The organism is Casimicrobium huifangae, assembly GCF_009746125.1.
Taxonomy (GTDB): domain Bacteria; phylum Pseudomonadota; class Gammaproteobacteria; order Burkholderiales; family Casimicrobiaceae; genus Casimicrobium; species Casimicrobium huifangae.
The window spans coordinates 2297817-2413159 of the sequence record NZ_CP041352.1 but is presented as its reverse complement, the minus strand read 5'-3'; the positions used below and the strand labels follow the sequence as shown (position 1 = coordinate 2413159).

Here is a 115343-nt window from a genome sequence, read left to right as displayed (position 1 = left end):
GTCGCAACCGACCCGGTGATCATCAAGGGTGAGATGTTGGCCGAGTATCACAGTCATTTCGGCTCGGCCGCGCTGATGCTGGTGAATGAGATGCACGACAAGCTGGCAAAGAAGAAATTCTGAGTCGGGTCGGTAGCGTGTGTTAGTTGCCATGCCATCAAGTAACGCACACGTAACGTCCCCAGCCTTGCGAACGGGCGTGGTCTGGCCTAGCCTCCAAGTGTCGGCGCTGAGATGGCGGCGGCGGTCATCGGGAGGTTGAATCATGCTCACACGTCGCACGTTGCGTATCGCCGTCGGAGTCTTCGCGTTCGCGATGGCATCGGTCGTCGCGACCAACGCTGCTCTGGGCCAGACCACGTACTTTCGCGAGGAAATCGCGGCGAAGCAGGGCAAGGGTCCGGCCGTTCTGATCATGTCCGGCCAATCCGGGCCGGATTCTCGTCGGTCTTACGCTCGGGACGTGGCAGCGCTGGGCTACAACGTACTTCTGGTTGATGGCAACGACATGCTGTCGCGAACCAAACCGGCCGCGCAAAACTTCAAGGACGCAGTGAGCAGCCTGCTGGCCTCGCCCAACACCACGTCAAAGAAGGTCGCGGTCATCGGCTTCTCGCTAGGTGGCGGTGCTGCACTTGCGCATGCCATTGGCCAGACGGAGATCATTTCTGGCGTGCTTGCCGTCTACCCATTCACCGCGTGGATACAGAACGTTGATGGTCTGGTGGGCCGCATGCAGGTGCCGCTGACGGTGCTGGCCGCCGGTGCCGACACCTACAACAACTGCTGCATGATCGACAAGGCCCGCGAGATCGAGAAAGCGGCCAAAGCAAAAGGCGCAGCATTCGAGATGACCGTGTACGACAACGCGGAACACGGCTTCGACCTCACTGGTCGCAACTACCGCCACGATTACACGCGGGACACCTGGAAGCGCACCGAAGCATGGCTGGCGCGAGCACACGCGGATACCGGCAAATAGGGCTTGCCGTGCGCCAGCGGTCAATCCAGTTGCGCTGCGCTACAGCCTGAACGGTTTCTTTGCTGCTCCCGGCGCAGATTGCGCTTGCCCGGCTTTGGTTTCGGGGGGAGGTGGCACCGGCATCGGGAAACCGAGGAACACCATGATGATGAAGATGGGCAGGATCAGCCAGAACAGCGGCCGCTTCCACGTGAGTTTTCTCTTCATCATCATCGGCATTTCGTGCTGATGATGATGGTTTCAAGGCGCCGTAAGCGCCAGCGACCGGGCTACGGTGTCGGCCGCATGACGCCATTGGCGTCTCGCTTGAGGGGATGCGCTTGCTGCGGCAACGGGGCGCCTGGGGCTTCCTTGATGGTGACGCCGTGTTTCCAGGTCTTCGGCGCGATGGCAATGTAGCGCGCGAATCCGCCAGTTCCACCGAGCGGTTTGGCGAAGCCGATGGCGATCAGCGCGCCTTTCTCTGGTACCTTGTCGAGATTGGCCACACCCTCGGCCTGCGTGTAGTCATTCTTCAGGATCCACGTCTCGCTGGCGAAATCGGGCGTGGTGTCGGTATCCAGTGGCTCGTGGCCGTGGAAGAGAATCTTACGCTGCAGATGCAGGAACTTGATCGCCTCCAGTTGAACGCCTGGGTGCGGGCGGCTCTGGAAGCGCTGCGGGTCGTCCCACTTCTTGTACCAGTCCGAGCGCACCATCACCACCGAGCCTTCCGGGATGCGCCCGTGGTGCTTCTCCCATTGCGCGATGTCCGCCACCGTCATGTGATAGTTAACATCCTTCGCCACCTTGTCGGCGATGTTGATCACCACCAGCGGCCGCACGGCGTAGGTCGGCGGCAAATCACTGATCGTCGCGCCCAGCGGACTGAAGTGCGCCGGCGGATCAAGCTGGGTACCGTATTGATCGGTGGTCAGCTCATAGGCGGTAGCCACAAACCCGTGTGTACCGTAGCTGAATTCATCGCCTTCTTTCGCGAACCCTTCAAAGGTGCGCCCGGCGATCGACGGCTTGAATTTCGCGTTGCCAAACCCCGGCCACACTGCCTGCGCGGGGTGGAAGGCGTGGGTGAGGTCGACGTACTTCGCGTCTTTCAAAGTGTTGTTGTAAACACTCCACAGATTTTGCGCAGTGGCAGGGGCGAGGGCGCTTAGCGCGAGGGAGAGGGCGAAAGTTGAAGCGGTTGCCTTCATGGACGTGCTCCAGGGGTGATTAGCGCATTATGTAGGCCGCAACGTTCCCAGCACCCCCGGTTGCACCGTTCTTGGGGAGCGTGACCAACAGATGTCATGTGACAGCGCCGCGACGAGCGAGCACGACCAGTCCATGCACTGGCTCGTCGTCGTTGTGGCGAAGAACTGCGGCATCCATCGCTTGAATGATGAAGCCGGTGTTTGCCAGCTGTTGTTCGACATACGCCGTTGTGTGACTGTATCTTGCGTTGGCATTCAGCTGATAGCCGGGCGCGGCAGTGTCTGCCTTCTCGAGCGTGAAAGCGAAGCATCCGGTCGGACGCAGTGCATGCGCTGCGTTGCGGAATACGGTGCTCAACTCGCCAAAGTAGTTGAGCGTGTCCATCGCGACGATCAGATCAAACTGCGCGGTGTGACGGCCCAGATAGTCGGTCAGTTCGGCGACCACCAGCGCGTCATAACCGCCGCGCTGGCGTGCCTTCTCTACCATCGCTGGCGACAGATCGACACCGGTCAAGTGCGCCGCAAAAGGCTGCAGGGCGGATGCGCTGAGTCCTGTGCCGCAGCCTGCGTCGAGAATGTCCAGCTGCTTGTCAGGCGTGAACGCTGCCGCTTGCAGCAACTTTGTGGCCAACGCTGGCCCTTGATAGCCAAGGCCCTGGAGGGATTCATCGAACGTATCTGCATAGCGGTCGAAGAGGTAGGTCACGTAGCCGTCGGCGGCTCGCTCGGGCGGCGCTTCTCCGCGCATGGCGGCCAGTCGATGCGCTGGCACAGGGTCATCCGGCAGCAGACGAGCCCAGTGCTCGAGCAGGTCCGTGGCGGCCGTCGCGGCACCAACACGAAACAACGCGTCACCGAGCAGCGCGCGCGCCTCGTCGCAACGCGCACAACGTTGCAACGCGCTCGCCAGCAGCTTGATCATCGGTACATGCGTGTGGCTTCCTCGCAGTGCAGTCTTGAGCACCGCAATCGCTTCGTCGTCGCGGCCCAACCCGATGAGCGCGCGTGCCAGATACTGATTTGTCTCCGCATCAGTCGCGCCAAGTGAAGCAGCGCGACGCAGCAACAGGACGGCCTCGCCGAAGTGTTCGCTCTGCACCAGCAGTCGGCCCAGCAGGCACAACGCATCGAACTGATCCGGCTGCCGCGCCAGCACCAGGCGACACAGCGCCTGCGCGGACGCCACGTTACCCTCGCGCTGCAGCACGCAGGCGCGTGTCAAATCGTTGGTGGCGGCGGTGGACTTAAGCATTTAGTTTGGCACTTTAACGCTTTCGAGCGCGGACGAGTGAGCTCTGTCAACTACGGCCAACGTTGAGACTGTATAAATAAACAATGTTTCAGATTGAGTCTATAACCAGCAGAATCATCACGTTGCGTGGTCAACGCGTGATGCTGGACTCTGATTTGGCTGCGCTTTACGGCGTTGAAACGCGTCGCCTCAATGAGCAGGTACGACGCAATCCTGATCGCTTCCCCGCTGATTTCATGTTTCAGGTACGTGAGGATGAGTTCAAGGCTTTGATGTCGCAATTTGCGACATCAAACGAAGGGGCAACGACGTTGGGTCATGGCGGTCGTCGCAAATTACCGTTGGTGTTTACCGAGCACGGTGCGCTGCAGGCCGCGTCCGTGCTCAACAGTTCCCGTGCGGTAGAGGTTTCGCTATACGTCGTTCGGGCATTCGTTCAATTGCGCGGCCTGCTTGCGGCGAACGAGCAACTGGCTCAGCAGCTGGCCGAGCTGGATAAGCGCCTATCTCAAAAGCTCTCGACGCACGATCAGGCGATTACCGGAATTCTCAATACGCTTCGTGCATTGATGCAACCACCAGAGAGTACGGCGAAGAAACGACCAATCGGATTTGTTGTGCCGGAGGATGGGGCGTAGGGTGCTTACGCGGAGCGTCATGCACTGGTCGCGAGATTCTGCATAGCAGGAAATTCACGGTTAGCGAGTGGGCCAACGATGGCGAATGTCGTTTCGCGTTTCCGCTCTACCTAGCTGGTCCCCTTCATCTTCTTCTACAGTGTCTTCTTTGTGAGTGTCATTAGACCCTTCAGATAAAGTTCTTCGATTGTCTTCGCGAACTCGGATGAAAACACTGGCGCATCGAGCTCCGTCCGGTAAACGGTAATGTCATTGGCTGCAACTAAGAGTTCTTCGCCGACAATTTTTATGTGCCACGACAGAACGAAACGATGTTCATGGGTAGCAAAGTGCGTGAATCCAAGGTCGTTCCGTAGTCCCTCCGAAAAATTGACGTAGCCAGTTTGATATGTAACGAAGGTTGGACTGACCGCTTTGCCAATTTTTGAATGAGCTATTTGTATCTGATTCATCGCTAGATCGTAGAGCGTCTTGTTACGCTGTAGCTCTCGATTCACCTGCGTGTCCAGCAAAGCTGCAATCTGTTCGATGGTAATTTTTTCCTCAGTTGCATTTGGTTTTGCATGCAGTGCAGCAAGCCGACCTAGCGATAGTTGCATTTGCCCTATATCAGCAAACCGCCCAGTTAACTTCTGCGCGAAGCATTGATCAAAAAATGCGAGTAATGGTTGAGGACTTCCTGCGAAGCAGTCAGAGAGCCGTTCCACCGAGTCCTTTCGCTGATGTGGCATGCGCCCGTTTTCATCGACAAGTACCGACGGGACAATTTCCGTTAGCACGTAGAACAGGATGCCGCCTAGAAACGAAATATCTGTTCGCGGATCTTGTTTCGACGCACTGCCAGCACTCATTTCCGGCAATCGCAAGAAACGGTTGCCGAGCTCCTGAGAATTTTCGGTCTCAAAATTGTTGACTATGCCCTCTTTATAGCCAACTCCGAAATCCAAGAGCATTGGAGCACCAAAGTCTGATGACTTTAGGATTATGTTGTCAGGCTTGATGTCGCGATGAACCCATCCGTTCGCGTGACAACATGAAACAGCGTCACTTAGTCCGCTAAGAAGTGATACAGCGTCAGCAAATCGAATGGCGCCGTTCTCACCTATGTACTTGCTCAGTGTCGGCCCATCGACGAAATCAGTAACTATGTAGAGTTTGAAGTCGCGATCATCATGTCGATGGGCGTTGCTTTGAACCAGATTCGGAATTCGCTTGTGATTAGTTGTCGCGTATGCGGTAGCTTCCCTAAAGAACCGCGCACGCCTTTCGGTGTCGTCTTGACGATTAAGTACCTTTAGAAAAGCCGTCTCTCCCGTTGACTTGCTTTTCACCAGTTTGGTGGACGCTTGCCCACCTCCGTCAAGAGCATGTTGGGCATTCCACGAATCTGACCAAACCTTCGCTTCTGACCAATTGTTCATTTTTCAAATAGAAATGAAGTTCGAAATGTCATGATCAGTCGCAGCAGCGAGAGGCGTTTGTTTTCATGAGCTACGACAAGTGCCAAAGGAGCTCGTTACTCCCCCGCCACCTGCAAAACCAACTTCCCAAAATTCTCCCCATTGAAGAGCTTGAGCAAAGTCTCCGGGAAGGTATCCAGCCCGACGACGACGTCCTCTTTCGATTTCATCTTGCCGTCACGCAGGTAGCCGGCCATTTCTGCGATAGCGAGGTGGTAGCGATCGGCGTAGTCGAAGACGACCATGCCTTCCATGCGGGCGCGGTTGACGAGTAGCGAGAGGTAGTTCTTCGGGCCCTGGATGGGCGTGGTGTTGTTGTATTGGCTGATGGCGCCGCAGATGATGATGCGGGCTTTGCGGTTGATGCGGGCGAGCACCTGGTCGAGGATGTCGCCGCCGACGTTGTCGAAGTAGATGTCGACGCCGTTCGCGCAGTGTGCTTTCAGGCCGTCGCGCACGGCGTTGGGGCCGGCTTTGTAGTCGATGCAGGCGTCGAAGCCCAGCTCGTTCACCACCCAGTCGCATTTGGCGGCGCCACCGGCGATGCCGACGACGCGGCAGCCCTTGATCTTGGCGAGCTGGCCGACGGTCTGGCCCACGGCACCGGCAGCGCCGGAGACGACGACGGTTTCGCCTTCTTTTGGCTGGCCGATGTCCATCAGGCCGAAGTAGCCGGTCATGCCGGGCATGCCGAGCACGTTGAGCCATTGCCCGATGCTGCCGGCGCGCAGGTCGATTTTGGCGACGCCGGCCCGCTTGATCTCCGGCTCGGCAAAGCTTGCGTATTCCTGCACGCCGAGGCCGGCGGTGACCACGTCGCCGACGGCGAATTTGGCGTTGTCGGACGCGATGACTTTGCCGATGCCGCCGGCACGCATCACTTCACCAATGCCCACCGGCGGGATGTAGCTCTTGCCTTCGTTCATCCAGCCGCGCATCGCCGGGTCGAGCGAGAGCGAGAGCGTTTTGACGACGATGCCGCCGGGCGAGGGTGTGGCAACAGCCTCGGTGGTGAACGACCAGTTGTCGCGCGTGGGCAGGCCGACCGGGCGGGCGGCGAGGCGGATCTGGTGGTTGATGAGGGTGGCGAGATCGGTCATTGCTAGGCCTTCCAGACGGTAGAAGCAAAACGGCGATGTTATGCCGGGTGGCGGGGCGACGTGGAGAGTGGGCGCTCCAGAGTTGTCCACTCCGGCGCTGTGCGGTCCTCGATTCCGCTCCGCTGCATCGAGGCTACGGGAGTTCGCAGCCGCCAGGCTACAAAGCGTTACCTGTCTAACTGCCCGGTGTAACGCCTTGTTACTTTGCTGCCGAATCGGCGCTGCACAGAATGCTGCGGCGGTCGTTCGGATCGCAGGCGCCAGAGTGGGGCGCACAACGATGAGGGGAAGCGCAATGGCACATGAGGTGGAACGGCTGTTCAACGAGATCAAGTGGGCGATTCAGGACCGCGTGGCCGGCGTGCGCGGCGCGGTCGGACAGGCTCAGGACATGGCCGGTGAACAGTGGGCCAACCTGATGGTGAAGAGCTACGCGGCGCAGCACCAGATGACGGAGGGGCAGGCACGCACTGCGTTGATCCTGATCGGTGTGGCGGTCACCACCAAGGCGCCGGCCAAGCCGCCGCCCGGCAAGCTGGCCGAGGTGTTCCGCTTTGTCTCGCGGGCGGTGCGGGTGATCATGTAGCGCTACGGGCCGTTGCGGTGTGGACAGAGCTGCCGCCGGAGTCGTTCGACTTTTTCCTGAAACGCTTGAATGTACGGGGCTCAGGCATCAATTTACTCACGAGTCGACTTTCCGCCAAACGCAGCGCGGATCCCTTATTTAATCGTCATTCTGGACAAATTCTGATGCTCATTCGGCCTTCGAAGATTGCCTGGATTTGCGGCTGGCGCGCTGCGTTCGCTCGTTGACGCGTTCCTGTGCGCGGGCGGCCTTTGCAGCTGCGTAGCGCTCCAGGCTCGCCTTTGGCCAGGCCTTGCTGGCGTCGTAGTAGGCCGGGTATTGCTTGCTGCCCTCGGGCAGCGCCAGCCACGGCTGCTTCGACCGGGTGAAGATGTGGGCGAGCGGTGGGCATGCCTCGGGCGCGTCAAGCGTGCCCACGCGCACGTAGCGCGTGATTGCCTTGCGGGTGCCGTGCTCGTTCCACATCGCTGTCTTGCAATCCGGACAGCGCGCGACCCAGTGCTTGTTGCCGCTGTCGGTGGGCACCGGCACGTACTCTGGCTCACCGCACAGCAGCGAAAACGCGGTGAATTCGATCATCGCTTGGTGGGCGAACGGGCTGCCCGTCTCGCGCTGGCAGCGCGTGCAGTGGCAGCAGTGCACGTACATCGGACGCGCGTGCATGCGGTAGCGCACGGCCCCGCAGGCGCAGCCGCCGTCGAAGGGCGGCTCCGGCGCGGCCTTGTTCACACGCGCGTCCACTGCATCAGCCACAAGTCGCTCCAGGTCTTGCCGCCATCGCGCGAGACGGCCTGGCTCCAGCGGCAGGTGGTTTTGCTGATGCCGTCCCACAGGCCACGATATTGCACTGGTTTGCCGTCTTCGCTGTCGTCCGAGATGAAGATGCCGGCGCCGTTCTCAAAGCTGCCGCGCACGCCCTCGCTGCCGAGCTGGCCGACCTTGGCGTTCAGCCAGTAGTCACTCCAGACGCGCTTTTCGAGGTCAAGCACGCGCAGGCCCATGCCGGTGAAGTTGCGCGCCGGGATGCGCAGCTCCTCGATGCTGACAACGCCGCCGAGAATGCTCCAGACCATTGCTTCGCCTGGGAATTCGTCCCATTCTTTCGTCGCGCCCGCCTTCAGCTTGCGGTTCCAGATTTTCCAGTTGCCGGTGAGAAAGTCGAAGTCACCGGGCTTGCCGGGTGTGGTCTTCGGCGGTACCGGTGTGGCAGGCGGCGCTGCTGGCGCCGAAGGGGGCTGCGCGTGGGCACCGGCGCACGTGAGTTGCGCGATGGCGCCAGCAGCTGCGGCCTGCAGCAGGTGGCGACGGGTGGTGTTGCCGGTGTCGGCGGTTGGGTCAGACATGGTGGTTCTTCATCGGTTGCGAATGAATGTTGCCAGTGTCTGCCAATAATCCTGCCAAGGTGTGTCAGGTATTTCCGGTAAAGTGCTGCCATGCGCGCGAGCCGGCTGCTTTCCATCCTGATGCTGTTGCAACTGCGCGGCCGGCAGACGGCCGAGGCGCTGGCGGCCGAGTTCGAGGTGTCAGTGCGCACCATTTACCGCGATGTCGATGAGCTGGCGGCTGCGGGCGTGCCGGTGATCAGCGATCGCGGGCCGGGCGGCGGATTTGCGCTCACCGGTGGCTATCGCACACAACTGACCGGGCTCGCCGCCGACGAAGCCGAGGCGATGCTGATGATGGGCTTGCCGGAAGCGGCGAGGGCGCTGGGCATCGGGCAAGCAGCAGCGCTGGCGCAACGCAAGCTGCTGACGGCGTTACCGGAGGACGGGCGCGCTGGCGCCGTGCGCATTGGCGAGCGCTTTCACCTTGATCCGGTGGACTGGTATCGCGACAACGAGCCATTGCCGCAATTGCCGCCGGTTGCCCGTGCGGTGCTCGACGGCCGGATGCTCACGATGCGCTACGAGAGCTGGTCCGGCGAGCGTGACTGGCGCGTGGGGCCGCTTGGCCTGGTGCTGAAGGCGGGTGTCTGGTATCTCGTTGCCAACAGCACTTCGGATGCGAGTGGCAGCCAGATCCGCTCGTTCAAGGTGGCCAACATACTGGACTTCAAAGTGCTCGACGAGGCAGTGACGCGGCCACCAGCATTTGATCTCGCCACTTACTGGCAGCAATCGGTGATGCGTTTTGAGGCCAGCCTGCGGCCGGAGACCGCGACCTTGCGGGCCAGCAGGGAAGGGCGCCGACGTCTGGCGGAGCTCGGTGCCTTCGCCGCCAAAGCCGTAGCGACAGCAGATGCACCCGACGCGCAGGGCTGGGCGACGTTGACGCTCCCCATTGAGAGTGCGAACCACGCCGCGCGGCTGCTGCTCGGACTCGCGCCCGAGGTGGTGGCGGTGGCGCCGGAGGCGCTGTGTGCGGAGATTCGCGCGCTGGCAGCGCAGATGATTGCGCTGCATCCATCGCCGCCTGCGAACGGCGCGGCGGGCGTCACGCGTGAGGCCGCCCGGCGCGTTACGCGCGGGCGTGCCCGGTGATGGTCAGCAGCTTGGGGTAAAGCGTGGGCCCGGCCGCAAGGATGGCATTGCCTTCGGTCATGCCGTCATTGGCCAGGAAGTCGTTGCAGCGGCCGCCTGCCGCGTTGATGATGGCGACAGCCGCAATGCAGTCCCACGAGTTGATGTGCGGCTCGTAGTAGCCGATCAGACGGCCCGCCGCGACGTAGCAGAGCATCAGCGCGCCAGAGCCATTGCGATAGAACATGCCGCCCTGGCTGAGCAGGCGGTGCAGGAACGGCGTGAACTCGTCGGGCTGTGAGCGGTGCGAGAAGCCTGCGCCCAGCACGCCGCCCTTGAAGTCGGTGACGTCTTTTACTTTGGCCGGTTTGTCGTTGACCCAGGCGCCTGCGGAGACGTTGGCGTGCGCGCCGGCGACGCCGTGGAAAAGCTCTTTCGCGTTCGGGTCGTACACCGCGCCAATGGTGGGCACGCCGTCAACCACGACGGCGATCGATACGCACCACGTGTACATGGCGTTGACAAAGCAGGCGGTGCCGTCAATCGGGTCGATGACCCAGATGACAGACTTGCCCGCGCGGTCGTCACCACCTTCCTCGCCGAGGATGCCGTCGCCGGGGAAGGCCTCGCCGATGCGCTGCCGAATGAAGGCCTCGGTATCGCGGTCGGCGACGCTCACCTCATCCTGCGTGCCCTTGGATTCGACCGTGATTTCGTCCAGGCGGCCGAAATAGGTGTGGGCAAATTCGCCGGCCTCGCGGGCTAGTTGCCGGGCAAACGTGTAGCGGGCAGCGATGTCGGAGGATTGCATTGAAATCTGCTGGTGGCGATTGCCAAGTTGGATGTCTCCCCTGCACCGCAGGGGAGATGTCGCCAAGGGCGACAGAGGGGTTGGCGGCAGGGCGCGGCAGTCGTCGCAACGCACACCCCTCCGCCGCTGCGCGGCACCTCCCCTACTTCGCAGGGGAGGTTTGGCGGGTTTTACTTCGGCGCGCTCGTCACTTCGCTGCCCCAGCGTGCAAGCAGGCGCTTGCGGGTCTCGCTGGAGCCATACTTGGCCTGGTCGTAGTCGATCAGTTTGACATCGCTTGGTTTGATCGCTTCTGCGGGAACCTTGGCTTCGGTGTGCGACGGGATCTGGTAGCTCTTGGCTTGTGGCGCCAGTGACTGGATGTCCGGGCGCAGCGCGAACTCGTAGAACTTCTTCGCCTCAACCATGTTGCGGGCGCCCTTGATGATGCTCATCGAGCCGATTTCATAGCCGGTGCCTTCGCACGGCGTGACCAGCGTGACCGGGAAGCCGCCGACCTTGGCGATCATCAGGTCATGCATGAACGAGATGCCGACGGCGGTCTCGCCACGCCCCACCGCCTGCGACGGCGCGATGCCACTCTTGGTGTACTGGTTCACGTTCTTGTGCAGGTTCTTGAAGTAGGCAAAAGCCTTCTCCTCGCCCATCACCTGCACCAGCGTGGCCAGCATGGTGTAGGCAGTGCCGGACGAATTCGGGTCCGGCATCTGCACTTCGTCCTTGAACTTCGGGTCGGCGAGGTCGGCCCAGCACTTGGGTGCAGCAAGTTTCTTGCTGGCCAGCGTCTGGTTGTTGTAGGCAAAACCCAGCGCACCGAGGTAGATACCGACGGTGCGGAACCCCGAGGCTTCCGCGACCTTGTTGGCCCACGGCTGCAGCTTCGGCAGCGTCGGTGATTTGTAGACCTCGGTCAGCCCTTCGGCTGCCGCCTGCAGATGCGGGTCACCGGTGCCGGCCCACCAGACGTCAATCTTTGGGTTGGCCGATTCGGCGCGGACCTGCGCGTAGGACTCGCCGGAGCTGCGGCGTGTCATGTTGGTCTTGATGCCAGTCTCTGCCTCGAACTTGTTCTTCATCAGCTCGCACCAGTCGATGGCGGCGTTGCAAAGCAGGTTGAGCTGCTGCGCCTGCGCATTCGGCGCGCCGAACATGGCGACGGTGGTGGCGATTGCGGCGGCGACGCGGGAAAGTTTTCTGTACATCATGGTTTTCCTCCTGTTTGTGAAGTATCGCGCATGTATGGGTCGTGTAGGGCCCGGTAGTTCACCCGGCAGCGTGCAGGCCACGGGCGTTGTTGCGGCAGGTCAACGCCGCAAACGCTGCGGCTGGTAGGATGCTTTGGTGATCGCCGACGAAGCCACACCCACCAGCCGCGACGACGTGATTTTTCGCGCCGAGGGACTGACCAAGACCTATCGCATGGGCGACGTCGAAGTGCAGGCATTGCGCGGCGTTGATCTGCAGCTCTACCGCGGCGAATTTGTCGTGCTGCTGGGGCCGTCGGGCAGCGGCAAATCGACTCTGCTCAATATTCTTGGCGGGCTCGACGTGCCGACCAGCGGCAGCGTGTGGTATCACGGTGAAGACATCACCCGCGCCAACGACACGCAGTTGACGCAGTTCCGCCGCGAGCATGTGGGCTTCGTGTTCCAGTTCTACAACCTCATCCCGAGCCTGACTGCCCGCGAGAATGTGGCCATCGTCACCGAAATTGCGGAAAAGCCGCTGGCCCCGGAGGCGGCGCTCACACTGGTGGGGCTGGGCGCGCGCTTCGATCACTTCCCGTCGCAGCTGTCGGGCGGCGAGCAGCAGCGCGTTGCCATCGCGCGCGCCATCGCCAAGCGCCCGGTGGTGATGCTCTGCGACGAGCCTACCGGTGCGCTCGACTCGGCGACCGGCGTGCAGGTGTTGCAGGCGCTGGAGCAAGCCAATCGCGATCTGCAGACGACAACGGTCGTCATCACCCACAACGCCGACATCGCCCGGATGGCGGACCGGGTGCTGACGATGGCCAACGGGCGCATTGTCGAGGAGCGGCGCAACACCGCGCGCATCAGCGCTGCGGAGCTGCGCTGGTGAAAGCGATACACCGCAAGGCATTGCGTGATCTCTGGCACATGCGCGGGCAGGCGCTGGCGATTGCGCTGGTGATTGCCTCGGGCATTGCCATGCTGGTGATGTCGCAGGCAACGCTCGAATCGCTGCGCGAGACCCGCGCCAGGTTGTACAGCGATTACCGTCTGTCGCATGTCTGGGCCAACGTGAAGCGAGCGCCGAACAGCAGTGCTGCCCGTATCGCTGAACTGGGTGGCGTCAACGCGGTCGAGGCCCGATTGCGTACCGCTGGCAAGCTGCGCCTGCCCGATTTCGGCGATTCGATCGAGGCGGCCGTACTGTCGGCGTCGGAAGCCGGAGAGAGCGGGCAGAACCGGCTTTACTTGCGCTCCGGGCGCTTGCTCGACGCCCAGGCTGACGACGAAATACTGGTGAGCGATGCGTTTGCGCAGGCGCATCGGCTGCGCCCCGGCGCGCGCATCACACTGACAGTGGCCGGACACAGCGAAGTGTTCACCGTGGTGGGGGTGGTGGCATCGCCGGAGTTTCTCTACCAGATCAAGCCCGGCGCGATGTTCCCGGACTACGAGCGCTATGCCATTGTTTGGCTTAACCGCCGTGCGCTGGAGGCCGCGCTCGACATGCATGGCGCATTCAACGAGCTGGTGCTCAGGCTGGCGCCCGGTGCCAGCGAGAGTGACGTGATCGCCGCCGTTGACCGGCAACTCGAACGCTTCGGTGGTCGCGGTGCCTATGGTCGTGGCATCCAGTTGTCGGCACGCTTTCTCGATGAGGAGTTCCGGCAACTGGCCACGATGACCAAACTGTTTCCGACCATCTTTCTGGCCGTCGCGGCCTTTCTGCTCAATGTCGTGTTCACTCGCCTGATCGGTATTCAGCGTGATCAGGTTGCCGTCCTGAAAGCCTTCGGCTATCACACGCGCGATGTGGTGTTGCACTACGCGCTGCTTGTGGTGCTGATCTGCCTGCTCGGTGCAGCGATTGGTCTGGCCGGCGGTATCTGGCTCGGCAAGGCGCTGGCGGCGCTGTATCAGCTCAACTTCCGCTTTCCTTTCCTCGACTTTTCATTGAGCCCCGGTGTGGCATTGTTGGGTATTGGGCTGACGATGATCGCCGCGCTGGCCGGCGCCGGGTACGCCGTTTTTCGCGCAGCAGGCGAGCCGGTGGCCGAGGCCATGCGACCGCCGGCCCCGGAGCGCTACGTGAAGACACGGCTGGAACGGTTGTGGTTTGCGCGACATGCGGCGCAGACCACGCGCATGGTGCTGCGGCAACTTGAGCGACGACCTTTCAAGGCGCTGCTGACCATCGTCGGGCTGGCACTTGCAGGCGCGATCATGATGATGGCTCAGCTGCAGTTGAACGCGATCAATTACATGACTGACATGCAGTACCGGCTCGCTCAGCAGCAGGACATGACCGCGACTTTCACCGAACTGGCGTCGCGCGACGCACTCGGTGAACTGCGCGGTTTGCCGGGCGTGCGTCGGGTGGAAGGGTTCCGCGCGGTGCCGGTTCGGCTACGACGCGAAAACCACAGCGTGCAGACGATGATCGAAGGGCTGCCTGGCGATGGTGTGCTGCGACGTCCGGTGGACGTTGACTTGCGGCCGGTCCCGATGCCGGCTTCGGGCCTGCTGATCAATGACTTTCTGGCCCAGCGACTTGGTGTGGTGGTGGGTGACCGGCTGTGGGTCGAAGTACTGGACGGCGAGCTGCAGCGGTTCGAGATTCCGGTCGCACAGTTGACCCGCGAATACATGGGCGTGCAGGCCTACATGGAGCTTGATGCGCTGAATGATCGACTGGGCGACGGCGACGTGCTGAGCGGCGCGTCGTTAACCGTCGACGAGGATTCCCGTGCCGCAGTGGCGCGGGCGCTCGACAAGCGACCGCGCGTTGCCGGGTCGGAGCTGCGGCTGGCAGCCATCGACGCCGTGTACAAGACGATCAGCCAGATGACCGACACTTTCACTTGGGTTGCGGTGATCATGGGCGGCGTCATCAACTTTGGTGTGATCTATAACTCGGCTCGGATCGCGCTGGCTGAGCGCGGACGCGAGCTGGCCAGTCTGCGGGTACTCGGATTCACGCAGGGCGAGGTGAGCTACGTGCTGCTGGGTGAGCAGGCGGTGCTGGTGCTGCTGTCAATCCCGCTCAGCTTTGTCGCCGGTTATGGTTTGTCGTGGTTTCTGGCGACCAACATGCAATCTGATTTGTATCGCGTGCCCGTGCACGTGCCGCCTGGCGCCTATGCGTTCGCCGCGCTGGTCACCATCGTGTCGGCGCTGCTTTCCGCACTCGCTGTGCGGCGTCGCATCGCCGGGCTCGACATGATCGCGGTGCTCAAAACCCGGGAGTAGGCGTGGTCGATCATGACAATGAAATCAATCTTGAGCAGGTGACCGATGAATCCGTTGTTACAACGCAAATGGCTTTACTGGCTGCTGGCCGCCCTGGCGGTTGCCTGGGTCGCGTGGTTTGCGCTGCGGGCGCCGGCGCAAATTGCGAGTATTGGTGCCGTGACAAAAGGCGCGCTGGAGCAAGTGATTGCTGAGGACGGCAAGACGCGGCTGAAGACCCGCTACGTGCTCGCCGCACCGGTAGCCGGCCTGGTGCATCGCATCGAACTGAAGCCGGGTGACGCGGTGAAGGCAGGGCAGGTGGTCGCCGAAATCGAGCCGGCCAGCAGCGGATTGCTCGACCCTCGCTCGCGGGCACAGGCGCAGGCGGAGGTGAGCGCAGCGGACGCCGCAGTGCGCGCGGCACGAGCGCGGGTGTCGGCTGCATCGACAGCGGCTGCGCTGGCGCAAAGTGAATTGCGTCGCGCCGAAGAATTGCGTCGCTCCGGATTTGTCACTGACGCCAACGTCGAAGCGACGCGGGCGCGTGCCGCGGCTGCCAGCTCCGAACAGCAGTCAGCCCGGGCGGATGAGGGCAGCGCTGCCCAGCGCCTGCAGATGGCGCGCGCCACCTTGAGTCAGGAAGGTCAGGAAGGGCGCGTCGGGCGCGGGCGTGTGGTGGCGGTGCGCGCGCCCGTGGACGCCGTGGTGCTGAAACGGCCGTTCGAAAGCGCTACGCCGGTGGCGGTTGGGCAGACACTGCTGGAAGTGGGCGACCCGGCGGCGCTCGAAATCGAAGCTGAAGTATTGTCGGCCGACGCGGTGCGATTGCGACCCGGGCTCCCGGCTCGGCTATCACGCTGGGGGGGCGATGGGGTGCTGGACGCGAAAGTCACGCGCGTCGAACCCGGTGCGTTCACCAAAGTGTCGGCGCTTGGCGTGGAGGAGCAGCGCACCCGGGTGATTCTCGATCTGGTGACGCCGCGCGAGCGCTGGGCCGCGCTGGGCGATGGCTTCCGCGTCGAGATCGAGTTCCTGCTGCAACGCGACGAGAATGTGTTGCAGGTACCGGCGACCGCGCTGTTCCGCGCTGGCGACGGCTGGGCGGCCTACCGTCTCGACGGCGGGCGGGCGCAGCGGGTGGTGGTAAAAACCGGCATCCGGACGGCGTTGGCGGCGCAAGTGCTGGAGGGCCTGAGTGATGGCGATGCTGTGGTGTTGCAGCCTGACGACCGGATTGTCGACGGTACCCGCATCAACCCGGCGGTGCGTCGCTGAAGGTTGGCTTGCGCAACTGGTGCTGGTTACGGCCGGTTGCAATTGAATTGCCGCGTCAGGGAACGCGGCGTCACTGCGTTCAATCGCACCGAGATAACGGGATCAGGAGGAAGCATTTGGACGCAGTGTTGCTGAAGAAGGTCTACGTGGTGGTTGCGCTCCTCGCGGTCGGCAGCGCGATGATCGAAGGGCTGGTGCTGACATTGACGGCAGGCAGGCAATACGACTGGCGCGGCGCGATGGCGTCGCTCGCGGTCGCTGCCGGGCGCCGTCTTGCCGACTTTATTCCGGCGTTCCTGGCGCTGCCGGGTGCGGCATGGCTTTACGAACATCGGGTGCTCAACTGGGACATGAAAGATCCGCTGAGTTGGGCGGTGCTGTTTCTTGCACTCGAATTTGCCTACTACTGGTTTCACCGCGCGAGTCACCGCGTGCGCTGGTTCTGGGCCAATCATGCCGTGCACCATTCGCCCAATCAGTTCAACCTCTCGGCCGCCTATCGCCTCGGCTGGTTCAGCAAGATCACGCTGTCGCTGGTGTTCTTTTCGCCGCTGGCGTTGCTGGGCTTTGCGCCACAGGTCATTCTGGTGGCGTTTGCGATCAATCTGCTCTATCAGTTCTGGATTCACGCCGAGTGGATCCCGAAGCTTGGCTTTCTTGAAGGCATCATCAACACGCCGTCGGCGCACCGGGTGCATCACGCGTCCAACCTCGAATATCTCGATGCCAACTATGGCGGCGTGCTGTTAATTTTTGATCGCCTGTTTGGCACCTACGTCCCCGAGCGCGACGACCTCAAGCCGCGTTACGGCTGGGTCAAACCGTTGACGTCCAACAACCCGCTGCGCATCGTGTTTCAGCCGTGGATCGACATCATTGCTGACCTGCGCAAGGCTCGCTCGGCGCGTGACGTGGCGGGCTACCTGTTTGGTCCGCCGGGCTGGCAGCCCGATGGCAATGGTCCCACCACCGAAAACATGCGGCGGCAGGCCGCTCACGGCGCCGACGGCAGCGGCTAGCGCGCACGACGCAGATGCCGCGCAAAGCCGCGCCGCATCAGTTCGAACCAGAGCGCTGCGACTACCGCCAGCGCAGGCAACATCAGGCCCGCAGACCACGGCAACGCGGCGAAGCGGAACAGTCCGGCCAGCGCGGGCACGGCAACTACCAGCAACAGCAACCCGGCCGTCGCTGAGGTGACGATCCACAGCGTGCGGTTGGGTCGCCGCAAGCTGGCCAGCAGCGAGACGTGATGCGAGCGGTTGGACAGTATCAGCGCCAGATTTGCCACCACTAGGGCGCAGAAGCCAAAGGCGCGCGCCTGTTCTTCGGTCAACTGCTGCAAGCCCCAGCCGTAGGCCACCATTACCACCACTAGCGCACCGGCGCCTTGCAGCAGTGCGAAGGCCAGTGTGGCGCCGCCGAACAGGCTGGCGCCGGTGTCACGCGGCGGTCGCTGCATCACATCGCGTTCAGCGGGCTCGTTCTCAAACGCCAGCGAGCAGGCCGGATCAATCACCAGCTCGAGAAAGGCGATGTGCAGCGGCAACAGCATCACCGGCCAGCCAAGCAGCACCGGCAGTAGCGCCATGCCGGCGATCGGCACGTGCACGGCCAGCAGGTAGGACATCGATTTCTGCAGGTTGTCGAAGATGCGGCGACCGAGCCGCACGGCCCGCACGATGGAGCTGAAGTTGTCGTCGAGCAACACGATGGATGCTGCCTCGCGCGCGACATCGGTGCCGCGGCCGCCCATCGCCACGCCGACGTGCGCAGCCTTCAGCGCTGGCGCATCGTTGACGCCGTCACCGGTCATGGCGACGACGTCGCCCTGCGCCTTCAGCGCCTGCACGATACGCAGCTTCTGCTCCGGCGCGATGCGGGCGCAGACATTGACGCTGCGCAGTCGCAGCTGCAGTTGCGTGTCACTCAGTTGCGCCAGCTCGTCGCCTGACAGCACGGCGGAGTCACCGGTGTTGCCGACCAGCAGACCCGCACTCTGGGCGATGCTCCGCGCCGTTGCCGGGTAGTCACCGGTGATCATGATGACGCGAATGCCCGCCGAACGGCACTGCGCGACGGCGTGAGGTATCTCCGGCCGGATCGGGTCGGCCAGTCCGATCAGGCCGAGATATTCAAAGTCGAAATCGTGTTCACCGGCTGGCCACGGCGAATCCGTCGTGCCGCGATAGCGGGCGCGGGCGGCGGCCAGCACGCGCAGGCCATCGCTCGCCATGCTGTCCACCTGACTTGCGATACTGGCTCGCGCAGCCGGGCTGAGGTGGCAAAGATCGACGATGGCCTCTGGCGCGCCCTTGGCGGCCACCACAAAATCGTCGCCGTCGCGCGCCTTCCACACCTGTGCCATCGCCCGCAGCTCGGGCGTGAGCCCGTAGCCGTGCGCGAGCGTCCAGTCGCGATGCAAGTGCTCGGTGTTGGCGAGAAAGTGCTCGCCGAGGCGGTGAAACGCCTTTTCCATCGGATCGAACGGGTCTGGCGCGCTGGCGAGAATGGTGTACTCGACCAGCGCATGAAAGGCTTCCGGCAGTTCGCCGCGTTCGCCGTAGTCGATGTCGAGCGTGGCGCTGCTGGCCTCGCTGCCGACGCGCAGCCGGGCGACGGTCATGCGGTTCTCGGTCAGTGTGCCGGTCTTGTCGGCGCACAGCACCGAGGTGGCCCCCAGCGTCTCGATGGCCGTGATGCGCCGGGTCAGCACCTTTTCCTTCGACAGCCGCCAGGCGCCGAGCGCCGGAAACACCGTCATCACCACCGGATATTCCTCGGGCAACAGCGCCATCGCCAGTGCGATACCGGCCAGCAGCGCCTGCAGCCAGTCGCCACGCAGCAGGCCGTAGATGCCAACCAGTACCAGACTCAGGCAGACCGCCAGTACGGCGAGATTGCGTACCAGCGCGGTGGTCTGCATTTGCAGCGGCGAGCGTTCGACCGCAAGCGTCGCCAGCGAGGTGCCGATGCGGCCAATGGCACTGCGTGGACCCGTTGCTGTGACGCGTGCCATACCTTGCCCCTGCACGATGAGGGTGCCGGAGTAGACGTGCGGCTGGTCATCGCCGCCGGGGGTGGGCGTGCCCGTAGCGGTGGCCGGGGCATCTGGGGCGGTGATCTTGCGCACCGGCACCGGCTCGCCGGTCAGCAGCGATTCGTCGGCCATCAGGTCGTGGCCTTCGATCAGGATGGCGTCCGCCGGCACCCGGTCGCCCTCGGCGAGCAGCAGCACGTCGCCAGCAACCACATCGCGACCGGCGATCCGTTGCGCCTGACCGTCGCGGATAACCCGGGCACGCGGACTGGTCAGGTCGCGCAGGGCCTCCAGTGCCCGCTCGGTCTTGCCCTCCTGGTAGAGCGTGAGGCCCAGCATGATCAGCACCGCAGCGAACAGGGTGATGCCCTCGACGGCCTCGCCGAACAGCAGATACAAGGTGCCGGCGGCGAGCAGCAGCAGGAACATCGGCTCGCGGGCGGTGTCGGCAATGATCGCCAGAATGCCCCGACGGCCATCGGTCGCCAGTGCATTGGGGCCGTCGCGGTGCAGGCGCTGCGCGGCGTCGTGACTGCTTAGCCCGCTGCTGATTGAGGTGGCAGCAGCGGTCGTTGATGCGGTGTCTTGCATGGCGGTCAGCATAACGCCGCGAGGGGGCGACCGGGGCACTTGCAGGAACTAATCAACTTTCTGGCGAAACCCTGGATGATCAAGGGCTCAGCGCTAAATTGACATTTAGTCGACTTTCCACCGTTTTCTGCTTGGAGCCCTGATTGGATAAGGTTTTCATGAAAAAGATGAAAGCCAACGCAAGCCCGCCGCCGTGCCCCTGACGGCAACGAAGGGAGCCTGGCGCTCCGGTAGAATTTCTCTTTCCCGTCAGGTTAGCCATGACCAAATACGTGTTCGTGACCGGCGGGGTGGTGTCTTCCCTCGGAAAAGGCATCGCCGCCGCCTCTCTCGCCGCGATTCTTGAATCGCGCGGCCTCAAAGTCTCCCTCGTCAAACTCGATCCCTACATCAACGTCGATCCGGGCACCATGAGCCCGTATCAGCACGGTGAGGTATATGTGACCGAGGATGGTGCCGAAACTGATCTCGACCTCGGCCATTACGAGCGCTTCGTGTCGCGAAAGATGACGACGCGCAACAGCTTTACGTCCGGCAAGGTCTACCAGAACGTGATCAACAAGGAGCGCCGCGGCGACTACCTTGGCGGCACGGTGCAGGTGATTCCGCACATCACCGACGAGATCAAGTCCCAGATCAAGAACGCCGGCGAAGGTCTCGACGTGCTGATGGTCGAGATTGGCGGCACCGTGGGCGATATCGAGTCGCTGCCCTTCATGGAGGCCATCCGCCAGATGGGCGTCGAAGTAGGGCGCCGCAACCGCTGCTACATCCACCTGACGCTGGTGCCTTACATCGCCAGCGCTGGTGAGCTGAAAACCAAGCCGACGCAGCACAGTGTGCAGAAGCTGCGCGAGATCGGCATCTTCCCGGATGTGCTGCTGTGCCGCTCCGACCGGCCGGTGCCGGAGGACGAAAAGAAGAAGATCGCACTGTTCACCAACGTCGAGCAGCGTGCCGTGATTTCGGTGCCCGATGTGGACACCATCTTCAAGGTGCCGCAGCTGCTGCACGACCAGATGCTCGATGAAATCGTCTGCCACACGCTCGATTTGCTGGCCAAACCGGCCAATCTGGCGCCGTGGACGCACATCGTTGAACGCACGCTGCGCCCGAAGCATGAGGTCGACATTGCCTTTGTGGGCAAATATGTCGAGCTGATCGATGCCTACAAATCGATCAACGAGGCGCTCAAGGCCGGCGGTATTCACAACGACTGCAAGGTCAACATCCACTACCTCGAATCGGAAAAGATCGAGGCCGAGGGCGTGGCCATGTTCAAAGGCATGGACGCGATTCTGGTGGGCCCGGGCTTCGGTGAGCGTGGCATCGAGGGCAAGATTCTGGCTGCGAAGTACGCTCGCGAGAACCGGGTGCCTTACCTTGGCATCTGCCTGGGCATGCAGATTGCGATCATCGAGTTCGCCCGCGACGTTTGCGGCCTCAAAGACGCGCATTCCACCGAATTCAACTTCGACACGCCGGACCCGGTGGTCGGGCTGATCACCGAGTGGCAGGACGCCACCGGCGAGGTGCAGAAGCGCACGCGCAGCTCCGACAAGGGCGGCACCATGCGCCTGGGCGCGCAGAAGGCTTCGCTGAAGGCGGGCTCGCTGGCAGCGCGCGTCTACGGTAGCACCGAGATCAACGAACGGCACCGCCATCGCTACGAGGTCAACAGCAATTACGTCGAGAAGTTCGAGGCGAAAGGGCTGGTCGTCTCCGGTCGATCGGCGGTGCAGGATCTGGTCGAGGTCATGGAGTATCCGCAAAGCGTGCATCCGTGGTTCCTTGGCGTGCAGTACCACCCCGAGTTCAACTCCACGCCGCGCGGCGGGCATCCGCTGTTCAAGGCCTTCGTGGGCGCTGCAATGGCGCAGCGCGAGGCGATGCAGCAGAAAGCGGCGAGCGCCGAAAAGGCGGTGGCATGAAGCTGTGCGGTTTTGAGGTCGGCCTCGACCAACCGTTCTTCCTGATCGCCGGGCCTTGCGTGGTCGAGAGCGAGCAGCTGCAACTGGACGCCGCCGGGCAGCTCAAGGAGATCACGTCCGCGCTGGGCATTCCGTTCATCTTCAAGTCGAGCTTTGACAAGGCCAATCGTTCCAGCAGTTCGGGCTTTCGCGGGCTCGGGCGCAGCGAGGGCCTGCGTATCCTGAGCGAGGTTCGCCGGCAGATCGGCGTACCGGTGCTGACCGACGTGCACAATGAGGACGAAGTCGCCGAGGTCGCCGCAGTCGTCGACGTGTTGCAGACACCTGCCTTGCTGGCGCGACAGACTGACTTCATCCAGAAGGTTGCCGCCGCCGGCAAGCCGGTGAATGTGAAGAAGGGGCAGTTCATGGCTCCCGGCGACATGAAGAACGTCGTAGCCAAGGCAAAGGAGGCCAACGGCGGTGCTGACACCATCATGGTCTGTGAGCGCGGCGTGAGTTTTGGCTACAACAATCTGGTGAGCGACATGCGCTCGCTGGCGATCATGCGTGACACCGGTTGCCCGGTGGTTTTCGACGCCACACATTCGGTGCAGTTGCCCGGCGGGCTTGGCACCTCCAGCGGCGGCGAGCGTCAGTATGTGCCGATCCTGGCCCGCGCAGCCATTGCCGCCGGCGTGTCGGGTGTGTTCATGGAGACGCATCCCACGCCCGACACCGCATTGTGCGATGGCCCCAACGCCTGGCCGTTACCGCGCATGAAGGCTTTGCTGGAGCAGATGGTGGCCATTGACCGGGTGGTCAAGGCGCAGCCGTTCGCCGAAAACTCGCTGGCCGGGCCGCACAAGCTCTAGCCCCGGTGTGTGGGTGTCGCGAACGGCGGCAGACCATCGGGCCAGCGACCGCATTTTTGAATCGTTACAGACAGGAAACTTATGAGCGCCATTGTTGACGTCATCGCCCGTGAAATTCTTGATTCGCGCGGCAACCCCACCGTTGAAGCCGATGTGGTGCTGGAAAGCGGCGCTACGGGTCGCGCTGCTGTGCCGAGTGGCGCTTCGACCGGCTCGCGCGAGGCCATTGAGCTGCGCGATGGCGACAAGGGTCGCTATCTCGGCAAGGGTGTGCTGAAGGCGGTCGAATATGTCAACACCGAGATCTGCGAGGCGCTGCTGGGCCTTGACGGCGAGGAGCAGACCCGCGTTGACCGTGTGCTGATCGACCTTGACGGCACCGAAAACAAGTCGCGCATCGGTGCCAACGCCATGCTCGCGGTGTCCTGCGCGGTCGCGAAGGCCTCGGCCGAAGATGCCGGCCTGCCGCTGTATCGCTATTTCGGTGGTGCCGGGCCGATGAGCCTCCCGGTGCCGATGATGAACGTGATCAACGGCGGTGCCCACGCCAACAACTCGGTCGATCTGCAGGAATTCATGATCCTGCCGGTCGGTGCACCAAGCTTCCGCGAGGCGCTGCGCTGGGGCGCCGAGGTGTTCCATACGCTCAAGAAACTGATCGACAGCAAGGGCTGGCCGACGCAGGTGGGCGACGAGGGCGGTTTCGCGCCTGACCTGAAATCGAACGAAGAAGCGCTGACGCTGCTGATGCAGGCGATCGAGAAGGCCGGCTACAAGCCAGGCGAGCAGATCGCGCTGGGCCTCGACTGCGCGGCCAGCGAGTTCTACAAGGACGGCAAGTACCACCTCGAAGGCGAGGGCCGCTCGCTGACCAGCGCCGAGCTGACGGACCTTTGGGCCGACTGGGCCGCGCGCTACCCGATCGTCAGCATTGAAGACGGCATGGCCGAAGGCGACTGGGACGGCTGGAAGATGCTGACCGACAAGCTGGGCAAGAAAGTGCAGCTGGTCGGCGATGACCTGTTCGTCACCAACACCAAAATCCTGAAAGAAGGCATCCAGAAGGGCGTGGCCAACTCGATCCTGATCAAGATCAACCAGATCGGCACGTTGTCGGAAACCTTCGCGGCCATCGAGATGGCCAAGCGCGCGGCTTACACCAACGTGATCTCGCACCGCTCCGGCGAAACCGAGGACTCGCTGATCGCCGATCTCGCGGTTGGCACCAACGCGGGCCAGATCAAGACCGGCTCGCTGTCGCGCTCGGACCGCACTGCCAAGTACAACCAGCTGATCCGCATCGAGGAAGACTTGGGTGACGTTGCCAGCTACGCAGGCGCCGACGTGTTTGCGCGGTTCAAGCGCTAACAGGTGATTGTGGCGAGTCAGTCGTTCCATGAAGCTCGGGACATCGGCATGATCGGACGCGTCATCTTCGCCGCGCTGGTGCTGATGTTCCTCGGGCTTCAGTACAAGCTCTGGTTTGACAAGGGCTCGGTGCCGCGCGCGCATGCGCTCGAGCAGGAGCTGTCGGAACTGAAGGCGAAGAACGAAGACGCCAGGCAAAAGAATGCCGTGCTCGATGCCGACGTGCGCGATCTGGAAAAGGCGGGCGAGGCGATCGAAGAGCGCGCCCGCAGTGAGCTGGGCATGGTCAAGAAGGGCGAAACGCTGATTCAGGTGAAGGAGTTGCCGGCGCCGGCAGCGGCTCCGGCGGCCAGTGGCAACTCGCCCGTACCGGCAAAAAAGCAATAGCTTTGCGATGAAAGCCTTGTTAGCTATGGGCTCCGAGCGCGATTCGGCATTTTGTCGACTTTCCGCCTCTTTTGGCGCTGAGCCCAGACCCGATGCGGGTTTCGTAGCAATGTTGTTACGATTTGCCGGTCACGGTCGCCGTGCGATCGATGCGCGGGCTGCTTTGATGCTGTGCAGTTGAAGACGATCACCTCCCGCGACAACGCGCTGTTCAAGCGCTTCGCGGCGTTGTCACGCTCGGCGCCGGCCCGCAAGCGCGATGGCATGTGCCTGCTTGAGGGCGAGCACCTCGCGCAAAGCTACGTCGAGCGGGTGGGTGCGCTGGAAATCGTCGCCATTCGTTCGGCCGGTGAGGGCAACGTGTTGACCGCAGCGCAGCGATCGCTGGTCGATCGCGCGCATGAGGCCGTGCTGGTGGCGCCGCAGCTCTTTGATTCCTTGTCCACGCTGGTCAGCCCGACCGGCGTACTGGCGATCGCAGCGACGCCACCGGTACCTGCGCTGGCAACCAGCGGTTTCGTGCTTGCGCTGGATGAAGTGCAGGATCCCGGCAACGTCGGCACACTGATCCGCACCGCGGCTGCGGCCGGGGTCGAACAGGTCTGGCTGTCGCCCGGTTGCGCATTTGCGTGGAGCGTGAAGACGCTGCGCGCGGCCCAGGGCGCTCACTTCCATACGCAGGTGGTCGAGGCCGTCGCGCTGCCGGAGGCGCTGGCAGCATTCACCGGTCAGCGCTGGGCAACTTTGCCGAGAGACTTGGGTTCGGTGAAAACAGTCTCCCTGTTCGATGCCTGTTTCGGCGCCAGCAACGTGCTGGTGCTGTCCAACGAGGGGCATGGACTGAGCGAGGCAATCGTTCCGGCGTTGAGCGGCGGGCTGTGCATCCCGATGGAGGCCGGTATCGAGTCGCTGAACGTTGCCACCGCCGGCGCGATCGCACTCTACACGATGCTCGGGCAGCGAATGTCGGCGCGCCAGTAGCGCCGGGCAGCGCTTTGCAGCGCTACTTGATCAGTCCCGCATCCCGCATCGCTGATTCGATCCGGGTGTGCTCGCTGTCGACAAACTGATCGAAATCGGGGCCGGTCAACAACGCGGGCGTCCAGCCGTTGGTCACCAGCGCCTCGATCCAGGATTTCTGGCGCACCGCCAGAGTTACCGCCCGCGTCAGCGTCCGGCGCTGCTCGGCGCTGAGGCCCGGCGCGCCATAGACGCCACGCCAGTTGCTGATTTCGACGTCAACCCCTTGTTCGCGCAGCGTCGGCGTGGGGTTTCCGGCCACCCGCTCGGGCGCCGTAATCGCGATGGCGCGCAGCTTGCCCGCACGGATCAGCGGTGCCAGCTCATTCCAGCCCGACGTTCCGATGGTGACATGATCGCCAACGATCGCGGCGGACACTTCGCCGCCGCCCTGAAACGGCAGATAGTTGATGCGCATCGGATTCACCCCGGCGATGCGCGCGATCTGGGCAATCGAAATCTGGTCAACCGAGCCCCGGGAGCCACCGCCCCACTTGACCGAGGCGGGATCGCGCTTGAGCATGTCAATCACATCCCGCATGGTGCGAATGGGCGAGCTCGGTGGCACTGCAAACACGTTGTACTCGTAGAACAGCCTGGCGATGGGTGTTGCCTGCGCCAGCGATGCCGGCGGCCGGTTTTGCACGATGGCGCCGACCATGACCGCGCCGGTGACCAGAAAGGTGTTGCGCTCGCTACGGTGGTTGCCAACAAAATGAGCCAGTGCGATGGTGCCGCCGGCACCGCCCTTGTAGTCAAAGCTTGCAGATTGCGCGACACCCGCATCAATCATGGCCTGTGCAAGACTGCGCGCAGTCTGGTCGTAGCCGCCTCCGGGGTTGGTGCCAATCAGGAATTGCACACGGTCCAGCGCCTGTACCGATAGCGGCAGCAACAGGACAGCTGCAAGCATGAGCAGCGCCGACAACGCATGAGCGACCGCGCGGCACGGTAACATCGCGTCCGGGGAGGATTGCCGGTCAGGCATGGCTTTGCGATTGACGGACGGCGTATTCATTGACGTGGCGTTATGGGCGTTTGCGGTCGCAAGACCGGAGTCGGGGACTTGTGCGCCCCAATCGATCTGTCGTCCAGAAGAATATGCATTTGATGCTAGGTACTCGCACTGTCGCGAGGCTGTCCGTCGCAATGGGTTGCATGCAGCGATCAACGCGATAACGGCAAAAACGAAAAGCGCATGGCAAGCATGACATCCGGCGGTGACAAACCGCGTTTGCTGGTGGTGGAGGACGATCCGGCGCTGGCGCAAGCGCTCGCGCTCGGGCTTTCGCGCCGCGGCTTCAATGTGGCACAGGCCACCAATGGGCAGACTGCGCTCGATCGAGCCTGCAGCGAGCCATTTGCGGCCATCGTGCTTGATCTGACACTGCCGGAGCTGGATGGTCTGGAGGTGCTGCGCGGCATGCGCGGCAAGGGCATTGGTACACCGGTGATTGTGCTCACCGCCCGCGGTACGGTGGGCGACCGGGTGCAGGGCCTGCGCCTTGGCGCCGATGACTACTTGCCCAAGCCCTTTGATCTCGACGAACTGGAGGCGCGTCTGCTCGCCCTGTTGCGGCGCGGTCGCGGTGGTGTGCAGGCCAGCGGCTCGGCGCGGCTTGATTTTGGCGCGCTGGCGATCGATGAGGCGGCCGGCGTCTGTTACGCCAACGGCGAGGCCATTGAGCTGTCAGCCCGTGAATTTGCCATGCTGTCGGCGCTGATGGAGCGACCGGCGCATGCGGTGACGCGCGACCGCCTGTGGGAGCGCGTGTTTGCCGATGGCAGCGATGCCCAGCCCGACGCCATTGAGGTGGTGGCCTACCGGCTGCGCAAGAAGATCGCCGGGCTCGGCGTGGAGCTGGTGGCGCTGCGCGGCGTTGGCTACCTGATTCGCGAGAAACGCGCCGAGTAGCGGGCAAACCAATGGCACTGCTTGCCGGGCGTGAACTCTCGATCCGGCGTCGGCTTGCCGTCCTGATCCTCGGTGCGCTGGTGACCTTTCTGATCATCGACACCACGGTGATCTACCAGAACACGCTGGAATCGATCAACATCGCCTACGACCGCACGCTGCTGGCGTCGGCGCGTGCGATTGGCGATACCGTCAAGTTTGAGGAGGGCAAGCTCAGCGCATCGCTGCCCTATGCCACGCTGGAAGTGTTCGAGGCGGTGACGCGCGGTCGCATCGTCTACCGGGTGAGCGATTTTGACGGCGGCTTCCTGTCCGGTTATCAAGAGCTCCCCAAGCACAACGGAGTGTTCCCGAAGCGAACGCCCTACGCGGCACTGGCCTCGTTTTACGAGGACAAGTTCGAGGGTGATCCGGTGCGTGTCGTGGCCCTGTTGCAGCCGGTGTACGACGGCCAGAGTTACCGCATGGTGACGGTGCAGGTGGCCGAGACGCTGGAACTGCGCAAGTCGCTGGCGCAGCAGGGGCTGATCTCGACGCTGGACCGGCAGGTGATCTTCCTGATGATTCTGTCGGTGCTGATGTGGTGGCTGATCGGCCGCGGCTTGCGACCGATCTCGGTGCTGCGTCGCGAGCTGCTCGAGCGTGATCCGGACTCACTGTCGCCGCTGGTCACGCCGGCACCACGCGAGCTGCGGCCCATTGTTGAGGCCTTGAACGAAGTGATGGCGCGCTTGAAGGGCGTGCTCGACAACCGCCAGCGCTTCGTCCGTGATGCCTCGCATCAGTTGCGCACGCCGCTCGCCGTGCTCAAGGCGCAGGTGCAGAACGCGCAACGGGGTGACTTGGCGCCCGACGTGGCCTTTGCCGAGCTGTCGCAGTCGGTGGACCGGGCGACCCGCGTTGCCAACCAGATGCTCGCGTTGGCCAAAGTAGCGCAACTGGAGAGCGAAGCGCCGGAGGCCTCCGAGCAGACCGAGCTGGTGTCGCTGGCGCGTGATCTGGCGGTTGAATGCTCGCCGCTGCTGGCGGACAAGGCGCTGGATTTTGCGCTGGAGGCGCCGGAGCACCGGCCGGTGGTGGTGGCGGCGCATGAATGGATGATTCGTGAGCTGCTGCGTAATCTGGTGAGCAATGCCATCCGGCACACGCCGCCGGGATCGGCAATCGGTATCGACATCGTTCTGGCCGGGCGTACCGTGCTGATGTCGGTGTGGGACAGCGGCCCGGGACTGGACGCAGAGCGGGAGGCGAAGCTGTTTGAGCCGTTCTCGTCGGGCGATCCCAACAGCGGCAGCGGTCTTGGGCTGGTGATCTGTCGTGACATCTGCCGCGCGGTGGGGGCCCGGCTTACGCTGCGCAACCGCAGTCGCGCCGAGCCTGGTGTATCAGGCCTGCGCGTGACGGTTGAAGTGTCCTATGAAGATGCACCTGTCAGGGACATTGCCACTGCCTAGAAGATATGGCGGTCGAGTTTGTGTTCGAGCAGGATCGTGGTGGCCAGCTCTTCGATTGACTTGGTCGAGGTGTTGAGCACCTGAATCCGCGCGTCGCGCATCATGCGTTCGGCGGCGGCGACCTCGTAGCGGCATTGCTCGGCGCTGGCGTACTTCGAATGCGGCTTGCGTTCCTGGCGGATGGCCTGAAGGCGGTCTGGGGCGATGGTTAGCCCGAACAGCTTGTCACGATGACGCACGATGGAGTCGGGCAGCGCACCGCGTTCGAAATCGTCCGGGGTCAGCGGGAAATTGGCGCAACGAATGCCGCATTGCAGGCCGAGATACAGCGACGTCGGTGTCTTGCCGCAACGCGATACGCCGACCAGAATGACCTGGGCGCGATCAAGCTCCTTGATGCTCTGACCGTCGTCGTGCGCCAGCACGTAGTTGATCGCTTCGATACGGGTGAAATATTCGCCCTGATTGCGCAGCCCGTGCGAACGTCCTGCCGCGTGCGAGCTCTTGACGCCCAGTTCCTGTTCCAGCGGTGAGATGAAGATCTGGAAGAAATCCAGCACGAAGGCGTCGGAATCGCGCATGCGTTCGCTGAGCTGCTCGTTGACGATGGACGAGATGACGATCGGGCGCTTGCCGTCGGCCTCGCGGCAGGCGTTGATCTGCGAGATGGCGCGATCGACCGCTTCGGACGAGTCCACGAATGGAATGGTGGTCTTGCGGAAATCGACCCCATCAAATTGCGTCAACAAGGAGTTGCCCAGTGCCTCGGCGGTGATGCCGGTGCGGTCTGAGACAAAGAAAACACTACGCCGGTTGGGCATGCAGTACCTCGGATTCTGGCCAGTCGTGCCAGACGGGCTTCAGGGTGGGCGACAGGCGCGGGAGATCGCCAAAGCGAACGCGGCTTTCGCTTGGGCTGTGGAAATCGCTGCCGATTGAAGCGAGCAGGTTGAATTTTCTGGACAGTGCGGCGTACTGTGCCCATTCGGGCGGATGATGCGCCGCGCAGACGACCTCGACGGCTTCGCCGCCAGCGTCGGCAAAGGCTTTCAGCAGCCCATTGGCGCCGCCGTGCTGGTCGACTTCATAACGCCCCGGATGCGCCAGCACGGCCCGCCCGCCAGCGGCGCGGATAACAGCGATGGCTTCCGTCATCGGCAGCCATTGCTGCTTGACATATCCTGGCTTGCCTGGCTTCATGAAGCGGGCGAAGACTTCCCCCATCGAACCGCACACCCCGCGATCGATCAGGTGGCGCGCAAAGTGGGTGCGCGAGATGAGGTCGGGGTTCGGGGCATACGCCGCAGCACCAGCCAGGACGTCGACGATCCCGATTGCCGCAAATGCAGCATCCATGCGACGGGCACGTTCACCGCGTTGCTCGCGAATCTGCGACAGGCTCTGCTGCAGTGCGGGATGCTTTTCGTCAATGCGCAACCCCACGATGTGGACAGAAACGCCTTGCCACTCGCTTGAAATTTCGACCCCGGAGACGAACTGCATGCCGAAACCCTGCGCGTACCCGCGGGCTTCGCCGACACCGCCCAGCTCATCATGGTCAGTCAGGGCGATCAGGCGAACCCCGCGACTATGCGCCAGCGACATCAGATCTGCGACAGCGAGGGTCCCGTCCGAGTAGCGTGAATGGCAGTGAAGATCTGCAACACCCGTCATATTATTCATTATAGAAACGGTGCATGGATGGGCGTTTGATAGCTTGACACCATATACTTGGTATATGCGTTTGGCATAAGTCCGGAGCGATACGCATGACAGCAAAGGCGGCGCAACAGCCTGGTCATGATGGATGTGTCCGCGACGTAGTTGTTCTTGGAGGCACGGCGAGGCGATGGGTCTATTTCAAAAAATCAACAATCCACGAGAGATTCGTCAGAAACTCGGGCTCAATCAGGAAGAGTTCTGGCAGAAGATCGGCGTGACACAAAGCGGCGGCTCCCGCTATGAAGCTGGCCGCGATATGCCGAAGCCGGTGACCGAGTTGCTCCGGCTCGTCCACCTTGAAGGCGTGGATCTGAGTTCGGTGCGCAAGGAAGACATTCAGATCATCGAGTTTCTGCGCGGCAAACACCCGGATCTTTATGCCAAGCTGCGCGACGCTGTGGCCGACGAAACAGGCGTCGGGTCGTCGTCGATTTTCTGACGGTTGTCCGCGTTGACGCTTGTCAACCGGATTTGTGCGTCGCAACATATTGCTGTGACGCTTCGCTAGAATGCCTGTCGTTATCTACACGGAGGCACCATGTCGCGACGCGCTACGCACCTCAACTCCCGGCTCCTGAGCTGGCTTGACGACCTCCGGATGACTGATGTCCCGGATTACGGGGGCAAAAATGCGTCGCTTGGGGAACTGCTCGGTAATCTTGCAGAAAAAGGCGTTCAGGTGCCGGGTGGCGTTGCCACCAGTGCTCAGGCCTTCCGAGACTTCCTTTCTCTCAATAAACTGACCGAGCGGGTTGCCACACGACTCGCCGGTCTCGATGTTGACGACGTGCAGGCGTTGACCAGCGCCGGTGCCGAGATTCGAGGCTGGATCGAAGCGGCTCCGTTGCCGAAAGAGTTGGAAGAGGGTATCGCGACCGCAATCGCGGCGCTCGAAGCCGAGGCTGGTGGAACAGTGAGCTGGGCGGTGCGTTCGTCCGCTACCGCTGAAGACATGCACGACGCCAGTTTTGCCGGTCAGCAGGAAACCTATCTCAATATCGTTGGCGTGCCGGCCATTCTTGACGCCGTCCGCCGGGTTTTTGCCAGCCTCTATAACGATCGTGCCATTGCCTACCGCGTGCATACCGGCTACGGCGACATTCCGGTGGCGCTGTCGGCCGGTATTCAGCAAATGGTTCGCTCCGACAGCGGTGCAGCCGGCGTGATGTTCACCCTCGACACGGAGTCCGGATTCCGGGACGCGGTGTTCGTCACATCAAGCTACGGTCTCGGCGAGATGGTGGTGCAGGGCGCCGTCAATCCCGACGAGTTCTACGTCTTCAAGCCGGCTCTGCGTGCAAAGCGCCCGGCCATTCTGCGCCGCACGCTGGGTAGCAAGATGCAGAAGATGGTGTTTGGCAGCGAAGCCAAAGCTGGCAAATCCACGCACATCGAGGACGTTGCAGCCGCCGATCAGGCCCGCTTCTCACTCACTGATGCCGAAGTGGAAATGCTGGCTGGCTACGCGCTGACCATTGAGGAGCACTACGGACGCCCGATGGACATCGAGTGGGGCAAAGACGGCGGCACCGGGAAGATTTACATCCTGCAGGCCCGACCGGAGACGGTGAAAGCACGCGAGGACGGCGCCAAAACGCTGGTCCGCTATCGCATGCAGGAGCACGGCAAGGTGGTGGCAAGCGGCCGCGCTATTGGCCAGAAGATCGGGCAGGGGCAGGTCCGCATCGTGCGCCGCGCCGCCGAGATGGACATTGTCAAGGAAGGCGACGTGCTGGTAGCCGACATGACCGATCCCGACTGGGAGCCGGTGATGAAGCGCGCCAGCGCGATTGTTACCAATCGGGGCGGGCGGACTTGTCACGCGGCAATCATTGCGCGCGAGCTGGGCATTCCGGCGGTGGTTGGCTGTGGCGATGCAACAGACACCCTGAGCAACGGCGATCAGGTCACCGTGAGCTGTGCCGAGGGCGATACTGGCAAGATTTACGAGGGCAAGCTGGCCTTTGAGCGTACCGAAGTCGCGCTCGACAAGATGCCGGATGCGCCGACCAAGATCATGCTCAACGTCGCCAACCCGGATCTCGCCTTCGAGTTCTCGCAGGTCCCCAATCATGGCGTTGGGCTGGCGCGTCTGGAATTCATCATCAATCGCCAGATCGGTATTCATCCGCGTGCGCTGCTGGAGTTCGATACGCTGCCGGCCGATCTGAAGGCCAGAGTCGCGGAGCGTATTCACGGCTACGACTCGCCGCGCCACTACTTCGTACAGCGCCTGTCTGAAGGCGTCGCTACCATCGCCGCCGCTTTTGCACCGCGGCCGGTCATTGTGCGCATGAGCGACTTCAAGTCGAACGAATACGCCAATCTGCTGGGCGGTGACCGTTATGAGCCGCACGAGGAAAACCCGATGATCGGCTTCCGTGGCGCGTCGCGCTACGTGGCGCCGGAGTTCCGTGACTGTTTCGCGCTTGAGTGCGAAGCGTTGCGCTACGTTCGCGACACCATGGGGCTAACCAACGTCGAAGTGATGATTCCATTCGTGCGCACCACTACCGAGGCGGCCGAAGTGGTGAAGGCGTTGGCTGCGCACGGCCTGGAACGCGGCAAGAACGGCCTGCGTCTGATCATGATGTGTGAGGTGCCATCGAACGCGCTGCTGGCCGAGGACTTCCTCGAGTACTTCGACGGCTTCTCGATTGGCTCCAACGATCTGACGCAATTGACGCTGGCGGTCGATCGTGACGCCGGTGGCCAGATCGCTTCCATCTTCGACGAGCGCAACCCGGCCGTGAAGAAAATGCTCGGCTTCGCAATCGATGCCTGTCGTGCCAAGGGCAAGTACGTCGGTATCTGCGGTCAGGGCCCTTCGGATCATCCGGACCTGGCGGCCTGGCTTGTTGATCGCGGCATCGAGTCGCTGTCACTGAACCCCGACGCGGCGATCGATACCTGGTTGCTGCTGGCAAAACGCAAGGCCTGACCCGTTGTTTGTTTGCCGTCTGCCAAAGCGATGAAGCTTCGTCACCGTGCACGCGCGGCGGTGGTCGGCGTGTCGCTGGCCGGCGGTGGCATGTGCGGATGGGCAGGCGCCCCGTTCTGGCTGGTGGCTGCAATGTTGGCCGCCGGCATCTTCGTCGCGCTAAGACCGTTCGGGAAAGTGGCTACCGACGACGAGGTCGAAGCGCTGCAAGACAGACTGGGCGACGCACGCCGCGGTGTTGAGGCCTCGCTGGCTGGTCCTGACGTCGTGCAGTCGGTGGTGACACCGGTCTGCGTGACTTTTCCTCGTAGCGTGGTTACTCGCCTGGGCCGCTTGCCACTGGAGCAACGTTCCATGTTGCTGCGCGACGAGATTACCGCTTCGCGATGGCACGCGTTGACGACGCTGCTGCGTATGCAGCCCGCAGGAGTCGAAACACGTGGAAATTTTTTGGCAAGATTTATTGATTTCGCACTTGCCAAACCGAAGCAGTTGTGACTATAATTTCAGTCTTGCTTGGGGGTATAGCTCAGCTGGGAGAGCGCTACAATGGCATTGTAGAGGTCAGCGGTTCGATCCCGCTTACCTCCACCAAAGCAAATACTGTTAGTTCCTTGGTCCCCATCGTCTAGAGGCCTAGGACACGACCCTTTCACGGTTGTAACAGGGGTTCGAATCCCCTTGGGGACGCCAGCATGTCTGGCTTCCAGGAACTTCAGTCAAGCAATAGCCCCGCTCGCCGGGGCTTTTTTTTGCCCGCGCGTCAACTCAAAGCGGCAACGTGACTGCCTCGCTGGCTGTTTTAATGCCGCCCTTATGACGATGACGTCTCTGATAACGGCTTTTGGCGAGAAGTCTTATTCAAATTGGGCCTAAGCGCCATTTTCAATAAAGTCGACTCTGCGTCATTCATTGCTCTTAGCCCTTAATCAATGGGCATTACAGCAGTAAGCTGAAACAGGCATTTGCACGATCTTGCAGCGGTTTTCGTCTTTGCGGGCATGAGCGATCGGCCCAATTCTGCGGGGACATTGCCGCTGCGGCAGACCAGCATTTCGTCCAGACGCGGCGCGTTTCGGCTCCGGGCATGCATCGGCGATAATCGTTCGATACAAGTGTCGACGTGGGGTAACCGATGAGTGAGTGCGCCGTCAAAGCGCGCCGTACGGGAGTTGCGGCTGCTCCAGCGATTGCGGTGCTTGCCGCATTTGCTGTGGCCCCTGCGCCTGTGCTTGCGCAAGGCGCCGTGTCTGCCCGTGATTTGCAGACGCGCTGCATTGTCAACTCCATCCCCAACGCGGAAGCCCTGACGGTCTCGTGGACGGGTGAGTGCAATGCCGGCCGCGCCAATGGCGTGGGCGACGTGATCGCCTTCAGCGCCGGCAAGCTCCGCTACATCCTCCGTGGGCAATTTCGCGATGGCGACCTGCTGCGCCAGGAAAACGTCCGCGATTGTGCCGGGAACGTATGTGCCGATGACGTGCCACGCAGTCTGCTGCGCCTGCACGAGCAGGCGGCAGTGGCCAGTGCGGCGTCGCCGCCGGCGTCGTCGGCTGGAGCAGTGGTCGCTGCGCCGCCCGTGGCAGCGCCGACGCAGTCGGAGGTGCGTGCTGTCGATGGCGTCTATCGCGGACAGATTACGGTTGATCCCCGTACCGGTGCGCTGAGCGGAGAGGTTCGTGCCCAGTACAACGACGGTCGCAGCTTCGAGGGCACGTTGCGCAACAGTCGCAAAGAGGGCTTCGGCACCTATGCCTGGCCCGATGGCCAGCGCTACCGGGGGCAATGGCGTGACGATCTGCAGGATGGCAAAGGTACGCTGACGTTTGCCAACGGCGACGTTTACGAGGGTGACTTCGTCCGCAATGAACGCACCGGCACCGGCACCCTGAGCTACAAAAATGGTGGCAGTTACACCGGGCAATGGTTGCGCGGAGCCCGCGATGGCCGCGGCGTCGAGGAATGGCCCAATGGGCAGCGTTACGACGGAAGCTGGAAGAACAATCGCAAGGACGGCAGCGGCAATATGCGGTTCCCCGACGGCGACAGTTATGACGGTGACTGGCGCGATGATCGCGCCACCGGGAAAGGCGACATCCTGTTTGCCAGCGGCGACTCATACACAGGCGAGGTGCGCGATGGCGTGGCGCATGGTCAGGGCATCATGCGCTGGGGCTCTGGTGACCGCTTTGAGGGCGAGTTCGACGCCGGAAAGCCGAGCGCACGGGGCACCATGACTTTCCTTGCCGAAGTCGCGGCAGCAAGTCTACCGGCGGCCGAGCCGGAACCCGTGGTGCCCGCGCCACCTGCAGCTGCGCCAACCGCAACCCCGGCGGCGCCGTCGCGGACCAGTCTGTGCGCAGCAGCGTTCAACGCCGCACGAGACAGCGCTGCGCTCAAGCGCTTTGTTGACTCGTTTCCCGATGACGAGTGCGGTCGTCATGCCTTGGCCCGGCAAAAGATTGCCACCTGGGAGGAGCAGGCGCGGGTGGCGGCACGTGCCGCCAGCAAGGCGCTGGAAGAGCGGCAGGCCAATGCGCGGGCTTTTGTTGGCAGCACTGTCGCTTTCAGGCAGGAGTTTCCGTTTTGTGTTTCAGGAACCGGAGCAAGCTGCCAGCGCGTGGTTTACGTGTTCGATGTCAAGGCCAAAGTGCGTGACGTCGATGTGCAAAAAGGCAGGGCGCAAGTACAAATCAGCGAAGTCACGTCACTGGGTAATGAAAAAGGCGCACCATCGCAACTGTTTGCCGAAGGGCGAAGCGCGGCCACCGCAGATTTCCGCACGCGCACGGTGGGCACGGTCGCGTCCAAAACTTTTGCAGAAGTCGGTCTCGCAGGTCTGTGATCGTGTAACGGCAAAGCAGTGGTGTTTGCTGGTCATGCCAGGCGATTGCTGGTATGGTTCTCGCTGTCATAAAAGTTGAGGCCCTGCGTGTCGAGTCCGTCCAGTCAGCTGCTAGCAACCCACGCCAATTGCCTGCCGGTCGGTACGCGCGTCGCTGACTTCGAGATCATCGGCCTGATCGGTGAGGGGGGCTTCGGCATCGTCTACCTCGCCAAGGACACCTCGCTTGATCGCGTCGTGGCCCTGAAAGAATTCATGCCCGCGGCCTTTGCTGGCCGCATCGACGGCATCCGCGTTGCCGTCCGCGCCGCCAACCACAAGGCAACCTTTGACGCCGGCCTCAAGAGCTTCATCAATGAAGCGAAGATGCTGGCCAAGTTTGCCCACCCTGCGCTGGTCGAGGTGTTCCGCTTCTGGGAGGGCAATGGCACCGCCTACATGGCCATGCGCCTCTACAAAGGCGAGACACTGCGCCAGGTCCTGGCGAAGGGAACGGAAGACTTCACGGAGGAAAGAATCGCCCAGGTGATGGGGCCGATCTTTGATGCGCTGGAGATGCTGCATCGTGAGCAGGTGTTCCATCGCGATATCGCGCCGGACAACATCATGCTCGCCGATGGCCGTTCGGTACTGCTTGACTTTGGATCGGCGCGCAAGATTATCGGTGACGCCACACAGGCGCTCACTACGGTGCTGAAGCCAGGTTATGCCCCGGTCGAGCAGTACAGTGACGACGGCACCATGAAGCAGGGGGCCTGGACTGATGTTTATGCGCTCGGCGGGGTGCTCTATCACCTGGCCACTGGCAAACCGCCGTTGCAGGCGGTGTCGCGCATGTTGTCCGATCCGATGCAGACCATTAACCAGGTCACGGGCGACAAGTTTTCGATTGGTTTTTCGCAAGCGGTATCAAAAGCGATGGCGGTTCACATCGACAATCGCTTTCAGACCGTGACCGCTTTTCGCGAGGCGCTGGGTTGGAACGTCGGTCTGCAGCCGCGCGTAGTGACCTTGCCCAATCCGCAGGTATGGCTGGAGCCGGATACCGCTCCGCGCACCGGTCCGAGGCCGCCTGTTCCTGCCAGCAGCAGCGGAGAGCCACTGGTACGTGGCGAGCGTGCTGCCGCCGCGCGGGCTGGAGAGGCGCCTTCGCGGGCCCCCCTGATCGCCGGAGCAGTAGCGCTGGCGCTGGCCGTGGGGGGCGGCGCCTACTGGCTCACTCGCAAACCGGCGCCAGAACCGGTGGCGACACCGGCGCCAGCGCCCGCTCCGGCGCCGGCTGCACCGACTCCTGCCCCAGTGGCGGCGGTGCCGAGCACTCCGGCCCCTACGGCTGCTGGCGCAGGGCAAGATATGCCAACTACCGCGCCGATCGGTACCGGGACGGTCAAGTTTGAAGTCAAGCCGCGGGGGCGCATCGACGTTGACGGCTTCGCCAAAGGATTGTCGCCGCCGATGACGGAACTCAAACTCCCGGCCGGCAAACACACCGTCGAAATCATCAACCCCACTGACCCGTCGAACCGAGTGACCAGAACCGTTGACGTGACAGCCGACACATCGGTAACCGTTTCTCATACCTTCCGGTGAAACGGATGACCGTGTTCATACATTTCTGCGAGAAGAGATCATGACTGCTTCTTCTGCTACAGCCTCCAGCGCGATGCCACCAGGCACGCGGTTGGGTGAATTCGAGATTACCGGCGTGATTGGCGAGGGCGGTTTCGGCATCGTCTATAGCGCCCGTGATTCCAGCCTCGACCGCATTGTTGCCATCAAGGAATACCTGCCGTCAGCCTTTGCCAGCCGCACGACGGCGGGAACTGTTCAAGTTCGCTCGGAGGAACACACCAAGACATTCAACGCCGGGCTGTCGAGCTTCATCAACGAAGCACGCATGCTGGCCAAGTTCTCCCATCCCGGCCTGGTGGAGGTGTTCCGCTTCTGGGAAGGCAATGGCACTGCCTACATGGCGATGCGCTATTACCGCGGCGTAACGCTGCGCGAAATGCTGCGCACCAATCCGCAGGTCGTCACCGAGCAGTGGTTGTGCGAAACGCTGGACCCGATCCTGCTCGCGCTGCAGGAGCTGCACAACGAAAAGTGCTATCACCGCGATATCGCCCCTGACAATATTCTGGTGCTGCCCAATGGACGCTCGGTCCTGATGGACTTTGGTGCTGCGCGCCGCATCATCGGTGGCATGACGCGCGCGTTGACCACCGTGCTCAAGCCCGGCTACGCGCCGATCGAGCAATACTCGGATGACGGCTCGATGCAACAGGGGGCATGGACCGATATCTACGCCGTTGGCGGTGTGCTCTATCACGCGATGACCGGCAAAGTGCCGGTGCAAGCGATTTCGCGGATGATGAACGATCCGCTCAAGCCAGTTGCGGCCGCAGCCAGAGGCACCTATTCCGACAATCTCTGTGCGGTAGTGATGAAGTGTCTGGCGGTGATGCCGGAGAATCGCTATCAATCGGTCGACGAGCTGCGTGCGGCGTTGGGCTGGGTGACGACGCCGGTGAGTTCCACTGTAATTCTGCAACGCACAACCTACGCCAACGCTGCCGACTCCGCTGCCGCCAATCTCGCCCGCAGTGCTGCGGTTGCACCCGCTACACCGGCGCCTTCTGCGCCGCTCCCCGCAGCGGCGAGTGCTGCGGGCAGTGTTGATCCGCTGGCCGCGCTAATTGGCAGCCCGCCTAGCGCCCCGAAGCCCGCGCCCTCCCAGTTCGCTACGCCGGTTGCACTGCGTGGGTCCGCGCCAGCAACCGCCCCGGCGATTCCCGAATCGAAGCCTGCGGCAAGTGCGCCGCCCGCGAAGAAAAGCAATGTACTGCCGATTGCTGTTTTGGCCTTTGCTGCGCTAGCTGTTGTCGGTTCGGCCGCCTACCTGATGATGAGTCGCGGCGACAATCCCGGTGAGCCGCCGATCGCGGTAGCCCCGCCGTCGGCCGAACCGAAAGCTGCCAAGGCACCAGATGTTGCGCCACCTGGCGCGACACCTGCTGTCGAGCCGGCAACCAGCCCACCGGCGAACACAACGCCGTTGCCTGCTGTGGATGCTCCAAAAGCGCCGTCAAGTGTTCCGGATCAGGTGGCGACGAAGACGGCCGAGGCGCCCGGGACGGCATCTCCCCTTGCTACGCCTGACAAGCCCGCAGTTGGTGAACTCGGCAAAGTTGACCTGCGCATCAAGCCTTGGGGCAGCATTTCTGTGGACGGCGTTGCCAAGGGCGCGTCACCACCGACCATGCAACTTAGTCTGCCGCCAGGCACCCACACCATCGTCATTCAAAATCCTGCTGGCCCACCGGTGACCAGAACGGTCGACGTCGTAGCAGGGAAGTCAGTGACGGTTCGTCACACGTTCTAGCCCTGGGGCAGGACACAAATTCGCGCGCACAGGAGAATAATGATGAAGACGTTAATGCGTTCCCTCCACCTCGCCACCGTTGCTGCCTTGCTTTCCGCCTGCGCGACGCCACCTCCGGCAACGGTGAACCACCCGGCGCCGCCACCGCCGCCGCCGCCAGTGGCGACCGTGCCCCCTGCGCCCGTCGCACCGCCGCCTGCGGCACCCGCTGTTGACACTGGTGCCAGCGAGCGAGCTCTGGTTGCGGCAATAGGTGCCTATGACCGCGGCGAATTTGCGGCTGCCATCAGGCAGTTGAATCCGATGATTTCGGACGGCTCGCTTGATCCGGCGCAGTTGCTTCGTGCGTTGAAGGTGCTGGCGTTTTCGCAATGCTCATCGGGCGCCACGACGGCGTGTCGGCAGTCGTTTGAAAAGGCGTTCCGCGCTGATCCCAACTTTGAGTTGTTGCCGGCGGAACGCGGGCATCCGGTGTGGGGGCCACAATTCGACCGCGCCCGTCGGACTGTGCTTGGCCGCTGAGGACGAGGCGCAACCCAGCTGCGTGTGATACCTAGCCAACTATGACCGGTCTGACTCTCAAGGTTGTGTCTGTCGATGCCGTGGCGCCGCCGCAAGCATTTGCGCGGGCGTTCGATTCGAACGGTGGGACGATCGGACGTGACGACAGCAATTCGATGGCGCTGCCGGACAAGCATCGGCGTGTATCGAGATTGCATGCGACGATCAGTTTTCCCGGCGGCGTAGCCACAGTCACGAACTCCAGCACGTCGCTGCCGATCTCGGTGGCCGACCAGCAACTGGATAGCGGTGAATCGGCACCCATCGCCAATGGCACACTGATCGAGATCGGCCCATACATCCTTCAGGCAAGCTTTGCTGGCGCCGCGCACATTGCGTCTGATGTTGCTGTGCCGCCGGCGAATACTCTGCGGCCTGAGCACGCCGTAGCTTCGGCAATCAGTTGGCCGTCTGCGCCTGTCGCCGTCCCGCCGCCACAGCTGGCAGCCAGTGACGTTGACGTTGGCGCCCTCTTTGCTCCGCCTTCACCGGCAGCACACCAAGCGCAACCAGCACCCATGGCAACAAACGATCCGTTGCAGGCGCTAATCGGTGGGGCACCAGGCCCGGCTGCTCGAGGAAGCATGTCCGGCAGCGGGGTTGCTCCAAGCACGCTACCTTCCCCAGCATCCCCAGCCGCGTTCGTTTTCCCGCCCACGCCGGCGCCAATGCCGGTGTTCCCGGCGCCGTCTGTGCCCCAGCAGGTCGCTCCGCCGACATCGTACTCATCGCCGGCGGCAGCCCCTTTTGCAAGTTTGATTCCTGCGGCCCCCGAGCCCGGACCCAGCGCGGGTGGTGATCCCTTTGCCAACCTGCTGGTCGGTATCGGTTCGCCATCTGCCTCTTCGCAGGCCATGCCGGCCATCGGTCACGTGCCAGCCGGCCTTGTGGCGGATCCGCTTGCAGCACTCGGTGGTAGCTTGTCGACCACCGGGTATTCGTCGCCACCGGTCGCATCGTCGGGCGCAAATATCTCGGGCGCACTCATTCCCGACGACTTCAACCCATTTGCGATGCCGTCCGAGACGTCGCGCAACGCCGCCGATCCGCTCTCTGGTCTGCTCGGGACGGCGCCGGGCCAACCAGATGGCGCCGCGGCTGCTTCCGGTCCGGCGGTTGCACCGCCAATTGACTCGCTGTTTCAGAATGGCTCGGGCTTCGACAGAGTTGGCGATTCCCTGCATGCCCCGTTGTCACAGGCGCGTGACGGAAACTCGGACCTTTCAGCGTTGCTGGGGCCAGCCGATGGCAATAGCGATCCGCTGGCTCTTTTCGACAGCCCGGCTGCCGCGCCCACGCATCGACCCATGCGGGACGATTCGCTTGAACTTGGCGCGGCCTTCGCGCCGCCTTTGCCTCTTCATGCGGACCCGCTAGCCGCTTTCCAGCAGGCGGCACCAACGCCGGTAGTCGTTGATCCGTTCGCCGGTTTGATGGCGTCTCCAGTAGCACAACCGGCGGCGGTTTCGGTCGTGCCGGGATCAAATACCGTCGCTGCAAGCCCATTGCCGGCGATGGCCCCGGTACCCGCTGCACCGTCTGCACGCCCTGTGGCTGCCTTCGAACCTGTAGCCGCGCCGCAGCGGCCAACCGCATCACCCGATGCGCTGACCGAAGCGTTCCTGCGCGGCGCTGGTTTGCCACCTTCAGCGCTGCCGCAGGGATTGACGCCAGAGGTGATGATGATGGTTGGCAGCGTTCTGCGCAGTGCAACAGCCGGCGCGGTTGACATGCTGGCGGCGCGTGCGGCGACCAAGCGGGAAGTGCAGGCGAGCGTCACCATCATTTCGGTGCAGGCCAACAATCCGCTCAAGTTTCTGCCCAACGCAGACGCCGCGATGCTGCAACTGCTGGGCAAAAAGATGCCCGGCTTCATGCGTGCGGACGTGGCCATGCGCGACGCCTTTGACGATTTGCGCGCGCACGAAGTGGGTGTGATTGCCGGGACCCGGGCAGCGTTGACCGAGGTGCTGGGCAAGTTTGATCCGGCCGTGCTCGGCGAGAAGCTGGCGAAGGGCTCAGTGCTTGAGTCGGTGATGCCGTCTGCCCGCAAAGCGAAATTGTGGGACATGTATCTGGAGCGGTATCTGCAAATTCGCCGCGAAGCGGAGGACGATTTCCAGAGCATCTTCGGCCGCGCATTTGTTCAGGCCTATGAGCGGGAGACCGCACGCATCAAGGGCGAAGTGCCCGCGTCTGGGGGGGATCGGTGATGATGAATGCTGGCGAATTGCGGCTCGAATCGGCAAGTTTCTCTCACGACGGCGGACGTGACTACAACGAAGACGCCGTCGGCGACAGCGATGCATTTGGCGCGGTGCGCCTTTTCATGCTGGCAGATGGGGCCGGCGGGCAGGGCGGCGGCGATGTCGCGGCGCAAACCGCGATTGCCGCTGCGCGGGCCGAGTTCATGCGCATGCCAGCCTTCAGTCCAGACACCTTGCGTCGGTGCATATCCAGTGCCGACCTGGCCGTCAGGCAGAAGCAGGTCAAGGAGACGCGGCTGTCGCGTATGGCATCCACTTTTGTTGCCATTCTCGTCGACTACAGGCAGCGCCAGGCGCTGATTGGAAATCTGGGCGATTCACGTTGTTATGTGTTTCGCAGCGCCCAGGTAATCGGGCAATCCTACGATCACAGCCTCGTGCAGCGCTTCATCGACGCAGGCTTGTATCCTGCAGAGAGGTTGCGCGAGCATCCCAAGCGCAATGTCCTTTATGCCTCGCTGGGAGCAAACGAAGAGTCGGTAGAGCCCTTCGTCAGCGAAACCCCGATCGCACTGCTTCCCGGCGACGGTATCCTGCTCTGCAGTGACGGCGTCTGGGAATTGATTGACGACGCGACGCTGGGCAAGTTGCACGCAATGAGTCCCAACGTAGCCGTCTGGCGCGACCATCTGGTCGCTGCGGTCCGCGGTCGCATGGCACCAGGTCACGACAATTTCAGTGCCTTGCTGGTGCGTTGCACACTGTCTGCCCTGGATGCCGACGAAGATGACCAGCGCACGATGCCGCCGATGTCGCTACAGGTCGCCTGACACTTTTTCCATTCGGTTTGCGTCTATCAGGAGACGCAAGGAGTGACGGTGTAACTTGTTGTAACGCGCACTCACTTTGCGCGGCTTGTAATGAGACGACGACAGTTGTAGTCTTCTACAGTCGGAGGGGATAGTTGTTTGCGCGCCCGTACAAGTTTCCGCAGGACGGGGGCATAGCGTGGTGTGTTCCCCGACAGGCATGGAAGAACCGGACCAGCATCAGGAGCGGGGCAGCAGTGATTGACTTTGATCGTTTCGTCGAGCCGATTGCAGGTGACAATGCCTGCGGCCCCGATTGCGAATATGACAACGATTTTCTGGCCTTGTCTCAGGCAACTGCCGGAAAGCCCGAGCAGCAATTTGGCGACACCGTCATTCCGGCGGTCGACCCTGACTGGCGGGAAGTGGATTCGCTGGCAAGTGCCATGCTGGAGCGTACCCGTGACTTGCGCGTCGTCGCCTGGCTCAGTCTCGCCAATACGCATTTGCACGGCGCAAGCGCCTTTGCTGCCGGGCTCCGCCTGATGCATGCGCTCTGCGAGCGCTATTGGGACGATGTTCATCCGCGTGTGGTCATTGATGGCGATTCCGATCCGTACTTGCGGATGAACGCCATCGCCGCTTTTTCCGGCACCGAGTATTCAGGCGAAGATCGGTTGCTCATGGCACTGCGTGCGTCAGTGCTTGTCAAGCAGCCGCTCACTCTGACGTATCGTGACGTTGAGTTGGCCTTCACCAATTCGCCCGAAGCGCCTTATGCGATCGGTCAGGTTGAATCCATGTTGCGGGATTCGCTGGCATCGGGCAATGCAGATATCGATTCGATCGGTCAAGCCTACGACAGCTATCTCGGGTTCAGGCAACTGCTCGAAGACAAGGTTTCGGCAGCCGATATGCCCGACTTTGACTGCCTGGTCAACGTGCTCAAGCCGGTCGCCATGGGCATCCGCAATCTCACGTCGGGACAAGCCAGCGGAGCCGATGCTGAAGGCATCGCGGACCAGGGGGCCAGTACCGGTACGGGTGCTACCGTCGCGGGAGGGTCGGGGCTGGTTCAAAGTCGCGAGGACGCACGTCGCGCTCTCGAACGCGTCTGTGAGTATCTTGAACGGCATGAACCAAGCAACCCGGCCGCGCTGTTCGCCCGCCGTGCGCAGAGAATGCTCAGCATGTCTTTCCTGGACATCATGCGTGAGCTTTCGCCTGACTCCATGTCTCACCTGGAAATGCTCACCGGGGCCAATGCCCAGCAGCAGGACTCGTCATCGAGTTACTGAATTTCAGATCATCGTTTTCACCAAGGAGTAAGCAGTCATGTCAGCTAAAAAGAGTGGTCAAAAGTGGATTGCGAAGAACCGGGCGCCGCGCGTACAAATTGAGTACGACGTCGAGGTGTATGGCTCCGAGAAGAAGGTGCAGATTCCGTTCGTGATGGGCGTGATGGCAGACCTCTCCGGCAAGTCGGAAGAGCCGCTTCCCGATATCGCCGATCGCAAGTTCACGGAAATCGACTTCGACAATTTCGATGCGCGGATGAAGGCAATCAAGCCCCGCGTCGCGTTTACCGTACCGAACACTTTGACCGGTGAGGGCTATATGTCGGTCGATGTTACCTTCGAAAACATGGATGACTTTTCGCCTGCTGCGGTCGCCAAGAAGGTCGGCGCGCTGAACCAGTTGCTGGAAGCGCGTACCCAATTGCACAATCTTCTCAGCTATATGGACGGCAAATCCGGTGCTGAGGAGCTGTTGTCGAAGGTTCTGCAGGACCCGGCACTGATGGCTTCGCTCTCCTCGGCGCCCAAGCCCGACGAGACACCGAGCGCCTAGTCGTAACCAGAATAAGGAAGATTGATCATGGCAACCGAATCGCAATCCGCAACCAGTCTGGGCAACGTCGAATTTCAGGGCAATGAGTTCGCGTCGCTGCTGAACAAGGAGTTCAAGCCGAAAACTGACGAGGCGCGTGGCGCAATTGAAAATGCGGTGCAAACCCTGGCTCAACAGGCGCTGGCGCACTCCAACACAATTTCCACTGACGCTTACCGTACCATTGAAGGCCTCATCGCGGCGCTCGACAAAAAGCTGTCCGACCAGATGAATCTCATCCTCCACCACGAGGAGTTTCAGAAGCTGGAGGGCACCTGGCGCGGCCTCAAGTATCTGGTCGATAACTCCGACCCGGACGAAATGCTCAAGATTCGCGTCATGAACATTTCGAAAAACGACCTTCGCAAGACGATGCGCCGCTACAAGGGCACTGGTTGGGACCAAAGCCCCATCTTCAAGAAGCTCTACGAAGAAGAATACGGCCAGTTTGGTGGCGAGCCCTACGGCTGCCTGGTCGGTGACTATCACTTTGACCACAGCGCACCGGACGTCGAGTTGCTTGGTGAAATGGCCCGCGTCGCTGCAGCTGCGCATGCCCCGTTCATCGCGGGAGCTTCGCCGGCGATCATGCAGATGAATTCCTGGCAGGAACTCGCCAATCCGCGCGACCTGACGAAGATTTTCAGTAATACCGAGTACGCCGCCTGGCGGGGGTTGCGCGATTCCGACGACTCCAAGTATGTTGGCCTCGCCATGCCGCGCTACCTGTCGCGCATGCCCTACGGCGCCAAAACGAACCCGGTTGAAGAGTTTGCGTTCGAAGAAGACACTGAAGGCGGTTCGCACTCGAAGTACACCTGGTCAAATTCGGCTTTTGCGATGGCGGCCAACATCAACCGTTCCTTCAAGGAGTACGGATGGTGCACGTCAATTCGCGGTGTTGAATCCGGCGGCATCGTTACCGATCTGCCTGCGCACACTTTTCCCAGTGATGACGGCGGCGTCGATCTCAAGTGCCCCACGGAAATCGCAATCAGCGATCGCCGGGAGGCGGAGCTGGCAAAGAATGGCTTCATGCCGCTTGTCCATCGCAAGAACACCGACCTGGCAGCGTTCATCGGTGCGCAATCTCTGAACAAGCCAGCTGAATACTACGACCCGGACGCCACCGCCAATGCGAATCTGGCCGCGCGTTTGCCGTACATGTTCGCGTGCTGCCGCTTTGCGCACTACTTGAAGTGCATCGTTCGCGACAAGATCGGGTCGTTCCAGGAGCGCAAGGACATGGAGCGCTGGCTGAACGACTGGATCACCAACTACGTCGATGGCAACCCGGAATCTTCCAGTCAGGAAACCAAGGCGCGCCGCCCGCTGGCTGCGGCAGAAGTGGTGGTGGAAGAGGTTGAGGGCAATCCGGGCTACTACACGTCAAAGTTTTTCCTGCGCCCGCACTATCAGCTCGAAGGTTTGACGGTTTCGCTGCGCCTCGTGTCGAAGTTGCCGTCGGCGAAGTCGAAGTCCTGATCGGTACATCCAACATTTCATTGCAAGGATGACATTTTCAACTCGGTGGTTGCGTCTATGTAGACAGGAGCGTCAAGTTAGTGGCGCTTGACAGAGTAGCAAAGCCTACCAACCATCTTTTCTCACGATCTTAAGGAGATCATCATGGCATTTGACGCATATCTGAAGATTACCGGCGTAAATGGTGAAGCCAAGGACGACAAGCATCCGGGCTGGATTCACCTCGAGTCGTACTCGTTCGGCGGTTCCAACGTCGGCAGTGCCCGCCTCGGTGGCGGTATGGGGACCGGCAAGGCTGACCTGCAGGACTTTCACTTCACGACCAGCATGGACAAATCCGTGCCTGACCTTCTGGTGAAGTGCTGCACGGGCGAGCATATCCCCGAGGCAAAACTCGAACAGGTCAAGTCGGGCGGCACCAAACTGGTCTTCCTCAAAGTGACGATGAGCGACGTGCTGATCTCGAGCGTTCAGCTCGGTGGTTCGGCCGACATTCCGAACGCATCGGTTTCGTTCAACTTCACCAAGATCAAGATCGAGTACCAGGCTCAAAACGAGCAGGGCGGGGCGGACGGTGGCGTGACCACCGGTGGCTTCGACATCAAGCAGAACAAGAAGATCTAGTCACTCTTCCTGATCCTGCGCGGCGTATAGGGCTTTGCGGCCCTGTACGCCGGTTTGCTTTTTCGGCGTCGACGTACCGGCCTGCATCGAGCGACGTACAGACTTGACAGACAGCACCACGGTTCCAGTGCAAACGGTCGGGCTGCGACAAGAACACACAGAACACTTCGAAGATCGGAAGCGCAACATGTCTAACGTAAGCCACGCACCGTTGCAGGATCAACTCGCAGAGTTGCAGAGTCGCATCAAGGCTGATGCGGCAAACGTCAAGCTCCGAATTCATCTGTTTCAGTTGTTGTGCGTGATGGGCAACTGGACGCGCGCCCTGGCGCAATTGCAGGTTTGCGGGCAGATGGACGCCAAGTCCTTGCCGATGGCGCAGACTTACCGAGAGGCCATTCGCTACGAGTTGTTTCGTGCGGAAGTCTTCGCTGGCAAACGTGCACCGCAGGTCATGGGCAAACCTCCGGCATGGATCGGCCCGCTGATTGAAGCCTTGCGTCACGACGGTAGCGGCGACTACGCTGCTGCTGCTGCGCTGCGCGAACGTGCGATGGATGAGGCGGAGCCGAGCGCCTGCACGGTTGACGGCGTTGCCTGCGAGTGGTTTGCCGACGGTGATTCACGACTGGGGCCTGTGTGCGAAATCATTGCCAATGGTCAGTATTTCTGGCTGCCTCTTGAATCATGCCAGGGCGTTAGTCTTGAGCCACCCGCAGACTTGCGTGATCTTGTCTGGGCGTCGGGCGAGGTGCTGCTACCGAACGAAGGCCGGGTGCCGGTGCTCGTACCGGCCCGCTATCCCGGCACGGCCGAAGCCACGGGCGACAATGCAGATCTGTTGAAGCAATCGCGTGTTACTGAATGGCACGAAGCGCATCCCGGCATGTGGTTTGGCATGGGGCAACGTCTATGGAGCAGCGACGTGGGCGAACATCCAATTCTGGATACTCGTCTGGTGTCTTTCCCGCTCGCCAGCGCAGAGTCTGCCTAGCGATGGAGGCGCAGCGCCAAAACATGGGGCGATGTCGGGCTGTCGTATTGACTGGCAGCTGCCATGGATGAGCGCACGATATTACGGTCCGAAGGTGATCGGCTGCAACCGGCATTGCTCGACCGACTGACTGATGATGAGCCAGGTAACCGTCAGGAGCTGCTGCAAAATTCAGTGGTATCCAAAGGGCGGCTCAAGCGCACGGTGTTGCGCGATCTGGTGTGGTTGCTCAACACCACGTCGCATCACACGCGGGACCAGTTGAACGACTATCCGGAAGTGCGCCGTTCGGTCATCAACTACGGGATCCCGGTACTGTCCGGGCAACACTTCTCCGGCGTTGACTGGCGCGAGCTGGAGCGCGGCATCCACGAGGCGATTCTGACTTTTGAGCCGCGCATCCTGCCCGACACGCTAAAGGTGACTGCGATCGCCCCGGCGGATAGTCTGGGGCACCACAACCTGCTGCAGTTCGAGTTGCGCGGCGAGCTGTGGTCGATGCCGTTTCCAATTGAACTGCTCATTCGATCCGAGCTCGATCTCGAAACCGGACAAGTTACCATCGCCGATCAGTTGTCGACGGGAGTCGCGTAAATGGATCCGCGGATGCTCGACTACTACAACCGCGAGCTGGCCTACGTCCGCGAGCAGGGTTCCGAGTTCGCTGAGCAGTTTCCGAAGGTGGCTGCTCGTCTGGGCATGCGCGGTCTTGAGGTTGCCGACCCGTACGTCGAACGCTTGCTGGAAGGCTTTGCCTTCATGTCGGCGCGAATTCAGCTCAAGATGGATGCCGAGTTCCCCCGGTTCTCGCAGCGCCTGCTTGATCTGATTTATCCCGGATACTTGGCGCCGACTCCAGCCATGGGGATAGCCCAGCTCACTCCATCACGGTCCGAAGGCGGCTCGCCGGACGGACACCTGTTGCCCCGGAACTCACGGCTTCGCGCGCGCCTGCCCGCGCACGAGCAGACCGCGTGCGAGTTCCGCACCGCCGACGATGTCACGATCTGGCCGGTGCAGCTTACCGAAGCGAGATTGACAGCGGCTCCCCCTGATCTGCCGATCGCTGGTTATCGCTGGGGGGCGCCCGTGCGAGGTGCACTGCGCCTTGGCTTCGAAACGACCGCGCAAGTGCCAGTATCGGCCCTCAAGCTTGACTCGTTGCCGCTGTTTATAAAGGGGATGCCAGACGTTGCGTCCCGCCTGCAGGAGATTTTGCATACGCAATGCGTCGGCGTGATGGTTCACGCAGGTGGTTTGCCGATCAAACATCTGGTGCCCTATCAACCCGATGCACTGCGGGTAGAGGGTTTTGCCGTGGAGCAGGCAATGCTGCCGGTCAATTCGCGCGCCTTTGATGGGCATCGGTTGTTGCACGAATACTTCGCGTTTCCCGATCGCTTTCGCTTTTTCTCGATGAACGGGTTGCAGCGTGCCCTGCCGCCGATGGAGGGCAACCGTTTCGAGATTGTATTTCTGCTGAAACAGGCCAATGCAGCGTTGGAGCCACTTATCGATGTCGATAACTTCGCTCTGTACTGCACGCCAGTTGTCAATCTGTTCCAGCGAACGTCAGATCGCATCCCGGTCACTTCAACGCGATTTGAGTACCACGCCGTTGTCGAACGTACCCGACCACTCGATTTCGAGATCCACTCGATCAATCGTGTTACCGGGCACCACGCGGAGTCTGATCGCGAGGTCGTTTTCCATCCGTTCTACGCGGCTGCTGACGTTGACCGTCGCGGCGCCGGTGCGTACTTTTCTGTTCGCCGCGAGCCACGGTTGCTGTCGGAGCAATCGCGCCGACATGGGCCGCGGACGGGATACATCGGCTCCGAGTGCTTCCTGTCTCTGGTAGACATCAAGGAGGCACCGTTTGCCTCCGACCTCCGCCAGATTACGGTCGATGCGTTGTGCACCAATCGTGACCTGCCTTTGCTGACGCCCGTCGGCAACGCAGACACCGATCTGACGCTGATGACCTCGGCACCGATCGACGCAGTGCGCTTCATCGCAGGGCCCACGCGGCCATCGCCGGCGCTGGCGGAGCGCGAAATTACGTGGCGGCTGATCTCGCAACTGAGCCTCAACTACCTGACGCTGACTGACGTGAATGCAGATCAGGGCGCCAGTGCGGTGCGTGAATTGCTGGAGCTGTACGCCAGGGTGGGCGCGTCGGGATCAGATGCGCAGGTGGGCGGCGTGCAGAAGCTGGCGGTCAAAGCGGTCAATCGACGGGTGCCCAATCGTGGGCCGATCGTGTTCGGTCGCGGCGTGTCACTCGAACTGGAGGTCGATGAAATTCCGTTTGCCGGCGTGAGCCCGTGGTTGCTGGGGGCGGTGCTTGAGCAGTTTTTCGCGCGGCATGTGAGCATCAATTCGTTTACTGAATTTTCGTTGCGATCCGTGCAGCGTGGCGCCATCGGCCAATGGCAGCCACGAATTGGCCGCCGGCCAACGGTTTGATCGCGCGGTTGCATGTCCAGCATCGCCAATTCACCCGCCGCCAATCCTTCACCAGTGCAGGGTTTGCCGCCGCGCGACGCAGCGAACCGTCTGGCGCGACTGTTTTCCGGCTTGTCGGCCGATGCGACGCGGTTCGACTTCTACTATGTAATGCGCCATGTCGATGCCTGCATCGAGGGTGATACCCCCCTCGGCCGTGCGCCGCGCCCGCGCGATGAACCGCTACGGCTGACGCAGCACGCCTCGCTGATGTTTGCACCCGCCACGCTTTACCAATATCGGGAGGGCGTCGCTGCCAGAGGGTTGGGTCGACTGTCGGTGCATCATTTCGGGCTGTTCGGCCCGAATGGTGCCTTGCCGCAGCACATCACGGAATACGTGCAGGAACGGTCGTTGCACTACAAGGACGACACCATTGCCCGTTTCTGCGACATCTTTCAGCACCGCATGATTCTCCTGTTCTACCGTGCGTGGGCTGATTGCCAGGCGGTAACCAGCCTCGACAATCCCGGTCGTGACCACTTCGGTCGCTACGTCGCCAGCCTGGTCGGACTGGGTCAGCAGAGTTTGCGCGATCGTGACAGCGTTCCAGACCATCTGAAACTCCATCACGCCGGTCACTTGACGCGCCAGACGCGCAACCCGGAGGGCTTGATTCGTGGCCTCTCTGCGCTCTTGCGCGTGCCGGTTTCGATGCGTGAGTACTGCACGCAGTGGCTGCGGCTCGCAGAAGGTGATCGCACCAGGCTGGTCTCTGTCGCATCGGCCGGGGACGGTGGCCAGCACCGGATCGAGCTTGGCACAGCCTCATCCCGCCTGGGTCAGGGAGCGATTGCTGGCGCCAAGGTGCCCGATGTACAGAGCAAGTTTCGTCTGCGGGTGGGAGCGATGCCGCTCGCGGAGTTCGAGCGCTATCTGCCCGGCGGAGTACGCTTTCTGCAAATACGCGACTGGGTACGCAACTATGTGGGCGTCGAGATCGCCTGGGATGTGCAGGTCGTACTCGAACGCAAACAGGTACCGGCGACGCAATTGGGTGTCGGTGGCCGTCTGGGTTGGACCAGCTGGATGGCCATGCCTGCTGCGCGGCGCAATCGGGACGCCGATGACGTCATTCTCGATGCCGAACGACTTACTGACGCCAGTGCTGTGTAGCGCGTCGAAACCAACATTGTCCAGAAAGAGGGGATGACCATGTCAGAAATCAGCCGTACCGCGCTCTTCGGAAAACTCAATCCGCTGCTCTACAAGGCGATCGAAGGCGCCACCGTCTTCTGCAAGCTGCGTGGCAATCCATACGTCGAGCTGGTGCACTGGGTGCACCAGATTCTTTCCAACAACGACAGCGATCTGCATCGTATCGTCCGCCACTTCGAGGTTGATGCGTCGAAGCTGGCGGCAGATCTGACCAAAGCACTGGATCGCCTGCCGCGCGGCGCCACTGCGATCTCTGACTTGTCAGAGCACATCGAAATGGCCGTCGAGCGCGCCTGGGTGTACGGCACGCTCAAGTACGGCGATGCGCAGGTGCGCAGCGGCTACATCATGGTTGGCCTGGTCAAGACGATGGGGCTGCGCAACATCCTTTATGGCATCTCGAAGGAGTTCGAGAAGCTGGGGATTGATGCGCTGTCCGACAAGTTGCCCGACATTGTCAAGGGCTCCCCGGAAGACGCGCTCACCGCCAGTGACGGCACCGGCATTGGCGGCGAACCGGGCGAGGCAAGTGGCGCCATGGCGCCAGCGCAAATGGGCAAGCAGGAGGCGCTCAAGAAGTACGCCGTTGACCTGACCGAGAAAGCCAGAAAAGGCGAAATCGATCCGGTCACTGGCCGTGACGAAGAGATTCGCCAGATTGTCGACATCCTGATGCGCCGGCGGCAGAACAACCCGATCCTCACTGGTGAGGCGGGCGTCGGCAAGACTGCGGTTGTCGAGGGTTTTGCGCTGCGTCTGGCCAAGGGCGATGTTCCTCCGCAATTGAAGGAAGTATCGTTGCTGACGCTCGACATCGGCCTGTTGCAGGCGGGCGCCAGCATGAAAGGCGAATTCGAGCAGCGACTGCGGCAGGTCATCGACGAAGTGCAGGCCAGCCCCAAGCCAATCATTCTGTTTGTCGATGAAGTCCACACGCTGGTCGGTGCGGGCGGGGCGGCAGGCACAGGCGATGCGGCCAACCTGCTGAAACCGGCGCTGGCGCGTGGCACGTTGCGCACGATCGGCGCCACCACGTGGGCAGAGTACAAGAAGTACATCGAGAAAGACCCGGCGCTCACCCGCCGCTTCCAGGTGGTGCAGGTGCCGGAGCCGGATGAGCCAAAAGCCATTGCCATGCTGCGCGGCGTCGCCACGGTGCTGGAGAAACACCATAAGGTGCTGTTGCTCGACGAAGCGATCGCCGCAGCGGTGACGCTGTCGCACCGCTACATCCCGGCCCGGCAATTGCCCGACAAGGCGGTGAGCCTGCTCGACACCAGTTGCGCGCGCGTTGCGGTGAGCCAGCATGCCACGCCGCCGGAAGTGGAAGACACTCAGCGGCGTATCGAAATGCTGGATGTCGAACTTGCCATCATTGATCGCGAAGCTGCCGTCGGCATCGAAGTCGGCACTCGCCGCGCCGATGCCCAGGGCCAGCGCGATGCAGAGGCGGCCAAACTGGCGACGCTGGAAGCGCGCTGGAAAGAGGAGAAAGCGCTGGTCGACACCATCCTTGATCTGCGTGGCAAGCTTCGCGGCTCGGGCGATGGCAAAGTCGATACGTCCGTCCCGCTTGGGGATGATGCCCGCGCCGCGATGCTCAAGGAATTGGGTGAACTGCAGGGCAAGCTGGCTTCGATGCAGGGCGATGCGCCGCTGATCCTGCCGGCGGTGGACGCGCAGGCTGTGGCCTCAGTCGTTGCCGACTGGACGGGCATCCCGGTTGGGCGCATGGTCAAGAATGAGGTCGAGGCCATCCTCAAGATCGCCGACACGCTCAACCAGCGGGTGATCGGCCAGCGCCACGGCCTGGACATGATCGCGAAGCGAATCCAAACGAGCCGCGCCAAACTTGACAACCCGAACAAGCCCATCGGCGTCTTCATGCTTGTTGGTCCCTCCGGCGTCGGCAAGACCGAGACCGCGCTGACGCTTGCCGAGCAGCTGTACGGCGGCGAACAGAACATGATCACCATCAACATGAGCGAATTTCAGGAGGCGCACACCGTCTCCACGCTCAAGGGCGCACCTCCGGGCTACGTTGGCTATGGCGAAGGCGGTGTGTTGACCGAGGCGGTGCGGCGCAAGCCCTACAGCGTGGTGCTGCTCGATGAAGTCGAAAAGGCGCACAGCGATGTGCATGAGATCTTCTTCCAGGTGTTCGACAAGGGCATCATGGAAGACGGCGAGGGCCGCCTGATCGACTTCAAAAACACCGTGATCATCCTGACCAGCAATGTGGGCAGCGAGCTGATTATGAGCATGACGCGCGATCCGGAACTGATGCCGGAGCCGGACGCCATCGCAAAGGCGCTGCGCGAGCCCTTGCTCAAGGTGTTCCCCGCCGCGCTGCTCGGCCGCATTCAGGTGGTGCCGTACTTCCCGCTCTCCGACGAGATGCTCGGCAACATCATCCGCCTGCAGCTCAACCGCATCAAGAAGCGTGTCGCTGAAAATCACAAGGCGGAGTTCAGCTACAGCGACGAGGTGGTGAAACTCATCGGTTCGCGCTGCACCGAAATCGAGAGCGGTGGCCGCATGATTGATGCGATCCTGACCAACACCATCCTGCCGCGGCTGTCCGAGGAATATCTGCGGCGTACGATCGATGGCAAGGAGCTGCAGAAGATCGCCATCAATGTCGCTAACGGGGATTTCGAATACGTCTTTGACTGATGAGGGGCGCCCGGTGCTGAGGCCGTGATCGCCACAGCGTCGCGCGCAGGAAGCCCCGCGCGCGCTCACCAATACACATCAGGGACGCATCATGCCAACACCCGCCACGCCTGCACAGGGCGCCAATATTGTCAGCTATCTCCAGGCGCGAATTGGTCAGCAGATTGACCGCGGCGAGTGCTGGGATGCGGCAGAGCGGGCAATCCAGTCCATTGGGGCAAGGCGACCGGGCAGCGATCTCTACGTCTGGGGGAGTGTCGTCCAGCGCAGCAATCTTCAGCCGGGCGACGTTCTGCAGTTCAGTCAGTTCACAACGACGACCGAAGACGCCGATGGCAACACGCAGACCTACACCTTTGGTCTGCCGCGCCACACGGCTGTCGTTGCTTCGGTCAATAGCGATGGATCGGTCAATCTGCTGCATCAGAATTTCGGCGGCAGAATCGTCTCATCGCTGGACACGATCTATCTGAGTGGGGGCGCGCAGGGCTCAGTCACGGTGACCGTCTCCGGGTCAGTCACTTGTTATCGCCCTCAGTTGCCATAGGACTGCAATGACAGTCAATGAGGCGCCCAGCAGCGGCCTGACAGGCGGCGGCAATACGGAAGGACCGGTAAGCCTGACGCTCGCGGAATCGATCGAACTGGTTCGAGGGCTGCTTGCCAATGGCAAGGCAGCGGCAGCTGAAAACTTGCTGAATGCGATTCTTGAGCAGTTGCCAGACGAGCCCGACGCGTTGCATCTGTTGGGTGCGTTGCGCGACATGCAGGGCCGGTCGCTTGAAGCGTTGCCATTGATCGAACGATCAATCGCGCTGATGCCCGAGGAGCCGGGGCGCTGGAACGACGTCGGCAACGTACTCGCCAAGATCAACCGCAAGCCAGATGCAGTGAAGGCCTATCGCCGCAGCATCGAGCTGGCCGGCGAGACCATCGGCGCTGCCAGTGGCTACAACAATCTTGGTCGCATGTTGTTGACGGATAGCCTCATTGATGCCGAGGCCGCGTTCCGGCGTGCGACCGAGCTTTCGCCGGGATTTGCCTACGCCTGGTACAACCTTTCGCAGACGCTGATTGAGCTGGGTCGCACCGCCGAGGGGGTCGATGCCTGCGGTCAGGCCATCATCCTGGCGCCGCACATGGCCTCGCGCGAGCATGTGGCACGCGCACTGGTCCACCTCGGTCACACCGAGGAAGCCATCGAGCACTACCGCAGATGGCTGCAGGAAGACCCCGACAACCCGGTGCTGCAGCACCATCTGGCAGCCCTGACCACGCCCGACACCGCTGACCGTGCCAGTGACGCTTATGTGGAAAAGGTGTTCGACGGCTTTGCAGCCAGCTTTGACGACAAGCTTGCATCGCTTGAATACAGGGCTCCAGAACTGATTCGCGACGCTTTCGCATCGGTCTATCCCTCAGCGGCGGCGTCACTCGATATTGCCGATGCCGGTTGCGGCACCGGGTTGTGCGGGCCATTGCTGGCACCGTGGGCCCGACGGCTTTGCGGTTTCGACTTGTCTGGCGGCATGCTGTCGAAGGCTCAATCGCGCAGCGTCTACACCGATCTGCACAAGGCCGAACTGGTCGCGTTTCTGCGGGATAGCGTGGCGGCATTCGATGTCATTGTCTCGGCCGACACACTTTGCTACTTTGCTGCATTGGGCGACGCCATGCGCGCCTCGCGTGATGCGCTGCGTCCCGGCGGCCATGTGTTCTACACGGTCGAAGCCTCGGACGATGACACGCAGCCACATCGCCTGTTGCCGTCCGGGCGTTACGCGCACAGCCTGGTCCATGTTGCCTCCTCAGCCAGTGCTGCCGGCCTGCGGGTAGTTGCCATCGGCAGAGTCAAGCTGCGCGAGGAAGCTGGACGACCGGTCACTGGCTGGCTGGTAACACTTTATCGGCCGTGAAAACGACCAGCCACGCCGACGCCGAAGCGACGCTGCGCGCCCGGCTCGCGGAAGGGCCGGATGACCTTGAAACCCTGGTCGCGCTGGCGGACCTGCTGGCGGAGCAGTCTCATGATCGTGAGGCCGCGAGCCTTTACCGGCGAGCGTTGACGCTTCACGACAACGATGCGCGGGCATTGTGCGGCCTCGGCCTGATCCTGCATGCTTATGGCGACTATCGGGAAGAGGGCATCGCCTTGCTGCAACGCGCGCTTGCGTTCGATGCCACTCGCCTCGATGCCTATCGCCCGCTCGCCTGGGCACTGAATGAGTTAGGGCGCCGTGGCGAAGCCGTGGGCGTCGTCCAGGCATGGTGCGAGGCTGACCGAAGCGATCCAGCGGCACAGCACCTGCTTGCCGCTTATTCCGGTGCGGGTCTACCAGAGCGTGCGTCGGATGAATTTGTGCGCAAGACCTTCGACGACGGTGCCGGACAGTTTGATTCGTTGCTGCGCGAGAGCCTGCACTACCGGGCCCCGGAGGCGCTGTTCGAACATATGCAAGCGGTCATGCCGAGCCCAACCGCGCAGTCGCTTGATGTCCTCGACATGGGCTGCGGCACCGGTCTGTGCGCACCGCTGCTCCGTCCACTGTCACGCCGGCTGGTGGGGGTGGACTTGTCGGCAGGCATGCTGGAGCGCGCCGTCGCGCGATCTGGTTATGACGAACTGCACTGCGCCGAACTCACGTCGTGGCTGGCAGAAGTCAATGAGCAGTTTGATCTGCTGTTTGCGGCCGACACACTGCTTTACTTCGGCGATCTGGGGTGGATACTGGGTCTCTCGCAACATGCATTGCGCCCTGGTGGCTGGTTCGCATTTACAGTTGAGGCGTTACCCGATGCGGTGGCGGGCAGTGGCGTCGAACTGGCCACCACTGGCCGCTTTCGGCATAGTGAGGTGCACTTGCAGCGTGCACTCGCCGCAAGTGGGTTCGCCAACGTACAGACGATGGAAACGCGGTTACGGTTTGAAGCCGGTGCAGCGGTGATGGGGTTTGCCGTCGTGGCGCAACGCCCCGCGTTTCCGACGTGATTCGAGTGAACGTCGAACAGGCAACTTTTGAACGAAAGCCCTATTCGGAAAGGGCTGACAGTCCAATTGAGACCAAGTCGACTTATGAGAAAACATGCCGTTGGCCCTCGCCAAATGGTCTTCTCACGGAAAAGTCAATCAGGTTACCGGGCGGCGATTTCGCCGCCGGCTTGCCGCTGAGGGCCGATTTGCGCCGCATTGGAAGCGCGGGTTAAGCTGACGCTATGGCGCTGGGAACCATCATTTATTCGGGGTTGATGCAGGAGGGGGGCGATCGGCGCGCACTCGTGCTGATGGGGGGCGGCGCGCGGACGGCCTACCAGGTGGGTGTACTAAAGGCCACGGCGGCGCTGCTGCAGCAGACCGGCGCCGAGGCCGCGCAGGGGTTTCCGTTTCAGGTGCTGGTCGGCACGTCTGCGGGGGCGATCAACGCGACCTCGCTGGCTGGTTACGCCGAACTGGGCCTGCAGGCGTTCACCGAGCTTGGCCGATTCTGGGAGATCGTCCGCTCGGCGGACGTCTACCGGATCAACGAAACCTCTGCCAACGCGTGGTTTGGCGGCAGCAACAAATATCTGGCTGCGATCAACCTCACGCGCGGTGCGCTCGCCCACGGCGCGATCCTCGACAACACGCCGCTGATCGCCACCCTGCGCAAGGCGATCTCCTTCGACGGCATTGAGCGGGCATTGCAGCAAAACGTGCTTGCAAGCGTTGCCGTCACCGCATCGAGCTATTCGAGCGGGGTGCACTGGACGTTCTGCCATGCTGACGACGATTCCGCCACACCGCCGTGGAATCGCCCAGGCAGACGCGCAGAGTTCCAGCAAATCACCGTTGACCATCTGATGGCCTCCAGCGCCATTCCGATCGTGTTTCCGGCGACCGCGCTGACCGTGGATGGTCAACCTGAATACTTCGGTGATGGCTCGATGCGCCAGATCTCGCCGCTATCGCCGGCCATGCACCTTGGCGCTCACCGCATCATGGTGATTGGCGTCGGGCAACCCAAACGCTCCGGTCTCGGGCGTGACGCCCCGACGCAGGAACGCCCGGGCCTGAGCGCCGTGGCGTCGCACGCGATGGCCAGTGTCTTTCACGATACGCTGCAGGCCGACGTTGAACAGGCACAGCGGGTGACAGAAACGCTCAAGCGCTTGCCGCCCGAGGTGGCAGCCGTGTTGCCATACCGGCCGGTGCAGGTATTTGCCATGCAACCTTCGCAATCGCTGGACGCGCTGGCGCTGCAACATGCCGCAGAGCTGCCGCTGGCGACGCGACAATCGCTTGGCGGCCTGATCAGCGGCAGTGGTGGCGCGTCGTTGGCGAGCTACCTGTTGTTTGAGCCCGGTTTTATTGATGCACTGATGCGTCTTGGACAGCGCGATGCCTACGCCCGCGCTGCCGAAATCATCGAATTCTTCCGCTAACCGCCATCATCGCAGCGGCCGTGGCAAAACCTCAATAACTGGTCGCGCCGCGAACCAGGCGCCAGGCGCGCTCGAAAGCCCGCTTGTAGTGCGGATGTTCGCGTTCCCCGGCATCGACGTTGTAGCTGCGATCAGCGCGCAGCATGGCGGCGTACATGCGCTCGCAGCTCACTTCGTCGCCGTTCTGGCAGTAGCTCACCGCCATGTTGTTGTACGCCACAGCCTTGTCACGTCCGCTGGCTTGTGCGTGATTGACAATCTCGGTCCACAGATTGCGTGCAGCGAGCAGTTCACCGCGTTTGAAAGCGGCCATGGCTTGCGATGAGATTTCCTCGATTCGCCGGGGACCAGGTGGCGGCGCAGCGGGGGTTGCCTTTGTCTGCTGGCTGGCCGCATCCTGTCTGGCCTTGGCGGCGGCGAGACGATCTTCCTCCTCCTGCCGCAAACGGCGCGCACGTTCATCCTGCTCGGCCTTGGCTGCCGCTGCGGCGCGTTCCTCAGCAGCTCGCGTCCGCGCGGCCTTCTCGTCAGCGTCAGCCTTCGCCTTGGCCAGCTTATCGGCATCCGCTTTCGCCTTGGCCTTTTCGTCCGCGTCCTTCCTGGCCTTTTCGGCTTTCTCGGCCTTTTCTCGGTCAGCCTTCTCTTTGTCGAGGCGATCTTTCTCCGCTTTCGCCTGCGCGGCAGCATCGACTGACGGCTTGACGGGATCGGCCTTGGCGACGACAGGCGGCACGGTGGCTGCAGGGACCGCCGGCGCGGTGGTGTTGGCAACCGGTGGATCGGATTTGACCGCTACCGGCGGCAAGGTCGGCGGCACGGCCGGGTTGGCGTCTTTCGTGTCTTTGTCTGTTGCCGCGGCGCCCGGCTGCTTGTTGCCGTTTGCTGATCCGGAATCACCGGAGCGACCAAGCAGGAAGTAACCGCCAGCGGCCAGCACTGCGGCTACCACTACGCCGGCGATCCACGGCGCGGCACTCCCCTTGCGGGCACCGTAGTCGGCGTTACGTGAGCCACTGCCGGCAACCGAGGGCGGCGGCGCCGCAGGCGGCGTGGGCGCGGTGGCCGCCGGCTTTCTTGGCGGAGGCGGCATGCGCGTTGGCGTTGCCAGTCCGCCCGCAATTGACGAGGCAGCGGTGCCCGCACCGCCGGCAGCCGCGGCCGGGCGTGCCGAGGCCGAGGGCGTTGCAGCCGTCGACGAGGCGCCGCCAGCGACCATCTGGCCGGTGATTGGCGGTCCTTTCCACACCACGGTGGCATCGCTGTCTTCGTCGGTATCTTGCGGAAAGACCCGGTCCACCGGTGGCTGGGTTGCCACCCGCGTTGCCGTTGCCGGCGCTTGCGTGTTTGCCGGCAATACCGCCGTGGGTGCGGTGACGGGGCCGGTGACCGGGCGTGACCCGGTGGTGGCGCCACCCGCAGCCGATATGGTCGCCGGGCCATCATGACGAACAAAAACGGTACGCGGCTCAACCGGGAGGGGTTCCGTCCAGCCGAGTGCGTCGCGCAGCTCGTCGACGCTCTGAAACCGGTTCTCCGGTCGCACGGCGAGTGCCTTGACTGTCGCTTCAACGACATGCTCCGGCACCGAAATCTTGACCTGGCTGCCGAGGTTGCGCAGCGGGTCGGTAATCATCCGCGCCACAGCTTGTGGCGGCGCCGAGCCGACCAGCAGGTAGTAAAGAACTGCACCCAGGCCATAGACATCGGTCCATGGGCCTTGCTGCATGGTGCCGTCATCGACGTATTGCTCGATCGGCGCATAGCCCGGCTTGAGTACTGTGGTCAGCGCCTGGGTCATGCCGCCAATCACCAGCCGCGCGGCGCCAAGGTCCAGCAGCACCGGCGCGCCGTTCTCGCGCATCAGGATGTTGTCGGGAGACACGTCACGGTGAATGACGTTTTGCGCGTGCAGCAGCGTCAGCGCATCGAACACCGGCTCGAGGATGCGGCGAATGCGGGTTTCGTCCAGATCGGCGGCTGTCTGGCGCATTTCGCGCAGCGTCTTGCCGGCGTAGTAGCGCATGGCCATGTAGGCGGTGCCGTTCTGCTCCCAGACGCGGTGCACCTCGACCATTGCGGGGTGAGAAAAGCGCGCCAGCATTTGCGCTTCCCGCAGGAAATTCTTCAGCCCTGACGTGAACGCGTTGGTGTTGAGCTGGGAACGAACCTGGACCGACTGATTACCGGTGCGGCCGGCAATGGACGATGGCAGATACTCCTTGATGGCAACCGTGCGATCAAGCGTGGCCTCGTAGGCGAGGTAGACGATGCCAAATCCGCCTTCGCCGACGACTCCGGTGATCCGGAAATCGCCGAGCACTGTGCCCGGGGCCAGTTGGTTCAGATTTTGCTGCGACGGAGTTTCCATCAGTGCCCGATGGCAGGTAGACCGGTCAATTATGGCGTTTCCGCCGACAAACAGAAAGACGCATTGCGTTACGCAATCGTGACGAAAGCCCGTCCGGCATGGCTTTGTGCAGATTTCATACACATTGGTGCCGCCATCGGTGACGCGAACGGGGTCGCGGCTACGTCTCTACGCTAACCTTTCCAGTTGCGCAAAACACACTGCAAAATTGACGATTTGCGGGTTTCCACCACCGCAGCATCGCATTGCGCCAACCGTAACTTCGCATGACCGCGCCCAGCCTCACTCCAAGCACAATCGATGTACTACCTGCCGGAAGCGTGCTGACCGGCTACCAGATCACCGGCCTGATCGGTCAGGGCGGATTCGGCGTGGTGTACGTGGGACGCGATACCCAGAGCGGGCGCACGGTGGCGATCAAGGAGTTTCTGCCGACGGCCATCGCCGGTCGCGCCAGTGATGGCCGCATTGCCCCACGTTCGGCCGACTTTGCCAACGCCTTTGCGACCGGTCTCAAGGGTTTTCTGCGTGAAGCAAACTTGCTCGCCGAGTTTGCCCATCCGGCACTGGTTGCCGTACACCGGGCTTGGGAGCAGAACGGTACCGCCTACATGGCCATGCAGTACTACCCGGGCAAGACGCTGCGCGAGGTTCGCCTGCGCGCTGCCACCAGTCCGACCGAGGCGCAGATTCAGTCTTGGCTGGCGCCGGTTTTTGAGGCGGTCTCGGAGCTGCACGCCCACCGGGTGATTCACCGCGACATTTCACCCGACAATATTCTGGTCATGCCCGACGGCGCGACCGTGCTGCTTGATCTCGGCGCTGCGCGGCAGGTGCTCGGCGGCATGACGCAGGCGCTGACCACCATCCTGAAGCCCGGTTTCGCCCCCATCGAGCAGTACGTCGAAGACGGCAGCATGGAACAGGGCCGATGGACCGATGTCTATGGCCTGGGCGCAGTCATTTATTTCCTCGGAACCGGCCGCCCGCCAACGCCGGCCACCTCGCGTATCGTTCGTGATTCGATGCCGCCGCTGCATGAGGCGGCACCTGCGGCTGGGTACTCGCCTGCATTGCTGACCTCGGTCGGCCGGGCGCTCTCAATCAGGGCGATTGATCGTTTCAAAAGCATGGCCGAATTCCGGGCTTCGCTCGGCTGGATCAAGCAGCCGCGTGTGGTTGCACAGGCAGCCGAGGTCACCAGTACTGCGACGCCACTGGCCACCGCGCAGCGTGTCTCGCTGACAGCGCCGTTGGCTCCGCCAGCAGCAGCGCCAGCTGCGGCGCCGGTCGCCGACCAGGCCGGGAAGGCGGATCTCCGCGGCAAAGGCTCGAACTATCCGCCGTCGTCGGGGGGCAGCGGCAAGTGGGTAGCGCTGGCCGTGGTTGCGGTACTGGTCGCTGTCGGTGCCTGGTTTGTGTTGCGCTGAGCCTCGCCAACGCGGGTAATCGTGTTTGGTCGTCCGCAGTGGCGGACGAATTGACACTGTGATCAGCTTTTTAGCGAAACCCATTCTTCAATTGGGCTAGTAGGGCGATAGTCGTAGAAGTCGACTATTGTCGAAATAGTCCTTCAAGCCCATATTGAATGGCGCTTGACGCAATGAGCTGTATGCGTTCGTGATCCCGCTGCGCGGCGATTGCGATGGCGTAACGTGACGATACGTCGGCGCCGCTCGCCGTCCTTTGCCGCCACTGATCTTTGGCCGATAATGACCAGCGTCGAATTTGCGATTGGTCGTGGCGTTTGCCACGGCCCTCAACGGAGAGGGGTTCATGGCGGAAATGCGCTGTTCCATCAGTCTGGTCATCAACGGTGGCCGCTGGTTGCAGGAGGGTGAGGCGCTGGCCGCACAGGGTGATGTTCCGCGCCAGTGGTCGCTGGCCGGCTTGCAGGACTACGTGCGGCTATCCATTGGCGGCAGACTCGGGCACACGCTGGAGCAGACAGCGATCGTCGAACAGCGCTGGTGCCGTGCGAAACCCAGCGCGGCTGATGGCGAGGCAGTCGCGGCCGCAGCGGCCGTGGTCACTGCACCGCACGTTACCGCGGATGACACTGGCGCCGGGCTTGCGCTGGAGGCTGTGGAGGCCGCCGCCCTCGTCAAGTGCGATGTCATGGTGACTGTCGGTTCGCAGATCACCTGGCAGCCACTGCGGCAGAAGCTGGAGGCCGCCGGTGTGCAACTGGTTGAGCTGCTGTTGCCCGCGAGCGGCAAAGTGGTGGTGTCCACTGAACGGGTGATCGACCTGCGCGAGCTGGTCAAACGGCAGCACGGCAACTCACCGGTCTCCGCAATGTTCAAGACGGTGGCGGCTCCCGCAGTCAACGCGCCGGCCGCAACGCGCAACACCGTCGAGCACGATGATTCGTTTGCGGCCAACGCCATTCTCGGCACTGTGAAGGCCCTGGCCAAAGGCTACGGTACGGTGACGCGCAAGGACGGCCGGGGTGAGGTGCAGTTTCTCGCCGGCCACGTGTCGCCGCCGGGCTTTGAGTTCATTGAGGTTGGCGACACCGTGCGCTTTGATGTCGTCAAGGTGAGCTCCGGCAAATGGCAGGCGCAGCGGGTGGTTCGCTCCTGAGTTGGTTGCGCATTGTCGTTGCGACGCTGTCGCGTTTCAATACCTGCCTGCGTCTGTAGTGTGAGAGTCAGGAGGCGTTGTGCCTCGCCGTTTTCTTCATGACGCCGTCCTATGGTAATCCTCCGCATCTGGCTTCCGTCGCGCAAGACCCCCCGTAGCAAGGGCTTCAGTTCAATCGACGTCGATAGCCCTTCCGGCTCAACCTACATGAGCGTGCGGCCGGTCGACCCGAAAGAAGACCGCCTGCTGAAGACACCCACCGCGACACTCGCTGACGACATCGAGGCGGAAGGTGGCGATACCCCGCATCTCTGGCGCTTCCGCAATCTCGACGAAGCGCGCATGATGCGCATCTGGGATCAGTTCAAGGGACTTGGCGCCGCCAAGTGGAAGAACGATGCCACGGAGAACTGTTTTCACTTTTGCGACATGGTGCTGGCTGCGGGGCAAGGCATTGACGTCGAAGCGTTCTCCGGCGCATCACTGACCAATCGGGCGAAAGGCGCCCTGCATCTGGCGACGCTGGCGTTCTCGCATACGACGCTGGCGGCCCGGGCCGAAGACTATCTCAAGGTTAGACACTGCTAGCCAACACGCTGCAGCCACAAGAAGGACACACTGAATGGAACGCCTTGTCGACATCACCACGCCTTTCGGCGATGCGGTCTGGTTCCGGCAAATGACCGGTACCGAGGCGCTGTCGGTGCCGTTTGAATTCGAGGTGGTGCTGCACAGCAAGCAGTCCGGCCTGAGCGCCAAGGCGGCACTCGGCAAGGACTTCACGCTGAAGGTGGAGACCGAGAAGAGCGGCAGCGTGCGTTACTTCAATGGCATCTGTACGCGCTTCGGCAGTGCTGGGCGTGAGGGCGACCATCTGGTCTATGTCGCCCGTATGCGTCCCTGGCTGTGGCTGGCCAGCCGCCGTAGCGATTGCAAGATTTTCCAGTTCAAGAAGGTTCCCGACATCATCACCGAGGTGCTGGCGCGCTACGGCTACCCGATCACCAAGAAGCTCACCAAAACTTACCGCCAGTGGGACTACTGTGTCCAGTATCAGGAAACCGACATGAATTTCGTCATGCGCCTGATGGAGCACGAGGGCATCTACTTCAGCTTCGAGCACGCAGCCGGTACGCACACGCTGGTCATGTCTGACGACATGGCGGCGCACCCCATGCTGCCAATCAAGCCGAGCATCAAGTATTACGGCACCGATGCCACCACCGTGGCCGACGAAGAGCACTTCAACAGCTGGCTGGTGCGTGAAGAGGTCGATTCAGGCGAATACTTTGCCGACGACTACGATTTTGAACATCCGAAGGCGGACCTCAAGACCAAACGCTCAGGGCCGATGGGGCATTCGCATGACAACTACCAGCACTATGAATGGCCGGGTGGTTACGTCAAGCACGCCGATGGCGAAGCGTATGCCGCTGAACGAATGGACATGCTCGCGGCCGAGCATGAGCGCACGCAAGGCCACACGACCGTGCGCACCATGGCGCCCGGCTACCGGTTCAACCTCGAACGCTGCCCGCGCAAGGACCAGAATCGGGAATATCTCGCCGTCGCCGCGACGTACTTCTTCCGCGATAACGCACGCATGTCGTCAGGCAGCGGTGAGGGCGACGCCGACTGGGGCATCATGGTTACGTCGCAGCCAACCACGATTCCGTACAAGCCACAACAGTTGACGCCCAAGCCCCTGACGCATGGCCCGCAGACGGCGGTGGTGGTGGGGCCCAAAGGCGAAGAGATCTACACCGACAAGTATGGTCGAGTGAAAGTTCACTTCTTCTGGGACCGCTACGACAACAAGGATGAAAACAGCAGTTGCTGGGTCCGCGTCAGCCAGCCCTGGGCCGGGGACAAATGGGGCTTCATCCACATCCCGCGTATCGGTCAGGAGGTCATCGTCGACTTCATCGGTGGCGATCCCGACTACCCGATGATCACCGGCCGCGTCTACAACGCCGACCAGATGCCGCCCTATGGCCTGCCGGAAAACAAGACGGCCAGCGGCATCAAGTCGCGTTCGACCAAGGGCGGTGGCCCGACCGATTTCAACGAGATCCGCATGGAAGATCTCAAGGGCAAGGAGCAGCTCTACGTCCATGCCCAGCGCAATCTTGATACCGTGGTCGAGGCCGATGAATCGCGGATGGTGGGTCACGACCGTGCCACGCGGATCGGGCATGATGACGACCGCTTCGTCGCCAACGATGATCGTCATGTCATCAAGGGCAACCAGAGCATTCAGGTAGAAGGCAACGAGACCTTCAACGTGAAATCGAATCAGGACACCACCGTCAATGGCAACCAGAGCAACATGGTTGATGGTGATCGCACGCAGAACATTGGCGGTGATCTGAAGGAAAAGACTGGCGGCAATCACGTCGAAACCATCAGCAGCAACCATACGGTCTCGGTAGGCGGCGATGAGTCCAACTCGATCAGCGGCAGTCAGACCAATATGGTCCTGGGCGGCCGCAGCACGACCGTAATCGGCAACGACAAGACGCTGATCGCGGGCACCGCCTCCTATTCCGCTGCCCGCTACAACGTCATGGGCGCTACGCAGTACTCCGAGACTTGCATGACGCGCAAGGCGACGGTGATGGGGACCGACACTACCAAGATTGTCGGTATGCAGACCGAGACCATCGGTGGCAAACGGTCTGCGCAGATTGGCGGCCTCGACAGCACCGAAGTCGGCGGCGCCCACACGCTGAAGGTGGCGGGCATGAGTTCGACACAGGTCGGTGGTGCCATCAGTGCCCAGGCCGGTGCCGCGATCAGCTTCACCGCAGGTGCAGCAGTCACCATCAGCGCCGGTGGCGCGGTCACCATCACCTCGGCATCGGTGACGATCACCGCCGGCGTGATCAATCTGGTTGGGGTGGTCAACGTCGCCGGCATGCTCAATGTAGCCGGGGTCGTCACCACGACGTCGCTGGTATCGCCGCTCTACACCCCCGGTGTGGGCAACATGATCTAGGTTGGCAGCCCGTATGAGTGATGACAACACCCCGGCTCCCGTTGCAGCCTCAGGCAGCACTGCCGAGGCGGCTCCGGTACCAGCCATTTCCATCTGGCCGGCAGCCGTGTTGCGCGAGCAACTGCGCTCGGCAGATGCGGCTGCGCGCCTGCGTGCGCTCGCGCAGGCCGTGCAGCCTGCCGCGCCGCTAAACGAATGCGTCGACGACGTCGTGCACTGCGCCACGCTGTCTGCCGACGACCCCCTGGCCCTGCGGGTTGCCGCCATCGCCCTCGGATCCGCAGCACGTGAGCAGGTCGGCGAACCAGCCTTGCTGTGTCTGGCGGCGATGACCGGCCCTGAACACGATGTGCAGGTGCGCATCGCAGCTGCGCATTCGCTCTATCGGCAGCAACGGGTGCCAGCGAAAGCGTTTGCTGGCGTTGCCGGCCTGCTGGTGCATGCCGAGATGCCGGCGCGCAAGGTTGCGGCGCTCGCTCTGACCCTGGCTGGCACCGCGCCGGCAGGCGATATTGCAGCGACCATGGCAGCGGTCAGCCCAGCGCAGTGGACCAGTGAAGGACTGGCGGCGTTGGTCAACAGTGCTGGCGATTCGGAGGAGCGCAAGCGTGCCGTGGAGCAGTTCGTACTGCGCGGTATGAAGGATCTGCCGTTGGTGCCGGGCGGTGTGGCTGCCTATGCGGCGCTGGCGCGTCTGGGTGCCAGCAGCGCATCGCTAAACGCCTTGCTGCGCATAGCGGTCGAGGCAACCGACGCCACGCACTGGCATGCTGCGCTTGACGCGCTGGGTGCGCTTGGTCCGCTGGCTGCATCAACAGCACCGGAGCTTGGCCGCGCGCTGGAGAGCACCGACGATCCTGAACGCGAAGAGGCGCTGTGCCGGGTGCTGGTGCAGTTGCGACCATCGGCGGGGCAGTTGCCGTTCAAGCGTATGGTTGCCCGCGTCGCAGGTGCCCCGGATCGTGCCGTGGCGGCACATTGCATGCTGCTGACTTTGCACGCAAACGAATTCGCCGCCGCCGCGCGCGCCCTCACACTGCGCTTTGCTGACGCCGGCGAGGCGTTACGCAAGGTGCTATCAAAAACCCACGAACTGCTGACCGGCTCGCCTATCGAGCAGCCGCAGGCGTCCTGATGGAGCACTGAAGTGGCAGACATGATCGATAGCATGGCAAAGACGATTGAGGACACCAAGTCCTTTGTCGACAAAGCCAACGAAAAGATGGACAAGGCGTGCCAGCTGCTGGACGAAAACATCCAGACCGTCAATCAGGCGCGCAAGGATTACGAAGAGATCCGCGAGCTGGTCGAGCAGGCCAAGGCCGATCTCGCCGAGGCGGTAAAGACGCTCTCCGATGGTGCCGACCAGGCCTCCGACGGTAACCTGCCGGCGCTCATCGCAACGATCGCGCAGGCGGTGCCGAAAGTGACATCGGCAGTACAACGCTACACCAAGGTGGTCTCTGACTTGAAGAAAAAAGCGGAGAACTACAAAAAAGCCGTTGAGCATAATATTCAGGTCGTGCAATCGTTCTGACGCACTGGGGGCAATTGATGGGTGATCGCAGTCGCGTTGTATGGTCCGAGGGCATGTTCCTGCGGCCGCAGCATTTTCAGCAGGCCGAGCGCTTCCGCGAGTTTTCGCAGCATCAGCGCGGCCTGGCGGCGGAAGGGCACTTCTGGGGATTTCACACGCTGGTGCTTGATGCCACCTCACTGGCCATCGGCAAAGTGGCGATCGCCCGGGCGAGCGGCGTGATGCCGGATGGCACCACGTTTTCATTTCCGGACCCCAACGAACCGCCGAAGGCAATCGAAATTCCCGACACCCTCAAGGGCAAGCGGGTATCACTGTGCCTGCCGGTGTACCGCACTGGCAGTGAAGAAGTGTCGTTCGATGACGATGCCCGGTCATTGGCACGGTACAGCGTCATTGACGAGGACGCGCCTGATCAGAACTCGGTGGCTGGTGAGCCGGCACCGATCCAGCTTGCGCAACCGCGCTTGCGCCTGTTGCCGGATGGCGAGGTCCCAGAAGGCTGGATGACGCTGGGCGTCTGTCATGTCACCGAGCGACGAAATGACCTCTCGGTAGCTCTCGGCGAGTCGTTCATCCCGCCGGTGGTCGCGGCCCATGAGAGCGCCGTACTGTCGGGGTTCCTGCGCGAACTGGCCGGTCTGCTGCATCACCGTGGCGAGGCGATCGCGGCCCGTCTGTCGGCGCCTGGCAAAGGCGGTGTATCCGAAATTGCCGATTTCCTGATGCTGCAACTGGTGAATCGTTACGAGCCGATGGTGGTGCACCTGTCACAGTTGCGCACGCTGCATCCTGAAAGGCTTTACGCCGAACTGCTGGGACTGGCGGGTGACTTCACGACATTCACCCGTGACAATCGGCGCCCGGCGGACTACCCGGTGTACAACCACGACGATCTTGCTGGCTGCTTCACGCCCCTGATGCACGATCTGCGTCGGTCGCTTTCAATGGTGCTCGAGCAGAACGCCTTCCAGATTGAATTGCTGGAGCGTGCGTACGGCGTTCGCGTCGCGGTGATTGCCGACAAGGAGCTGATCAAGAGCGCGGCGTTCGTGCTCGCAGTGGCGTCCGAGCTGCCCGGCGAGCAGGTGCGCAAGCTGTTTCCGACTCAGGTCAAGATCGGTCCGGTCGAGAAGATCCGCGATCTGGTCAATCTGCATTTGCCCGGTGTCGGTCTGCGGCCGCTGCCGGTGGCGCCGCGGCAAATCCCCTACCACGCGGGCAACAACTATTTCGAGCTGGACACCGCCAGTGAGTTCTGGCGTGGCCTTGAGCGTTCCGGTGGTCTCGCGATGCACATCGCAGGCGACTGGCCCGGTCTGAAGCTTGAGTTCTGGGCGATTCGCGCATGACAACCCCCGCTAATCTGGATCCCTTTGCAATCCTCGCGGCGACGCCGGGTGCTGTGCCTGTCGGCATGGCCGTCGCGCCGGGGCCGGCGCCTCAGGAGGCTCCGTCCGCCATCGGCGAGCCGCAGGTCGCGGCAGACCTGCCGGAGATTCTCAGCGGCGCCAATGCACTGGCAATCGCCGCCAACCCGCTGTTGAACCTGATTCCACAGATTCGGGTGACGCCGCATCACCCGGATCCTGAACAGCTGCGCAATTACTTGGTCGATCAGGTGCAGTTATTTGAGCGGCGTGCCCGTGAAGCACAGGTGTCGCCGGAGACACTGATCGCCGCTCGTTACGCGTTGTGTACCGCGCTTGATGAAACTGCTGCCAAGACGCCGTGGGGGGGCGGCGGACAGTGGTCACGGCATTCGCTGCTGGTTACTTTTCATAACGAGACTTGGGGCGGCGAAAAATTCTTCCAGGTACTTGCACGGCTGGTGCAGGACCCGAAGAAACACATCGACCTGATCGAGATGATGGCGGTGTGCATCGCACTTGGGTTTGAAGGCCGCTTCGGTGTGGTCGACAACGGCCGTTCACAACTGGAAACCCTGCGTCGCCGGCTGGTGGAAATCATCAATGGCGCCCGCGGAGAACACTCCAAGGCGCTGTCATTGCACTGGCAAGGCGCCGAGGCAGATGGCAAGTCGCGCTGGGGCTTCCTGCCGCTCTGGATCACCATCGGTGCGACGCTGACGTTGCTCGCCGGAATCTTCTTTCTGTACTACTTCTTCATCGCGGACAAGTCGAGCACTGTCTTCAGTGCGCTCAACTCGATCCGGCCGCCAAAAGCGCAGGCGGTCAAACCGCAGCCAGCGCCGACGCGCAGACTCGCGCAATTTCTCGAACCGGAAATTCGCGAAGGTTTGGTGTCGGTCAATGACTATGCAGACCGCAGCGTCATCGTCTTGCGTGGCGACGGCATGTTCGATAGCGGCCAGATTGATGTCAAGCCCCGCTACCTGAGCGTCATACAGCGCGTTGCTGACGCGCTCAACGCAGTTCCAGGCGCGGTACAGATTACCGGACACACCGACAACGTACCCATCCGTGGCATCAGGCGCTTCCCGTCGAACTTCGAATTGTCGCAGGCGCGGGCGGAGGTGGTGCGCGACATGATCGATTCGCGACTTACCGACAAGCGGCGCACGAGAGCGCAGGGCAAGGATCAGTCAGAGCCCGTGGCGAGCAATGCAACACCCGAGGGCAGGGCTGCCAACCGCCGCGTCGAAGTGGTGTTGCTGGTACCACCAGCGGAGCGTGATCGCGAGCTGAACGCAGCGCAGGGGAAACAATGATGTATTACCTGCGCATGATCTTTCGCAAGCTGTTCAATCGCACCACGCTGACCATCCTGCTGCTGTTGCTGTTGTCGGCGCTGATCTGGTGGATCGCGCCGATCATCCAGCTCCGGGACTTCTTCCCGTTCGCGCCAGCCTGGGTGCGCTGGACCATCATTGGGGTCATCTGGGCACTCTGGTTGATCCGGGTGCTGTTGCGGTGGTGGCGCGAGCGCAATGTCAACGCAGCGCTGCTCAGCCAGTTGTCGAAGATGCAGAGCAACGCCAAGCCGGGCGATCCGGCGGCGGGCAGCGAAGAGGTCGCCGAGCTCAACAAGCGCTTCAAGGATGCCGCCGACATCCTCAAGAAGACGCGCTTCACCAGTACGGAGAAGGGCGGATTCCTGTCCGGTCTGTCCAAGCAGTATGTCTACCAGCTCCCCTGGTATGCCTTTATCGGAGCGCCAGGCTCCGGCAAGACAACGGCCCTGGTCAATGCCGGCCTGACGTTCCCGCTGGCCGAGCAATTCGGAAAGGCGGCGATCCGCGGCATCGGCGGCACCCGCAACTGCGACTGGTGGTTCACCAACGAAGCGGTGCTGATCGACACTGCCGGCCGCTACACCACGCAGGAAAGCAACGAGTCCGTCGACAAAGCCGAATGGCAAGGCTTCCTGGCACTGCTGCGCAAATTCCGTCCGCGGCAGCCTTTGAACGGCGTACTGCTCACGGTGTCGGTCGCCGATCTGCTGCAGATGACCGCGCAGGAGCGGGAAGTGCATGCGGCCACGTTGAAGGCCCGTCTGAATGAGTTGCGCGAAGGTCTCGGCGTGCAGTTCCCGGTCTACGTGCTGGTCACCAAGACGGACTTGCTGTCCGGGTTCTCCGAGTACTTCCTGAACTACACGCGGGAGGATCGCGCTCAGGTCTGGGGCTTCACGCTTCCCTACGATCCGAAAGCGACTGAGCCGATCGCCGTGCGTGAATCGTTCGCACGCGAATTTGACCTGCTCTACAAGCGTCTGAATGATGGCATGCAGCAACGTCTGCTTGACGAACCGGACCTGTCGCGGCGCGCACTGGCCTACACGCTGCCGCAGCAACTGGCAGGTATTCGCGACGTATTGTCGCGCTTGCTCGGGGCAGTGTTCAGCGAGTCAAAATTTTCCGAGCAACCCATGTTGCGCGGTGTGTACTTCACCTCTGGCACCCAGGAGGGCACGCCGTTTGATCGTGTCCTCGGTGCGATGCAGCGGACGTTCCGCGTTGCTGCCCGGGTGCGTGCTGCGGAAGTCGGGGCAGGCACCGGCAAAAGCTACTTTCTGCAGGACCTGCTGCAGAAAGTCATTTTCAAGGAGCACTTCATTGCCGGTCGCAACATGGCGATGGAGCGGCGCATGCGGTGGCTGCGCTGGGCCGGCATTGCCGCTTGCGGCATCGCGTTCCTGTGGGCCAACATTGGCTGGTGGATGAGCTACGGCAACAACAGTGACTACATTGCCGAGGTCAATACCAAGACTGACGCTTTGCGCGAAACGGTCGCCGGAATCTCGCCGGCGCCCAGCGAAGACGCACCGGCACTGTTCGCTGCGCTCAATCAGGCACGGGACGCAGCGCACAGCTCAAAGTTCGATTTCGACAACCCACCGTGGCGTTATCGCTATGGTCTGTTCCAGGGCCCGAAACTCGACACCGCAGCCCAAGCCGTTTACCAGCGCCTGCTGGAAGATAGCCTGATGCCGCGAATCGCTGCGCGGGTTCACTCGCGGTTGCGGGCAGCTGCTGCCAACAAGACCGAGGCCAGCTACGAAGCGCTCAAGGCCTACCTGATGATGTACGACAGCGGCCGCGTCAAGGATGAGTTTGTCAAAAACTACGTGGGCGGCGATTGGCTCGCGGGTTTACCACCGGATGTCCCCAGCGAATCGCGCAAGCAGTTGCTCAGTCATCTGGAAGAGCTGTTGCGCATTGGCGGTTACAAATCTCCGTTCCCGCAGGATGCCGAACTGGTTCGGCAGGTTCGCGACACGCTGCTGCAACAGGAGCCGGCAAAGCGAGCCTACAACTTCATCAAGTCGCAACTGATCGGCATTGACCTGCCTGAGTTCACTGTCATTCGGGCGGCGGGGGACCGTGCGCCTGCCGTGTTCGAGCGCCGCAGCAACAAATCGCTCAGCAGTGCCGGCATTCCTGGCTTCTTCTCCGAGCGGGGTTACAACGAGTACTTCCTGAAAGGCCTGGCCAACTGGGGCGCTGGGCTGGGTCTGGAAGAGGCGTGGATTCTCGGCCGCAGCAACCCGACGGCAAGCGCCACCAAGGCGGCGACTGCGGCGTTTGACGCCAGCGGCATGGACCGCCGTATCCGCGAGTTCTATCTGCAGGATTTCGCCAACGAGTGGCAGAACTTCCTCAACGACATCCGGCTGCGACCGCCGCGCAGCATGACTGAAACAATCGAGTGGGCCAACGTCCTTGGTGCAGCCGATTCGCCGCTGGTGCTACTGACGCGTGAAGTGGCCACCCAGACCATCCTGATCAACACGGAATCCGGCCCCGGCAATCGCGTCAACCAGATCAAGGAATCGGTCAAACGCGGGCTGGATGAAGTGACGGCAGCCACCGCAGCGCTTGCCAACGCACCAGTCAACACCAACCGCCCGGAAATGATCGTGCAGGAACGGTTCCGCCCGTTCAAGGAGCTGGCGTTGCCGACCGGCAAAGGTCGCATCGATGAGGTTGCCCGCGAAATCCTCGACTACGGTTTGACACTGCGAAACGACCAGGCCGCACTGGCCGGCGGCAGTACGCGCCGGTCGCAGGAAGCCGATGCCAAGCTGGCAGCGCGCGCTGCGCAGTTGCCATCGCCACTGCGGGAGATTGTCGAGGGGCTGACCAGCAGCGCGTCGAAGCTGACGCAATCGACGGTGTTGAAGAACGCCACCGCACAAACCGCTGGCGCGGTGGGTCAGACCTGCCCGGCGGTGGTACGAGGTTATCCGTTCGATCGCCGCTCGCAGCAGGACGCCTTCCCGCAGGACTTCGCGCAGGTGTTCGGACCGTCCGGGGCATTGAAGCAGGCGTTCGACCAGATCGCCTCTGCGGTCGACAAGTCGCGTAACCCCTGGGCCGCAAAGGCAGGACCAGAGGGTGCGGCGGCGGGGCGGCCCGAAGACTTGCGACGATTCATGCAGGCCGAGGAGATTCGCGAGACTTTTTTTGCCGGCAGTCGCGGCGCTCCAGGGTTTGAACTGGATGTCCGGGTGAGCTCATCGCCGTCCGGCACAGATCGGGTGGAACTGGATGCCGATGGCACCGTCGTCGTGGCCAATGAGGATAGCAAGCGGGTCGTCTGGCCGGGACCGAAGAACAGCGAACGGGTACGACTGACGGTGGGCGGTCGACCAGTGGTCGAAAAGTCCGGCTTCTGGGCGTTGCATCGCCTGCTTGATGCCAGCCCCTCGGGCGCGGCACCCGGCAGCACCATCGCTACGTTCAACGCAGAAGGGCGCGAGATTCGGGTCGAGCTGCGTGCGCGGTCGGTCCGCCATCCGCTGACGCTGCCTGCGCTGCGTGGTTTTGCGTGTCCTGGGCGCTAGGGATACCGCATGAGCTCGCCAGTCGCCCCCAGCAGCACGGATCCTGCCGCCAACGTTGGCTTTGCCTATTTCGGCAAGCTGCCTGGCGCGGGTGATTTCATTTCACGGCGCATGCCGTATCCCCTGCAGCAGTTCTGGGATCGCTGGTGCGCCTCTGGCATGGAGGTGCTCAAGGAGCGAAACCCCGCGCCCGGCTGGGCGCTCTGGGGCAACACGCCGAAGTGGGCGTTTCTGCTGCCGGTGCAGTCCGGTGTGCCAATCGGGCAGCTGGGTGTGCTGGCGCCCTCGTGCGATCGCGTTGGCAGAAATTTTCCGTTCCTCGTCACCACGGCGATTCTGGACAAGAACGCCATGAGCCTGCTGCCGCGGGCTGCGCCCATTGCCCTCGCCTGGGCGCATGTCGTCGCCGATGCACAGAGCGCCAGGATGAACATTGACGCCGTCGACACCGCGCTATCCAGTGCGCTGGTGGCGGAGCTTGACAAGGAGCCGCCGGCTGCCGATGGCGAAGTCACCTTGCCGCCCGGTGCGAGCCCGCTGTCGTTGCCGTGGCCGGGCCTTGCCGACAGCTTTGACATGCAGGGGCCGGAGAGCTTTTGGTGGAGCGTGCCACCCGCGACGACCGGCTTCCGCGCACGTACGCACTCCGGTGCGCTGACGGCAACGCACTTTGTCGGGCTCTGCGGCTGAGGCTGCGCGCCTGCTCTGGTGTTCGTTGCGGCTGCCGTCTGACTGCAGAACCGATTGCGAGTGCGTGGGACCGCTCCGCTTTGTAACAATCGGTGGTGATGAGCCATTCCGACGACCACTCTGCCGACACCGTTTATCTCTGTCCAAGTGATCGCGCTGCGCGCGGCTGGCGACGCCACCTGGTTGCCCGTGGCGACCAATTTCGCGATTGTGTGGCTACCGAGACGTGGCTTGCAGCCATGTGGGAGCGGGCTGCGTTGTTTGGATTCATCGCTGACGCACCAGCACTGTTGCCGCAGGAGGCGCAGCGGGCACTCTGGTACCGCCTCGCTTCGGAGCATTCCGGGCTTCTCGCCAGTGAGTGCGCAGGCGCCGTGGCGCTCATCGAAGAGGCGTGGTTGCTCGCGGAACGACACCAGTTGCCACGCCCGGCACTGCCGACCACCACGCAAGCTGTTGATGACAACGTTGCCTGGTTCGCGTCCATGCGCGTCTCCGCTAGGCGCTGGCTGGCATCCAATCGGGCGCTGACTCACGCCGAGTTGCCGGACCGGCTTGCCGCAACCTTTCCCGCATGGCGGGCGCTTTTGCCCGCACACATTCGCCTGACGCCGAGTTTCGCTACTGATCCCGCCCTTGCGCGCCTCTGGCAGCGAATTGCTGCGCTCGGTGTCGACATTGCAAAGGTTGACGATCTACCGCCGGTGCCTGAGCAGTGCCCCGCAGTCGAACGTACGCATGATCCTGACCATGATCGCGACTGCGCGCTGCAATGGGCTGGCAAGATGCTCGCGTCGCGCCCTGGCGAGGACGTTACGTTGATCGTTCCCGGCTTGGCCAGCGAGCGTGAGTCCTGGCGACGCGACCTGCGCACGCACTGCAATGTCGACTGGTGGCAGGCGCCGGAGCGAGACAACGATAGCTTCAATCTGTCGCTCGGGCAGTCGCTGGCGGCGTACCCGGCTGTACGCTCCCTGCTGGTGTTGCTTGCGGCAACCGTTCGGCCAGTGGCGGTGGAAAGTCTGGCACAGGCGTTGACTCACCCACGCTGGGGGAACGCCGCAGCGATGGTCCACAGTGTTCATCGTCGATTGCAGGAACACATCGATCATGGCATCGCGGATGCGCGTCTCGACGGGTGGCCGCTGACGCCAGCGGCACAATCGCTGCTGCACGGTCTGACCAGCGAGCAGAAGCGTCGCAAGCGCCGAAGCGAACATCGACGAAGCATTGACGCATTCGTCGTCGCACTGACCGCGCAAGCGCAGATACCGCGCAGTGATCTGTTCCAGCTGGATGAAGCCTGGCTGTTGCTGTTGCAGCGCTGGGAGCACCTCGATCGCTGGTTTCCGGCGCTGGACTGGTCGCAGGCTTTGTCCGAGCTGACACGCGCAGCGGACGACGCCGTGTTCCAGCCAAAAGCGGGTAAGGCCCGGTTGCACGTGATCGGTCTGCTGGAGTCTGCCGGTGTACCGCTATCTTGCGCACGACTGGTCGGGATGAGCGACACGGTACTGCCTGAGGCGTTCTCGCCGAACCCCTTGCTGCCTCGTAGCTGGCAGTCCGCACAACAGGTTGGGCTCGGCGCCCGGACGGAGGTGCTGGCACGTTCGGCGCGACTGATGCACAACTGGCGGACGCTGATCGGTGACCTGAGCATCTCCTGTCCGCAACGCAACGACGATGGCGAGGTAGGCCTTTCGCCCATGTTGCACGGCTGGCCCACGGTGACGGCTGCTGCAAGGCAACCGGCGTCACACAATGTTGCGTCTCTGGCGACGATGAACGACGAGTTGTTGCCTTCCGCTAATGAGCGGGACTCACTGGTGCGACCGCTGAGTGCCAGCCGGCTGCGTGAACAGGCGCAATGTCCGCGCCGCGCGGCGGCAATGCGCCTGGGGCTGCAACCATGGCCGACACTGGCTGTGGGCATCTCACCGATTGTGCGCGGCAATCTGGTGCACGGCGTGCTTGCGGGTTATGGCATGGCGCGTATGGCGGGTGCGGACGCCCGTGCTGCTGCGATTGCCAGACTGGACGCGCTGATTGATGACGAAAGGAAGGCGCGGCCAACAATCGCCGAGGCGGTCTGGCACACCGAGCGGACCCGCATTCAGAAGTTGCTTGATCGTGTCATTGAGCGTGACCAGCGTCGCGGCGACTTCACAATCGTCGCGGTGGAGCGGCCGGTTGCCGCCGTGGTCGCTGGACAGCGCTTTGAAGGAAAACTCGATCGCATCGACGACGACGGCGCGATGCGTGTGATCTTTGACTACAAGACCGGCAAAGTCACGCGCAATGACTGGGTGCTGGAGAAGAACTCCGGGCGTCTGGCGGATCCGCAACTACCCCTTTACGCCCTGATGCACGACGTCGAGCGAGATGCGGCGGGTGCGCAGTGGCCGGCCGTGCGTGGTGTGGCCTGGTTCACGGTTAATGACGACAGCGTCGATTGCATCGGTGTTGGTGACGACGATGATCTGTTGCCGAAACGCAAACGCGGCGCTGACGACGGTCTTGACCAATGGGACAACGCACTCAACGTCTGGCGAGGGGCGATTGGCGATCTGGTCGACGAATGGCAACGCGGCGTCGCTCATGTCGCGCCGATCAAGGGTGAACTGACCTGTCGTACCTGCGAATATGGCGCCTTCTGCCGCGAGCGATGGTCGCTCAGCGGCAGCGATGATGCTGACGGCGGTGCCGCGGCCTTGACCGATGCTGATGGAGATTCCGATGAGCGCTGACGCCGACGAAGCGCTCATCGCCGACCGTCGCGCGCGTGAGCGAGTGGTCGATCCGAAAGGCTCATTCATCGTTCAGGCGCCGGCGGGGTCAGGCAAAACCGAGCTGCTGGTGCAACGATTGCTGGCGTTGCTTGCCACTGTGGATGATCCAGCTGAGGTGCTGGCCATCACCTTCACCCGCAAGGCGGCGCAGGAGATGCGCGAACGCCTGATTGGCGCGCTGGAGCAGGCAGCGCAGCCTGCTGCACCATCAATGCGTCCCGTTGAACTGGCGCGACGGGCATTGGCCTTGCCGGTACTCGCACGTGATCAGGCGCTCGGCTGGCGCTTGCGTGAGCAACCGGATCGCCTGGTGATCGACACCTTCGACGCCTTCTGCGCCCGTATCGTGGCTCGCAGTTATTTATCCCGTGTGGCCGGGGAGGGGGCGCTCGGAAGCGTGACCGATGCTGCTGAAACGCTCTATCGTGAGGCCGCCACACGGGCGCTTGGTGCTGCTGAAGTGGCTGACGCGGTGCGCGGGGTACTGACCGTCGCCGGCAATCAGGTTGACAGCGTGGTTGAGCTGCTCGCAGGCCTGCTGGCGCGACGCGCCCAATGGCTCGGCGCGGCGATTGACACCTCGCCTCAAGCGATCGCCGAGCTGACCGCAGCCCTGCGCGACGCGGCGGACGCGGCAATGCGTGCACTGGTCAGTGCCAGCGACGCGTTGGGTCGGCACGGCAACATTGCGGAACTGGCTGCCTACTGCGCCACCGTGTGGGATCGCCCCGGCAGCGAGGCGAAGTTGCTTGATCAAGCCGAAGCCCGGCGGCAACTCTCGGCGCACTGGCCGTTGCCGGCGGCGCTCACTGCGCTGTCGCGCTGGCAAACATTGGCCGCAATGCTGCTGACCGGCGAGAGCGGTCAGCGGACGTGGCGCAAGCCAGGCGGCGTGAACAAAACTGCCGGCTTTCCAAAGCACGATGACAATGCGTTTGCTGATCTCGACCCCGCATTGCGCCGCCAGCGCAAGGAACAGATGGTGGCGCTGCTCGAAGCCTTGCAGCACGAGCACGATCTGGCCCGAAGCCTCGACGATCTTGATCATCTGCCCACACTCGCTGCGCTGGCCGAACACGAGACCGCATTGCGCGACACGCTGGTACTGCTGCGACACGCGGCGATTGAACTGGTCGCATTGATGCGCGAGCGCGGTGTTACCGATTTCAGCGGCATCATGACGGCGGCGCTGGCCGCATTGCGCGACAACCGTGCCGATGTGATGGCGAACCTCGATGCCAAGCTGCGCCACGTGCTGGTGGATGAGGTGCAAGACACCAATCCTGCGCAGTTTGAGCTGCTGGCATTGCTCACCGCCGACTGGACGGCGGGAGATGGTCGCACACTGTTTCTGGTGGGCGATCCGATGCAGTCCATCTATCTCTTCCGCGATGCTGACGTCAGTCTGTTTCGGCGTGCACAGCGCGTCGGCGTTGGCGGGGTGCGTTTGACCGCCGTGACGCTCAATGCCAATTACCGTTCGCAGCCGGCCGTCGTTGACTGGGTGAATCACTCGCTGGACGGCGCTTTTGCAAGCGGGGCGCGCGGCTTGTTCGCCGATCGCGACCCGGTGCCCTTTGTCGCCGCGATTGCCACCCATGCAAGCGGTGACGACGAGGGCCAGAGTGAGATCGCAGCGAGCAGCCCCGAGCAGGAGGCGCAAGAGGTGGCCGCAGCGATCGCGTGGCGGCGCCAGAACCAGCCGGAGCAGAGCATCGCGGTGCTGGCGCGTACGCGCGGCGATGCCGCCGCCGTCATTGCCGCGCTGCGCGCTCGTGGCGTTCCGTTCAGCGCCAACGAGTTTGCGCTGTGGTCGGCACGCGAGCGGGTGCGCGACCTGTTGACGCTGACCTATGCCGTGGCCGCGCCCTGGGACCGGCTGGCGCTGTTCGCGCTGCTGCGCTCACCGTGGGTGGGGCTGACGCTCGATAGTCTGTCGCGTTTCGCGATGGCGCTGCGTGAGAGCCCTGCGCGGCCCGCATGGACACTGCTAGCTGGCGAGTGGGCAGCATCGCTGGACGCCGGCGAACTGGCGCGGATCAGGCGGGCCCACGCTGCGTTGCGCGTTGGCGAGGCGCGCGCGTGGCTATCCGGGGTTGCCGAGCGGGTGGAGGCCGTGTGGTGCGCGCTTGACGGCGACGCACTACTCGCCGACAACGAGGCGAGGCGAGACACGGCGCAATTCTTCGAGTGGCTCGCCGAGCTGGCGCCCGACGGCTTGTTGCCGCCACGACAGGCACTGCTGATGTCGATGGAAAGCAAGCGCCAGTCCTTCGCGTCCGCGTCCGCGACCGCCGACGCCGGCGAAACCAGCGAGGGCTCGGTCGAGCTGCTCACCATCCACCGCGCGAAAGGCCTGGAATGGGATCACGTGTTTGTGGTCGGCTGCGATCGCGCGCCGCGCGCCGATCAACGTTCGCTGGCAGCCTGGCGCTTTCAGGCGCTGCCCGGACAGCCGGGCCGGGAGCAGGACGCCCGTAGCTATGCCTTCGCTGCGCGCGATACGCGCAAGCGCGAGGCCGGTAGCGTCTACGACTTTCTTGCCCGCTTCAATCGGGCGTCGCGGCTCGACGAAAGCAAAAGGCAGCTCTACGTGGCGGTGACCCGCGCCCGGCGCACGCTCACCATCAGCCGCCAGGCGGCGCACCGCGATCCGCCGTACGGCAGCTTTTCGTTCTGGCTTGGACAAGGCGTTGGTGCCACCGCCACCGCCGCCGAGGCTGGCGCCGTTGATCGTCGCCTCCACCTCGCGGCGTCGCTCACGCGCGGGCCTGTGCCCGCACCGCTCGACGAGACCGTTGTAGCGTGGCCGGCCTACGTTGCCGACGCCCCCGATGCGGCGCTGGATACGCAGCCCGCGAGGCGCCTGGCGCGCGCCGTCGGCATCGTGGGGCATCTGCTGTTCGAAGGCCTGGCAGCTGCCTTGCGCGTCGGGGCTTTGGCATTCAGCCCGTCGGAAGATGCTGCGCATCGTGCGCTCGTTGACGCTGGTGCCGTCGATGATCCGGATCAGGATGTGACCGTCGAAGGCGTGGCGGGTCGCCTGGTCCGATGGTTTGCAACGGCACACACGCGCGAAAATGTTCGTTTCCTGTTTGGGGCATCGCACCGCGAGTCGGTGCAGGAGTTCAGTCTGAGCACCGTTGATCCGGCGACGGGGCAGGCCACCGGTCTCCGTGTCGATCACAGCTTCGTGACCGAGGAGGGTGAGCGCTGGATCGTGGACTACAAGTTTGCGGAACCTGCAGATTTGGACACCGCCGATCCGAAAGCGCTTGATGCCTGGGTATCGCACCAATGTGAGTTGTATGCACCGCAGCTGGCTGCCTATCGACAGGTTTTCGCCGCCCGTGATCGCTGCGAGCCCGGCGTTGCCGGGCTTGACGGCGCAGCACCGCGCATTGTCACGGCGTTGTACTTTCCGTGGCTCGACCGGCTGCAACGCTGCGAATAGCGTCACACCGGAGATGCAGACAGCTTTCTTATGGAACCGCCGCCGCAAAAGGGCTCAGGCCGTGATTTGGCCAAAAGTCGATCTGCATTCGGGCAAAAACGCCGCCACGAAGCAAACTGACGCGGCTTGAGGCATGGCGAGAAGCGTCTCTCAGCGCCACAAAATCCAATAAAATCAATTGCTTTTGCGCCCTGGCCTTATGGTATTGACGTCATGACTGAGCACCCACGGCCCGCTGCTGTCCCCCGCAAGCCAACGCTGGCGCGGGACATTCGACCGGGTGCCTTCGCTGGTACCGGGACGGCGGTCACCATCGGCAACTTCGACGGCGTGCACCGCGGTCATCAGGCCATGCTGGAAGTGGTCTGTCAGGCCGCCCGCCAGCGCAGTCTGCAGCCGGTCGCGCTGACCTTTGCGCCAGCGCCGGGTGAATATTTCGCACAAGCTGCCGGCAAAGCGCCGCCCACGCGCTTGCAGCGCCTGCGCGACAAGCTGCTTTGCATCTGGACGGTCGGCATCACCCATATCCAGCTGTTGCGATTCAACCCGGCGGTGGCGGCGATGGCACCGGACGACTTCTGCCAGCAGGTGCTGAAGGTCGGTCTGAATGCGAAATGGGTCATCGTCGGCGACGACTTCCGGTATGGCAAGGGCCGCGCCGGGGACATCAAGACGCTGCATGCCTGGTGCACCGCCAATGGCATCGAGTGCTACGTGATGCCCGCAGTGAAAGCGATGGATGTGCGCTTTTCGTCATCGCTGGTGCGCGAGGCGCTGCAATCGGGCGACGTGGTGACGGCAGCCGCCATCCTTGGTCGCCCCTATCGAATCTCGGGACGGGTGGCGCATGGCGACAAGCTGGGCCGCACGCTCGGCTTCCCCACCATCAACCTGCCGCTGTGGGCGCCGCTGCCGCTTTCGGGGGTCTACGCAGTCCGCGTCTACGGCGTTGATGTTGCCGGCGTCCAGGCTGTGACGGGCGCCGCCAGCGTCGGGGTGCGGCCAACCGTGAAAGAAGACGGCAAACCTTTGCTCGAGGTATTTCTGCTGGACTTTCAGGGCGATCTCTACGGTCGCCGCATCGTGGTCGAATTTGTGCAGCGGATTCGCGCCGAAGAAAAATTTGCGACCCTTGAGTTGCTGACCGAGCAGATGCATCGGGATATCGCGGCTGTCCGCACGGTGTTCGCCAAAGCTGGCGGCTGACTGGCAGGGCCCCCGCAGATGCCGCAGCCCATTGCCCCCACAGCAAACTCGGTCTCGCCCGCCGTGGCCGCGCTGCTGTCGCAGGCGCGCGACTGCGCGGCGCTTGATGACGGGCTGACGATCGCGTTGCGAGCATTGGACGGTGCAGTCGCCACCGACGACCGCGCAGCGGCGGCGCACCTGTGCTGTTTCTTCCTGTTTCGCATGGGGCTTGGCGAGCGACTGATCGAGATGGCTGACACCGCATTGCCGTTGCTGCGCAAGGCCAGCATGAGCGAGGCGTACGCGGAGACATTGCGTTGGGCTGGTATTTGTGCCTGCGATGCCGGGCAGTTTGGCATTGCCATTCGCCATGCGACCGAAGGCTACCGTCTGGCCGACGAGCAGAATGATCAGCGCGGACGAATACTGGCGTTCAGCCTGCTGGGGGGGTGCTTTGAACGCTCGGGGGATCCGTGGCAGGGCGAACGGCTGTTGCGCGACGGGTTGGCGCTGGCGCGGCGCCACGGCGAAACCTATCCGCTGCTCGCTACGCTCAACAATCTGGCGGCGGTGCTGATCGGCAAGTTCTACTCGCTTCGTGATGGTGTCGGCGCTGCAGAGGCGCGACGTGCACTCGATGACAGCGTGCCGCTCGCCCGCGAGGTGCTGCAACTGGCCCCTACGCTCAACGATCCCTATTTCGACGTATTTGCCCTCGGCAACCTGGGCGAACTGCTGGTGCACGCGGGTGAGCTGGAAGAAGCCGGTTCGCTGCTGCAGCAGGCGCTGGCGAAAGCGAACGATGGCGGCTACCGCGCCATCGCGCCACGGGTCGAGTGCTCGATTGGTGAATGGCTGCTGGCGCGTGGCGAGTTCGCCGAGGCCAACCGCTTGTTGCATGGCTTGCTTGCTTCAGAGTCATTGCCAATCGCGACCCAGTTGCGCGCTTACTATGCGCTCTACCTCGTGCACCGCAGTGAGGGCGATGCCACTGCCGCGTTGGCCGCTCTGGAATCGTTCCGTCGCCTCGAAAGCCAGCGCTCGATGCAGCAATTGCGTGACCGCTCGGAATTGCTGGTGACCCGGGTGGAGGCTGACGAGTCGCAGCGCAAGGTGCTGGAGCGCGCCTACAGCGTTGCACAGGCACACGCCTCACGCGCCGTGGTGCTGGAGCGCATCGCGATGCAGGACAAGTTGACCGGCCTCGGCAACCGTCGTGCGCTCGACACCCACCTCGCCGAACTGGTCGGCGCCGCGCAGTCGATCGGCGCGCCGCTGAGCGTGGCAGTCATCGACCTCGATCACTTCAAGCGGGTAAATGACGTCTTCGGTCATGCAGTTGGGGACCGCGTGCTGGTGCAAATGGCTGATCTGCTGACTGAACTGACACGCACCGACGACCTGGTGACGCGCACGGGCGGCGAGGAATTTGTGCTGGTCATGCCGGATCTGGGCCCTGCCGACGCCTTTGACATCTGCGAGCGGCTGCGGCTGCGCGTATCCCGATTCAACTGGGGCACGATCGCCCCGGAGCTGTCGTTGACCTTGAGTGCCGGAATCGCCTCCACGCCCGACTACGACGCCGGACAGTTGGTCGAGCGCGCGGATCTGGCGATGTATCGGGCCAAGCGCGGTGGGCGCAACCGTGTTGCAGTTGCGCCGTAGAAAGGGTCGTTGCCGGGCAAATTGTTGCGCTGCAAGGCGGTATGCACCAAATTGCGAGACAATATGCGGATGTCTACTTGGTTCCCACCCTTTCGCCAGCCCAGCCTGTGCGTCACCAAGACGCTGGCCCGGCAAACGCGGCACTACCGAATTAGCGGCTGAAACGCTGCTGCGCTGTTTTGTCGCAGCCGGCTAATTCATCGTTCCCTCAAACACGGGAACCCCGCCCCGGGGGCGCCATGTGGCGCAAGCCAACCTTTCAATGATGCCTGCCAAGGCACTGCCGTTGCGATGACCAGCATCGGTAGCCTCCGGGACCAACCGCTTACCTGAATAGTTATGTCCAGCGAGACCAAAGCCCCCGCCAAATACCCGATCAACATGCTCGACACGCCGTTCCCGATGCGCGGCGATCTGGCCAAGCGCGAGCCGAAGTGGGTCGCCGAGTGGACGGAGAAGAAGCTCTATCACGCCATCCGCGCCAAAGTGGCGAACCGCCCGCGCTGGGTGCTGCATGATGGCCCGCCGTATGCCAACGGTGACATCCATATCGGCCACGCCGTCAACAAGATCCTCAAGGACATCGTGGTCAAGAGCCGCCTGATGGCGGGCTTTGACGCGACCTACGTGCCCGGCTGGGATTGCCACGGCATGCCGATCGAGATCCAGATCGAGAAAAAATTCGGCAAGGGCCTGCCCGCGAAAGAAGTGCAGGCGAAGAGCCGTGCCTATGCCACCGAGCAGATCGACAAGCAGCGCAAGGACTTCATGCGCTTGGGCGTGCTCGGTGAATGGGAGAACCCGTATCTGACGATGGCGCCGCGCAACGAGGCTGACGAGATCCGTGCGCTGCGCAAGATTTACGACGCGGGCTACGTGTTCCGCGGCCTGAAGCCGGTGAACTGGTGCTTCGACTGCGGCTCGGCGCTGGCCGAGGCCGAGGTCGAATATCACGACAAGACCGACCTCGCTGTCGACGTCGGTTTCCGTTTTGCTGAAAGCGACAAGCTGGCCAAGGCGTTCGGTTTGCCGAAGCTCCCGCATGACGTGGGCTATCTGGTGATCTGGACCACTACGCCGTGGACGCTGCCGGCCAACCAGGCGCTGAACCTGCATCCGGAGTTCGACTACGCACTGGTCGAGACGACCGATGCTGCCCGACCGTTGCTGCTGCTGGCGCAGGAGCGTGTCGAGGCGTGCCTGAAGAACTGGGACCTGCAGGGCAAAGTGATCGCCACCTGCAAGGGGCAGGCGCTGGAGCGCGTGGCCTTCCATCACCCGTTCTACGACCGTTTGAGCCCGGTGTATCTGGGCGACTACGTCACGCTTGACACTGGTACCGGCATCGTGCACTCGGCGCCAGCCTACGGCGTGGAGGACTTCCAGTCCTGCCGAGCTTACGGCATGAAGGATGACGAGGTGCTGACGCCGGTGATGGGCGATGGCAAATACGTGGCCACGCTGCCCGAGTTCGGTGGCCTCTCGATCTGGGACGCCAACCCGAAGATCGTTGAGCACATGCGCGAGAAGGGCTCGCTGTTCAAGGCAGAGAAGTTCCAGCACAGCTACATGCACTGCTGGCGGCACCGCACGCCGATCATCTACCGCGCCACCAACCAGTGGTTTGCGGGCATGGACGTCACGCCCAAGGCGGGCGCGACGTTGCGCGAGACTGCACTCAAGGCCGTGCAGGACACACAGTTTTTCCCCGGCTGGGGCCAGGCACGCCTGCACGCCATGATCGCCAACCGGCCGGACTGGACGCTGTCGCGCCAGCGGCAGTGGGGCGTGCCGATGGCGTTCTTCGTTCACCGTGAAACCGGTGCTCTGCATCCGCGTACCAGTGAATTGCTGGAAGCCGTGGCCAAGCGCGTGGAGCAGGGTGGCATCGAGGCGTGGCAAACGCTGGATGCGGCCGAGCTGCTGGGTGACGAAGCGAAGGATTACGTCAAGAACCCCGATACGCTTGACGTCTGGTTCGACTCGGGCACCACACACGAGACCGTGTTGCGCGGCTCGCACGTCGCGCAGAGCAGGTTTCCGGCCGACATGTATCTCGAAGGCTCCGACCAGCATCGCGGCTGGTTCCATTCGAGCCTGCTGACGAGCTGCATGATCAACGGCCGCGCGCCATATGACGCGTTACTGACGCACGGTTTTGTGGTCGACGGCACCGGCCGCAAGATGAGCAAATCGCTCGGCAATGTGGTGGCGCCGCAGAAGGTGTCGGACACGCTCGGCGCGGAAATTCTGCGCCTGTGGGTCGCGGCCACTGATTACTCGGGCGAACTGGCACTGTCGGATGAAATCCTCAAGCGGGTGACCGATACCTATCGCCGCGTACGCAACACGGTGCGTTTCCTGCTGGCCAATACGTCCGATTTCGACGCGACGAAGCACGCGCTGCCGCTGGCCGAGATGAGCGAGATCGACCGCTACGCCATCGCGATGACCCGCGCGATGGCGCGCGAATGCGTGGCCGCGTACGAGCGGTACGAGTTCCATGTCGTGATGCAGCAGTTGATGAGTTTCTGCTCCGACGACCTCGGCAGCTTCTACCTCGATGTGCTGAAGGACCGCCTGTACACCTGCGGCGTCAACAGCAAGGCGCGCCGCTCGGCGCAAACCGCGCTGGCGATGATCACTCGTCAGCTCGTGACGCTAATGGCGCCGGTGCTGTCGTTCACTGCGGAGGAGGTGTGGGCAACGCTCAATCCGGGCCGCGACGTAACCGAAGCGAGCGTGTTTTTCGAGCTTTACAACCAGCCGTTGCCGGAAGTGGCTGACGAGGCCGCGCTGCTGGCGCGCTGGGCGAAGCTGCGCGAAGTACGGGCTGCGGCAACTAAGGCGATCGAAGCAGTGCGTGAATCGGGCGGTGTGGGCTCCAGCCTGCAAGCCGAAATCATTGTTGAGGCGCCTGCTGACCTTGCAGCAGAACTCGCGCGATTGGGCGATGACCTCAAGTTTGTGTTCATCACGTCGCAGGCTACGGTCAAGCAAGGAGACGTGTTGAGCGTTAGTGTTGCTCCTAGTGCCGCAACCAAGTGCGAGCGCTGCTGGCACTACCGAAGTGACGTCGGGACAGACGCAACGCACTCCGGCCTCTGCGCACGCTGCATCAGCAATCTTTACGGCGCCGGCGAGACGAGGGCGTTCGCGTGATCGTGGGTGTCGGCGGTGTCGACGCCGGTGTCTACGTAGCGTGCACAGTCGCCGTAGCGTGGGCAGCTCTGCTGCCCACGCGTCAAGACAAGGCGAAATTCGTGGGCTGTGTCGACCGGCAAACGCCTGGGCAACGAGTTGCCCACTCTACGGTTGGAACGAGACGTGAGCGCCATCAGCTTTTGACTCAAACGCCCATTCAATCTGGGCTATGCGACAAATTAGCTGAAAGTCGACAACTGCCATTTTTCGCGCTTAGGCCGCATTCTGGCGTCATTTCACAGAAAAGTTGCTGGCCGGGAGGCACACAGTGAGCGCAGTTCTAGCCCGCCGCTGGCTCGGCGTCATCCTGCTGGTGATCTGCCTCGACCAGATCACCAAGGCGTACTTCCACACGCAGTTCCAGCCTGGCGAGCGCGTCAATGTGCTGCCGTTCTTTGACTGGATACTGACCTACAACACCGGTGCTGCGTTCAGCTTTCTGGCAACGGCCGGTGGCTGGCAGCGCTGGTTCTTTGTGGCGCTGGCTATCGTCGTCAGTGCGTGGTGCTGGCGTTGGCTACAGCGCGAGCATGATGTGCGGATCCAGCTCGCGTTGGCGCTGATCATCGGCGGTGCACTGGGTAACGTGATCGACAGGCTTTGGCTCGGCAAGGTTATCGATTTCGTACTGGTCTACTGGGCACCGTGGAACTGGTACTACCCGGCCTTCAACGTTGCCGATAGCGCCATCAGCATTGGCGCCGTGCTGATGTTGTGGTCCGCATTTTTTGCGGCGCGACCGGGGCAGGGCAACGGCCAGGCTTGATTGACGATTGCCTGCTGATCGAGAGGCCGTCCTCGCATCGGCGCATGCCCGTGTAGTCGAGTGCTCGCCAAACACGGCAAAATTAGGCCATGAACGCAGCACCTGTCACTTTTCAACCGAAGTCCGTCATCCTTGCCAACCCGCGCGGCTTTTGCGCGGGCGTTGATCGCGCCATCGCCATCGTCGAGCGTGCGCTGGAGAAATTTGGGGCTCCCATCTATGTGCGACACGAGGTGGTGCACAACAAGCACGTCGTTGACGATCTGAAGGCGAGGGGGGCAATCTTTGTCGAGGAGTTGAAAGACATTCCCGATCTGCCCGGTGGTGCTGTCGTCATCTACTCGGCGCACGGTGTGTCCAAGGCGTTACAGGCCGAAGCCGCCGAGCGCAAATTTCGTGTGTTTGACGCCACCTGTCCGCTGGTCACCAAAGTGCACGTTGAGGTCGCCAAGCTGCGGCGCGACGGCGTGGAAATCATCATGATCGGCCATGAAGGTCACCCCGAGGTCGAAGGCACCATGGGGCAGGCGACCGAGGGGATCTATCTGGTAGAGGACGAGGCGGACGTGCAGCAACTGGCAGCGTCAGGTAAGGTGCGGGACCCTTCAAAACTGGCGTTCGTCACTCAAACCACGCTGTCGGTTGACGACACCGCCCGCGTTGTTGAAGCGCTAAAGGTTGCGTTTCCGGCAATCCGTCCGCCGCGCAAGGACGACATCTGCTACGCGACCACCAACCGGCAGAACGCAGTCAAGCAGATTGCCCCCGACGTTGATGTGTTTATCGTTGTCGGCTCCAAGGCAAGCTCCAACGCCAACCGGCTGCGGGAGGTCGCTGAGCGGCTGGGGGACCGTGCTTATCTGGTGGATGACGAAAACGAACTTGACCAAATGTGGTTCGGCACGCACGCCAAGGTGGGAGTCACAGCGGGTGCGTCCACGCCTGAACATTTGGTAGCTGCAGTGCTTGCAAGACTAGCCGAATGGGGCTTTGACGGTGTACAGCTTGGTACGGGCGAGTCCGAGCAGGTATCTTTCAGGTTGCCCCACGGTCTTGATGCTGATATCAAACCAGTTTCTTACGCTAGAGACACGGAACTGTAACGGGCTAGCAGGGCAGGGGAACGACTACTTGCTCCAGCAGTACGTACCACCCTCTGATCCTGTTGCTGATTTTGCCGACAGGTTAGTAACCGTCAACGTCGCACACTTCGGATCTGACCATGGAGATACGGGTGACGCCTGCAATGTGAAGCTTGTCGCCGTACTTGCCGAGACAGCGACACTGTACTTGCTCGTGTCAAAGCTCGTGCCCACCGTAGTTGGGTACGTGTTGTTGGCGGTGAATTGGCGTTCCATCCACTGGACTGCGTTCGTCAATGCTGCCCTGGCGTTCGCTCGCTCGGAGCGTCTCGTGTACTCCGTATAGGACGGATAGGCGACCGCGGCCAGAATTGCAACGATCGCCACCGTGATGAGCATCTCGATCAGCGTAAAGCCATCGACACGCCGATCATTGGAATTGCGCATCACTTCCATTTCAACTCCATCCAGCGCGGGTACTTGGCCTCTGGCGAGATCAAACAAGCGCCAGTGCTTGCGGCCTGCGCCCACACGTTTCCGCGCTGACAGGACGGAGGTTGGCAAGTACCGCCCTTAACTATGAGGCCTGCCATACAGCCCGGAGCTGGATTGGGGCCAGGGCAGGGAGCATTGCCTTGCGTGCCGCATGTCTGCCCGGCGGCGGGCGTTCCTTTAATGCCTAGCGGCTGAAGTCCGACTAAACTACCAATTGGACTTGATAACGTGCCGCCCGCGTCAGCGACCTTGATTCCGGCGTAGTTGTTGCCGGAGGCTGGCTTGTCGGCGTTATCGATCGCACCATCGCCCGAAGAATCAAATACTGGCGACTGATTGCCACCCGTGAAGGCATTCACAAACATCATGTAGCTGGTGCCTGCTCCTTCACACTCGTTTTCCCCCGGTGTGTAGGTGGCAAATACGGTGAGATCATTCAGCAGGATCGGCTTTGCAACGACTCTTTCACCTGAGGCCCCGCCTGAAGCGAGGGTGGTCGCGAGATCAACAAACCATCCGGCTTTCAACGAGTAGTCCACAGTGTTCGTGGACATGGCGCGCAACGCGGAGCCCGCTGTAGTGCCCGCCGTGATGGTTTGTGCGACCAAATTGCTGCGCGTCAACATGCCAGTCTTGCCTTGATCACGTACTGCATAAAAAGTATTGACGTCACGCGTGGTGCGATCTTGGGATTCGAAGAACTTACCTGTCCCAAACAAAACAATTGTGCCGCCGGCTGGGTGCAACAACGCTTCGGGCGCGGCAGTAATCGGCTGACGAACACCGCCCGCGTCCGTAGCCCGGAAAAACGGAGTTGAACCCGCCGCAGCACTAAAAGTGCCGGTACTTCCGAGCACGAACTTCCACAGATTGCCTTGATAGTCCCCGGCGTACACTCCTACGATATTGCCCGAGGAGAATTCAACGCCAACGGGAGATCCGAGACCATTTTCGCTGCCCACCGTCAGGCTGCCAACGCCGGTATCGACTTTCGAGAGCGTCTTTGTGGTGAGGTTGTAGACAAACAGCACGGCCCGACCTGTAGCTCCGCCATAGCCGTTGCCCCAGATCGCCACCCAGTCGCCCTTTGCTGTTCGACCGACAACAGGCTTGGCGTAGCTGTACCCCATGTCTGCGTCGGTAACTTCGAACAAAATATTACTGGCCGTGAAGGTCCCCGATCCGGAGGACTGTGTGATGTTGGTCACGTCAAGCCCGACTACGGACTTGCCACCTGCGCCAAGACCGGCGATCAGCAAAGTCTTCCAAGCTCCACCAAGATAGGCGTCACCGAGCGTCAATGGGCCATCGACGAGAGGTTGACGCACGAGCGGACTCTTGGCCAAATCCTTGAGTTTGGTGAGCACGGCACCGGGGAAATAACCAAACAGTTCCTGCCCCGTGATCGAGAAACCGTGCAACATGCCATCATTCGCTCCGACAAAGATAACGCTTTTCTTCGTGTTCACAAAAGCAGCGTAAGAGCTTCCTCCTGCAGCTGACGGCAGAAACTGGTAGCCCTGATCAGTTTTCGCCGAGGCGAGGAGATCCGACCCCACAACATCACCGAGTAACTGCACTCGACGCCGGAACTTGATACTTTCCTGACTTCTGTTGCCTCTCAGGTAATTCAGAAGATCTTGATCACCAGCCGGGATGGCGGTAGTTCCGAAGAACGAGGCTTTTTCTGTGGTTGTGAACGAAGTCCAAGCAAACGAGCGAGCCGCTCCAGTAGAAGAATCCCATGTGTAAAGATTGCGCGACGGCGAGTCGGACAGCAACGTTGCGTCAGTCGTCCATTGCGAAAGACCACGCGTACCATCGGAATAGACGCCATATGCAGTGATGGTCGAATACCAGTCGGATGGTGTGTAGGCGACATCAAATGTTTGCGATCCCGCAGACACCCGGCGACTTGTCCCTGTCACTTGGCCGCCGCTCGTCACTTGATTGTTGGCTCGGGCGAAAATGGAACGGAATGCTTCCTTGACAGCAGACGGCGAGTCAGCGCCAAAAAACACGCCTCGACCGTTAATGGCAGCGTGCCACAAGTCGGCGACATTACCTGCCGAGTCGTCCTGAGTCTTGGGCCAAGCAACCGTCCCTGCAGCAAGCGCGTTGTAATCGCCCGCATACATGTTACCGCCCCAAAGTGGTAGATATCCAGCAGTACCATCGACAGTGCCGTTCAGGAAGCCATTCAAACCCAGACCGATCGCGTAGGTATTCATATGCTGCCAAGTGGCAGGGTCGTTACGAGGATCCCAGTAGTTCTTATTGCTTGAATCAGGATAGTAGGGCGTAATCGAATTTGCAAGGCCGGTTTGCGCATCGTTGGCCCATTGCTGAAATGCGAGGTCGGCAATCGAATTGCTATTCGAATCCTTATAGGGAGACTGAGGCGAGTAAGCCTTACCATCCGGCAGCGAACCGACGCTGGTGTTGTCGACGTTGCCGACCGTGATGCTTTCGTTGTTGTTCCAAATACCGTCCGTCAACAAGACGTGAAAGTTGGCCCGACAGGCGCTGATAGGTGCGCTACCTGGCCCACTCTCGGAGAGGCCGAGTTGATTGGCCCGGGGGCTTTCGATCCCGGTCGTTGTGATGAACGTTCCGGCTCGCTGAACGGCGCTACGCAGCGGTGTGTTACTGGAGGCGGGCAGGCGCGAGAGGAATTTGTAAAGATTTTGCTTTTGTGTCGTGTTCGATATTGGCCGCAAACTGTTTGCAATCGCCACACCGTCCCACCCCTTGCAGGACCCGGAAATGTTGAACCCCTTACATGACGACAAGGTTTGCCACGCTACTCGGAATTTCGGATTCAAGTCATACATGGCGATATTCGCCGAAGACGCCACTGCCAGATTCCGCGTTTTATAGAAGGAGTACCAATTCGCGAAATTCTGCTCATGCGTGCTATTTCCTGATATGACGATCTTGATATAGCACGATGCCGTTGTCTTCCCGGTAAGTCCTGGGCAACCAGCAGGTACGGTGGTTCTACGAACGAAAGTCACCGGATCAGTGCCCGGCGCGGGCAAGGTATTACTCGGGCTCAGATCGTTGTAAAACGCATAAATAAACGCCGCCTGCGCGGTGAAGGGGGTGGCGGTTGGACCTGCCGCGTAACTGATCGAACCCGAACTGTTCGGATCAAGTACAGAAACAGGGCGATACGAGGTCGAGAGATTCACGGTGCCACGCGCTGTGTGGAACCCATTCATATACGCTGACGTAAACGATGTTGTCAGACGGTTGCCATTAATCGCAGGGTCATAAGGCAGCTCATACACATCAAAGGGGTCATATGCCATCGCGTTGACGCGCGGCGACAGGAAATAGACTTGGTTTTTTGTGCCACTGATGCTGTCGGGCGCGTACGCCCATGACATACTTCCCGAGTCGTCGAGCGTCATCAACATGTTGGGATCGCCGACAACCTGCGTTGCGAGTGGTGTCGTGGGAAGATTAGGCCATGCCGCGTACGTCGGCTTGGGCGCAAAATACAGCGACATCGCAGCGACGATTGCAGTTGTGGCTATTGACACAAAAGATGCAGACACACCGCGAGCGCGCAATTCAAAGCGACTCATACACTTAACTCCCGGTCGAAACAGGCATACGAGAGAGCACGTGCGTGTAGACAGCGTTCTCATCACGCCCGCCCGCGCCACGTGCAGTCACACGAAAGACTTGAAACTTTGTTGTTGTTGATATCCCCATGTCCGGGAACCGATCAACGACATAGGCCGGCTGGGCCTTTACTCGCGTCAGAGTATCTGTATTGCCGTCAGAAGTACCGAGCAAAAGTGCCAGTGTCCCGGAGACCCAATTAGTGCTCGCCTCGACCCAAGACAGCGCGGTAAAGCCGTCTGCAGTGCCACTCGAGTACAACAAACTGCCATCACGCACTTTACTTGCGGTGCTGGTTGCCTCAAAGTCGGGGCGCAAGAGATATTCTTTGCCGTCGCTCAGCGCGGCTTCTGATGAAGCCAACGCAACCGCTCTGTCATAGAACACGCCGGATATACGCTCCTGTATGTTCGCCGAACGCATGGACGACGCACCAAGCGCGGCGATTACGACTAGTAGAAGAACGACAGTGATTAGCACCAAGCCTCCTTGCCGGTGCTTATCCAGCTCGGCCGAGTGCTGAAAACAGCGCTTCATTTTTGATGAAGTGATAGGATCGGTCGGCATCGACATACAAGCCTCAGATATCAAATCGCGGGAGAGCGACCACGGATGGCCACGGTAAATACATGCGCCTTGCGCATGCGTCGATCGGTTGCGGTGTTGTTCGCATCGTATCGCCCTGCCGCTCCATTCCAGACAAAATTCACGCCCGCATTTGCGGCGTTTTCGGACACATTGTCATCGGCACTTCGAACGACCAACCCTACTTTAACGGCGCGAACGGCTTTCCATTCACCGCCGCCGGCCACGTCCGCAGCTGTCTTGTAGGTCAGATAGTTGGCCCCAGTGTCTACGCCGTAGAGAAAATTCAACTGCTCGACGTTCGCGGCTAACGGTTGTGCCGGGTTGGTCGTGTCGTCAGGCGACAGCAGATAAAGCGTCGGCGGATCGCCGCTCTTCTGACCTAGAAAAAAGACCGACGACTGCAACGACATCAACGTGGAGCCCTGCGCAAAGAGCGTGTACGCCCAAATTGGATCACCAAGCGATACATTGTCACCAGCGGCAGGATCGTGTGCGATGTCATCGCGAGGGCCATCCTGATCCGCGCGCATCAGCGTCATTGCGTCGCAGTTGGAGAGCAGCAAAGGCTGACCGTTCTTGACCGGGATTTTCCTGTTTAGTATCAACTTGTCGATACCTGTCGTCATCGATGAAGACAGGTATGCCAACGGTTGCCCGTAACTGACGCTAAGATACTCGGTCCCGGGCACCAAATTCACAGTCGATTGCAATGGTGCGACCGTTGTCGAAGTAGATGCGCCTCCCCGGACGTCATAGTCCTCCCCAAGCTTCGGTGAGGTTCCATCCATCGGAATCGGATATTTATTGGTCTGCGACACAGGCAGTCTCGCAGTGAGGCCGAACTTGTCACCCGCTCCCGTACTAGTTACAGGCTTCCACCGAAAACATCCAAAGTAGCCTGCCTTGCGAATCTCGCGAGACATGTCCTCTTCGATCGCCCGAAGAACTTCGTCAATCCCTGAGGTGTTGTCCTGAACGCGAAAGGTCTGTTTTGTGGAAACGTAGAGCCCGCCGATTGCGGCGAGGATGAGCAACGCTAACACCATTGCTACCATCAGCTCGACTAACGTGAAACCCCGAACGCGCGACGACGCTGGCGATCTCATAGGCGCGTCTCCAGGCGAAACTGCTGTGCCATCTGCCCTTGGGTACCGCGAGAGTCGTTCCACTCAACTGTGATGATTGCCCGTTTCCAGTAGGAGTCGATGTCCACGCCGCCCTTGCCTCCGGGCAGCTCGCAGGCGATCTGATTTTGCCAACGCTTAACTGGCTGTACCGCCACCGCGCTGCAACTACCGGTTGCGACTGAGGACGTGAAATCCGCGCCTCCCTTTACTGCTTGGGTACGGTCGGCTCTCAAGCTGTCAGCCATCGCGGTTGCCAAACTCGCCGCCCGAAAGCGGTTATTGGCACTGCCCGTATCCTTAAGTGCGCTAACTTGCATTCCAGCAGCACCAAGCGCGCCAATAGAAAGAATGACAATGCTGATCAAAACCTCAAGCATTGAAAACCCGGACTGTCTGGGAGACACAGTCATTGTCTTTTACCTAAATTGATTTCGTGAAGGCGTTGACACGTACACGTCCAACAACGTCTACAACGATTTCACGGCAATTGTTGGTCGGCAGGACAGCACTTGGGGCGCACAGCGGCAAGCTCGCATTGCCCTTTGCGCCCGATGAAGTAATTGGACGGCCTTGCGCATCAAAGAGAAAGCTAGGAGCGGAAGATGCGCCGTCGGAGGATATTGCAGGCCACGCCAGAGACAGACTAGATGGTGTAGTTCCGACAAACAATTTCTCGGAAGTTCGGACGTCAGTGCCGCCCCCAACGGTATCTCCGGCGACGAATTTACCCTTCTGCAAGGGATCGACAAAAACCTCGTACCCTGACATCCAGTCCCCCGCTACCGGTGGGGCGAAAGTTACGACCACTCCGCGAGCGATTGCTTCAGCTCGTGCTCTAGCTACGGCACCGCGGAGGTCTAGAGCAGTGCTTTCGAACGCATTTCGAACCAGAAACTGTCTTAACGAAGGCGTGGCAACTGCAGCGAGAATAGCAATCACTGCCACCGTAACCATCAATTCGATAATGGTAAATCCGCGGCAACGATCGGTAGTGAGCACGCCAAATTTGGAGGGTTGATGATGCATGAACGGCTATATCGGCAGAGCTTGCGTCTTAGACAACAGTTCTAAGCAAAACCACAGGTTTGCCGCAGTTCTTTGAGTTTGACAAGTGTATTGTGCTAACGAGTCGACATACTGCCCAGGCGACGTGCGGCAAATATGATGCGACGGGCGGACCCTGCCTAGGCTAATAAAAAACCTAGTACTAGTTGCTGGCCTCATTGGTAACGTCGAGCATAGTTTTCAACTGCCAGTCTTCTCCGATTTCCGCTGCCACCGCAACCACCCAGCACGCGCCGTCAACGTAGTACTGCGACACTCCGGTTGGTTCGCTCTGTCCGAACGGCGACAGTATCTGCGTAACGTCCTTTTTCTGGTAGGTGATGATGGGGCTATGGTTGCCAAGGTCTTCTGACTGAGCGATTCGGGCCTCTGCGAAATTGCACAGCACTTCGCAGCCAGCCATGACCACGCCATCGTTGTCCTCAAGCCAGCGGATCGCTCCTACGGTCCACGGCTCAGCGTCGCTACCACGAAGGCAGATCAGCGTCCCTACCGACAGCAGGGGCTGCGTCAGATCAAACCGCAATAGAAAACCGCCATCACTGTGATTGACGACGACGGCGGAGCAGGCGGTGTACCCCGGCGCACCCGGGCTGGTTTTGTACTGGGACTGCAGCGCACTCCAGCAGTCGATGAATCCAGCGACCACCTTGATGTTGTCCTGCCGTCCAACTCTCGGGATTGCGCGAGCGTTGCTGTAACCAAATTCCCGCATCGCCCGGCGCACGAAATCCTGCATTTCCTGCGTGGTCAGACCGACTTGTAGCGCCGATTGCAACAGCGATTCATACACATCGCTAGGCGCGTTACGCGATGGCGGGGTCGCCAACTCGCGAATCGTGAATGCCGCGTCCTGGGCGTTGATATAAAGTGGGGCGACTGGCTCCCACATGGCAGGCACGCGCGCAAAGGGCATCGGTGGTGCGTCGCTCATGAGGTCTGCGGCGGCGAGGCCAGAGCCGGCATGCGTTGGCGAGGCCATCGTGTAACTGCACGTTTTGGACAGTATGCCAACCAGCCGGACGGCAACAGGAAGACGTCCGGGCGCCAGCGACAGTGGATTGAGCCAGGCCATCAACCAAAGTTGCAGCGACTGCTGTTGCAGGCTCGCGCGAGCCTGCTTGTCGGTGAATCGCTCCGAAACGATGAAGCCGGTGAGGGCATACACGGCACGCCAAAAGCCGTGGGGCGGGGCGCAGTAACCAAGATTGCAGCCAGCATAAATGCGGGCGAGGATGCGAAGTGCAGTCTGAATGGCGGTTGTCGACAGCAATGTTGTTTTGTACAGCGCCATTGGATGGGATTGGCCCAGCCCGGCCTTATGCCACATCGTCTTGGCAAGGTGCAGGTAGCACTCCAGCGCTTGACGGGCGCCCACCGGCAGCGGGTGCGACGCATTCCAGTAGTGCGCTTCGAGTGAGTCCCAGAGCGGGTCGGCGAGCAGCTTCGTCGCCGTTTCAAAGTCGCCGGGCGTCAGCGCCTGCGTTGCATCGCGCAGCGGCTTTGCCAACTCTTCGATCTTGTTTGGTGGCGCCATATTGTGATGCGTTTACTGCGTACGGACTCTGATGAATGCTACTGCGAGGATACCCGGATAGGCAGTGGGAGTTATGCGTGAAACGATACCAACCAACCATTGAAGATGCGTTGACCTGTGTTTAACATAATATAAATTCCCAATCAATTGCGTGTACTTGTCGTACGTCCAGCGACCGATTCGATCGCAGCCGACACTTTGGTCACCGAATCAAGCAAGCCTTCCGCGGCCAGCTCTCTGGCCTGCCGATTCACCGGGGGGCCAACAACACGTGAGAACCCCAGCTTGGAGGCTTCACCAACTCGCAATGCACTGCCGACCACCGGACGAACTTCGCCGCCAAGGCCAACTTCGCCAAACACTGCCGTGCCGGCTGGTACGACAGATCCAGTCAACGAAGACCAAATGGCAACAACGATGGCGAGATCGGCGGCGGGTTCGTCAATCCGCAGGCCACCCACGACATTGATAAAGACGTCAAACCCACCCAGCTGACAGCCCAAATGCCGGTTCATTACCGCCAGAAGCATCGCCAGCCGCTGGCTATCGAAGCCCGTGCAAACGCGTCGCGGGTTGGCCGCCGCCCGGTCTACCAAGGCTTGGACTTGCACCAGCAGCGGGCGCGATCCCTCAATTGAGGCAAACACAACGTTGCCTGCTGCGATCTCATCTCCGCGAGCCAGGAACAACGCCGACGGATTGGCAACTTCGCGCAGGCCGTCCTCCAGCATCGCGAACACCCCAATTTCGTTGGCGGCACCAAAGCGATTTTTCAGCGCGCGAATGATGCGGAGATTCGATCCCGGCTCGCCTTCGAAGTAAATAACCGTATCGACCAGATGCTCAAGCACACGGGGGCCGGCAATCGAGCCTTCTTTGGTGACGTGTCCGACCAGCAAAGTGGCTACGCCATTGCGCTTGGCAAGACGGGTTAGCTCCGCAGCGCACTCGCGGACCTGAACGACAGAGCCCGGTGCTGATGAAAACGCCTCGCTGAACAGGGTCTGGATGGAGTCGATAACAACAACGTGCGGTCGACGAGCTTCGATGTGGGCGATGATGGCGTCCAATGACGTCTCGGCGACCATGACGATGCTTGACAGATCGAGCCCCAAGCGACTGGCTCGGGCAGCTACCTGGGCAACTGACTCCTCGCCGGACACGTACAGGGTGACGTGATTCCTGGCAAGCGAGGCAATCGCCTGCAAGGTCAGTGTCGACTTGCCGATACCTGGATCACCACCGATCAGCGTCACGCCGCCAGGTACCACGCCGCCACCGAGTGCGCGATCGAACTCAGAAAGGCCGGAGCTCCAGCGCAGTGTTGCTTCCTGGCGTACGTCGGAGAGCTTGATCGCGGAGGAAGCCGGTACCGGGCTGCCTCCCCTGGTGTGGCGTGGCGGCTGGCTGACCGCCTCTTCCAGCGTATTCCAGGCGCCACAGCCGGAGCACTGTCCCTGCCACTTTGCAGCAGCCGTTCCGCACTCGCGGCAGACATATTCCAGCTTTTGCTTGGCGATGATTAAACTCGATTATTCAATGGCTTGCGAGGACAATATCAGATATCACTCGAAAAGTATCGCGACTGCACAACGACCATGCGCGACCGATACGTTGGTAGTTTTGATGCAGCCCGCTACGCGTGCCCTGCTACGCGTGCTCGCGTCCGAAGGCGTGATAGTCCAATCCGGCGGCTCTCGCGGCTGCGACATTAAACACACTGCGCCCGTCAAACACCACCGGAGCGCGCATGAACCGGGCGACATCGGCTGGCGCCACCTGGCCGAACTCCTTCCATTCAGTGGCGATCAGCAGAACGTCGGCATCAGCCAACGCTTCCATCGCTGTCGATGCCACCGAGAAGTTGGTGTACTTCGCCAATTCGGCTGCGCCGGTTTCGCTCGCTTGCGGATCATAGGCGCGGACCGCAAAGCCTGCCTGAAGAAGGCGTTCAGCCATCAAAACGGCAGGTGCTTCACGAACGTCATCGGTGTCTGGCTTGAATGCCATACCCCACAGTGCCACGACGCAGCCAACAGGCGCTTTGCCGCGGGACTGGAACAGCGAAATGATGCGGTCTGCCATCGCCACCCGCTGGCGGATGTTGATTTCGGAGGCGGCGTCAGCGATACGCATGACGGTACCGGCCATTTCGCCCTGCTTCACCAGTGAGGTGACATCCTTTGGAAAGCAGGAACCGCCGTAGCCGCAGCCGGAATTGAGGAACTTGCGCCCTACCCGCTCGTCCAGCGACATTGCCTCGCGCACAGAGTCGATACAGGCGCCGGTGGCATCTGCGAGATTGGCCAGCTCGTTCATGAACGAAATTCGCACCGCCAGCATGGCGTTGGCGGCGTACTTGGCAAGTTCAGCCGATTCCACTGACATCACCAGCGTGCGGTCATTCCCCAGTTTGAGCGGTGCGTATACCTCACGCAATTGGGCTTCGGCCTTGGCGTCGGCTACCCCAAATACAGTCCGCTGCGGCTCCATGAAATCAGGCAATGCCCGCCCTTCGGCGAGAAACTCCGGGTTCGATGCCACGCGGAAACTCGCGCTGCGGCCGGCCTTGAGGGCCGCCGAACGCAGTTGAGCTGCGACTTTCTTGCCGGTGCCGACCGGCACTGTCGACTTGGTGACGATCAGCGCATCGTCGGGCGCGTTGGCGCCAATGGTGTCGGCGGCTGCGAGCAGATAGGACAGATCGCTCGACCCGTCGGCGAGCGGCGGGGTGCCTACCGCGAGGAATTGGACTTCGCCGTGCGCGGCGGCAACGGCCGGGTCGCTGGTGAAACGCAAGCGACCGCTGGCCAGTTCCCCAGTCAGCAACTCATCCATGCCGGGTTCGTAAAACGGCGTCTTGCCTTGAGCCAGCGCCGCAAGGCGACTAACGCTCAGCTCCGCGCAGACGACATCGTGACCAAGATTGGCCAGGCAACTGGCCTGAACGAGTCCGACGTAACCGGCACCGTATACGGAGATTTTCATTGGTAGAACTTATTGTTTTCGTTGAGTGTTGGAGAGGACGGGCGAACGCTGATGGTCATTGGCCTAGAGGGGTCGCACAAAAGCTCTCCCATTCGTTGCAGCCAGGGCATTTCCAGTAGTACCGGGGCGCGCGGAAGCCACAATGGGTGCAATGAAAACCGGGCGTCCGATCGGTTGCACGCAACAGCAATTGGGCGATCCCCTTCATCGTCTCGGCTGCTTCGCCATCGTAGCGGCTGCTCTCCAGTTCAAGCAGACGGCTGGCCTGGCGGGCTGACGGCTGCGCTGTCAATTCGCGCTTCAATCGGGCGACCGCAGCGTCGCGGCCCTCAATCTTGAGTGATGCGTCAACCAGCCTCGACAGGCCAAGCGAGGTCGGCGCTGCCTGCTGAGCCAGTGCCAGTTGCTCAACTCCCGTACCCGGTGAGCCAAGCGACTGGTAGAGATTCACAACGTCGTCAGCGACCAGCACTGACAAATCAGCGCGTGTACGCAAAATCTCCGCGAGCGCAGTCTTCGCCGCCTCACTGTTGCCGCGCTTGATTGCGCTACGGAATGCGATGAGCGGCACCCTGGCATTGTTGCGATTGTTTTCGCTAGCTGCCGCGAGATGCTGTGCAATCTGCTCGTCTTTGCCCTCGGCAAGCGCCACTTCCGCCAGCTCGCAGTGATACTGGGCAATGAACCGTCCCTGCGGTTCACCGCTGATGCGTTGGATGCGTTCGCGCGCCGCTATTGCACGTTGCCAGGCTTTCTCCTGCTCCAATACCGATGCCAGCCGGGTCACCGCCTCCGCCTCGAAGGAAGTTCCAGTCAGCTGCTCATAGACGGACTCGGCGCGATCAAAGAGGCCGGCCGCATGAAAGTCCTGAGCCAGCTCGAACAGTGCCAGCTCACGCTTCTCTTTTGGCAAGTCGTGGCGATCAACAAGCCCCTGGTGAATACCGGTCGCTTCGCCGATCCGGCCCTGTCGGCGAAACAGACTGCCCAACGCGAGCTGCAAATCGAGTGCATGTGGATCACGACGGGAGACATCGACAAAACTTTCCACTGCACGATCATGTTGTTCGCGCAGGAGAAAGTTGAGTCCCCGGAAATACGCCGAAGGCAGGGCACGGGCATCGCGCAGAACATAGCGAATGTCGACACGTGCGGCAAACCAGCCGAGCGCAAAGCAGCCCAACGGTACTAGCAGCCACCAGGCTTCAAAGTCCACCGGATGCTCCAGATTTCAGTAGGTGGGAGGAACAAGCGCGACCGAACTTGGGCGGTCCGCCCCTCAGGTCGGGTACGCGGCTAGACATTCACCGCTGGCGGAATGCCAAGACTGCCATCCGGAAGCGTGCCGAGCTGATCGACACGCTCGCGCAGCTCCTTGCCAGCCTTGAAGTGTGGAACGTGTTTGGCCGGGACGACCACCTGGTCTCCCGACTTCGGGTTACGTCCAACCCGTGGCGGGCGGTACGACAGCGCGAAGCTGCCGAAACCACGCACCTCAACCCGGGAACCCTCAGCGAGGGCGTCCCCGATGGCATCAAGAATCAGCCTCACCGCCAGTTCGGTGTCGCGCGCCATGAGGTGAGGGAAGCGCGCTGACAGGCGCGCTACCAGGCTTGATCGTGTCATGGCCTACCCCTCTCCTCTTCCGCGACGTGCTACCGCCGAACGCGTGTGCAAACTAAATGCTTGAGCCTATTCTGCCTTGTTGCCGTCCTGCTTCGCCTTCAGCAGCGCCCCGAGGCCAGCCAGACCGGCATTGCCTGCGTTGTCGTCACGCGAGTGCTGACGCACGGCTTCGGCTTCCTCGGCGGAATCCTTGGCCTTGATCGACAGGCTGATGTTGCGGGTCTTGCGATCGACATTGATGATCATCACTTCGACCGTATCGCCTTCCTTGACGTGGCTGCGGATGTCTTCGACGCGTTCACGCGAAACTTCCGAAGCACGCAGGTAGCCTTCGACGTCGTCGGCCAGCTGGATCACGGCGCCCTTCGGCTCCGCGCTCTTCACCGTGCCGGTCACGATGGCACCCTTGTCATTCAGGGCGATGTAGTTGTTGAACGGATCGCCGTCGAGCTGCTTGATGCCCAGCGAGATACGCTCACGCTCGACATCAATGCCGAGAACGGCAGCTTCCACTTCCTGGCCCTTCTTGAAGTCACGCACGGCTTGTTCGCCGGCGATCGTCCACGACAGGTCGGACAGATGGATGAGACCATCGATGCCACCCGGCAGGCCGATGAAGACGCCGAAGTCGGTGATCGACTTGATGGCACCGGAGACCTTGTCGCCCTTCTTGTAGTTGGCGGCAAATTCGTCCCACGGATTCGGTTGGCACTGTTTGATGCCAAGCGAGATGCGACGACGGTCTTCGTCGATTTCGAGGATCATCACTTCGACTTCGTCGCCGAGCGAGACGACCTTCGACGGGCTTACGTTCTTGTTGGTCCAGTCCATCTCGGACACGTGCACCAGGCCTTCGATGCCAGCGTCGATCTCAACGAATGCACCGTAGTCGGTGATGTTGGTGACCTTGCCGAACAGGCGGGTGCCCTGCGGGTAGCGGCGAGCCAGACCGACCCACGGATCGTCGCCCAGTTGCTTGAGGCCGAGCGAGACGCGATTCTTTTCCTGGTCGAACTTGAGCACTTTCGCCGTGACTTCCTGGCCAACGGTGAGGACTTCTGACGGATGCTTGACACGACGCCAGGCCAGATCGGTGATGTGCAGCAGGCCATCGATGCCACCGAGGTCCACGAACGCGCCGTAGTCGGTGATGTTCTTGACGGTACCGCTGACGGTGGCGCCTTCGGCCAGCGTCGACAGCAGCTTCTCGCGCTCAGCGCCCATCGACACTTCGAGCACGGCGCGGCGGCTGACCACCACGTTGTTGCGCTTCTTGTCGAGCTTGATGACCTTGAACTCGAGTTCCTTGCCTTCGTACGGCGAGGTGTCCTTGATCGGACGCATGTCAACCAGCGAGCCCGGCAGGAAGGCGCGTACGCCGTGCGTCATGACGGTCAGGCCGCCCTTGACCTTGCCGACCACCATGCCGGAGACGATGTCGCCCTGGTTCATGGCGTTCTCGAGGAAGTACCACGAGGCCAGACGCTTCGCCTTGTCGCGCGACAGGCGGGTTTCGCCGTAGCCGTTTTCCAGCGCCTCGATGGCGACCTGGATCAGATCGCCGGCCTTGACTTCAACTTCGCCGCGATCATTCTTGAATTCTTCGATCGGAACATAGGCCTCCGATTTCAGGCCGGCGTTGACGACAACAACGTTGTAGTCAACACGCACCACCTCGGCGGTGATGACTTCACCCAGACGCATTTCCTTGCGGGCAAGGCTTTCTTCAAATAGCTGGGCAAAGGATTCGTTTGCAGTAGACATTAAGAACTTTCGGTTTGCTCTCGCCACGGCACCATTGCCACGACATAGAGGTTAAGTGATTGAAAAACATGCTTTTCAGCCCCTGTGCCGGCGCGCAAGCGCACCGAAAACACAGGACAGCAGCCAAAAGCACGGCCGTAACGTTTTCGCTGAATCCCCTTGTACCGGCGCTGTTCAAGTTGCGATATTGCGAGTCACCAGCAGCCGCCGACCAACCAGAGTTGACCTACGGCGCGGTGCCTATCGCAACTGTCGCAACGCCCAGAGTGCCAGCACCGCGTCTACCGTCTGTTCAGGCCGGTGGGCGGCGTTGTCAATCACGATGGCGTCGGGCGCGGGCCGGAGCGGCGCAACTGCGCGGGTTTTATCCTGCGCGTCGCGCTGCCTGATCTGCGCTTCGACTGACCTCGCGAGCTCCGGGTCAACGTCTTGCTCAAGGGATTCGGGCGAACTTGCAATGTTAGCCGAATTTCCCTTTGCAATCAACTGTTTAGCTTGCGAATCGGCGGCATCCCGCTGGCGCTGTGCAGCGACCTGCCCAACGCGGCGCGCGGCCCGAACCTCGGCGGTAGTCGTGAGGTAGATCTTCAGCGCGGCGTCGGTGAACACCACGGTGCCCATATCTCGCCCGTCCGCAACCAATCCAGGTGCCTGGGCGAAGTCGCGTTGACGCTGCAGCAGCGCTGCCCTCACCTCGGGGATCGCCGACAGCGTTGACGCCGCCATACCGACCGCTTCCGAGCGCACCAAGGCGGTGGCATCGCGCCCATCAACCCACACTTGGGAGCCAACAAATTTCAGAGAAAGTGCCCGAGCTTGTTCTTCCAACACATTGATTTCATTGAATTCAATATTGCGGTCAAGACAGGCCAGTGCATGGGCACGATAAATCGCGCCGGAGTCGAGCAGATGAAATCCCAACGCTTCAGCGACGTGGCGGGCGACGGTACCCTTGCCCGACGCAACCGGGCCGTCGATCGTGATTACGGGAGTCATCACGCCAGTACACCTTGAGGCGGAGAACCACAACCGGATGCGGCACGGAGTGCAGTTTCAGCTGATAGTCGACTTCTTGCTACTTCGTTCACTACGCCCTTATCGGATGGGCCTTTCCATGGAAAGTTGATACTCAAAACTGGAGGGGCTCGCCTCTCCTTGCCGCCGCTTGCGTACGATTTTGTCGCCATGCAGCATTTTAGGCATCGGTGCCGGTCGCATCTGTGGCCAATCCGACGACGTCCGGCGTGAGGCCGACCGCTCATTGCGTCGCCCGTCGGCCGACCTGGTCTGGCGTCACTGTACCGGCGAGGCGTCGGAACAGAACGTGAGCTGACAGGAGCCGGAGATGGTTCGGCCATCGGGCCGCGTGATGCTGACATCGTCACCCGCCACCCTGCCCTCGCAGGCCGCAAGCGCCTCGGGTGGCGGAGCCCGTCGGACGGCCTGAGCGTTGGTCACTGCCTGGGTCGCCCGCGACGACAGCGATGCTGCAGGTAATGGCAGAGCCGGCAATAGCGGCGGTTCCTTCGTGCCTTCGTTCGTACGGGGGCAACCGGCGCCGCACAGAGGTCATTCGAGGAAACGGCGCCGGGTGACTGCAGCGCTGGGGGTAAGCTTCAGCGGCCACAGTTGAACTGCAGGCAGCACAAGTCAAGCCGCGATTTCCGCGACGTAAAGATTCGTTGACCCGAATAGAAAAACGCCCGGGCCAGCCGGGCGTTTTGCCAGTTTGCGTCGTGGGGTGTTTTTGTTTTTCGTGTTAGTTGTGGCGCTTGGCCAAAAAAAGCGAAGCGATATCAATAACTTAGAAAATCGTGCTTTTTTCGGTTTTTATGTTTTTCGTGCTATTTGTGGCGCTTGGCGTTTTTTCCGGGCGCCTGAACCAGGTATTTGCCGGTCTGCAATTCGCGCGGTCAAGACCGTGAATTGGGTTGTGGCGGCATCGAGCTGGCCCGTCGTTCTTGCCAGCGTTTCCTTCAGTCCGTCCCGCTCCTTCCGCAATCCGCTGACTTCGCCGGAAGCTTCGGCCAAGCTCGCCAAGGCTCTCTCGTGCGCCGGAAGGACCTCAGCGAGTTGCCCTCGCAGCGATTCCAGGTCGGTGGCAAGCTTGTCGCCGCGATGGTTGGCTCTCGCGGCCTGATCTTCCGCACGACGCTGCAGTTCGCGAGCGTCGGCGACCTGGAGCATGACGTGCTTCTGAACGCCCTCGAGACGCTCCGTACTTTCTCGCAGCTCAACGCGTAGCGACGCCTCTTTGAGGGTCGGCCGGGATTCATGTGAAATCCTCGAAAACCACAGCTAACCGCCAGATTTAGCGCAGGAAAATCAGCGGCAGCTATTTCGATTGATGGCGCCAACCAGCCTTGTGACTCAACAGCGGCGGATCAAACAACGTGCCGCACACGACATTGAACAAGTAGTTCGAATTCATTATCCCGCCACAGAACTCTGGTTCAGTCGCGATGGTCATTCCTGCCATTCGTGGCAAAACCCAAGACATGAGCAATCCTTTTTGATCCAGGCAGGCTTGGATCTCGGCTTGCTCGACCAGTTTAAGCTTGTCGCCTCCCCCGCATGGGTCCGGGCTTTCAGTGAAGTAATCGAGATCGATATCGAGGATAACCGAATCGTATTCCTGCCCTGAGACTGCCTCGGTCAGTTGCTCCACCGATTCATAACAGCGAACTACGTGCTTTCGCCCTTCGATATCAACGAAATCCTCCGGGCATTCGTCACGCTGCTTCTGTACCACGTGGATATCGCCAATCAGGTTGAGATAGGCGGCAGCCAGGATATGTCCATCGTTTAGGACATGTAGCCTGTCCCAGCAAAAGTAACTGACAGCCTTGTAGTCGGCCGTATCAAGCGCACCGAGCCATTCGCATTCGAGGTCGCAAGGTTGCGCGAGATCCTGATGCCAGTCCAGGGAGATCAGGGTTGGCGGATTGGGACGATTGTGCTGCTTGTTACGCCACTTGAGCCAATAAAAGAAAGCGAAGCGATGATCCTGAACGATTGCCACCTCGATCGCCTGTTTCCTGTCGACCGGATGGGCCATGATGTCGTAGTAAGTTCCCGGTGGTCGAATATACTCACTGGACTCCATGTAGTTGTCTCCGTTTTTCGATCTGTCGTATTCGTTGCTGAGAATGGTACTTGGCCGGTTCAAAAATTCCACCGCTGAACTGACAATCCAGATTTATTTGCCCGAGTCAAAGAGTGACTCCTGCTTCTTGGTGCCCCCCTTAGGTTTACCGCTTACTTTCGGCGCCGCTGATTGACTGACGGTGAGCTTTTGCAGGATCTGTTCGTGGCTCGCTAACACGGCTTTCGCTGCGGTCAATTCAGCCTCTAGGCGAACGCCGGCATGGGTGGACTCCTCAAGCTTTTGAGCATAGCCCTGGGCCTCGATGAGCAATTCTTCAACTCGCGTTGCAGCCTGTGCCTGGCGCTCTTCTAACTGTTGATTCTTCAACTCGGAAACAGCCAATTGCTCTCGGGCTGTACGTAGCGGCCGAATCTCGGTTTCAAGTCGGTGCAATTCGGCACGAAGATGGCCCTGTTCGCTGGACAAGCGGGCATTGTCCTCGTGGCTACGGATGAGTTCCTGTTGTTTCGCGTTCACTGTTTCCTTGACTGCCCGCAATTCGCCCTGCAAAAACTGAATCTGCTGCTCGAACTGACGCTGATCTTGCTCCCGTTGCTCCTTCGCCGCAGTGCGGAAATGCTCCAGCGCCTCTCTGGCGTGCCGGTGCTTCTCTTCCAGCGATACGCGGTGCGCATCTTCCTTAGCCAGCAACCCCTCCATATCCAGGATACGCTGAGACATTTGCGCCCGAACGATTCTCTCTTCCTGAAGCGTGGACAGGGTTTCGGTATGCGCCGCTCTCTCTGCCGCCAATTCCACGGCCTGACGCTCAGACTGACTGCGGAAGGATTCCGCTTCGTTACGTAATGCGGTGATGCTGTCGTTCAGCGCTGCAATTTCTGCCTTGTGCTTGTCGGTCAGAGCCGCCAAGCGCTGATCAGCTTCTTCATGCAGGCGCTCAGCGAGTCTGCCAGCCAGATCCTGGATGGCTTCGCTGACGGCAACCTGAGCGCCGGTACTCCCGCCTTCCTCTTCCTCGATTTCCTTCAAGTAGCGGTGGATCGTGCCTTTCGAGCCGGTATTGCCTAGTTCGCCTCGGATGGCATCGATTGATGGGTAGCGCCCCATTGCCAACAGATTGTTACGCGCTCTGACGACTTCTGATTTGTAAATTCCGGCTCTGGCCATGGCATCCTCGAATTTCGTACCGTATTACGTAATATGATATTACATACTATGATTACGCAACGCAATGTTTTAAATATACGAAATCTAAGACGTGATAATGGTTGATTATTTAGTGTGATGGCTGATTTTTTGAAATTTTGTCCTTGGAGCAGTACGAATCGTAGATAACTGAAGATTGCCTCAGGCTCTTGCCCGTTCAGCGTACTCCCGGGCTATCGCACCCAGCCCGCCCATGGCGAAGTGGAACAGGTGGTCGGCAACCATCTGGGGAGGCATCTGAAAAACCTCTTTCAAAGGCCCCGGGAAGGTGCGCCCGCCGACCAGCAGCATCAGGCAGGGGGTAATCACGTTCATCAGGCAACGGGTCACGGCCGGATCTTCTGCAGGTATTCCGGTAATCTCGCTGAGTAGTCGTTTGACGAGCAACATCTTGGGCAGCGCTTCATCCTGGAACAGCACCTGCAGATGTGAACTTGGCGCCAACACCTCCCTGGCAAGGACACGCAGCTGCCAGGCTTGAGGTTCTTGCATGGCCTGCGCGACCAGTTGCTCTATCAGCACACGCAATTTCGATTCTGGTGGCGATTCGCTACCAACCAGTTGCTGCAGGTCGGCCATGCCCAGCAGCTGGCCATGGGCCGCTGCCAATACGGCCTGGTACAGGCCGCTGCGGTTGCCGAAGTGATAGTTGATGGAAGCCAGATCCACCTGCGCCCGGGCGGCGATGTCCTTGTTGGACGTTTCGGCGTAGCCCGTTTCGGCGAACAGCTCACCTGCAGCCTCCAGTATTCGTGTTTTTGTGGCTTCGCCATCCGAACGAAGTCCGCGTGCGGGTTTGATCATCCCTTGTTTTCCAAAGTAGATAAGGCTTGCATTGTCGAATAGATTAACTTTAAAATCAATTTAATATCTGGTGCGCAATACATCCTCCCCTCATGTCCCTTTCTGGATATTCATCATGAAAAAACCGCTCATTGCCCTTGTTCTCCTGGTTGTGTTGGCCTTGGGTGCTTGGGCGTGGATGCACCAGCGAAACCAGGGCCACGACGATGCGCTGGTGCTGCACGGCAACGTGGACATCCGCCAGATTGCGTTGGCCTTCGATGGCAGTGGCCGTGTGGCTGAATTGCGCGTCGAGGAAGGCGATCGCGTGAACGCAGGAGTCGTGCTGGGAGTGCTGGATACCCGCACCCTGGCCTTGCAGGCCGAACAGGCACAAGCGCAGATTGGTGTTCAGCAGCAAACCCTGCAACGTTTGCGCAATGGTGCACGGCCGCAGGAAATCGCCCAGGCCAGGAGCCGTGTGACTGCAGCCCAGGTCGATGCCGCACAGGCCGAGCAGGATCTGCAACGTTTGCAAGGCATCGCCGCCAACACGCAGGGGCGTGGTGTCAGTGCGCAAGATCTGGACCGCGCCAAAAGCCATCTGCAGGTTGTCCAGGCCAAGCTGACGGATCAACAAGAAGCCTTGCGTCTGACAGAACTGGGACCGCGCGCAGAGGACGTGGCCGGCGCCGAGGCGCAGCTCAAGGCGGCGCAGGCGCAACTGGCCTTGCTGCAGCACCAGATCGCTCAAGGCCAACTCAAGGCGCCGGCAGACGCCGTGGTGCGTTCGCGCCTGCTCGAACCCGGCGACATGGCGACACCGCAGAAACCTGTGCTGGCCCTGGCGCTGACCCAGCCCAAGTGGGTGCGTGTCTATGTGGGCGAGCCTGACCTGGGTCGGGTCAAACCCGGTATGCCGGCACGTGTGACCACGGATGGCTCCCCCGGCCAGTCCATCGCGGGCAAGATCGGCTACATCTCCTCGGTGGCCGAGTTCACGCCCAAGTCGGTACAGACTGAAGCGTTGCGCACCAGCCTTCTCTACGAGCTGCGCGTACTGGTCGATGACCCGCAGGATGTGCTGCGCCTGGGGCAGCCGGCCACCGTCCACCTGACAGCGGGCACCGCGCAATGAGCGATGGCGGCGCGACGGTCGTCGCCGATGGGCTGCGCAAGACCTTCGAGGCGCCGGGCGGCGGTCCCTTGCATGCGGTGGGCGGCTTGTCGCTGACGGTGCGGGCGGGTGAGTTGACGGCCCTGGTCGGCCCGGACGGTGCCGGCAAGACCACCTTGATGCGCATGATGGCCGGACTGCTCAAGCCCGATGCGGGGACATTGCGCGTGCTGGGCATCGACGTCGCCCACGACCCGCAAACGGTGCAGGACCGCATCAGCTACATGCCGCAGCGCTTCGGCCTGTACGAAGACCTGAGCGTGCAGGAAAATCTGGACCTCTACGCCGATCTGCACGGCGTGCCGCAGGCAGTGCGCCGCGAGCGCTTCGCGCGCATGCTGGAAATGACCGACATGGCGCGCTTTACCGCACGTCCGGCCGGCAAGCTCTCGGGCGGCATGAAGCAGAAGCTGGGTCTGGCCTGCACGCTGGTGCGCTCGCCGGACTTGCTGCTGCTGGACGAGCCCAGCGTGGGCGTCGATCCGCTGTCGCGCCGCGATCTGTGGCAGATCGTGCAGCAGCTGGTCGATGACGAAAGGCTGAGCGTGATCGTCAGCACCGCCTACATGGACGAGGCCGAGCGCTGCACCCAGGTGTTCGTGATGCACAAAGGCCTGCTGCTCGCCGAAGGTGCTCCGGGCGCGCTGCGCGAACGCGCCCGAGGGGTGACCTATGTGGCCACGCCACCGTCCGGTATGCCCGCCCGCGACCTGCAGGCACGATTGATCGACGCCGATCGATTGATCGTCGATGCGGTGCCCAAAGGCGGCGCGGTGTGGTTCATCCGCCAGCCCAAGGTGGAAACCCACGTGCTGGACGGACTGCTCGGCGACATCGACTACCAGCCGCGCCCGGAAGAACTCGAAGACGCTTTCATGATGATGCTGCGCCAGCAACATGCCGAGGGCGCGGAGTCGACGACCCGGGTATCGGCATCGTCTCCCGGAGCGCCCACGTCGTCCCCGCAGATGTCCTCGAATGGCAATGGGAACGGGCCGGTGATCGTGGTGCGCGATCTGGTACGCACGTTTGGCGACTTCACCGCTGTCGCCAGCACCTCCTTCGATGTGGCGCGGGGCGAGATCTTCGGTCTGCTCGGTCCCAACGGAGCAGGCAAGACAACCACCTTCCGCATGCTCTGCGGTCTGCTGCCGGCCAGCAGCGGGCATTTGGAAGTGGCCGGCATGAATCTGCGCACGGCGCGCGCCCAGGCACGGGCGCGCATCGGCTACGTGTCGCAAAAGTTCGCGCTCTACGGCAACCTGACGGTGCGCGAGAACCTGGAATTTTTCGGCGGTGCCTATGGGCTGCGCGGCCAGGCGCTGCGCACGCGAGTGGCGGCCACGCTCGCCCAGTTCGGCCTGGAGCCCACCGCCATCAGCGGCCTGCTGCCAGGTGGCTACAAGCAGCGCCTGGCCATGGCCACCGGCCTGCTGCACGAGCCAGACATCCTGTTCCTCGATGAGCCCACCAGCGGCATCGACCCGCTGGCGCGGCGCGCCTTCTGGCGCACCATCACCGCGCTCGCCCAGGCGGGGGTGACGGTCATCGTCACCACGCACTTCATGGAAGAGGCCGAGTATTGCGACCGCATCGCCATCCAGGATGCCGGCAAGGTGCTGGCGCTTGGCACGCCGCAGGCGGTGCGCGAGCAGGCAGGCGGTGACGGCGGCACCGACATGAACAGCGCCTTCATTTCCATCGTCGAGCAGGGTCGCGCCGACGGCCGGGACAGGAACCCGGGAGGCCGCGCATGAGGCATCCGGAGTTCATGCGGCGTTTCATCGCCCTGCTGCGCAAGGAAGTGCGCCAGATGCTGCGCGACAAGAGCAACCTGGCGGTGGGACTGCTGCTGCCGATTGCGCTGATTCTGCTGTTCGGCTACGGCCTGTCTTTCGATGTGAAGAACGCGCCGGTCGCGGTGGTGCTGGAAGACAGCGCGCCCGATGCGCGCGCGGCGGTCGCGGGTTTCCAGGGAACGATCTACCTCTCACCGGTGTGGGTCACACACATGACCGAAGCCGAGCGCTTGCTGCGCGCAGGCGAGGTGGACGCCATCGTGCGCGTGCCGCAGGACTTCTCGCGCCGGCTCGCAGCAGGCGATGCCCGCATCCAGCTGGTGCTCAACGGCGTCAACTCGACCACCGCGCAGACCGTGGAGGGCTACGTCAACAGCGCCATCGCTACTTGGGCGCAAAAGCAGGTTGACCGTGCTGGTAACAAGCCACCCGCGCTGGGGCGCGTGGAGGTGGTGCAGCGCATGTGGTTCAACGAAACCGGCAACAGCAGCTGGTATCTGGTGCCCGGACTGATCGTTCTGGTGCTAACGCTGATCGGCGCCTTCCTCACGTCGCTGCTGATCGCGCGCGAATGGGAGCGCGGCACGCTGGAGTCGCTGTTCGTCACACCCGTGCGGCCGCTGGAACTCATCTTCGCCAAGCTGGCGCCGTACCTGGTGGTCGGTGCCATCGACCTGGTGCTGTGCCTGCTGGCGGCGCGCTTCCTGTTCGAGGTGCCACTGCGCGGCTCCCTGCCCATCCTGTGCCTGGCCTCGATGCTTTACCTGCTCGTCTCGCTGCTGCTGGGGCTGTTCATTTCCGGCAAGACGCGCAACCAGTTCGAGGCCAGCCAGCTGGCCATGCTGGTCAGCTTCATGCCGGCCATGATGCTCTCCGGCTTCGTGTTCGACCTGCGCAACGTCCCGCTGGTCATCCAGGTCGTAGCGCAACTACTGCCCGCCACGCATTTCATGGGCCTGATCAAGACGCTGTTCCTGGCGGGCGACCATGGGCCGACCATCCTGCGCAGCGTCGCCATCCTTTCCCTCTACGCCGTGGTGCTGGTGTTCGCCACACAGCGCACGCTGCGCAAGTCACTGGACTGACAGCCATGGCTTCCTTCATTGTCACATTCACCCAGATCATCGCCTTGGTGCGCAAAGAGCTCCTTGCACTCATCAAGGAGCCGGCCAGCCGTGCGCTGCTGATTGCCCCGGCCTTCCTGCAAGCCCTGCTATATGGCTATGGCGCCACTTACGACCTCACGCACGTGCCTTATGCCGTGCTGGATCAAAGCCGCAGTGCGGCGTCGACCGAGCTGCTGGCGCGGATCGATGGCACCGGCGTGTTCGTGCGCGCCGCCACGCTCACCTCGCCGCGGCAGATCGCCGAGATGGTCGATGCAGAAAAGGCCTTGCTGGTGCTCAGTATTCCGCCGGACTTCGCGGCACGGCTGGGTTCTGGCCAGCCCGCGCCCCTGCAGCTCATTCTGGACGGGCGCAACTCCTCGACGGCGGGTTCGGCCGCCAGCCACGTCGGCGCCATCGTGGCCGCCTACAATGCCTCGCTGGGCACCGGTGCCCCAGGCATTCGCGTGGAACGGCGCGCCTGGTTCAACCCCAACCTGGAGTCACGCTGGAACATGATGCCTGGACTGATTGCCGCGCTGAGCATGTTGCAGACCCTGCTGCTGGCGGCGCTGTCGGTGGCGCGCGAACGCGAGCAAGGCACCTTCGACCAGTTGCTGGTGACGCCGCTCACCCCGATGCAGATCCTGATCGGCAAGGCGCTGCCTTCCATCCTGATCGGACTGCTGCAGTCCACCATCATCTTCCTGATCATCCGTTTCTGGTTCGAGATCCCGATGCAGGGCTCGGTGGGGCTGCTCTACTTCGGGCTGATCGTCTTCACCGTCGCGTCCGTTGGCGTGGGCCTGTCGATATCCGCCCTGTCGCTGACCATGCAACAGGCGATGCTCTACACCTTCCTGCTGATCATGCCGCTGATGCTGCTCTCCGGCCTGTTCACGCCGGTGCGCAACATGCCTGAGGTGCTGCAGCTTGCCACCTACGCCAATCCGCTGCGCTTCGGCATGGACATCGTGCGCCGCGTCTATCTCGAAGGCGCAGGCCTCATCGATATCTGGCGCCAATTCATCCCCCTGCTGGTGCTGGCCGCCACCACGCTGCCGCTGGCGGCCTGGCTGTTCCGCAACCGGCTTTCCTGATCGTAGGTATCCGCATGTTTGACCTCCAACACTCCCCTCTTCAACCACGGCACTTCGGCTTGGCGGCCTCCGCACTCGCCCTGGCCCTGGCCTTGACCGGTTGTGCCGTCGGGCCGGATTTCGTCAGGCCCACGCCCGCAGCACCGGATGACTGGACGAGCTGGCGCAGCGGCGATGCCTCGCTGCGCATCCCGGGCGAAGCTACCCAGGCATTGCCAGCAATATGGTGGCAGGCCTTCGACGACGCAACCCTCAATGCCTTGCAGCGCCGTGCTTTCGCTGCCAGCCCGGACCTGCAGACGGCCGCGCTGCACTTCGCCCAGGCACGCGCGCAGCGCAGCACGGTGGCCGCGCAGCGCGGGCCGGAAGTCAACGCCAGCGGCAGCGCCACCCGCCAGCGCCAGAGCGAGAGCGGTGCCAGCACGCGCATGCTCGGCATCATGGGGGCCGACCCCCGCCTCACCGAGCTGCTGGCCGAGCCGTTCACGCTGTACCAGGCGGGTTTCGACGCTTCGTGGGAGCTGGATTTGTGGGGCCGCGTACGCCGCTCGGTGGAAGCCGCCGACGCCGATGTCGGCCAGCAGGCTGCACTGCTCGACCAGGCCCGCCTCAGCCTGGCCAGCGACGTGGCGCGCAACTACTTTGAGCTGCGCACCGCCCAGCGGCAGATTCGCTTGATGCG

General features: G+C 61.9%; 90 protein-coding genes, 2 tRNA genes and 2 pseudogenes (2 of these 94 cut by a window edge). 64 read left to right on the top strand and 30 right to left on the bottom strand.

The window, feature by feature from the left end:
- Together FKL89_RS10925 and FKL89_RS10920 are read left to right on the top strand one after the other, a co-directional pair.
- On the top strand, positions 1–123 hold the end of the coding sequence (locus tag FKL89_RS10925; RefSeq protein WP_156862782.1) for a YciI family protein. The gene continues 429 nt to the left of window position 1, outside the view; only the last 123 of its 552 coding nucleotides appear in the window; its start codon lies beyond the left edge, outside the window; the stop codon is at positions 121–123.
- Between the two features lie 142 nt (positions 124–265).
- Positions 266–982: a dienelactone hydrolase family protein gene (locus FKL89_RS10920; protein ID WP_156862781.1), complete on the top strand. Its 717-nt coding sequence runs from the start codon at positions 266–268 to the stop codon at positions 980–982.
- A 39-nt stretch (positions 983–1021) separates the two neighbouring features.
- Here FKL89_RS10920 and FKL89_RS10915 read toward each other — a convergent pair whose 3' ends face one another.
- The 3 genes from FKL89_RS10915 to FKL89_RS10905 form a co-directional block, all read right to left on the bottom strand.
- A complete protein-coding gene (locus FKL89_RS10915) occupies positions 1022–1195 on the bottom strand; it encodes a hypothetical protein (protein WP_156862780.1) in 174 nt (57 codons plus the stop codon).
- 56 nt (positions 1196–1251) lie between these two features.
- A complete protein-coding gene (locus tag FKL89_RS10910; RefSeq protein WP_156862779.1) occupies positions 1252–2175 on the bottom strand; it encodes a cyclase family protein in 924 nt (307 codons plus the stop codon).
- Positions 2176–2269: 94 nt separating this feature from the next.
- Positions 2270–3430 carry a methyltransferase domain-containing protein gene (locus FKL89_RS10905; RefSeq protein WP_156862778.1) on the bottom strand — a complete coding sequence of 387 codons (1161 nt, stop codon included), beginning with the start codon at positions 3428–3430 and terminating at the stop codon, positions 2270–2272.
- Between the two features lie 83 nt (positions 3431–3513).
- Between FKL89_RS10905 and FKL89_RS10900 the strand changes: the two genes are divergently transcribed.
- Positions 3514–4068, top strand: a complete 555-nt coding sequence (locus tag FKL89_RS10900; RefSeq protein ID WP_156862777.1) for an ORF6N domain-containing protein — start codon at positions 3514–3516, stop codon at positions 4066–4068.
- A 134-nt stretch (positions 4069–4202) separates the two neighbouring features.
- Here the strand turns inward: FKL89_RS10900 and FKL89_RS10895 are convergent, their stop codons facing one another.
- Together FKL89_RS10895 and FKL89_RS10890 are read right to left on the bottom strand one after the other, a co-directional pair.
- Entirely contained in the window at positions 4203–5489 is a 1287-nt protein-coding gene (locus tag FKL89_RS10895) for a serine/threonine protein kinase (RefSeq protein ID WP_156862776.1), read from the bottom strand.
- Positions 5490–5584: 95 nt separating this feature from the next.
- Positions 5585–6628: an NADP-dependent oxidoreductase gene (locus tag FKL89_RS10890; protein WP_156862775.1), complete on the bottom strand. Its 1044-nt coding sequence runs from the start codon at positions 6626–6628 to the stop codon at positions 5585–5587.
- A gap of 295 nt (positions 6629–6923) precedes the next feature.
- On the opposite strand from FKL89_RS10890, the gene FKL89_RS10885 reads away from it, so the two are divergent.
- Positions 6924–7214 carry a hypothetical protein gene (locus FKL89_RS10885; protein ID WP_156862774.1) on the top strand — a complete coding sequence of 97 codons (291 nt, stop codon included), beginning with the start codon at positions 6924–6926 and terminating at the stop codon, positions 7212–7214.
- Positions 7215–7382: 168 nt separating this feature from the next.
- Here the strand turns inward: FKL89_RS10885 and FKL89_RS10880 are convergent, their stop codons facing one another.
- Together FKL89_RS10880 and FKL89_RS10875 are read right to left on the bottom strand one after the other, a co-directional pair.
- The gene (locus tag FKL89_RS10880; protein WP_238363323.1) at positions 7383–7967 is read right to left on the bottom strand and encodes a GFA family protein; all 585 of its coding nucleotides are present in this window, start codon (positions 7965–7967) and stop codon (positions 7383–7385) included.
- On the bottom strand, positions 7940–8557 hold the full coding sequence (locus FKL89_RS10875; RefSeq protein ID WP_156862773.1) for a hypothetical protein: 618 nt from the start codon (positions 8555–8557) through the stop codon (positions 7940–7942). The genes FKL89_RS10880 and FKL89_RS10875 overlap by 28 nt, the downstream gene beginning before the upstream one ends.
- Before the next feature lie 90 nt (positions 8558–8647).
- Between FKL89_RS10875 and FKL89_RS10870 the strand changes: the two genes are divergently transcribed.
- Entirely contained in the window at positions 8648–9694 is a 1047-nt protein-coding gene (locus FKL89_RS10870; protein ID WP_156862772.1) for a helix-turn-helix transcriptional regulator, read from the top strand.
- On the opposite strand, the gene FKL89_RS10865 is transcribed toward FKL89_RS10870, so the two are convergent.
- Positions 9672–10484 carry an inositol monophosphatase family protein gene (locus FKL89_RS10865; protein ID WP_156862771.1) on the bottom strand — a complete coding sequence of 271 codons (813 nt, stop codon included), beginning with the start codon at positions 10482–10484 and terminating at the stop codon, positions 9672–9674. The two genes, FKL89_RS10870 and FKL89_RS10865, sit on opposite strands and share 23 nt — an antisense overlap.
- A 170-nt stretch (positions 10485–10654) precedes the next feature.
- Positions 10655–11686, bottom strand: a complete 1032-nt coding sequence (locus FKL89_RS10860; protein ID WP_156864662.1) for an ABC transporter substrate-binding protein — start codon at positions 11684–11686, stop codon at positions 10655–10657.
- A gap of 217 nt (positions 11687–11903) precedes the next feature.
- Between FKL89_RS10860 and FKL89_RS10855 the strand changes: the two genes are divergently transcribed.
- The 4 genes from FKL89_RS10855 (at position 11904) to FKL89_RS10840 (ending at position 17199) form a co-directional block, all read left to right on the top strand.
- Positions 11904–12563 (top strand): ABC transporter ATP-binding protein, encoded by a 660-nt coding sequence (locus FKL89_RS10855; protein ID WP_156864661.1) that lies wholly within the window; start codon positions 11904–11906, stop codon positions 12561–12563.
- Positions 12560–14923, top strand: a complete 2364-nt coding sequence (locus FKL89_RS10850; RefSeq protein WP_156862770.1) for an ABC transporter permease — start codon at positions 12560–12562, stop codon at positions 14921–14923. Before FKL89_RS10855 ends, FKL89_RS10850 begins: the two co-directional genes overlap by 4 nt.
- A 45-nt stretch (positions 14924–14968) precedes the next feature.
- The gene (locus FKL89_RS10845; protein WP_156862769.1) at positions 14969–16180 is read left to right on the top strand and encodes an efflux RND transporter periplasmic adaptor subunit; all 1212 of its coding nucleotides are present in this window, start codon (positions 14969–14971) and stop codon (positions 16178–16180) included.
- A gap of 125 nt (positions 16181–16305) precedes the next feature.
- Positions 16306–17199 carry a sterol desaturase family protein gene (locus FKL89_RS10840; RefSeq protein WP_238363598.1) on the top strand — a complete coding sequence of 298 codons (894 nt, stop codon included), beginning with the start codon at positions 16306–16308 and terminating at the stop codon, positions 17197–17199.
- Here FKL89_RS10840 and FKL89_RS10835 read toward each other — a convergent pair.
- Entirely contained in the window at positions 17196–19811 is a 2616-nt protein-coding gene (locus FKL89_RS10835) for a cation-translocating P-type ATPase (protein WP_156862768.1), read from the bottom strand. The two genes, FKL89_RS10840 and FKL89_RS10835, sit on opposite strands and share 4 nt — an antisense overlap.
- Positions 19812–20071: 260 nt before the next feature.
- On the opposite strand from FKL89_RS10835, the gene FKL89_RS10830 reads away from it, so the two are divergent.
- From FKL89_RS10830 to FKL89_RS10810, 5 genes are all read left to right on the top strand, one after another.
- Positions 20072–21742, top strand: a complete 1671-nt coding sequence (locus FKL89_RS10830) for a CTP synthase (RefSeq protein ID WP_156862767.1) — start codon at positions 20072–20074, stop codon at positions 21740–21742.
- Positions 21739–22596 (top strand): 3-deoxy-8-phosphooctulonate synthase, encoded by an 858-nt coding sequence (gene kdsA / locus FKL89_RS10825; protein ID WP_156862766.1) that lies wholly within the window; start codon positions 21739–21741, stop codon positions 22594–22596. The genes FKL89_RS10830 and kdsA overlap by 4 nt, the downstream gene beginning before the upstream one ends.
- 81 nt (positions 22597–22677) lie before the next feature.
- Positions 22678–23964, top strand: coding sequence for a phosphopyruvate hydratase (gene eno / locus FKL89_RS10820; RefSeq protein WP_156862765.1), 1287 nt, complete (start codon positions 22678–22680; stop codon positions 23962–23964).
- A 48-nt stretch (positions 23965–24012) separates the two neighbouring features.
- Entirely contained in the window at positions 24013–24351 is a 339-nt protein-coding gene (locus FKL89_RS10815; protein WP_156862764.1) for a septum formation initiator family protein, read from the top strand.
- Between the two features lie 177 nt (positions 24352–24528).
- Positions 24529–25332, top strand: a complete 804-nt coding sequence (locus FKL89_RS10810) for a TrmH family RNA methyltransferase (RefSeq protein WP_156862763.1) — start codon at positions 24529–24531, stop codon at positions 25330–25332.
- A gap of 22 nt (positions 25333–25354) precedes the next feature.
- Here FKL89_RS10810 and FKL89_RS10805 read toward each other — a convergent pair whose 3' ends face one another.
- A complete protein-coding gene (locus FKL89_RS10805; RefSeq protein WP_238363322.1) occupies positions 25355–26284 on the bottom strand; it encodes a Bug family tripartite tricarboxylate transporter substrate binding protein in 930 nt (309 codons plus the stop codon).
- A 285-nt stretch (positions 26285–26569) separates the two neighbouring features.
- Between FKL89_RS10805 and FKL89_RS10800 the strand changes: the two genes are divergently transcribed.
- Positions 26570–27286: a response regulator transcription factor gene (locus FKL89_RS10800; RefSeq protein WP_156862762.1), complete on the top strand. Its 717-nt coding sequence runs from the start codon at positions 26570–26572 to the stop codon at positions 27284–27286.
- Between the two features lie 11 nt (positions 27287–27297).
- A complete protein-coding gene (locus tag FKL89_RS10795) occupies positions 27298–28740 on the top strand; it encodes a sensor histidine kinase (RefSeq protein ID WP_156862761.1) in 1443 nt (480 codons plus the stop codon).
- Here the strand turns inward: FKL89_RS10795 and ppsR are convergent.
- Both ppsR and FKL89_RS10785 read right to left on the bottom strand, forming a co-directional pair.
- Positions 28737–29561: a posphoenolpyruvate synthetase regulatory kinase/phosphorylase PpsR gene (ppsR, locus tag FKL89_RS10790; RefSeq protein WP_156862760.1), complete on the bottom strand. Its 825-nt coding sequence runs from the start codon at positions 29559–29561 to the stop codon at positions 28737–28739. The two genes, FKL89_RS10795 and ppsR, sit on opposite strands and share 4 nt — an antisense overlap.
- Positions 29545–30519: a PHP domain-containing protein gene (locus FKL89_RS10785; protein ID WP_337774368.1), complete on the bottom strand. Its 975-nt coding sequence runs from the start codon at positions 30517–30519 to the stop codon at positions 29545–29547. Before FKL89_RS10785 ends, ppsR begins: the two co-directional genes overlap by 17 nt.
- A gap of 70 nt (positions 30520–30589) precedes the next feature.
- Here FKL89_RS10785 and FKL89_RS10780 point away from each other — a divergent pair, with 70 nt between their 5' ends.
- The 25 genes and pseudogenes from FKL89_RS10780 (at position 30590) to FKL89_RS10665 (ending at position 58961) form a co-directional block, all read left to right on the top strand.
- Positions 30590–30901, top strand: coding sequence for a helix-turn-helix domain-containing protein (locus FKL89_RS10780; protein ID WP_156862759.1), 312 nt, complete (start codon positions 30590–30592; stop codon positions 30899–30901).
- Between the two features lie 99 nt (positions 30902–31000).
- Complete coding sequence (gene ppsA / locus FKL89_RS10775; RefSeq protein WP_156862758.1) at positions 31001–33403, top strand: phosphoenolpyruvate synthase; 2403 nt, start codon at positions 31001–31003, stop codon at positions 33401–33403.
- Between the two features lie 69 nt (positions 33404–33472).
- Complete coding sequence (locus FKL89_RS10770) at positions 33473–33901, top strand: hypothetical protein (protein ID WP_156862757.1); 429 nt, start codon at positions 33473–33475, stop codon at positions 33899–33901.
- A gap of 20 nt (positions 33902–33921) precedes the next feature.
- A tRNA-Ala gene (locus FKL89_RS10765) sits at positions 33922–33997 on the top strand.
- A 23-nt stretch (positions 33998–34020) separates the two neighbouring features.
- Positions 34021–34096: transfer RNA gene (locus FKL89_RS10760), tRNA-Glu, on the top strand.
- A gap of 442 nt (positions 34097–34538) precedes the next feature.
- Positions 34539–36248, top strand: a complete 1710-nt coding sequence (locus tag FKL89_RS10755) for an MORN repeat-containing protein (protein WP_156862756.1) — start codon at positions 34539–34541, stop codon at positions 36246–36248.
- 87 nt (positions 36249–36335) lie between these two features.
- Positions 36336–37838, top strand: a complete 1503-nt coding sequence (locus FKL89_RS10750) for a serine/threonine protein kinase (RefSeq protein ID WP_162527491.1) — start codon at positions 36336–36338, stop codon at positions 37836–37838.
- A gap of 40 nt (positions 37839–37878) precedes the next feature.
- Positions 37879–39630 carry a serine/threonine-protein kinase gene (locus FKL89_RS10745; RefSeq protein WP_156862754.1) on the top strand — a complete coding sequence of 584 codons (1752 nt, stop codon included), beginning with the start codon at positions 37879–37881 and terminating at the stop codon, positions 39628–39630.
- Positions 39631–39669: 39 nt separating this feature from the next.
- The gene (locus FKL89_RS10740) at positions 39670–40152 is read left to right on the top strand and encodes a TssQ family T6SS-associated lipoprotein (RefSeq protein WP_238363321.1); all 483 of its coding nucleotides are present in this window, start codon (positions 39670–39672) and stop codon (positions 40150–40152) included.
- Positions 40153–40193: 41 nt separating this feature from the next.
- Positions 40194–40472: pseudogene (locus FKL89_RS20575) on the top strand (FHA domain-containing protein); the annotation flags it as partial.
- 474 nt (positions 40473–40946) lie between these two features.
- Entirely contained in the window at positions 40947–42404 is a 1458-nt protein-coding gene (tagH, locus tag FKL89_RS10735) for a type VI secretion system-associated FHA domain protein TagH (protein WP_238363320.1), read from the top strand.
- On the top strand, positions 42404–43228 hold the full coding sequence (locus FKL89_RS10730; RefSeq protein ID WP_156862751.1) for a PP2C family protein-serine/threonine phosphatase: 825 nt from the start codon (positions 42404–42406) through the stop codon (positions 43226–43228). The genes tagH and FKL89_RS10730 overlap by 1 nt, the downstream gene beginning before the upstream one ends.
- 236 nt (positions 43229–43464) lie before the next feature.
- Positions 43465–44505 (top strand): type VI secretion system protein TssA, encoded by a 1041-nt coding sequence (gene tssA / locus FKL89_RS10725; RefSeq protein ID WP_238363319.1) that lies wholly within the window; start codon positions 43465–43467, stop codon positions 44503–44505.
- Between the two features lie 37 nt (positions 44506–44542).
- A complete protein-coding gene (gene tssB / locus FKL89_RS10720) occupies positions 44543–45058 on the top strand; it encodes a type VI secretion system contractile sheath small subunit (RefSeq protein WP_156862749.1) in 516 nt (171 codons plus the stop codon).
- 27 nt (positions 45059–45085) lie between these two features.
- Positions 45086–46582: a type VI secretion system contractile sheath large subunit gene (gene tssC, locus FKL89_RS10715; RefSeq protein ID WP_156862748.1), complete on the top strand. Its 1497-nt coding sequence runs from the start codon at positions 45086–45088 to the stop codon at positions 46580–46582.
- A 144-nt stretch (positions 46583–46726) separates the two neighbouring features.
- The gene (locus tag FKL89_RS10710) at positions 46727–47206 is read left to right on the top strand and encodes an Hcp family type VI secretion system effector (RefSeq protein WP_156862747.1); all 480 of its coding nucleotides are present in this window, start codon (positions 46727–46729) and stop codon (positions 47204–47206) included.
- A gap of 187 nt (positions 47207–47393) precedes the next feature.
- On the top strand, positions 47394–48200 hold the full coding sequence (locus tag FKL89_RS10705; RefSeq protein WP_156862746.1) for a type VI secretion system accessory protein TagJ: 807 nt from the start codon (positions 47394–47396) through the stop codon (positions 48198–48200).
- Between the two features lie 63 nt (positions 48201–48263).
- The gene (gene tssE, locus FKL89_RS10700; protein WP_156862745.1) at positions 48264–48794 is read left to right on the top strand and encodes a type VI secretion system baseplate subunit TssE; all 531 of its coding nucleotides are present in this window, start codon (positions 48264–48266) and stop codon (positions 48792–48794) included.
- Positions 48795–50669 carry a type VI secretion system baseplate subunit TssF gene (tssF, locus tag FKL89_RS10695; protein ID WP_156862744.1) on the top strand — a complete coding sequence of 625 codons (1875 nt, stop codon included), beginning with the start codon at positions 48795–48797 and terminating at the stop codon, positions 50667–50669.
- Between the two features lie 12 nt (positions 50670–50681).
- Entirely contained in the window at positions 50682–51824 is a 1143-nt protein-coding gene (gene tssG / locus FKL89_RS10690; protein WP_156862743.1) for a type VI secretion system baseplate subunit TssG, read from the top strand.
- Between the two features lie 39 nt (positions 51825–51863).
- Positions 51864–54542: a type VI secretion system ATPase TssH gene (gene tssH / locus FKL89_RS10685; protein WP_156862742.1), complete on the top strand. Its 2679-nt coding sequence runs from the start codon at positions 51864–51866 to the stop codon at positions 54540–54542.
- Positions 54543–54633: 91 nt separating this feature from the next.
- Positions 54634–55089: a hypothetical protein gene (locus FKL89_RS10680; protein ID WP_156862741.1), complete on the top strand. Its 456-nt coding sequence runs from the start codon at positions 54634–54636 to the stop codon at positions 55087–55089.
- A 7-nt stretch (positions 55090–55096) separates the two neighbouring features.
- The gene (locus FKL89_RS10675; protein ID WP_156862740.1) at positions 55097–56458 is read left to right on the top strand and encodes a tetratricopeptide repeat protein; all 1362 of its coding nucleotides are present in this window, start codon (positions 55097–55099) and stop codon (positions 56456–56458) included.
- Positions 56455–57531, top strand: coding sequence for a methyltransferase domain-containing protein (locus FKL89_RS10670; RefSeq protein ID WP_156862739.1), 1077 nt, complete (start codon positions 56455–56457; stop codon positions 57529–57531). Before FKL89_RS10675 ends, FKL89_RS10670 begins: the two co-directional genes overlap by 4 nt.
- Before the next feature lie 224 nt (positions 57532–57755).
- Positions 57756–58961: a patatin-like phospholipase family protein gene (locus FKL89_RS10665; protein ID WP_156862738.1), complete on the top strand. Its 1206-nt coding sequence runs from the start codon at positions 57756–57758 to the stop codon at positions 58959–58961.
- A 1651-nt stretch (positions 58962–60612) separates the two neighbouring features.
- On the opposite strand, the pseudogene FKL89_RS20570 reads toward FKL89_RS10665, so the two are convergent.
- Positions 60613–61329, bottom strand: a pseudogene (locus FKL89_RS20570) (serine/threonine protein kinase); the annotation flags it as partial.
- A gap of 266 nt (positions 61330–61595) precedes the next feature.
- Between FKL89_RS20570 and FKL89_RS10655 the strand changes: the two are divergent.
- The 17 genes from FKL89_RS10655 (at position 61596) to ispH (ending at position 89579) form a co-directional block, all read left to right on the top strand.
- Positions 61596–62759 carry a serine/threonine-protein kinase gene (locus FKL89_RS10655; protein ID WP_156862736.1) on the top strand — a complete coding sequence of 388 codons (1164 nt, stop codon included), beginning with the start codon at positions 61596–61598 and terminating at the stop codon, positions 62757–62759.
- 346 nt (positions 62760–63105) lie between these two features.
- Positions 63106–63915 (top strand): cold shock domain-containing protein, encoded by an 810-nt coding sequence (locus FKL89_RS10650; protein WP_156862735.1) that lies wholly within the window; start codon positions 63106–63108, stop codon positions 63913–63915.
- A 111-nt stretch (positions 63916–64026) separates the two neighbouring features.
- Positions 64027–64503, top strand: coding sequence for a hypothetical protein (locus FKL89_RS10645; protein ID WP_156862734.1), 477 nt, complete (start codon positions 64027–64029; stop codon positions 64501–64503).
- Between the two features lie 34 nt (positions 64504–64537).
- The gene (locus tag FKL89_RS10640; protein WP_156862733.1) at positions 64538–66913 is read left to right on the top strand and encodes a type VI secretion system Vgr family protein; all 2376 of its coding nucleotides are present in this window, start codon (positions 64538–64540) and stop codon (positions 66911–66913) included.
- 13 nt (positions 66914–66926) lie between these two features.
- Positions 66927–68048: a hypothetical protein gene (locus tag FKL89_RS10635; protein WP_156862732.1), complete on the top strand. Its 1122-nt coding sequence runs from the start codon at positions 66927–66929 to the stop codon at positions 68046–68048.
- Between the two features lie 12 nt (positions 68049–68060).
- A complete protein-coding gene (locus FKL89_RS10630; protein WP_156862731.1) occupies positions 68061–68450 on the top strand; it encodes a hypothetical protein in 390 nt (129 codons plus the stop codon).
- Positions 68451–68467: 17 nt separating this feature from the next.
- Positions 68468–69802: a type VI secretion system baseplate subunit TssK gene (gene tssK / locus FKL89_RS10625; RefSeq protein WP_156862730.1), complete on the top strand. Its 1335-nt coding sequence runs from the start codon at positions 68468–68470 to the stop codon at positions 69800–69802.
- Complete coding sequence (locus FKL89_RS10620) at positions 69799–71142, top strand: DotU family type VI secretion system protein (RefSeq protein ID WP_156862729.1); 1344 nt, start codon at positions 69799–69801, stop codon at positions 71140–71142. Before tssK ends, FKL89_RS10620 begins: the two co-directional genes overlap by 4 nt.
- Positions 71139–74720, top strand: coding sequence for a type VI secretion system membrane subunit TssM (gene tssM, locus FKL89_RS10615; RefSeq protein ID WP_156862728.1), 3582 nt, complete (start codon positions 71139–71141; stop codon positions 74718–74720). Before FKL89_RS10620 ends, tssM begins: the two co-directional genes overlap by 4 nt.
- A 9-nt stretch (positions 74721–74729) precedes the next feature.
- A complete protein-coding gene (gene tagF / locus FKL89_RS10610) occupies positions 74730–75410 on the top strand; it encodes a type VI secretion system-associated protein TagF (protein ID WP_156862727.1) in 681 nt (226 codons plus the stop codon).
- Between the two features lie 98 nt (positions 75411–75508).
- Positions 75509–78157 carry a PD-(D/E)XK nuclease family protein gene (locus tag FKL89_RS10605; RefSeq protein ID WP_156862726.1) on the top strand — a complete coding sequence of 883 codons (2649 nt, stop codon included), beginning with the start codon at positions 75509–75511 and terminating at the stop codon, positions 78155–78157.
- On the top strand, positions 78147–81653 hold the full coding sequence (locus FKL89_RS10600; protein WP_162527490.1) for a UvrD-helicase domain-containing protein: 3507 nt from the start codon (positions 78147–78149) through the stop codon (positions 81651–81653). Before FKL89_RS10605 ends, FKL89_RS10600 begins: the two co-directional genes overlap by 11 nt.
- 213 nt (positions 81654–81866) lie before the next feature.
- The gene (locus FKL89_RS10595) at positions 81867–82859 is read left to right on the top strand and encodes a bifunctional riboflavin kinase/FAD synthetase (protein WP_156862724.1); all 993 of its coding nucleotides are present in this window, start codon (positions 81867–81869) and stop codon (positions 82857–82859) included.
- An 18-nt stretch (positions 82860–82877) separates the two neighbouring features.
- Entirely contained in the window at positions 82878–84506 is a 1629-nt protein-coding gene (locus FKL89_RS10590; RefSeq protein ID WP_156862723.1) for a diguanylate cyclase, read from the top strand.
- Between the two features lie 339 nt (positions 84507–84845).
- Positions 84846–87668 (top strand): isoleucine--tRNA ligase, encoded by a 2823-nt coding sequence (gene ileS / locus FKL89_RS10585; protein ID WP_156862722.1) that lies wholly within the window; start codon positions 84846–84848, stop codon positions 87666–87668.
- A gap of 310 nt (positions 87669–87978) precedes the next feature.
- A complete protein-coding gene (gene lspA / locus FKL89_RS10580; protein WP_156862721.1) occupies positions 87979–88476 on the top strand; it encodes a signal peptidase II in 498 nt (165 codons plus the stop codon).
- Between the two features lie 89 nt (positions 88477–88565).
- The gene (ispH, locus tag FKL89_RS10575; RefSeq protein ID WP_156862720.1) at positions 88566–89579 is read left to right on the top strand and encodes a 4-hydroxy-3-methylbut-2-enyl diphosphate reductase; all 1014 of its coding nucleotides are present in this window, start codon (positions 88566–88568) and stop codon (positions 89577–89579) included.
- A gap of 24 nt (positions 89580–89603) precedes the next feature.
- Here ispH and FKL89_RS20465 read toward each other — a convergent pair whose 3' ends face one another.
- From FKL89_RS20465 to cmk, 13 genes are all read right to left on the bottom strand, one after another.
- A complete protein-coding gene (locus tag FKL89_RS20465) occupies positions 89604–90014 on the bottom strand; it encodes a type IV pilin protein (protein WP_272953694.1) in 411 nt (136 codons plus the stop codon).
- Entirely contained in the window at positions 90005–93646 is a 3642-nt protein-coding gene (locus FKL89_RS10565) for a pilus assembly protein (RefSeq protein ID WP_162527489.1), read from the bottom strand. Before FKL89_RS10565 ends, FKL89_RS20465 begins: the two co-directional genes overlap by 10 nt.
- Before the next feature lie 4 nt (positions 93647–93650).
- Complete coding sequence (locus FKL89_RS10560; protein ID WP_156862718.1) at positions 93651–94259, bottom strand: pilus assembly PilX family protein; 609 nt, start codon at positions 94257–94259, stop codon at positions 93651–93653.
- 14 nt (positions 94260–94273) lie between these two features.
- Positions 94274–95380 (bottom strand): PilW family protein, encoded by a 1107-nt coding sequence (locus tag FKL89_RS10555; protein ID WP_156864656.1) that lies wholly within the window; start codon positions 95378–95380, stop codon positions 94274–94276.
- Positions 95377–95811, bottom strand: coding sequence for a type IV pilus modification protein PilV (gene pilV, locus FKL89_RS10550; protein ID WP_156862717.1), 435 nt, complete (start codon positions 95809–95811; stop codon positions 95377–95379). Before pilV ends, FKL89_RS10555 begins: the two co-directional genes overlap by 4 nt.
- Positions 95812–95821: 10 nt before the next feature.
- Positions 95822–96400: a pilus assembly FimT family protein gene (locus FKL89_RS10545; RefSeq protein ID WP_238363317.1), complete on the bottom strand. Its 579-nt coding sequence runs from the start codon at positions 96398–96400 to the stop codon at positions 95822–95824.
- Between the two features lie 208 nt (positions 96401–96608).
- On the bottom strand, positions 96609–98003 hold the full coding sequence (locus FKL89_RS10540; RefSeq protein WP_156862716.1) for a hypothetical protein: 1395 nt from the start codon (positions 98001–98003) through the stop codon (positions 96609–96611).
- A gap of 143 nt (positions 98004–98146) precedes the next feature.
- On the bottom strand, positions 98147–99523 hold the full coding sequence (gene radA / locus FKL89_RS10535) for a DNA repair protein RadA (RefSeq protein ID WP_156862715.1): 1377 nt from the start codon (positions 99521–99523) through the stop codon (positions 98147–98149).
- Between the two features lie 130 nt (positions 99524–99653).
- Positions 99654–100991 carry a UDP-glucose dehydrogenase family protein gene (locus FKL89_RS10530; protein ID WP_156862714.1) on the bottom strand — a complete coding sequence of 446 codons (1338 nt, stop codon included), beginning with the start codon at positions 100989–100991 and terminating at the stop codon, positions 99654–99656.
- 55 nt (positions 100992–101046) lie between these two features.
- A complete protein-coding gene (locus FKL89_RS10525; protein ID WP_156862713.1) occupies positions 101047–102207 on the bottom strand; it encodes a lipopolysaccharide assembly protein LapB in 1161 nt (386 codons plus the stop codon).
- Between the two features lie 80 nt (positions 102208–102287).
- On the bottom strand, positions 102288–102617 hold the full coding sequence (locus FKL89_RS10520) for an integration host factor subunit beta (RefSeq protein WP_156862712.1): 330 nt from the start codon (positions 102615–102617) through the stop codon (positions 102288–102290).
- A gap of 66 nt (positions 102618–102683) precedes the next feature.
- Positions 102684–104381 carry a 30S ribosomal protein S1 gene (gene rpsA, locus FKL89_RS10515; RefSeq protein WP_156862711.1) on the bottom strand — a complete coding sequence of 566 codons (1698 nt, stop codon included), beginning with the start codon at positions 104379–104381 and terminating at the stop codon, positions 102684–102686.
- 240 nt (positions 104382–104621) lie between these two features.
- On the bottom strand, positions 104622–105377 hold the full coding sequence (cmk, locus tag FKL89_RS10510; protein WP_156862710.1) for a (d)CMP kinase: 756 nt from the start codon (positions 105375–105377) through the stop codon (positions 104622–104624).
- A 1053-nt stretch (positions 105378–106430) separates the two neighbouring features.
- Here cmk and FKL89_RS20355 point away from each other — a divergent pair.
- Positions 106431–106625 carry a hypothetical protein gene (locus FKL89_RS20355; protein ID WP_238363316.1) on the top strand — a complete coding sequence of 65 codons (195 nt, stop codon included), beginning with the start codon at positions 106431–106433 and terminating at the stop codon, positions 106623–106625.
- Between the two features lie 91 nt (positions 106626–106716).
- On the opposite strand, the gene FKL89_RS10500 is transcribed toward FKL89_RS20355, so the two are convergent.
- The 3 genes from FKL89_RS10500 to FKL89_RS10490 all read right to left on the bottom strand — a co-directional run bounded on the left by FKL89_RS10500 (position 106717) and on the right by FKL89_RS10490 (position 109500).
- Positions 106717–107487 carry a UPF0489 family protein gene (locus tag FKL89_RS10500; protein WP_156862708.1) on the bottom strand — a complete coding sequence of 257 codons (771 nt, stop codon included), beginning with the start codon at positions 107485–107487 and terminating at the stop codon, positions 106717–106719.
- Between the two features lie 93 nt (positions 107488–107580).
- Positions 107581–108657: a DNA-binding protein gene (locus tag FKL89_RS10495; protein WP_156862707.1), complete on the bottom strand. Its 1077-nt coding sequence runs from the start codon at positions 108655–108657 to the stop codon at positions 107581–107583.
- A 180-nt stretch (positions 108658–108837) separates the two neighbouring features.
- Positions 108838–109500: a TetR/AcrR family transcriptional regulator gene (locus FKL89_RS10490; RefSeq protein WP_156862706.1), complete on the bottom strand. Its 663-nt coding sequence runs from the start codon at positions 109498–109500 to the stop codon at positions 108838–108840.
- Between the two features lie 115 nt (positions 109501–109615).
- On the opposite strand from FKL89_RS10490, the gene FKL89_RS10485 reads away from it, so the two are divergent.
- The 5 genes in view from FKL89_RS10485 to FKL89_RS10465 are tightly spaced (at most 14 nt apart) and all read left to right on the top strand, a layout consistent with a single transcriptional unit that may run on beyond the window.
- Positions 109616–110617 carry an HlyD family secretion protein gene (locus tag FKL89_RS10485; RefSeq protein ID WP_156862705.1) on the top strand — a complete coding sequence of 334 codons (1002 nt, stop codon included), beginning with the start codon at positions 109616–109618 and terminating at the stop codon, positions 110615–110617.
- Complete coding sequence (locus FKL89_RS10480; RefSeq protein WP_156862704.1) at positions 110614–112413, top strand: ATP-binding cassette domain-containing protein; 1800 nt, start codon at positions 110614–110616, stop codon at positions 112411–112413. Before FKL89_RS10485 ends, FKL89_RS10480 begins: the two co-directional genes overlap by 4 nt.
- On the top strand, positions 112410–113540 hold the full coding sequence (locus FKL89_RS10475) for an ABC transporter permease (protein WP_156862703.1): 1131 nt from the start codon (positions 112410–112412) through the stop codon (positions 113538–113540). The genes FKL89_RS10480 and FKL89_RS10475 overlap by 4 nt, the downstream gene beginning before the upstream one ends.
- Positions 113541–113545: 5 nt before the next feature.
- A complete protein-coding gene (locus FKL89_RS10470; protein ID WP_156862702.1) occupies positions 113546–114661 on the top strand; it encodes an ABC transporter permease in 1116 nt (371 codons plus the stop codon).
- 14 nt (positions 114662–114675) lie between these two features.
- Positions 114676–115343, top strand: partial view of an efflux transporter outer membrane subunit gene (locus FKL89_RS10465; protein ID WP_156862701.1) — the 5' portion only. The gene runs 850 nt beyond the window's last position; only the first 668 of its 1518 coding nucleotides appear in the window; the start codon lies at positions 114676–114678; its stop codon lies off the right edge, out of view.

What these genes read in the sequence shown, in the direction of transcription:
- FKL89_RS10520 (WP_156862712.1), bottom strand. Translation starts at nt 102,617, where the DNA reads ATGACACGATCAAGCCTGGTAGCGCGCCTGTCAGCGCGCTTCCCTCAC.
- FKL89_RS10870 (WP_156862772.1), top strand. Translation starts at nt 8,648, where the DNA reads ATGCGCGCGAGCCGGCTGCTTTCCATCCTGATGCTGTTGCAACTGCGC.
- FKL89_RS10475 (WP_156862703.1), top strand. Translation starts at nt 112,410, where the DNA reads ATGAGGCATCCGGAGTTCATGCGGCGTTTCATCGCCCTGCTGCGCAAG.
- ileS (WP_156862722.1), top strand. Translation starts at nt 84,846, where the DNA reads ATGTCCAGCGAGACCAAAGCCCCCGCCAAATACCCGATCAACATGCTC.
- rpsA (WP_156862711.1), bottom strand. Translation starts at nt 104,381, where the DNA reads ATGTCTACTGCAAACGAATCCTTTGCCCAGCTATTTGAAGAAAGCCTT.
- FKL89_RS10885 (WP_156862774.1), top strand. Translation starts at nt 6,924, where the DNA reads ATGGCACATGAGGTGGAACGGCTGTTCAACGAGATCAAGTGGGCGATT.
- tssC (WP_156862748.1), top strand. Translation starts at nt 45,086, where the DNA reads ATGGCAACCGAATCGCAATCCGCAACCAGTCTGGGCAACGTCGAATTT.
- FKL89_RS10800 (WP_156862762.1), top strand. Translation starts at nt 26,570, where the DNA reads ATGGCAAGCATGACATCCGGCGGTGACAAACCGCGTTTGCTGGTGGTG.
- FKL89_RS10495 (WP_156862707.1), bottom strand. Translation starts at nt 108,657, where the DNA reads ATGGCCAGAGCCGGAATTTACAAATCAGAAGTCGTCAGAGCGCGTAAC.
- FKL89_RS10860 (WP_156864662.1), bottom strand. Translation starts at nt 11,686, where the DNA reads ATGTACAGAAAACTTTCCCGCGTCGCCGCCGCAATCGCCACCACCGTC.
- FKL89_RS10875 (WP_156862773.1), bottom strand. Translation starts at nt 8,557, where the DNA reads ATGTCTGACCCAACCGCCGACACCGGCAACACCACCCGTCGCCACCTG.
- FKL89_RS10640 (WP_156862733.1), top strand. Translation starts at nt 64,538, where the DNA reads ATGGAACGCCTTGTCGACATCACCACGCCTTTCGGCGATGCGGTCTGG.
- FKL89_RS10605 (WP_156862726.1), top strand. Translation starts at nt 75,509, where the DNA reads ATGAGCCATTCCGACGACCACTCTGCCGACACCGTTTATCTCTGTCCA.
- kdsA (WP_156862766.1), top strand. Translation starts at nt 21,739, where the DNA reads ATGAAGCTGTGCGGTTTTGAGGTCGGCCTCGACCAACCGTTCTTCCTG.
- FKL89_RS10795 (WP_156862761.1), top strand. Translation starts at nt 27,298, where the DNA reads ATGGCACTGCTTGCCGGGCGTGAACTCTCGATCCGGCGTCGGCTTGCC.
- FKL89_RS10600 (WP_162527490.1), top strand. Translation starts at nt 78,147, where the DNA reads ATGAGCGCTGACGCCGACGAAGCGCTCATCGCCGACCGTCGCGCGCGT.
- tssH (WP_156862742.1), top strand. Translation starts at nt 51,864, where the DNA reads ATGTCAGAAATCAGCCGTACCGCGCTCTTCGGAAAACTCAATCCGCTG.
- FKL89_RS10855 (WP_156864661.1), top strand. Translation starts at nt 11,904, where the DNA reads ATGGGCGACGTCGAAGTGCAGGCATTGCGCGGCGTTGATCTGCAGCTC.
- tssG (WP_156862743.1), top strand. Translation starts at nt 50,682, where the DNA reads ATGTCCAGCATCGCCAATTCACCCGCCGCCAATCCTTCACCAGTGCAG.
- FKL89_RS10645 (WP_156862734.1), top strand. Translation starts at nt 64,027, where the DNA reads ATGGTAATCCTCCGCATCTGGCTTCCGTCGCGCAAGACCCCCCGTAGC.
- FKL89_RS10815 (WP_156862764.1), top strand. Translation starts at nt 24,013, where the DNA reads ATGATCGGACGCGTCATCTTCGCCGCGCTGGTGCTGATGTTCCTCGGG.
- ppsR (WP_156862760.1), bottom strand. Translation starts at nt 29,561, where the DNA reads ATGCCCAACCGGCGTAGTGTTTTCTTTGTCTCAGACCGCACCGGCATC.
- FKL89_RS10655 (WP_156862736.1), top strand. Translation starts at nt 61,596, where the DNA reads ATGACCGCGCCCAGCCTCACTCCAAGCACAATCGATGTACTACCTGCC.
- FKL89_RS10490 (WP_156862706.1), bottom strand. Translation starts at nt 109,500, where the DNA reads ATGATCAAACCCGCACGCGGACTTCGTTCGGATGGCGAAGCCACAAAA.
- tssE (WP_156862745.1), top strand. Translation starts at nt 48,264, where the DNA reads ATGGATGAGCGCACGATATTACGGTCCGAAGGTGATCGGCTGCAACCG.
- tssK (WP_156862730.1), top strand. Translation starts at nt 68,468, where the DNA reads ATGGGTGATCGCAGTCGCGTTGTATGGTCCGAGGGCATGTTCCTGCGG.
- FKL89_RS10650 (WP_156862735.1), top strand. Translation starts at nt 63,106, where the DNA reads ATGGCGGAAATGCGCTGTTCCATCAGTCTGGTCATCAACGGTGGCCGC.
- FKL89_RS10730 (WP_156862751.1), top strand. Translation starts at nt 42,404, where the DNA reads ATGATGAATGCTGGCGAATTGCGGCTCGAATCGGCAAGTTTCTCTCAC.
- pilV (WP_156862717.1), bottom strand. Translation starts at nt 95,811, where the DNA reads ATGACTGTGTCTCCCAGACAGTCCGGGTTTTCAATGCTTGAGGTTTTG.
- FKL89_RS10740 (WP_238363321.1), top strand. Translation starts at nt 39,670, where the DNA reads ATGATGAAGACGTTAATGCGTTCCCTCCACCTCGCCACCGTTGCTGCC.
- FKL89_RS10905 (WP_156862778.1), bottom strand. Translation starts at nt 3,430, where the DNA reads ATGCTTAAGTCCACCGCCGCCACCAACGATTTGACACGCGCCTGCGTG.
- FKL89_RS10780 (WP_156862759.1), top strand. Translation starts at nt 30,590, where the DNA reads ATGGGTCTATTTCAAAAAATCAACAATCCACGAGAGATTCGTCAGAAA.
- tagF (WP_156862727.1), top strand. Translation starts at nt 74,730, where the DNA reads ATGAGCTCGCCAGTCGCCCCCAGCAGCACGGATCCTGCCGCCAACGTT.
- FKL89_RS10555 (WP_156864656.1), bottom strand. Translation starts at nt 95,380, where the DNA reads ATGAGATCGCCAGCGTCGTCGCGCGTTCGGGGTTTCACGTTAGTCGAG.
- FKL89_RS10830 (WP_156862767.1), top strand. Translation starts at nt 20,072, where the DNA reads ATGACCAAATACGTGTTCGTGACCGGCGGGGTGGTGTCTTCCCTCGGA.
- FKL89_RS10755 (WP_156862756.1), top strand. Translation starts at nt 34,539, where the DNA reads ATGAGTGAGTGCGCCGTCAAAGCGCGCCGTACGGGAGTTGCGGCTGCT.
- FKL89_RS10480 (WP_156862704.1), top strand. Translation starts at nt 110,614, where the DNA reads ATGAGCGATGGCGGCGCGACGGTCGTCGCCGATGGGCTGCGCAAGACC.
- FKL89_RS10920 (WP_156862781.1), top strand. Translation starts at nt 266, where the DNA reads ATGCTCACACGTCGCACGTTGCGTATCGCCGTCGGAGTCTTCGCGTTC.
- FKL89_RS10705 (WP_156862746.1), top strand. Translation starts at nt 47,394, where the DNA reads ATGTCTAACGTAAGCCACGCACCGTTGCAGGATCAACTCGCAGAGTTG.
- FKL89_RS10845 (WP_156862769.1), top strand. Translation starts at nt 14,969, where the DNA reads ATGAATCCGTTGTTACAACGCAAATGGCTTTACTGGCTGCTGGCCGCC.
- FKL89_RS10560 (WP_156862718.1), bottom strand. Translation starts at nt 94,259, where the DNA reads ATGTCGATGCCGACCGATCCTATCACTTCATCAAAAATGAAGCGCTGT.
- FKL89_RS10500 (WP_156862708.1), bottom strand. Translation starts at nt 107,487, where the DNA reads ATGGAGTCCAGTGAGTATATTCGACCACCGGGAACTTACTACGACATC.
- FKL89_RS10485 (WP_156862705.1), top strand. Translation starts at nt 109,616, where the DNA reads ATGAAAAAACCGCTCATTGCCCTTGTTCTCCTGGTTGTGTTGGCCTTG.
- FKL89_RS10835 (WP_156862768.1), bottom strand. Translation starts at nt 19,811, where the DNA reads ATGCAAGACACCGCATCAACGACCGCTGCTGCCACCTCAATCAGCAGC.
- FKL89_RS10675 (WP_156862740.1), top strand. Translation starts at nt 55,097, where the DNA reads ATGACAGTCAATGAGGCGCCCAGCAGCGGCCTGACAGGCGGCGGCAAT.
- FKL89_RS10865 (WP_156862771.1), bottom strand. Translation starts at nt 10,484, where the DNA reads ATGCAATCCTCCGACATCGCTGCCCGCTACACGTTTGCCCGGCAACTA.
- FKL89_RS10590 (WP_156862723.1), top strand. Translation starts at nt 82,878, where the DNA reads ATGCCGCAGCCCATTGCCCCCACAGCAAACTCGGTCTCGCCCGCCGTG.
- FKL89_RS10540 (WP_156862716.1), bottom strand. Translation starts at nt 98,003, where the DNA reads ATGGCGCCACCAAACAAGATCGAAGAGTTGGCAAAGCCGCTGCGCGAT.
- FKL89_RS10680 (WP_156862741.1), top strand. Translation starts at nt 54,634, where the DNA reads ATGCCAACACCCGCCACGCCTGCACAGGGCGCCAATATTGTCAGCTAT.
- FKL89_RS20465 (WP_272953694.1), bottom strand. Translation starts at nt 90,014, where the DNA reads ATGGAAGTGATGCGCAATTCCAATGATCGGCGTGTCGATGGCTTTACG.
- FKL89_RS10900 (WP_156862777.1), top strand. Translation starts at nt 3,514, where the DNA reads ATGTTTCAGATTGAGTCTATAACCAGCAGAATCATCACGTTGCGTGGT.
- cmk (WP_156862710.1), bottom strand. Translation starts at nt 105,377, where the DNA reads ATGACTCCCGTAATCACGATCGACGGCCCGGTTGCGTCGGGCAAGGGT.
- tssM (WP_156862728.1), top strand. Translation starts at nt 71,139, where the DNA reads ATGATGTATTACCTGCGCATGATCTTTCGCAAGCTGTTCAATCGCACC.
- FKL89_RS10910 (WP_156862779.1), bottom strand. Translation starts at nt 2,175, where the DNA reads ATGAAGGCAACCGCTTCAACTTTCGCCCTCTCCCTCGCGCTAAGCGCC.
- FKL89_RS10665 (WP_156862738.1), top strand. Translation starts at nt 57,756, where the DNA reads ATGGCGCTGGGAACCATCATTTATTCGGGGTTGATGCAGGAGGGGGGC.
- FKL89_RS10805 (WP_238363322.1), bottom strand. Translation starts at nt 26,284, where the DNA reads ATGCTTGCAGCTGTCCTGTTGCTGCCGCTATCGGTACAGGCGCTGGAC.
- FKL89_RS10595 (WP_156862724.1), top strand. Translation starts at nt 81,867, where the DNA reads ATGACTGAGCACCCACGGCCCGCTGCTGTCCCCCGCAAGCCAACGCTG.
- FKL89_RS10470 (WP_156862702.1), top strand. Translation starts at nt 113,546, where the DNA reads ATGGCTTCCTTCATTGTCACATTCACCCAGATCATCGCCTTGGTGCGC.
- ppsA (WP_156862758.1), top strand. Translation starts at nt 31,001, where the DNA reads ATGTCGCGACGCGCTACGCACCTCAACTCCCGGCTCCTGAGCTGGCTT.
- ispH (WP_156862720.1), top strand. Translation starts at nt 88,566, where the DNA reads ATGAACGCAGCACCTGTCACTTTTCAACCGAAGTCCGTCATCCTTGCC.
- FKL89_RS10710 (WP_156862747.1), top strand. Translation starts at nt 46,727, where the DNA reads ATGGCATTTGACGCATATCTGAAGATTACCGGCGTAAATGGTGAAGCC.
- eno (WP_156862765.1), top strand. Translation starts at nt 22,678, where the DNA reads ATGAGCGCCATTGTTGACGTCATCGCCCGTGAAATTCTTGATTCGCGC.
- FKL89_RS10895 (WP_156862776.1), bottom strand. Translation starts at nt 5,489, where the DNA reads ATGAACAATTGGTCAGAAGCGAAGGTTTGGTCAGATTCGTGGAATGCC.
- FKL89_RS10620 (WP_156862729.1), top strand. Translation starts at nt 69,799, where the DNA reads ATGACAACCCCCGCTAATCTGGATCCCTTTGCAATCCTCGCGGCGACG.
- FKL89_RS10890 (WP_156862775.1), bottom strand. Translation starts at nt 6,628, where the DNA reads ATGACCGATCTCGCCACCCTCATCAACCACCAGATCCGCCTCGCCGCC.
- FKL89_RS10530 (WP_156862714.1), bottom strand. Translation starts at nt 100,991, where the DNA reads ATGAAAATCTCCGTATACGGTGCCGGTTACGTCGGACTCGTTCAGGCC.
- FKL89_RS10745 (WP_156862754.1), top strand. Translation starts at nt 37,879, where the DNA reads ATGACTGCTTCTTCTGCTACAGCCTCCAGCGCGATGCCACCAGGCACG.
- FKL89_RS10565 (WP_162527489.1), bottom strand. Translation starts at nt 93,646, where the DNA reads ATGAGTCGCTTTGAATTGCGCGCTCGCGGTGTGTCTGCATCTTTTGTG.
- tssF (WP_156862744.1), top strand. Translation starts at nt 48,795, where the DNA reads ATGGATCCGCGGATGCTCGACTACTACAACCGCGAGCTGGCCTACGTC.
- FKL89_RS10635 (WP_156862732.1), top strand. Translation starts at nt 66,927, where the DNA reads ATGAGTGATGACAACACCCCGGCTCCCGTTGCAGCCTCAGGCAGCACT.
- FKL89_RS10915 (WP_156862780.1), bottom strand. Translation starts at nt 1,195, where the DNA reads ATGATGATGAAGAGAAAACTCACGTGGAAGCGGCCGCTGTTCTGGCTG.
- tssB (WP_156862749.1), top strand. Translation starts at nt 44,543, where the DNA reads ATGTCAGCTAAAAAGAGTGGTCAAAAGTGGATTGCGAAGAACCGGGCG.